Source organism: Chryseobacterium sp. KCF3-3, from assembly GCF_045865955.1.
Taxonomy (GTDB): Bacteria; Bacteroidota; Bacteroidia; order Flavobacteriales; family Weeksellaceae; genus Chryseobacterium.
The window spans coordinates 4,783,307-4,898,649 of the sequence record NZ_AP035792.1 but is presented as its reverse complement, the minus strand read 5'-3'; the positions used below and the strand labels follow the sequence as shown (position 1 = coordinate 4,898,649).

The window sequence follows — 115,343 nt, the reverse complement described above, 5'->3', positions numbered from 1 at the left end:
CGGGCAGACCAGTGAATGGAATTTTACCCGAAGTCTCGACTGGCATTTGCTGAAATATCCTGTTCACAAAGGAATGCAGGATATAGTGAAGGAACTGAACCATCTGTACAGGTCAGAAACTGCCTTTTATGAAAATCAATTTGATAAACACGGCTTTGAATGGGTAGAAGCGGATGATCTGGAAAACTCGGTGTATGTATACCTCCGAAAAGGAAAAAGAAATGATGATGTCCTGATGGTGGCTTTAAATCTGGCACCAAAAGTATTGGATTATAAAATCGGGATTCCTGCAGGAACACACTGGGAAGTTGTTTTAAACTCTGATGATGAAAAATACAGCGGAAGCGGAGTAGAACCCGAAATCCTGGAAGAGAAGTATGAAGAATGGAGAGGATATCCGAAAACAATGACAATTAAGTTGCCTCCATTGGCTGGAATTATTTTACGACAGAAGAAAGATAAAAAGTATAAATTACATAGAATTAAACACAAGAGATAAAGAATGGTTGTTTATCATTTAAGTACAGAATGTTATCCTGTAGCAAAAGTAGGAGGTCTTGCAGATGTGGTGGGGGCGTTACCAAAGTATCAGAATAAAATAAAAGGAATAGAGGCTAAGGTAGTAATGCCATGGTACAATAAATCCTTTATCCATGATCACGAATTTGAAATTGTTTTTGATGGTTTTATTCATCAGGGAACGAATATGCTGCAGGTTCAGGTATTGAAGGAAAAGAGCAATGTGTTGGGATTTGAACTGTATATGGTAAGAATTCCCGGGTTGCTAGACAGGGACAATCCTTACGGGTATCAGGACGAAAGCTTCCAGTTTCTGGCTTTTCAGCATGGAGTGCTGCATTGGCTATGCGCTATGGAAATTCGTCCGGATGTACTGCATTGCCATGATTACCATACCGGATTGGTTCCTTTTATGGTACAAAACTGTCCGGAATTCGGATTCCTAAAAGGAGTAAAGACAATAGGAACTATTCATAACGGAGAATATCAGGGAATGATGAGCTGGGGCATGGCTAATTATATGCCTGCTTTTGATAATTACAAATGGGGACTGATGGATTGGAACGGATTCATGAATCCTCTGGCAAGTATGATTAAATGTGCCGATGCTTTTACCACTGTTTCCGAAGGTTATCTTGAAGAACTTTTTATCAGCTTTCGTGGGCTGGAAAGTCTCGTTCGTCAGGAATTCGGAAAAGCTTACGGAATCATCAACGGAATTGATACGGAAGTCTGGAATCCTGAAACTGATCCGATGCTGGATTTTAATTTTAACAGCAAAAATGCAATAGCTCAGAAAAAGAAAAACAAAGAAAAGCTTTGCAAAGAATATGGATTGAAACCTGAACTTCCTTTGTTTGCCTTTATCGGAAGATTTGCCACGGAAAAAGGTGCAGATCTGCTGCCCGATGTTGTGTGGCGAAGTATTAAACAGAGCTATGGTGCTTTAAATATTATGATTCTCGGGTCAGGAAATACCTATATTGAAAATAAACTGAAAGAATACGATTATACCTACACCAATTTTGCTCTCGATCTTGGATATAAAGAACATCTTTCCCATAAGATCTATGCTTCAGCAGATTTCCTTCTGATGCCTTCAAGAGTAGAGCCTTGCGGACTGAATCAGATGTATTCCATGAGATACGGAACCGTTCCTGTGGTAAGATATACTGGAGGACTCAGAGATACGGTGGAAGATATTTCAACAGGTGGAGCAGGACTTAATTTTACTTATCCCGGGGTAGATGATGTTGTACATGCGATGAACAGGGCAATGGCGATTTATAATCAAAAAGGAGTCATGGATGATCTTATTCATGCCAACATGAATTTTGACTTTGCATGGGAGAAATCTGCAGAAAAATACATAGCTTTATATAATAGCTGATACAATGAAAATTTTCGGATTTCTTTCTTTAATAATGATACTGTTTTCTTGTAAAGAAGACAGGGGAAGTTATCACGGAGGTTATTATTGGATCTATGTATATGGCCTTCCTGCTATAGAAAGATATGAAGCAATGGATGGGATTTCTGAAAAGTGGAAAATCAAACATTCCTCTGTTGGCGGCTGTCTGATAGAACCCAATGAGATGAAGAAAGTAGATGCTATTAATAAAAGAACATATGCCGCAATAGAAAGACAATATGGAAAAGGATGGAGAGAAGCGTATCGTAAGGATGTTGAAAGTTTTGTAATGAAGAGAGCAGATGTGATGGACGTTCTTATTACCAATCAGTTTTTCAGAAATGAGCTTAAAAAATATAATATTGAAATCTATAATCTGGATAAAGAGGTTTTAGAATTAAATGATAAAGAAGATTTTCAGGTGGTTGTTTTTAATAATGAACTACAATATGAAAATAAAGAATGCTTTAAAGTAGCAGTAAACACTAAGAACCGAACAGTAAACTTAATACAATAAAAAACGCAAGATATTTATGAATCGAAATGTAATCTCCATTGTTTTAGGAGGAGGCAGAGGAACAAGATTATTCCCGTTAACGTATACCAGATCAAAACCGGCTGTTCCTATTGCAGGAAAATACAGACTGGTGGATATTCCTATTTCAAACTGTTTGAATTCAGGACTGAATAAAATTCTGGTGTTAACGCAGTTTAATTCTGCTTCCCTCAATTCACATATTAAAAACTCTTATCACTTCGATATCTTCAGCAAAGGCTTTGTTGATATTCTGGCAGCTGAGCAGAATGTAGAAAATGAAAGCTGGTATCAGGGAACTGCAGATGCCGTACGCCAGTCTATGAAACATCTTGAAAAATATGACTATGATTATATCCTGATTCTTTCAGGAGATCAGTTGTATCAGATGGATTTCAGGGAAATGCTCGACTTTCATATTGAAAACGGAGGTGATCTTACCATTGCTACCATTCCGGTGAATGCAAAAGATGCTACAGGGTTTGGAATTTTAAAATCCGATGATGAAGGAAATATCACTTCATTTTATGAAAAGCCTGATTATGATATGCTGTCCGGACTGAAATCTGAAGTTTCAGAAGAAAATAAACACTCCGGAAAAGAGTTTCTGGCTTCCATGGGAATCTATATTTTCACCAAGAATATCCTTAAAAAGATGTTTGAGGAAGGTGCTGGCGATGATTTCGGAAAAGATATCATTCCAAGCTCTATCGGAAAATATAAGACATTAAGCTATCAGTATGAAGGCTATTGGACGGATATCGGAACCATAGAGTCTTTCTACGAAGCCAATCTGGACCTTTGTCTGGATCTGCCACAGTTTAACCTTTTCTCTTCTTCTCCTATCTATACCAGAGCAAGAATGCTTCCGCCATCAAAAATCAACGGTTCATATGTAAGTAAGGCTGTTTTTGGAGATGGATGTATCATCATGGCAGATAAAATTGAAAATTCCGTGATCGGAAACAGAACAAGAATTGATAAAGGAAGTACCATTGTAAATTCCTACGTCATGGGAGCTGATTTCTATCAAAACACAACGGAAATTGTTTTGAACGACAGAGGTGGCCGTCCTAATATGGGAATCGGAAAATACTGCTATATAGAAAAAGCAATCCTTGATAAAAACTGTTACATTGGTGATAATGTAAAAATCATCGGTGGAAAACATATTCCCGATGGTGATTATGGGACTTATTCCGTACAGGATGGGATTGTCGTAGTGAAGAAAGGAGCTGTGATTGCTCCGGGAACACATATCGGGTAAGAGAAAGGAAGATGGATGCTGGAAGATTGAAGTTATGAAAGCCGGAGTAGAGACAAAAATTTTTATATAAAATTCCGGTTTATACAATTATTTCAATAATTTTCAATCAGAAGTTCACAAGTGATTTCTGGCTAACAGTATCCTCCAGCTTCCCTCACCCCGCTTCCTGCCTTTCACCAGGTTAATTATTGTTAAACATACAACTAGAGTGATCAGCATATTGTTCACTCTTTTTATTTGTATTATTTTTGTGCGATGCGTATTTTTAAAATCTTAGCGGTAATCATTATTCTTTTGGGAGGAGCTTATGCTGCTTCCATGTATTATTTTGTAGATGAAAGTAAAAACTTTACGATTGAAAAAGAGATCGATTATCCCGTGGATAAGGTTTTTTCCCAGTTTAACAACCTTCAGAATTTTACAAGATGGAACAACTTTTTTACCAGCTCACCATCTATAGACATTGATTATTATACGCCTTATGAAGGACAGGGAAGTGCCATCAGCTATGTAGATCCTAAAAATGATACTGATGGAGAAATGTTCATCAGGTATGAGAATCTTAATAAAACGTTGAAATATCAGCTTTTTGAGGATGAAAACGAAAATCCTACATTGGTTGATGTTAAATTTAAGCCCGTTTCAGCTGAAAAAACAAAGATTATCTGGTATGTTCATACCCCAAAATTAGCGGTCTGGAGAAGAGTAGAGAACTTCTGGACTGAAGATCGTTTTGCAGAAAATATCAACAAAAGTATGGTGAATCTTAAAAACTCTTTAGGAAATAAAGTAGAAAAAGATAACCAGATGGCAGCCATCAAATATGACAGTCTGATGGTAGAAAATGAAGAAGACAAACTGTTGTTGGGAATCAATGTAAGTACTTCGAATAAGAAAGACGCTCTTTACAAAAATATCGTGATGAATTATAACAAAGTGTATAATTTTGTGACGATGGATCTTGGAAAAAGAGATGATGAATTCGGATATCCGGTCTTGATTACTGATGCAGATAATTACAAAGACAAGGAGGTTTCTTATTTCCTCGGAATTCCGCTTTCTAAGAAAATCGGAGTATCTGATAATAATTTCAATTTTAGGTCCGTAAATCCGTCTCAAAATTACGTAATGTACTACAAAGGGAACTATGAGGGACGAATTCGGGCAATCCAGCAGCTCATTCAGAAAGCCAAAAAAGACGAGATGCGCTTCGGAGATATCCGTCAGACCTTTATTGAACGTCCGATGGAAGGTCAGGAGGTAAACGTTAAGCTCTCATTATCAGTGTATAAGTAATTTTTTTTTATTTTATTTTTTCTTAAGTTTTTTTAACGGTTTCAGACTGTTCTAACTCGGTTTTTTTTATTAAATTTGAAGATTAATTCTACAAATAAATTTTAATAAATAGATAAACTGTAATAATGGACAGATTTTCATTCCTAAACGCAGCTCATTCTCAGTTAATTGAGGATTTATACCAACAGTACTTAAAATTCCCGGACTCTCTAGAACCATCATGGAAAGCTTTCTTTCAAGGCTTCGATTTTGCTTTGGAGAACTACGGAGATGACGATAACATCCAGTTTATTCAGGCTTCGGCCAGCGCTGCCCCGGCAGTTCAACAACAGATTTCTCAGGCAGTATCAAACGGAGAAGTTCCTGAGCATATCAAGAAAGAATTTAAAGTAGTAAACCTTATCGAGGCTTACAGAACAAGAGGACACCTTTTTACAAAGACTAACCCTGTTAGAGAAAGAAGACACTATACACCTACTTTAGACATCGAAAATTTCGGCCTTTCTAAAGAAGATTTAAATACAAAATTCAACTGTGCTGTTGAAACAGGAATGAAAGAGCCTGCTACTTTAGCAGACCTTATCAAGCACCTTGAAAGCATTTACTGTGATTCTATCGGAGTAGAATACATGCACATCAACAATGTTGAAGAAAAAGATTTCATCAAAAGATGGCTTCAGGTAAACGAAAACCATCCAAGTCTTTCTGCAAATGAAAAAACAGAAATCTTATTAAAATTAAACCAGGCGGTTGCTTTTGAAAACTACCTTCACACAAAATTTGTAGGACAAAAAAGATTCTCATTAGAAGGAGGGGAAACATTAATCCCTGCTTTAGACCAGCTGATCTCAAGATCTTCTCAACTAGGAGTAGATGAAGTAGTATTAGGGATGGCTCACAGAGGTAGACTGAATGTTCTTACGAATATTTTCGGAAAATCTTACAAGCAGATCTTCTCAGAATTTGAAGGAAAAGAATTTGAAGAAGATGTATTCTCTGGTGACGTTAAATATCACTTAGGTTCTTCTAAAAAGATCAAAACTGCTTCAGGAGAAGAAGTTTGTATCAACCTTACGCCAAACCCGTCTCACCTTGAAACAGTAGCTGCTTTGGTAGAAGGTATCTGCCGTGCGAAAGTAGACGACAAATACAAAGATTATTCTAAAGTATTGCCAATTATCATCCACGGTGACGGAGCTATTGCCGGACAAGGTATCGCTTATGAAGTGGCTCAGATGATGACTTTGGAAGGATACAGAACAGGAGGTACAGTTCATATCGTTGTTAATAACCAGGTTTCGTTTACAACGAACTATATGGATGCAAGATCTTCAACATACTGTACAGACATTGCAAAAGTTACAGAATCTCCTGTAATGCACGTAAATGCTGACGATGCAGAAGCGGTTGTTCATGCTATCCACTTTGCGGCTGACTTCAGAGCAAAATTCGGAAAAGATGTTTATATCGACCTTTTAGGATACAGAAAATATGGTCACAACGAAGGTGATGAGCCAAGATTCACTCAGCCTAACTTGTATAAATCTATTTCAAAACACCCGAATCCAAGAGAAATTTATAAAGATAAATTGCTTAAAGACAGCATTACTTCAAACGACGTAATTGCTAAAATGGAAACGGAATTCAAAGCCCTTTTAGATAAAGATTTCGACGCTTCTAAAGAGATTGAGAAAAACGTAATGGATGTGTTCATGGCTGAAGATTGGGTAAACTATCCAATTGGTAAGAGAGGAGCAGTTCAGTTGCCGGTAGATACAAAATATGACTTAGCGAAGCTGAAAGAATTGGCGCTTAAAATGTCAACACTTCCTGCAGACAAAAAGTTCATCAATAAAATTACAAGACTTTTCGATAACCGTATCAAAGCGATTGAAGGAAACTCATTAGACTGGGCACTAGGAGAGTGGTTAGCATATGCAACCCTACTTGTAGAAGGGCACAATGTAAGAATTTCCGGAGAAGATGTGGAAAGAGGAACATTCTCTCACAGACATGCTGTGGTAAAAACTGAAGATACAGAAGAAGAATATATCCCATTAAGACATGTTTCTGAAAACAGATTTGATGTATTCAACTCTCACCTTTCAGAATATGGTGTTCTAGGTTTCGACTATGGATACGCAATGGCTTCTCCAAATACATTAACAATCTGGGAAGCTCAGTTCGGAGATTTCGTGAACGGTGCTCAGATTATTGTTGACCAGTATTTAGCTGCTGCAGAAGAAAAATGGAAAATTCAGGACGGATTGGTAATGTTATTGCCTCACGGTTCAGAAGGTCAGGGAGCAGAGCACTCTTCAGCAAGATTGGAGAGATTCCTTACTCTTTGTGCTAACGAAAATATGGTAGTAGCCAATATTACTTCACCTGCCAACTACTTCCACTTATTGAGAAGACAGTTGAAATGGGCGTTCAGAAAACCATTAATTGTAATGAGCCCTAAATCTTTATTGAGACACCCTAAAGTAGTTTCTCCACTTGAAGATTTTGCAACAGGTTCATTCCAGCCAATCTTAGACGATCCTACAGCAGATCCTAAAAAAGTAGAAAAAGTAGTTCTTTGTTCAGGTAAACTGTACTTCGAATTATTAGCGAAGAAAGAAGAACTGAACTGTGAAAACATTGCTTTAGTAAGATTCGAGCAGTTATATCCGCTTCAGGCAGATGCTATCGAAGCGATCTTCAATAAGTATGAAAATAGAAAACAACTAGTGTGGGCTCAGGAAGAACCTGAAAACATGGGAGCTTGGTCTTATATCCTGAGAAACTTCAGAGATACAGGAATCCAGGTAGTTGCTCCGGTACCAAGCGGTGCTCCGGCTCCAGGTAGCCACAAGATGTTTGAGAAAAACCAAAATGCAGTGATCAACAGAGTTTTCGACAGAGATGATGCTCCTGCAAAAAGACCAGTTACAGCTTAATTTAAATAATAATCAATTAAAAAATAAAAAATACTCGATATGTCAGTTTTAGAAATGAAAGTTCCTTCACCAGGCGAATCAATTACAGAAGTTGAAATTGCAACTTGGCTTGTAAAAGATGGTGATTATGTAGAAAAAGATCAACCTATCGCCGAAGTGGATTCAGATAAAGCAACTCTTGAATTGCCTGCAGAACAAAGTGGTGTTATTACTTTAAAGGCAGAAGAAGGTGATGTAGTACAAGTAGGTCAGGTAGTTTGTTTAATTGATATGGACGCTGCAAGACCAGAAGGTGCTGCACCTGCTGCTGAAGCTCCAAAACAGGAAGAAGCTCCGAAAGCTGCTGAGCCTGCTAAACAAGAAGCTCCAAAACCAGCTGCTCCGGTAGCTGCTCCACAAACTTATGCAACAGGAGCTCCATCTCCGGCTGCTAAGAAAATCCTTGACGAAAAAGGAATGGATGCTGCTCAGGTTTCAGGAACAGGAAGAGATGGAAGAATCACTAAAACTGATGCTGAATTAGCGGCAGTTCCTGCATTAGGAGGAAGCCCTATGACTGCTACAGGTGCTAGAACTACCACTACAACTAAACTTTCAGTTTTAAGAAGAAAAATCGCTCAGAGATTGGTTTCTGTGAAGAACGAAACAGCAATGTTGACGACTTTCAACGAAGTTGACATGTCTGAAATCTTCAGATTAAGAAAGCAGTATAAAGAAGAATTTGCTCAAAAACACGGAGTAGGACTTGGTTTCATGTCTTTCTTTACAAAAGCAGTAACAAGAGCATTACAAATGTATCCGGATGTAAATGCATCTATCGACGGAGACTTCAAAGTAAACTATGATTTCTGCGATATTTCAATTGCCGTTTCAGGTCCTAAAGGATTAATGGTTCCGGTATTGAGAAATGCTGAAAATATGTCTTTTGCAGGAGTTGAAGCCAACATTAAAGATCTTGCTGTAAAAGTAAGAGACGGTAAAATTACTGTTGACGAAATGACTGGTGGTACTTTCACTATTACAAACGGAGGTACTTTCGGATCTATGATGTCTACACCAATTATCAACCCTCCACAATCTGCTATCTTAGGAATGCACAACATTATCCAGAGACCAGTAGCTGTTGACGGACAGGTAGTAATCAGACCAATGATGTACGTTGCCATGTCTTATGACCACAGAATTATCGACGGTAAAGAATCTGTAGGATTCCTTGTAGCGGTAAAAGAAGGTATCGACAACCCTGTTGAAATTCTAATGGGAGGTGACGAAAGAAAAGGCCTTGGATTATAGTTTTTAATGAAATTATAACATAATATATAATCTCGCCTCAAAAAAGGCGAGATTTTTGTATTTATTAAGAAAATGCTACAATGATGTTTTCAAAAATGACTTCCAATATCAAAGTTTCAGTTATACCTGAATATGATAGTAAAAACAGTTATCCTTCCGAAAACCGTTACGTTTTTAAATACAATATCACGATAGAAAATGACGGAAGCTTTCCTATCAAAGTATTGAAAAGAAAATGGTTAATCTTCGATGTCGGATTCGGATACACAGAAATTATAGGCGACGGGGTGATCGGACTGACCCCTGAGATAGGAACTGGTGAAAATTTTGCTTATTTCTCCAATGTTATGCTTCGTTCCGGAGTAGGAAATATGAGCGGAAAATACCTGGTTAAAAACATGGAGACACAGGAAACTTTTGAGATTGATATTCCAAAGTTCAATCTGTTGTCTGAAGTGTTGAGTAATTAATAACTTATGCCCTGTAAAAAGTACAGGTTTTACAGATCAATAAAAACCCGGGTTTATTTGTTTATAAAATTACTAAAGCCTTTTAATTTTTGCTTTCATATACTCGTTTACTTCATCATTACTGGTGAGGAAGAGTTTCTCAAATGCCAGTAAAGAAATCTTGGCACATACTTCAGCATCTGCACCCGCTCTGTGGTGGGTGAAATCAATTTTATGATATTCAGCTAATGGTTTCAGACCATATTTCGGAAGATAATTCCATGATTTCTTAGCCAACTGAATACTGCAGAGATAGTTCAATTTGGGGGTAAACATTCCGTAATGCTCCAGACATCCTCTTAAAACAGAAGCGTCAAACCCTGCATTGTGAGCAATCATAAGACTTCCATACATCATATCCTGAGCTTCATACCATACTTCATCAAAGGTCGGTGCATCTTTTACATCTTCAGGATGAATACCGTGTACAGCAATATTGAATTTACTGAAATAAGGAAAACTTGGTGGTTTTATCAGCCAGGTCTTTGTTTCTACAATTTTAGAATCCTGTACGACACAAATTCCCATCTCACAAGCTGAACTTTTCTCGTGAGTAGCCGTTTCAAAATCTATTGCACAGAAATCCATTGTTTTTAAATTGTATGTTGTTGATAGTTCTCTAGTTTAGAGTTTAAAGTTTAAGGTTTTAATTGAAGTGATGAAATTTACTCTAATAATCTTAGTTCAAAATAAGTAAGAGAGTCGTAATTTTCAACTAATCCCTGCAACCTGTTACCTTCCTCCCAAAAAGTGCTTAAAAATTAACCATTTCGATTGGTAAAACTGATTCTTCTGATGTTTCTGGCGAAGTTTCCATGTTCCGGGAAGCTGAGCATAAAACCCAAAATGAGCTCTTACTACAGCCCACAGATGGGGAAAGCCTTGTTTTAAACCAAAATAAATTCCGGCAACACCATCCAGACATAATCTGAAAAATATTAAGAAGATCAATTGAGGAAAAGGAAGGTTTTTAAACATCATAGAAAGGTTATTTCTGATGTTTAAATACGTTTTCTGTGCACTCTGTTTGTTGAGCGTTCCACCACCTACATGGTAAACTTTGGATTTCCCGGTATAATAAATCTTTTTTCCGGAATTAATAAGCCTCCAGCAAAGGTCAATCTCCTCCTGATGAGCAAAAAATCTTGCATCAAAACCATTCTGCTCCCAGAAGTCTTTTGAACGGATAAAAAAGCAGCATCCTGATGCCCAGAAGATCTCTGTTTCATCATTATACTGGCCTTTATCTTCTTCCAGATCATCAAAAACTCTTCCTCTGCAGTAAGGATATCCAAGATTGTCTATCAATCCACCGGCAGCGCCTGCAAATTCAAAATAATTTCTGTTGTGATAAGACAAAATTTTGGGTTGTACTGCAGATATAATAGGGTTGTTCTCTAATAATTCTAACGCAGGTACTGTCCAGTTCTCCGTAACTTCTACATCAGAATTGAGAAGACAGTAATATTCATTTTTGATGGATTTTAATCCTTCATTATAACCACCTGCAAACCCATAGTTTTTATCATTTTTAATAATACATACTGTGGGAAAATTCTTTTGTAAAAACGCAATGGAATCATCCGTAGAAAGATTGTCAATCACATAAATATCCGCATTCTGAGAAAATTGTACCACACCCGGAAGAAATTTCTCAAGCCAATTTCTGCCATTCCAGTTTAAGATGGCAATTGCCAGTTTTTTCTGCATGTCAATCTATTTTTTATCAGAATCAAAATTCTTAATGGAGTCCTGATACTTCCATTTTCTATGTGACCAAAGGTAGTTGTCAGGATATTTGTGTAAAGTGTTTTCCAATAATTTATGAAATTTTCTCACAACTTCATTTTCTGTAAACTTTTCACCATCCGGATATATTCTGTGATAATTAACCTGATAATAACCGCGTTTTACCTTTTTCATTTCACAATAGATGAAGACAAGATCCATCCTTGTGGCAAGCCTGTCATAGCCTATAAAGGCAGGCGTACGCTGATTCAGAAATTCTAATCCGTAAGTGACATGAGCGTGGTGAGGCGTTTGATCAGCTACAAACATATAAGCTGAATCTCCATTATTTTTAGATCTGAAAATATTCAGAATAACTTCATTGGCTTCCAGTGCTTCGTTTCCAAATTTGTTTCGGACTTTCTTCATCTGATTCTCCCAAAAGTCATTATTTACCTTTCTGTAAACGGGATGGCAGTGCGCCTGAGGAATAATTCTTGCCAGTGCATTGATCCATTCCCAATTGAAAACGTGACCAGCCAAAAGAATAATATTTTTACCTTCTTCTTTAGCTTCGTGAAATAAATGCTGATTGATATGCTGCATCCTCACTCGGGATTCTGTTTCCGAAATGCTGAAAGATTTGATAGTTTCTACCAGGTAATCTGAAAAATTAAGGTAGAATTTTTTTCGTATCTCCTTGATTTCTTCTTCAGATTTGTTGGGAAAAGAGTTTCTAAGGTTTTGAGTAATAACCTCTTTTCTGTATCCTACAATATAATAATTCAGGAAGAAGATGACGTCCGAAAAAACATATAATATTTTCAGCGGAAGCTTGGAGATCAGATATAATATTTTGATTAGAAAATTCATAAAACACGCAAATTTAGTGATAATAAAATTATGGTTCTATTTTTGCAGAAGGATATGTATTATTTTTTTTACTTTTATATTATGAAAAGATTGATAATATTCGCTTTCCTGGGATTAAGTACTTTCGCTTTTTCGCAAGATGTAAAGAATTCCCCCGATAAAGGAAAACAAAAAACAGCTCTTATAGTTCCTGCAGAGCAGGCTAAATTAGAGGCTCAGAAAAAGGCAGCTGAAGAAAAGGCTAAGCTTCCTAAGCCTTATGACCCCAAAGCTGATGCTCAGGCTGATATTAATAAACTTGTTGCCCAGGCTAAAAAGGAAGGCAAAAATATAATGATCCAGGCAGGTGGAAACTGGTGTATCTGGTGTCTTCGTTTTAACGATTATGTACAGACGACTCCTGAACTGAAGGAAATTGTAGACAAGAATTATCTGTATTACCACCTGAACTATTCTCCGGATAATAAAAATGAAAAAGTTTTTGCTCAATATGGCAATCCGGGAGATAAATTCGGATATCCGGTTTTTATTATTCTAGATAAAGATGGAAAATTGATCAAAGTTCAGCAGAGCGATGTATTGGAAGAAGGAAAGGGCTACAGTAAAGAAAAAGTAAAAGAATTCTTTACTACATGGGCTCCTAAAAAAGGATAAAATAAAAACTGCTTCAGCAATGAGGCAGTTTTTTTATTTTAAAAATCTGTTTTATTAGAAACTGTAACACTTTCTATTTAAAATAAAGTTTCTCACAATTATACCTGTATTTATAAGAGGTCTGCAAAATCAGCGAGAGAATAATATATATTGAATTTACAGTAACTTTTTAATCCAGCTTAATTTTTTATCAGAATAAGGTGGATATTTGATATTCGGTTCACCCCAGGTTGCTTTTTCAAGAATGGCTTTCTGGTGTGAAAAGGTTTCGAAACCATATTTCCCGTGATAATTTCCTATTCCTGAGTTTCCCACTCCTCCAAACGGAAGATTGTCATTACTTAAATGCATCACCGTATCATTAATACATCCTCCTCCAAAAGAAAGCTTTCGGGTAAATTGATCTTTTTCTTCAGAATTATTGGTGAAAAGATAGGCGGCCAGAGGTTTTTCAAGTTCTACAATGGAGTGGAGTGCTGCATTATAATTTTTAAAGCTGATGACCGGCAGGAGAGGTCCAAAAATTTCTTCCTGCATGATTTCGTCATTCCAGTCTATATGATTCAGAATAGTGGGCTCGATATAGAGCTTTTCTTCGTCAAAATAACCTCCGGAAAAGATTTTTTCTTTATCGATAAGACGTATCAGGCGTTGAAAATTCCTTTGGTTGATGATTCTTGTATACTGAACAGAATCCTGATCATATTTAAATTCTTTGATGTATTTCCTAAGCATTTCCAGAAACTGCTCCTGAATGGTTTCTTCCACCAAAAGATAATCGGGAGCTACGCAGGTTTGTCCGGCATTAAGGAATTTTCCCCACACAATTCTTTTGGCTGCCATTTCGAGATTGGCATTTTTCGTGACAATAGCCGGAGATTTTCCACCTAATTCAAGGGTGACAGGAGTGAGATGCTCTGCAGCTGCCTTGTACACAATCTTTCCGACTTTTGTACTTCCTGTAAAGAATATCTTGTCAAATTTTAATGTTAAAAGAGCTGTGGTTTCATCAATACCTCCTTCATATGCATAAAGATATTCAGGTGGGAAGTTATCATTGATGATTGCTGCCATAGCTTTCATAGTATTTTCAGCGATTTCGCTGGGCTTAAGAATACAACAGTTTCCTGCAGCCATGGCCGCAATGATGGGAGAAAGAGATAATTGATAAGGATAATTCCAGGCTCCTATGACCAGGATACAGCCCAATGGCTCCGGGTAAATTCTGCTGTTTCCCAGCTGATTGACAATGTTGGTACTTACTTTTTTAGGCTTTGAAAGGGATTTTAGGTTCTTGAGATAATAATTGATATCATTCAGAATAAAAGATAATTCTGTAGTGAAAGTATCAAATTTTGATTTTCCAAAATCTTTGTTGATCGCCTCACACAGCATATTCTCATTAGAAATAATAAGATTTTTAAGTTTTTCAAGATACATTTTTCGAAAAGCAATGCTTTTGGTTTGCTGTGTTTTGAAAAAATCTCTTTGCTTCAGTAGAATACTCTCAATTTCCATCGGTGATTTTTTATAATATTAAACGTTCTTATTTTCAGGATCGTATAGGTTGAAAATTTATTAATAATAATTAAATATTGATTTAAATAAAATCAGTTTATATTATTTTTTAATTAATATAGTGATAAATATTGTAAAATTCATTGTTTGGTGATAAAAATATTGTAGTTTTATTTGTATAAAATTTGCGGATGAGAAAATTGCTCTATTTATTTCCTTTATTCTTTTGTTATTTCAGTTACGCACAATGTACAAATTGTGACATTCAAAATCCTACAGACCCTAACTATCATTTTCCGGATAATACAACGGTTTGTTTTACTTCGAATACTACATTCAATAATCCGACTTTTGGAACCAATTCTAAGATTTGTATTGCTTCAGGTGTGACCTTACAGTTTCAGAACAATATCAGTGGCGTTACAAATGCTTCGGTAAGTTTTGATGTTCACGGAACGCTTAATTTTAATCAGACAATAACAAGTGTTGCTGATCTTGATGTACATGTTTACAATACCGGGAATATAACTGTAGGAGGAGGAAATGGAAATCTGACAATGAACGGACAGATTAATAAAATTGTCAATGAAGGACTTATTGAGCTTGGTGTTTTACAATTAGGTGACAATACCTCCAATACGATTGATAATTTTGGAAACCTGAATATTAACGGAAACCTGAATATGAGCAATTCGGCAGTTACTTTTTTCAGAAACGAAGGAGGAGGGCTGATATTACTCAGTGGAAACTATGGAAATAGTGAACAAAGTGTCTATGTGAATTGTGGAACCATTATTTCTCAGAACGGATTTAATATCAACGGGGGGAAAATTATCAATACAGGATTTTTTACTGTGGGAGGAGATATTAATTTATCGGGAAGCAGCAGTGAAATTTACAATTTTGGACTTTTTACGTCCACAGGGAATATGAATAATGCGCCAGCTGATGCTGTGATTTATAATGAAGGAGAACTAGCGCTGAACCAGTATCAGGGAGGGAATGCTGCCATTCAGGGGCCTGCTTCATCCACCAAAAAAGGATATATCGTTTTGCAAAACCCTATTCAGGTGGGAAATGTTGTGATTGGCCCTAATCTCGATTTTAGAAGAACGACAGGTGTTTCTGATCCAGGTACAGTTTTCATGAACAGTACTCCAAGTTTTTTGGCTAATGTTACCTATGATTGTGCTTCTACCAACAGCTGTAGTGCGCCTTTGATTATCAATCCGGGATTTTGCCCTGCCATTAACGGAGATCTGCCTCCAATGGCAGTAGATGATACCTACACCATTGTTGCAGGAGGATCTTCTGCAGGAATTGTTCTGGATAACGACTTTGAAACGTATGGCGGAGCACAGGCAACTCTTTCCAACGTTATTTTATCTCAAATATCAACCTCAAACCCCAATATTTCATTGAATACAACTGACGGACATATTCTGGTAGCTCCTGGAACTCCTCCGGGAACATATACTTTGGTGTATCAGATCTGCCAGACCGCTTCTCCGTCAAATTGTGATACAGCAACGGTGACTGTTACGATTCAAGGGAACGTACCTTGTTATAAACCTGCAGTGACAACAGGAACCGTACTTTCATCAGATTTCGGAATTACTTCATTAAGCAGAGCAGATAAAGGCGGAAGCAACTGGCCGGGAGCAAGAAAAGGAGCGTGGGCTGTTTTAGAATCAAAGAATAAAGGTTTTGTACTTAACAGACTTACCGATGCTCAGGTAGCTGCTATCCCACAGGCAGACCTTAAAGAAGGAATGATTGTTTATAATACAACGCAGAATTGTCTGCAGGTTAATATTGATGGAACGTCTACAGGCTGGAAATGTTTCAATACCCAAACCTGTCCGGATTAACAAAAAACTGAATAGTTATGAAAAAAATAATCTTACTCATTATAATAACAGCTTCCGGTAGTTTTAATGCTCAGGTTGCTTTGGGGAAAACGACGTTAGAATCAGCTTCATCATCTATTGAGTTTGGAAATGAAAACCGAGGGCTTGTTCTTCCATGGGCGACAAACACTGCCAGCATTCAAAATGTGGTGAATGGTACACTGATATTTGATATCTCAGATATGAAGGTGAAAGTGTATCAGAACAACCTTTGGAAAGACCTTTCAGTGGATGCAACCGGTAGTGCTGATACCAGTCTTCAGGATAGTTTAACAGATCAGTCTGATGCAAAGGTTTCTGTAGGAACACCGTCATCTGTCTCTGGAATTCTGGTGTTGGAAGATACCAATAAAGCCATGATTTTACCAAAAGTAGCTTCTCCCCACCTCAATATTATCTCTCCTGCTGCCGGTATGATGGTTTATGATACCCAAAAAAAGCAACTGGCAGTTTTCAACGGAACAGTCTGGTCCTTTTGGGGAGAGTAGTTTACATGATATTCCTTACTGCTATTTTTACAGGGTGATAAAGAAGCAGACCAATTGCCGTAATAAGTGCCAGCCAGAATAATCCTGTGAAAATTTCCATGTTGGAAAGAAGGATAGACTGAGCCGTTATTTTAGCTTTAAAAGCTCCAGCTGTCATGGATAAAGAATCATTCACTGACAGTCTGGAAATATTAGCTCCGAAAATCTGGCTCCATTGATTGTAAAAAACAGGATTGGTATCTGTAAAATTAGCACTGAGAGTATCGGAATGTTTTAATGTTAAAAATAACATCAAATTCTGCATCAATGCATATCCGATAGCTGTTGTCCAGAAACGGGTTGTGGTTCCTAACGCTGTAGCATTGGAGACGTATTCTTCCGGAGTTCCTGAAATCAAAAAGAAAACAAGCGGCGTAAATAATAATCCCTGAGCTACTCCCTGCAGAAATAAAGGCGGACAGATGGTGGAAAGGGTAGTGTCAGGATAAAAAGTATAGGTAAACCAGGCACAATCTATGGCCAGTAACAGAAATCCGGTAAAGAAAACAATCCTTGAAGATATTCCACGGACCAGACAGATTCCTGATAATAGTATTCCCAAAAGAGTTCCTGCGACATTCCAGTACTGGATGTTCACAATATAATCCCAGGGCCATTTCCATACCATAGCCATAATGCTGTAGACGTTATTTAGCCCGGAACGGATCAGATAAAAAATAAAAAACAGAATCATTCCTGCAATCACATTTTTGGAGCTGAAAACTTCAAAATGGAACAGTGGTCTTTTAGAATTTCTTTGTTTAAGCATAAATAAACCTCCTGAAAGAAGGAATATAAAAAGACACATGATAATGGTGTCAGATTCAAACCACATCAATCTTTTACCATAAATAATAGCGTAACCGCCAGCCTGCAGACATACCCAAAGCAAAAACCAGCTGGTAATATCCAATTGGTATAAAGGTTTTTTAGGAAAGAATCTGTTTCTGTTGAATAATGCAATGCCAATGATCAGTACAAATACATGAAAATACACCATCATCAGAATCATATGCTGAAAATCGTAATCTTCAATACTTGATTTCAGCAGGGAAGTGGTAATGGTTCCTCCTGTCAGCATGATAGTATACATGAAGAGGTATGCTAAAACTTTGGCGTGTTTTGTTTTTAATTCAGCAATAATTAAAGGCAGAAAAATAGCTCCTTCCAGCAACCCGAAAATTCCTTCTAAAAACCGGATCACCAATATCACATGATAATCATGGGTAACTGATAAAACGTAAAGAATAATCACGGAAATGGAAGCCATCAGCAGCACATAATATTTGACGCTGAAATACGCCATAAATCTTTGTAAAACTAAAAGGGTAACCACAAATGTCCCGTACATCAAAATCATTAAATACTGGATGTCATCTGAATCTACATCCATAAAAGAAGAGGTGAAGGCGCTGTTTGAATGTAAAAGCGACAACAACATCAGGTGGGGAAACAATGCCAGTATAAGAAGAGGCAGTTTCAGCCATTGTGGTACCCATTTATGATAAACTGTATTGTGTTGCATAATTTTTATGGTGGACAAAAAGCAAAAAATCATTTTTCTGCTTTTTAATCTGAATGAAAAATGCGAAAAGACAAAGGGCAAAGGTGTAAATAAGTAAAAGGTAAAATGGCAAATATGCGTAAGAAAAAATTTGCAGATTCGCTATTTTGCGGTTTGCCTTTTCGCTAAAAAAAAAATTTAATTTGAAAATTTGAAAATGAGAGAATTTGAAAATTAAATTAAAACCGAATATTTTATACTCTAATACTCTAATACTCTAATACTCTAAAACCCTCCCACACTCAAACTCATATCTTCTTCGCACTCACCAGAACATTCATTCCGGAAAGCAGTTTTTCGTTGTCTTTATTATTATCTAGAATAATTTTCACAGGAAATCTCTGTTCAATTTTTACAAAATTTCCGGTTGCATTATCTGGTTTTACTAAGGAAAACTGAGATCCTGAAGCAGGGGAAACGGAAAGGATTTTTCCTTTAAACTCAACATCGGGATAAGCATCTGCAGTAATAATTACTTCCTGTCTCTGGTCAATCTGCCCCAGTTGCGTTTCCTTGTAATTAGCAATGATCCATTTTTCTTTGCTGACGATCTGTACCAAAGCCTGACCTTCCTTAATCAACTGTCCTTCCTGAATGGTCTTTTTTCCTACCCATCCGTCATAAGGAGCCGTTATTACCGTATAAGAAAGATACAGCTTAGCATTATTAAGACTTGCAGAACTCTGCTGGATCTGGCTTTTTACAGGAGCAACTTTGGTTTGTTGTTCGTTTGCTCCGGCTTTTACTGCGTTTTTCTGCTGTTCCAATGCCAGAAGATTGGCTTTTGACTGTTCATAAGAAGCTTTTACATTTTCAAATTCCTGCTCTGTAGCTGCATCTTCTGTCAAAAGGTTTTTATATCTTTTGTAATCCTGTTCTGTTCTCCAGATATCAATTTTTGCGGAAGCAATTTTAGCATCAATGATTTTAGTATCGCTTTCTTTAGTGTTTACGCCACTTTCAATAGTGCTTATGGTTGCTGTATTGGCATGAAGATTAGCTTCAGCTATGTGTACCTGGTTCACAAACTCTCGGTTGTCAATGACAATTAAAGTGTCACCTTTATGTACAAACTGATTTTCGTTAAAACGTATCGTTTTGATGAAACCTGATACCTTACTGGATACAGGCGTGATATATTGCTCGATCTGCGCATCATTCGTCGTCACATTTTTTCTCGAAAAAAGATAAAAGCTTACCATTCCTGTGATTCCACTGATAATAAGGATCCAGGCCAGTAAAGTAATGGACTTGTTGATTCTTTTTTCCTTTTGTGTCAATTGTTTCTGTGCCATAGTTTTTATAAGTTCCCAATCGTATATTGGAGTTGGTAATATTTAAGTTGTCTGTTAATTTTTACGGAAATAAGATTAGATTCAGCTTCCAGATACGTGTTGTCTGCATCTATCAGTTCAGTGATAAGGCTTAATTTATTGGCATATTTAGTTCTTACAATACGATAGTTTTCTTTAGCCTGATTAATCGCTTCCTCAGCAATTTTTACCTTCTGGTCTGTCTCTTCAAACTTTTTATACGCTTCATACACATTATGTCTTACATTTTCCTCGTTTTCTTCAATCTGCAGTTTGGCAAGATCAATATTTTCCCGTGCTTCCTGCATTCGGTATTTATTTTTGTACAGATTTTCGATAGGATAGGTAAGATTTACACCTACCATTCCCAAACGATACGCATAGGGTTCAGGAGGAAAAAACATCATATTCGGATATTTTAAAAAATATTCTCCGCCAGCGGTAATTTTAGGTAAATAATTTGCTTTGGTGATCTTTTGATCCAGTTCTTTAAGCGAAAGATTTTTGTGGGTGATTTCAACAGATTCATTTTGGTTTAAAGCTGTTTCTGTTAGTTCATCAACATAAGGAATTGCTGCGTTTTCCGAAATAAGATCTTCCGTATTTACATGCATTTCCTGATGTTCCGGAAGTGAAAGAATTGTTTTCAGTTTATGTTCTGCAATCTGAATATCATTATCCAGTTCCGTCCAGCTCATTTTATGGTTTGACAGCTGCAGTGAAGTTCTTAAGACTTCATTTACCGTTACAACACCATTAGCTTTCAAAGCTTTTACCTGCTTGATGTTTACAGAATCCTCTTTCATTTTATCATTAATAAGACTCTGTTGCTCTTTTAAATGATGGATCTGCAGAAAAGCTGTAATGATTGCCATTTTAAGCTGTCTCTCGTCCAGATGGGTTTTTAAGGCTGAAATCTCAGTGTCAATAGCCGCTTTCTTTTCCGTATTTTTTATTTTTCCGCCCATGTATACCGGGATAGAAGCAGATAATGTAAAGTCATACATGCCATTGATGGCATCATACTTTGTCGCTTTATTAAATACACCATCCTGATGCTGATATAAATTGGTTACCTGGGTATAGCTGGTATGAAATTCAATGTCCGGAAGCTTTTCCATTTTGAGATCTTTCTCTTTGGTAGCGGACATTTCCTGTTTCAGATGACTTATCTGTATGTTTTTGTTGTTTTTCAGCCCAATCTCTACTGCCTGCTGTAAGCCGAGGTGCTGATAATCTATCATCTGTGAATGTAAAAAGCTGCTCAATAATAAGCACAACGCTATGCACAGATACCGGCATGCGTTAAATATGATATTCATAAATTAATTAAAGGATTTTTGCTAAAATGATTTTGATTCAGCAAAGTTACGATGAGAAGCTACAGACCCTATTTGTGAAAACAGAAAAAGATTTGCTCATTTACGCCAATTTGGAAATTCTTCTTACCTTTATGGGATGAACAACAGCCATTTTAAAGAAGTAGAAGAAGATGATACCGAATTTTATGTTTATCATGTCCTTACCGGAAATGTAACCACGGAGATTCATTATCACAGTTCTGCACAGTTAGTCTATGCAGAAGGCGGTATTGTACATGTTTTTACAGATCAGAAACACTGGTATCTTCCTGCCAGATGTTTTATGTGGATTCCAGCCGGAACTCCCCACTATATTTTTTCTACCAGTCCAAAGGTTGATTTATATAACTTTTATTTTAAGAAAGAAGAAAATGAAAGTGGCTTTTTTGATGAAATTAATATTTATTCAGTAAATAATTTACTGCGGGAGATGATTTTGTATACTAAAGAATGGGATGGGAAAATCACAAAAAATGATACCTCTAAATACTTTTTCCTCAAAGCACTTAAAGGCGTTTTGCAGGAGAAAAAACACAAACACCTTGCCTTTCCCATACAACATCCGTTTCCTAAAGATGAAACCTTACTGAAGATTGCAAGATATATCCATGCTAACCTTGAGAAGCCCCTTACGATCGAATCTACCGCAAAAGAATTTGGAATGAGTACAAGAACCCTTTCCAGGAAATTTAAAGAGATTCTGGGCATGAATTACATTCGCTTTCTAAGAGCGTTGAGAATTACCCGCTCTCTTGAGCTGATGCTGGAAGGAAAATACAATATGTACGAAATTGCTATGATGGTAGGGTACAACAGCCTGTCGTCTTTCAGTAATATTTTCAAAAAGGTAATCGGTACTGCCCCTACGGAGTATCAGCATAAATTGAGAGGAGATAAGTAGTGAGTGGGAGGGTTTGAGGGTTTGAGAGTTTGAGAGTTTGAGAGTTTGAGAGTTTGAGGGTTTGAGATTCGGGTTACGGGGTACGGGGTATGTGGTACCGGGTTTTATAGTGTGGGATAGGTTTTCTTGCGTTCTTATGTGTAAGGTTGTTAAAAAGCTAATACAACGAGTAATAGTTGTTAAGATTTCCTACATTCCCCTTCCCTGAAGGGGTGGATTTTTGCACAGCAAAAAGACGGGGTAGTTCAATAAAAAAACCACCTCAATAAATTGAAGTGGTTTTGTATTGTGAGAAAATCTCAGTTGCTTAATTAAGCTTCTTCAGATTTAACTTCTTCTTTCTTAGCAGCAGGAGCAGCTACAACTGGAGCGTCAGATACGATATCAAACTCATAGTTGTACTCTACATTTCTGTGAAGTCTGATAAGAGCTGCGAATTTACCAGTTCTCTTGATAGTGTTACCAGGAATTTTGATATATTTTTTCTCTACAGAAACACCAGCTTTTTCTAAAGCAGCAGATAGATCAGCATTGTTGATAGATCCGAATAATTTGTCACCAGTACCTACTTTTGCAGGGATCGTGATAGAAGTTTTCTTCAATTGCTCAACTACAGCGTTAGCAGCAGCGATTAATTTAGCTTCTTCTTCTTTTCTAGCTTCTAATGTAGCTTCTAAAGCAGCTTTGTTTTTAGGGGTAGCTAAAAGAGCAATTCCTTGAGGAATTAAGAAGTTTCTAGCATAACCTGGCTTTACGTTTACTGTATCAAACTCAAGTCCTAAGTTTTCTACGTCTTTTTTTAGGATAATTTCCATTGTTGTTGTCCTTTTTAAGATTTTAGTTTTATATCTAAAATTAAGTTAGAATTAATGATGTATTCAGCAACAAAAGAAGAGGAGACCTCTTCTTTTATTTATTTTTTGTCTTATTTCAATAAGTCAGCTACGTATGGTAGTAAAGCAAGGTGTCTTGCTCTTTTGATAGCAGCAGAAACTTTTCTTTGGTATTTTAAAGAAGTTCCAGTGTATCTTCTTGGTAAAATTTTACCTTGCTCGTTTACAAATTGTAATAAGAAATCAGCATCTTTGTAATCAACGTGCTTAATTCCGTATTTTTTGAATCTACAATATTTCTTTTCAGATTTTGTATTGATATCAAGTGGAGTAAGGAATTTTACTTCTGATTCTCCTCCTGCTGAGGCTTGTTTAGCCATTTCATCTATTGCCATGTCTTGTCTTTTTTAAAAAATAAGGTTAATAATTAAGCTTTAGCTGCTTTTACTTTAGCTCTTCTTGTTACAGCGTACTCTACAGCGTGCTTGTCAAGTTTTGTAGTAAGGTAACGGATTACTCTTTCGTCACGCTTAAATGCTAATTCTAAATCAGCAACTACAGTACCTTCTCCTTTAAATTCGATTAAAGTATAGAACCCATTCTTTTTCAATTGAATTGGGTAAGCTAATTTTTTTAATCCCCAGTTTTCTTTAGCAACGATTTCGCAGTTCTTTTCTTTGATTAGATCTACATACTTGTTCACTGCTTCCTCTACCTGTGCCTCAGATAGAACGGGAGTTAAAATGAAAACAGTTTCGTAATTGTTCATAATGTTAAAAAATTTGTTAATTATTTCGAGGTGCAAAAGTAGAGAATATATTTCTTATATGCAAGGGGATTGGTGAAATAGTTAGCGTTTCCTTAGAATATTTATTCATCTTTGTTATTGATTCTTGGATTCAGTTTCATCTGTGGACCTGATTTCCGTTAGAAAATTTACCTTCAAAACATCATACAAAGAATGTCTGCTCACCAGGATAGATGCAATAGAAGATACCATTCCGGCAAGCATCAGGTGGAATATCAATGAATGTCTGTCCGTCATTTCCAGTACAATAATGGCCGAAGTAAACGGAGCTCTCGTGATACCGGTAAGAAAAGCGACCATTCCCGCCAGAATCACCACATTGGTTTCGTTAGGTGTTAAATGAATAATTCCTGAAATTACAGAACCTATACTTGCTCCCGCAGTAAGAGCCGGAGCAAAAATTCCACCAGCACCTCCTGAGGTAAAGGAAAGCGCAGGGCCAAGCATTCTGAGAATGGGAACGTACCAGTCTTCATGTTTATCTTTAGTAAAAAGGACGCGTTCCATGATTTCTTTTCCTGATCCCAGAACTTCTCTGTTGATGAAATAAGCGATGGAAGCAATAATTAAAGCACAAGCAATAAGAAAAACTACATTGGCTCTATCCGTTTTCAGTTTTTTCTTTTTCCAGCTATTGATTTTAAGCATGGTAACTGATAACTGGCTGGCAAGAATACCGGCAGTGGCAGCCACCAGTATAATCGGAAACATGACCATTAAAGAAACATCATTGGTTTTCGGATATCCCAGATATAAATAAGATCCTGCCAATGTTTGAGCGGTAAGACCTGCAATGATTACTGCTGTAAATAAAGCCGTTTTAAAGTAATTGATATGGGTTTTTGACAACTCTTCAACCGCAAAAACAATTCCTCCAAGCGGAGTATTAAATGCTGCCGCAAGACCAGCCGCTGCTCCCGTCATAATCATGTTTTTCTTGGAAATCTTTGGCCACCATTCCGGAAGGTATTCATTCACTTTTCTGAAAACTGAACCTGCAATCTGAATGGTAGGGCCTTCACGTCCTACTGCACCTCCTCCGATTACGAGGATCACGGAAGACAGTATTTTGAAAAAAATAATTTTAATACTTAACAGATTCCTGATTTTCCTATGTTCTTTCGGATTAGCCAGTTCTACAGCTGCCATCACTTGAGGAATACCGCTTCCCTTGGCATTGGGCGCAAATTCTTTCACCAGCCACCATGATAATACAAACCCTACGGGAGCAATAATGAAAATCATCCATGCATGCCAGTCGAAAATAAAATTCATGAGATGTTCACCCCATGCAAATACCTGTGCATACATTACAGCAAAAAAACCTGTAATTACAGATCCTATCCAAAAGGGAATAGCCTGAAGCAGGTTGTGTTTCAGCTGTTCATTCCGGATATTATCGAAGGAATTTTTGAGAGATCTTTTTATGAGGGCGAAAATTTTCAGCATTTGCAGGTTTTGAGGGATGAAATTACGGTAAAATTTTGGAAATTATGTTTCGTTTAAAAACTTTGAAATGATTTTAGCGTTTCCGTCCGTCAGTATTTTCAATGATAATCACCGAAATATTATCCTAAAGAAAGTTGATGTATATCTCGATAATGAGCTTTTCATTCAATTTCGTCAAACCAAAAAACTTTCTTTAATCCGGATCCAAATTATTATGATTGTTTCTGTTTAAATTTAATGCTTGTAAATGTAATGGCTAAAAAAGCGATTATAATGTAAAGTGATAATTGATTGATTGTTGATTTTGTTTTTAAATTAGTATTTTATTGGGTATTTAATAATTTTAATTAATACTGTTTGATGTTTTAAAACTTCAAAAGAATTGATTTGAAAAAAGAAAAACCTCCGAAATAACTCGAAGGTTTTTTTATTTGAAATCGGTAACAATTACTTATTACCCATTGCTTATTACTTATATTTCTGTGTTCAGATCCCAGTTTTCAAGGTAGTCGTGAACGTGCTTCAGCATCATTCCTCCCAGAGAACCGTCTACCACTCTGTGGTCATAAGAGTGAGACATGAACATTAAGTTTCTGATTGCGATTACATCTCCATCAGCTGTTTCAAGAACTGCAGGCTTCTTAACGATCGCTCCGATTGCTAAAATAGCTACCTGAGGCTGAGGAATGATCGGTGTTCCCATAAGGTTTCCGAAACTTCCTACGTTAGAAATTGTATAAGTTGCCCCTTGAGTATCTTCTGGTCTCAATTTCTTGTTTCTTGCTCTGTAAGCTAAGTCATTGATTGCTTTTGCAAGACCTGAAAGAGATAACTGATCTGCATTTTTGATAACAGGAACAATAAGGTTTCCGTCCGGAAGGGCAGTAGCCATACCGATATTGATGTTTTTCTTTTTAATGATGTTTTCACCATTTACAGAAACATTGATCATTGGGAAATCCTGGATTGCTTTCACTACAGCTTTTACGAAAATAGGCATGAAAGTCAGTTTTTCACCTTCACGTTTTTCGAATACTGCTTTGTTTTTATTTCTCCATTTTACAACATTGGTAACGTCTGTTTCAATGAATGAAGTAACGTGTGGAGCAATTTGTTTTGCTTTTACCATGTTTTCAGCGATGATCTTTCTCATTCTGTCCATTGGAATGATCTCATCACCTGCACTTACCGGAATGGTAGCTGCAGGAGCAGATACTGCCGGTTGTGGAGTAGAAGCTGCCTGTACCGGAGCCGCCTGCTGAGCTGGCTTGCTTCCTCTGTTAGCAACATACGCTAATATATCTTCTTTGGTAATTCTTCCTTCTAAACCGCTTCCTTTGATAGATTTCAGTTCAGTTTCAGAAATATTTTCCTGTTGTGCGATAGATTTTACGAGTGGAGATAAATAAAGGTCTCCTGAGAATTCTACGTTTGAAGCAGCTACTGTTTGTAGAGGCTCTTCAATCGCTTTTAAAGTTTCAGCATCCGGAGTCGCCGCAGGAGTTTCAGTTTTTACTTCTTCTGAAGCTGAACCTTCTCCTTCAATTTCTAAAATAGCAATGGCTTCACCTACTTTTGCAACTTCATCTTTTTGCTTTAAAATTTTTACAATTTTCCCCGAAACTGGTGTCGGTACGTCTGAATCTACTTTATCTGTTGCAATTTCTACTACGGAGTCATCCTCCTTTACGTTATCACCTTCATTGAATAACCAAGTGATAATTGTCGCTTCCATAACCCCTTCTCCCATGGATGGAAGCAATAATTTGTATTCTGCCATTTTTGATTTTTAGATTTTGACAAATATATAAAAAAAATCGGTTTTTTTAAGAAATATATAATCTTAGCTGAATTCGATATAAATATTTTCGCCTACATTCAGCCCAAACAGGCTTTTAGCACCGTTTTTCTTGCTTCCTTTGTAGATGGTAAGCTCCAATAACTGGCTATCATTGAAGATAGCAGCAGACTGTCCGTGGAATTCAGTCTCCCTTTTCCAGTCTGAAACGACCTCTGTATGGCTGGAAAATATTCTTGAAAGACTTAAATTTCTGAATTTTATGGTAAAACTGCTGTAGCCTTTACTGATGTTTTCAAAAAAATCTTTATTGATATTTGATATTATATTTCCGAAATTGTCAATATACGTCACTTCACCAATAATCATCCCTTCCGATTCATTATAAACCGCTCGTGGAAACATCAGCTGTTTTGCGGTGTTTATTTTCCTTCCTATGACTTCAGGAAGTCCGCCATTGGCAAGATGTACTGCTGCAGGAACAAAAATATCTGTAGAAGTGAAGTTGATAACGTCGTCAAAACGATTGTTCAGCGTAAGTTCGTAGATCGCTTCCGGTTTAATATCAAAAAATATAAGGCTTAAAAGGCCGTTATCTGCTGCCAGGAAATAAGATCCGTCTGCTTTATAGATGAGATTCTTTCTCGATTTGTTGTAAAAACTGTCTACGGAAAGAATGTGAATGCTTCCTTTAGGAAAATATTTATAGGCATTCCTTACAATATACGAAGTCTGTATAAGGTTGAATGCCTGGATATCGTGGGTTATATCAATAATATTAACCTCAGGGTTTAGAGACAGAATTTTGCCTTTCACAGCGGCAACTCTGTAATCTAAATTTCCGAAATCCGAAGTAAGGGTAATAATTGACATGAGCAATTTATAGAATAGTGTAGTATTGCAAAGTTATTTAAAATAAAAAGAAAGCCCGAAAGATTGTTGAAAAGAATTTGATATAAATTTGAAAAAAAGCTTTAATTTTAAAATCTAAAAATAAAAATACTGCATGTTTGAATTAACATATGATTTGGAAGATATCGATGCGAAAATCTTCTATGGAGTTAATAACCAATATTTCAACTTAATAAAATCAAGCTTTCCAACCATTAAAATTACAGGAAGAGATCATTTTATCTTTGCCATGGGAAATCAGGAAGCTTTAGACATACTGAAACAAAAACTGGATGATATTGTCAGTTTTATCTCCAAAAACAATTCAATAGGGCTGAAAGATGTTGAAAACATATTGAATATTAAAGACGAAAATGAGAAACAACTGGTATTCGATCAGGATATCATTGTAAAAGGAGTTAACGGAAAAGTAATTAAAGCTAAGACGACCAATCTTAAAAAGCTGGTAAAAGAGACGGAGAAAAAGGACATGGTTTTTGCCATTGGACCTGCAGGTACCGGAAAAACATATACCAGTGTGGCATTGGCGGCAAGAGCTTTGAGAGATAAAGAGGTGAAAAGAATTATCCTGACAAGGCCAGCTGTAGAAGCAGGGGAGAGTCTGGGATTCCTTCCTGGTGATCTTAAAGAAAAGCTTGATCCGTATTTACAACCTTTATATGATGCACTTCGTGATATGATTCCACATGAGAAACTGGAAGGTTTCATGGAGAAGAAAGTGATTGAAGTAGCACCATTGGCTTTCATGAGAGGGCGTACTTTGGATGATGCTTTTGTAATTCTTGATGAAGCACAGAACACCACTCATGCTCAGATGAAAATGTTCCTTACCAGAATGGGGATGAATGCCAAGTTCATTATCACAGGAGATCCGAGCCAGATTGACCTTCCGAAAAACCAGCAGTCCGGACTGAAAGAAGCGATGAGAATTTTAAATGGAGTAAAAGAAATCGGATTTGTACATCTTACAGAAGAAGATGTGGTAAGACACCCGGTGGTAAGAAAGATTATCCTGGCTTATAACGATGAGGAAAAAAGACTAAGAAACGACTAGTTCTGAATTTGTAAAAGTTTTCATTAACCTTTCATTAACCTTAAATTGGTTAGTTTAAATTTGTTAATTTGAAAAAAATAATTAGTTTTGCAGACCTTTAAATGTAAAAACTAATTAAACATGAAAAAACTTTTACTTGTTGCAGCGGTCGCTGCTATGGGAATTTGTGCCAACGCACAAGAATTTCGATTTGGTCCAAAAGCTGGTTTCGCAATGTCTACCATTAAACTAGACGATAAGCAAGATGATCTTGACGGAAGAAAAATGTCTCCTAAATATACCTTCTATATCGGTGGAATGGCTGAGTACAAATTCAATGATAACTTTGCTGTTCAGGGAGAGGTTTTGTATTCTCCACTTGGAGCTAAAGAAAAAATTGATGGAGTAAACGCTGGAGGGATGTATTTTGGGGAATCAACTAAAGTGACTTTCGGGACTCTTTTGGTTCCTGTTTCTGCAAAATACTTTATTACAGAAGGTTTCTCTGTAGCTGCAGGTCTTAACGTGGGAATTATCCTTACCGCTAAGCAGAAGACTGTCATCGGTTCAGATTTCCTTGATGTAGAAATGGAAGGTGAAGGCGGTGATGTAGATATCAAAAAAGATATCAAATCATTGAACCTTGCTCCGTTCTTAGGTGTTGAATATATGCTGGAAAACGGACTTTTCTTTGATGCAAGATACAGCTTAGGAGTGTCCAACCTATCTAATGACAACAGCGGAGGTTCTGTAAAGAACAGCTTTGCTCAGGTGGGTGTAGGTTTCAAATTCGGAGGAAACTAATTCTGAAATTTTAGTTATCAAATAATAATATAATGCAGGACAACATTTGTCCTGCTTTTCCTGTTATAGGTAGTTTATTCTGATGATAAAAATAATTAGTACTTTTGCACAGTAATTCAAAGCTACTAAAAAAATGAAAAAACTATTATTACTAGGTGCTTTTGCACTTTTAGGAGGTGCTGCTCAAGCGCAGGAAGGTTTTAAAATCGGTGGACATATTGGTGTTCCCGTATCAGATGCAAGTGATGTATCTTCGTTTACATTAGGAGTAGATGCAGCTTATATGTGGAATATTGCTAAAGGTCTTGACCTTGGGGTAACCACAGGATATTCTCATTTCTTCGGAAAAGATCACTTTGATGATTTCGGATTTGTTCCTGTAGCTGTTTCCGGGAAATATAGATTTAAAGGAGCTCCTATCTTTGTAGGATTAGACCTTGGATACGGTATTTCTACAAAAGATGGAGTAGATGGTGGTTTCTATGCACAGCCTAAATTTGGATATCAAATGTCTAAAGGGGAGTTGTACATCGGTTACCAATCTATCAGCAACAAGCGTGACCTACCAGGATGGGGAAGCTATAGCTGGAATGTAGGAGCTGTTAACCTTGGTTATAATTTCTTCTTGAAATAAGAAAAAGCAATTGCATATGAAAACTCCGGCCTTCGGCCGGAGTTTTTTGATTACTTATATATAGACTGTACGGATTTCTGATCAGGAATTTTTAATAGAGTGGATGTATATCGATTAGAAATAAGGAAAAACAGCTTTAAATAATAAACATTTGTTTAAATTTTAAGAGTTAATAACTTTAAAATTAATAGTTTAGGTTAATTGATTTTAGCATTTCCCCAGGATTGGTGGGGTTTTGCAAAAAATTGCAAAATTTAAAAAGTTAAATATATTTGTCTCTTGTTGAAAAAAAGTGATTTTTTTATTCATAATATTGTGAAAAACTTAATAAGTTCTCTTAACTAGGATTTATTTTTATAAAACTCTAAATTTTAACAATGATATTAATCACATTAACAAATTTTAATATTAGTGGGGACCACTGTAAATTTGCCCTCAGAAAGTATTAAAATTTTTTAAAATGAAAAAAATATTATTAGCGGGTGCTGTTGCACTTTTCGGTTTATCAAACGCTCAGATTGCTAAAGGAACTACATATTTATCAGGATCTGTTGGTTATTCTCAAGTAGAAACTAACAATGGAAACCTTAAAAAAGAAAACTTCAACGTATTACCTACAGTTGGATATTTCGTTAACACTAACTTAGCAATCGGATTAGGTGTAGGATACCAAACTGAAAAAACTACAGCTACTACGACTACTACTATCGGAAACGCTACAACTGTAAGCGAAAACGTAATTAAGCAACCAGCTTTCGTTGTTGCTCCATTCGTAAGAAAATACTGGACTTTATCTGAGAAGTTATACATCTTCGGACAGTTAGCAGTACCAATGCAGTTTGGAAAAACTGAAACTGAAAACAGCTCTGTAACTACAGCTGGAAACACTACAATTTCTAACTCTACTTCTACTGAAGCTAAATACACTCAAATCGGTGTAACTGTTAAACCAGGTTTAGATTATTTCTTAAACAAAAACTGGTCTATCGAAGCTACTATCGGTGAGTTCGGTTATAGCAACTACAAGCCAAAAGATGGTGATGCTACAAACAACTACAACTTCGGATTGAATTTATCTTCTGTAACTTTCGGAGTTAAATATGTATTTGCAAAATAATAAACAAAGCATATAGCAAGAAAGCCCTGAGAAACTCTTAGGGCTTTTTTTCTATATAAAACTAATATAATAATCATGAAAAAAATCGTATTGATGGGCGCTGTGGCGCTTTTCGGTTTGTCAAATGCACAGATTGCAAAAGGAACTTCTTATCTTTCAGGTCAGGTAGGATATTATCACAGTGAAAAGGACGAATTCAACACTCAAAGAAAGGATGATGTGATCAGAATCCTTCCTACAGCAGGGTATTTCGTTACTAATAATCTGGCTGTGGGACTTGGTATAGGCTATAAAAGTGCTGTTACAAAATACAAATTGGGCAATCCTGCCATCAGTAATGTATTTGAAGTTAAATATACAGATAATGCTTTTGTGGTAGCTCCATTCGTGAGAAAATACTGGACTTTATCTGATAAATTATACATCTTCGGACAGTTACAGGTTCCATTGGAGTTTGGTAAGGAAAAAATGAATGCAAACAGTAATATTAACGATGCGGATCCTTTGCTTACAGCTGCCTTGAATAAAGAAAATAACTATACTAATATTGGGGTGAATATCAAGCCAGGTCTGGACTATTTCCTGACTAAGAACTGGTCAATTGAAGCTACAATAGGAGAATTCGGGTACAATACTTACAAAAGAGATATTGACGGGGCAAAAAGAACTGATGATTACAAATTTGGGATCAGTTTAACTTCCGTGACTTTTGGAGTTAAATATGTATTTGCAAAATAAAGGATAAAATAGATATATTAGCCCTGAGATACCTATCTTAGGGCTTCTTTAATATAAAACTAATTAATAATAATCATGAAAAAAATCTTATTAGCATCAGCGATTGCTTTATTTGCAGGTTTAAATGCGCAGACTACATTCGGGGTAAAGGCTGGTTATGCCTTATCAAAACTGAATTCCAATGAAAATGATTTTGAAATGGGAGGAATAGAAGGAGGTTTTAAATCCAAATCAGGCTTTTATATCGGAGGTTTGGTTGAGCATAAATTCAACAACAAATTTGCCATTCAGGGAGAGGTAGAATATGCTAACCTTGGAGGAAAAGCAGAGGTTTCAATGCCTGGTATTACCGTTACTGAAAAGATGAATCTTAACAGAATCGTAATTCCTGTATCCGCAAGATATTATGCAACTCCTGAATTGGGTATTTATGCAGGTCCATACGTAAGTTTTAAGACCAATAATAAAGTGAAATTCGAAATGAGCGGCCCAAATGCAGGTATGGCAGATCCTTCGGGGATCAGAGAAGGTGAGCGTTATGTAGAAAGATTCCTGAATGATAGTTTAAAATCTACAGATTTTGGTTTGTTCCTGGGAGCTGATTATAATCTATACAAAGGGTTATTCGTGGATGCCCGTTACAGTTTTGGTCTTACCAATATGATTAAAAATCCTGTAGATGGAGAAAAACTGAAAATGAATTTCTTCCAGTTAGGAATGGGGTACAAGTTTAAATAAGTTCATATTCAAGAAATAGAATTTAGGAGAGTTTGAGAGTCATATAAATGTCTTGAATCAACTTTAGATCTGACACTTTATATAAAACCATTCTTGTTCGATAAAATTTAAATAGAATTAACAGGTCGCTCCTCCAGAGCTTTATTTTACGGCGATCTCATTTTTTCTACTAACAGTTGATCCCGATGGGATCAAATCCAGCTCCAATAGGAGCTGACTGTTAATAGGACGTATTTATTTTAAAATTAGAGCTCCGGAGGAGCGACCTGTTAATTCATGCCGTAAATATTGATATTTCCAATGTATTTATACTTTTTATCGGACAGTAATAATACAAGAGGCTGCCCAAACTTTTTGGGCAGCCTCTTGTATAAATGATTTTGTCTTTCTTATTTTCCGAACATTCCACCCATTCCAGGCATATTTGGCATTTTGCTCATCATCTGCATCATTTGCTTTCCTTGAGGTCCTTGCATCATCTTCATCATTTTACCCATTTGATCGAACTGTTTCATCAATTGATTCACGTCTTCGATTTTTCTTCCTGCACCTTTAGCAATTCTACCTTTTCTCTGTGTATTGATGATAGAAGGTCTTCTTCTTTCTTCAGGAGTCATAGAGTAAATAATAGCTTCAATATGCTTAAACGCATCATCACTGATTTCTACGTCTTTAATCGCTTTTCCAACTCCAGGAATCATTCCCATCAAATCCTTCATGTTACCCATCTTCTTGATTTGATTGATCTGCTTAAGGAAATCGTCAAAACCGAATTCGTTTTTAGCAATTTTTTTGTGAAGTTTTTTAGCTTCTTCTTCGTCAAACTGCTCCTGAGCTCTTTCTACTAAGGAAACAACGTCTCCCATTCCCAGGATTCTGTCTGCCATCCTTTCCGGGTAGAAAAGATCTAAAGCTTCCATTTTTTCTCCTGTAGAGATAAATTTGATTGGCTTTTCAACAACAGAACGGATTGTCAGTGCAGCACCACCTCTTGTATCACCATCTAATTTCGTTAAAACAACTCCGTCAAAGTTCAAAGCATCGTTGAATGCTTTTGCTGTATTCACAGCATCCTGACCCGTCATAGAGTCTACTACGAATAGCGTTTCATTAGGTTTAATGAAGTAATGAACAGATTTAATCTCGTTCATCATCTGCTCATCAATAGCCAAACGACCTGCCGTATCCACAATCACCACATCATGACCGTTTGATTTTGCAAAGTTGATTGCGTTTTCAGCAATGGTAGAAGGATTTGTAGAACCTTCTTCTGTGAAAACAGGAACATTAATCTGTCCTCCTAATACCTTCAACTGGTCAATTGCTGCAGGACGGTAAACGTCACATGCTACCAATAAAGGTTTTTTATTTCTTTTTGTCTGTAAATAATTAGCAAGCTTTCCTGAGAAAGTCGTCTTACCAGATCCCTGAAGACCTGCAATAAGGATTATAGTTGGTTTTCCCGAAAGATTAATTCCTTCCTGAGAACCTCCCATCAGGTCTACCAATTCATCATGAACAATTTTCGTCATCAACTGTCCCGGCGTAAGGGAAGTAAGAACGTTTTCTCCTAATGCTTTATCCTGAACTCTTTTTGTAAGATCTTTGGCAACTTTATAGTTAACGTCGGCATCCACCAATGCTCTACGGATCTCCTTTACGGTTTCCGCAACATTGATTTCGGTAATTTTTCCTCTACCGGAAATATTGTGTAATGCCTTGTCTAATTTATCCTGTAAACTATTAAACATATTTATTGTAAATTATAGGTTTGCAAAAATAAGGAATTTTTAGCATATCTAAAGTTTTTCAAGGGGTAATATTATATATATATACGTAATATTATTATAGACAAGAAAAATGATAAATATCAAATCATGGTATAATCCGATAGAAAAAGTCTATTTTTGCGATCAATTAAAATATAGAATGAAAATCAATCCCAATATTCTTGTTGTCATTTTATTCTTTCTGACTTTCCTGGTGCATTTTTCCCTTTGGAAATTTGTTTTTCACCTGGATGAAATTGTGATCATTAAATTTTACCTTTTTCTAAGTGTCATGTTTATGATGATGATCACTCTTATTATCTTAATCAATAGAGTAGCACCGGAATTTTTAGGATTGTCTGTTATTGGTTTGATCCTTTTAAAATTTGGTTTGATGTACTTAATCAGAAAAAAACTGAACTTTGAAGTGATTCCTGGCTATAAATTTCATTTTATTATGCCCTATTTTGTCCTGACAGCCCTGCTTACATACTATGCCATCAAGCTGATTAATCATGATAAAAAACAGTAAAATAATTTATTGAAACTAGAAAAAATATCATATTTTTGCACAACGAAAAAAACCTATCAATGTTTAAGAAATTCGCAGTTTTATTCTACAGTATTTTTGTATTAAACTTAGTGTCTGCACAGCACGGTGAGGCTACTGCTGGCGCAGCTCCTGCTCAAGAGCTTTCAGAGAAAGACAAAGTAAGCAAAGAAAACAAAGAGTTCATCGATCATCACTTATTAGATGCACATGATTTCACATTGATGGTTGATAAAGAAGGTCACCACATCGGTTTCCCTCTTCCTGTTATTATCTATGATAACGGTTTCCACTCTTTCATGAGTAACAAAGAAGGGTTCATGCACGGAGAGCCTACTGAAGTAGACGGTTCTTTTTATGTATTGCACCATGAGAAAATCTACAAGACTGATGCAGCTGGAACTTTAACACTTGGTGAAGACGGTCATCCAACTAACGTGAAGCCTTTAGATCTTTCTATTACAAAAAGTGTATTGATCATTTTATTAGTGTCAATCTTTATGTTTGTATTATTTGTTGGAATGGCTAAATCTTATAAGAAGTCAGCAATTCCTACAGGTGTAGCAAGATTCTTAGAGCCACTAATCATCTTTGTAAGAGACGAAGTTGCTATTCCTAATATCGGACACAAGTATAAGAGATTCATGGGTTATTTATTAACCGTGTTCTTCTTTATTCTTTTCCTTAACGTTCTTGGATTAATGCCTTTCGGAATCAATGTTACAGGTAATATTACAATGACATTCTTCCTGGCTATCCTTACGTATTTGATTACAACATTCTCAGCGAACAAAGATTACTGGAAGCACATCTTCTGGATGCCAGGAGTACCGGTTCCAATGAAACTGATCATGCTTCCTATCGAATTATTAGGAACAATCACTAAGCCATTCGCATTGATGATCCGACTTTTTGCAAACATGACTGCAGGACACATCGTAGTAATGAGTTTGATCGGATTGATCTATGTATTCAAGAATTTCATCGCAGGTGTTGCATTCCCATTCTTAACATTAGTAATTTATTTACTGGAAGTATTGGTAGCATTCCTACAGGCTTATATCTTTACAATGTTATCAGCACTGTTTATCGGAATGGCAGTAGAAGAGCACGAGCACGAACATCATGCAGCTCACTAATTGTGAAATTATAAATTAAAGTAAAACAAATTTTTTAAAATTATATATTATGGAAATCCCTAAAATTGTAGGTGCTGGTATCGTAGTACTAGGTGTAGGTATCGGTCTTGGTAAAATCGGAGCTGCTGCTCTTGAAGCTATCGCTAGACAACCTGAGCAATCTGGAAAAATCCAAACAGCTATGCTTATCGCAGCTGCACTTGTAGAAGGTGTTGCGTTTGCTGCTCTATTCGCAGTAAACTAATTAAATTCAAACCATTATCTGTGACGGTTGGTTACAGGTAATGGTTCTTTAAAAAAAGTAATAATTATTTATACATTTATATAATGGAATTAATTCATCAGTTTTCATCAGGGTTATTTATTATCCAGTCTGTAATTTTTCTAGCATTATTATTTTTGTTAGGTAAATTCGCTTGGAAACCTATTTTAACGTCTATCAATGACAGAGAAACATCTATTGTTGACGCTCTTAATCAAGCTAAATTAGCTAGAAAAGAAATGGAAACTTTAAAAGAGGATAACGAAAGAATCATTCGTGAAGCTAAAATCGAAAGAGATGCTATCCTTAAAGAAGCCAGAGAAATTAAAGACAGAATCGTAGGAGAAGCTAAAGATGTTGCTAAAGCTGAAGGAGACAAAATGATCGAAGCTGCTAAACAGACTATCAATGCTGAGAAAAATGCTGCAATGGCAGACATCAAAACTCAAATTGGTACTTTATCTGTAAACATTGCCGAGTCTATCTTGAAGCAAAAGCTAGACAACAGCGAAGCTCAAAACGAATTAGTTCAAAATTATTTAAACAAATCAAACCTTAACTAAGAATGCTTACATCTAAAGTAGCTAAAAGATACGCACAAGGTTTACTTGACTTCACCAACGAATCAGGTCAAACGGCTACTGTATTTTCTGAAATGAAAGATGTAGTAAAGATCATGAAAGAGTCTGCGGACTTAAATAAATTTTTCATGACTCCTTACATCGATTCTAAAAAGAAAATAGAAGTAGCAAACGAAATTTTCAAAGGTTTATCTGTCTCTTCTCAGAACCTGATCAGATTGGTTATTAAGCACGGACGTGAAAACCAATTGAAAAATATCGCTCAGGAATTCATCAATAAAGTTGAAGACCTTAGTGGTGTACAGAGAGTAACACTTACAACAGCAACTCCGCTTTCAAAAGAAAACCTTGATCAGATTTTAAGATCCACCAATCTTGTAAATGCTGATTCAAACTTTGATCTGAAAGTAAATGTGAAGCCTGAAATTCTTGGAGGATATGTTCTAAGAGTAGGTGACCAGCAGGTAGATGCGTCTGTGAAGACAAAATTGAACCAAGTTAAAAAAGATTTCCAATTAAATTAAGAAAAACAACCATACAATGGCAGAAATAAATCCGGCAGAAGTATCTGCGATCTTAAAACAGCAATTGGCCAACTTCGATACTCAATCAAACGTTGAGGAAGTAGGTACAGTTTTAACCATCGGTGATGGTATTGCTCGTGTATACGGGTTAGAAAACGTACAATACGGAGAGTTGGTGAAATTTTCTAGTGATGTAGAAGGTATTGTACTTAACCTTGAAGAAGACAACGTGGGTGTTGCTCTACTTGGTGAAAGTAAATTAGTAAAAGAAGGTGATACAGTAAGAAGAACAAACAGAATCTCTTCTATCAAAGTAGGAGAAGGTATGTTAGGAAGAGTAGTAGATACTCTTGGTAACCCAATCGATGGTAAAGGTCCTATTACTGGGGATTTATACGAAATGCCATTGGAAAGAAAGGCTCCTGGAGTTATCTTCAGACAGCCGGTAACTGAGCCTTTACAGTCTGGTATCGTGGCAATTGATGCGATGATCCCTGTAGGAAGAGGTCAGAGAGAGCTTATCATTGGTGACAGACAAACAGGTAAAACTACTGTTGCTATCGATACGATCATCAACCAAAAAGAATTCTTTGATGCTGGTAAACCAGTATATTGTATATATGTTGCTATCGGTCAGAAAGCTTCTACTGTAGCACAAATCGTTAAAACTCTTTCTGATAAAGGAGCTTTAGCTTATACGGTAATCGTTGCAGCTAACGCATCAGATCCAGTTCCAATGCAGGTATATTCTGCAATGGCAGGAGCTTCTATCGGTGAGTTCTTCAGAGACACTGGTAGACCAGCACTTATCGTTTATGATGATTTATCTAAACAAGCTGTTGCTTACCGTGAGCTTTCTCTACTATTGAGAAGACCACCGGGCCGTGAAGCTTATCCTGGAGACGTTTTCTACCTTCACTCAAGACTATTGGAAAGAGCTGCAAAAGTAATCGCTGATGACGAAATTGCTAAGCAAATGAACGATTTGCCAGAGTCTCTTAAGCCAATCGTAAAAGGTGGTGGTTCATTAACTGCCCTTCCAATTATCGAAACTCAGGCTGGTGACGTTTCAGCATATATCCCTACAAACGTAATCTCTATTACAGACGGACAGATCTTCTTGGAGTCTGATCTATTCAACTCAGGGGTTCGTCCTGCAATCAACGTAGGTATCTCTGTATCAAGGGTAGGAGGTAACGCTCAGATCAAATCAATGAAGAAAGTATCTGGTACATTGAAGCTTGACCAGGCTCAATATAAAGAACTAGAAGCGTTTGCTAAATTCGGTTCTGACCTTGACGCTTCTACTTTAGCAGTTATTTCTAAAGGAGAAAGAAACGTAGAAATCCTTAAGCAGCCGGTAAATGCACCACTTCCTGTAGAAAGTCAGGTAGCGATCGTATACGCTGGAACAGAAAACTTAATGAGAAACGTTCCTTTGAACAAGATTAAAGAATTCCAACACGAATATATCGAGTTCCTTAAGTCTAAGCACCCTGATACAATGGCTGCTATTAAGTCTGGAAAAATCGATAACGATATTACAGGTGTTCTTAAGCAGGCAGCTAACGATTTAGCTTCTAAATACAACTAAAAAATTCAATGTTTAAGGTTTGAAATATAGTGTTTTAAACCTTAAACTTTAGACCTTAAACTTTGAACCCAAATTAATGGCAAACTTAAAAGAAATACGAGGCAGAATTACGTCAATTTCATCTACGATGCAGATTACACGTGCTATGAAGATGGTTTCCGCAGCGAAACTTAAAAAAGCACAGGACGCAATCGTAATGTTAAGACCTTATTCTGAAAAATTACAGGAGCTTATCCAGAATGTAAATTCTAGCTCTGATCCTGATCAGATTTCTGTATATGCTCAGAAAAGAGAGGTTAAAAGAGTACTATTCATCGCTGTTACTTCAAACAGAGGTCTTGCGGGAGCTTTTAACTCTTCTATCGTAAAAGAGCTTAACCTTCAGTCTCAGAATAATTCTCAATATGAGATTGAAATTCTACCTGTAGGTAAAAAAGCATTTGATGCTGTAAGAAGAAACCGTACGGTATATGCTAATGGAAGTTCTGTATATGATAATCTGAACTTTGATGCTGTTGCTCATATCACTGAAGGGGTAATGACAAGCTTCAGAGAAGGTAAATTTGACGAAGTTTATGTTATCTATAACAAATTCGTTAATGCTGCTACTCAGGAAGTAACTACAGAAAAACTTCTTCCTATCTCAATGCCGGAAAACACTGAGCCACAGGTTGAAACAGATTATATCTTTGAACCTAACAGAACTGAGATTCTTGATAATTTGATTCCAAAGTCTATCAAAACTCAGGTTTTCAAAGCCATCTTAGATTCAGTAGCATCTGAGCACGGAGCGAGAATGACTGCAATGCACAAAGCAACAGACAACGCTCAAGCTTTAAAGAACGATCTAGTGATCTTCTATAACAAAGCAAGACAGGCTGCAATTACCAACGAAATCCTGGAAATTGTTTCCGGAGCAGAAGCTTTGAAAAATTCGTAAAGAATTATTTTACATACAAATTAAAGCACCGAAATTTTCGGTGCTTTTTGTTTTCATAAGGTTAAAACCGCTTTCTAGTACTCAAAAATCTTTATTTTCCTGAAAAATGAACACGTAGCCCAAATATTTTTTTAATTTAAAATTAGTCGTGTTATATCAAGCCATATTTTCTTAAGAAAATTCCTTCATTGAAATAATCAATCCCGGATTCAGGCAGGTTATTTTTATTTTACATATCTTTGTAGCTAATAAAATTTATACAACCTCTAAATGGACTCGGACATAGTCAGGCTTTTGCTGGCCTTATTTCTTGTTTTACTAAATGGCTTCTTCGTAGCCGCAGAATTTTCAATTGTTAAAGTTCGTTATTCACAAATTCAGTTAAAAGCCGCAGAAGGAAACTCTATGGCTAAGCAGGCAGAACATATCATCAAACATCTTGATGAATATCTTTCCGCTACACAATTAGGAATTACATTGGCATCCCTTGCCCTTGGTTGGGTAGGAGAAAGCGCCCTGCATCATATTGTTGAAAATATTTTTACGTCTTTGAGCATTAATTTGACTCAGACAACCATTACTACCATTTCAGTAGTGACAAGTTTTGTATTGATTACCATCATGCATATTGTATTTGGTGAGCTTATTCCAAAATCAATCGCTATCAGAAAATCTGAGGCAACTACAATGGCAACTGCGGTTCCGTTGAGAGTTTTCTATACGATTTTTAAACCGTTTATCTGGTTGATGAACTCCATGTCAAATGGTTTCTTAAGACTTGTAAAAATTCACCCTGCTTCCGAACAGGAAATTCACTCTACAGAAGAACTTCAGCTTTTGGTAAAACAAAGTGCAGACAGTGGTGAGATTGAAGAAGAAAACTATGAGATCATTAAAAATGCATTTGATTTTACAGATCACTCTGCCAAGCAGATCATGGTTCCAAGACAGAATATTACTTCCATAGACTTTGAGGAAGATGTTAATGATATTATCAACAAGATCATGGATAGCGGTTACTCGCGTATTCCTGTTTATATTGATTCCATTGATAATGTGATCGGAATTTTCTACACAAAAGAAATCATAAGAGAATTTGTGAAGAGAAAAGGAAATCTGGATCATGAAGATCTTAAAGACTTAATGCGTGATGCCTTCTTCGTGGTGGAAAGCAAAAAAGTTTCAGACTTACTGAAGACTTTCCAGCTTAAAAAGCAACATATCGCCATTGTTATTGATGAATTTGGTGGAACTGAAGGTATTATTACATTAGAAGATATTCTCGAAGAGCTTGTAGGAGAAATTCAGGATGAAGAAGATGATGAAGAAAAAATCGTTGATAAAATAGCAGACAATACCTATTGGGTACAGGCCACTCAGCCTTTGGACGAAATCAACGAATTCCTTCCTAAAAAACTTCCTCTTTCCGAAGAAAGCGAGTACAACTCACTAGCAGGATTCATTCTTTATGAACTGGAAGAAATCCCTGAAGAAAACCAGGAGTTTGATCTTGAAGATTATCACTTTAAAATTCTTAAAATGAACAACAAGAGTGTTGAACTTGTGGAACTAATTTATCAGGAACCTAATGCTATAGATCATCTGGCAGACAAAATAGGAGAAGTTTAAAAACATGAGAATGAATTTTTATAACAGCATAAAAGATTACGAGAATCCGAAACGTCAGTACGAAGAAGAAGTTCTCGTTTTAGATGATACGGATGAAGTTTATAAACTGGTATTGCATAACGATGATATTCATACATTTGATTACGTCATAGACTGTCTGATCGAAATTTGTAAGCATACCCTGGAACAAGCTGAGCAATGCACAATTCTGGTTCATTACAAAGGCAAGTGTACCGTAAAAACAGGCTCAATGGATGTTTTGAAGCCTATGCATGAAAAATTAATTTCGCGTGAATTAACAAGCGAAATCGTATAAAAATAAAATCCGACAAATTAATTGTCGGATTTTTTTATTAAATCAAGAGAGTAAATTTGAGTAATAACAATAAATCATAAAGACTGGCAGCTTTCCCGAAAATATTTTAATTTTTAAATGCTTTAATCTTTTAATTTCTCAATACACTTACATTGCCATATTTTATCTAAAATAGTATATTTGTACCAACTATAAAGAAACAAAAAAACAATGCTTGTAATAGGAATTGCCGGTGGTACAGGATCCGGCAAAACTACAGTTGTTGATAAGATACTTCAGCAGCTTGATATTGAGGGAATGAATATCCTCTCTCAGGATAATTATTATCACGACAACCAGGGTCTTACACTGACGGAAAGAGAAGCTCTAAACTACGACCATCCGAAATCCATAGACTTTGACTTACTGATAAAACATGTAAAAGCTTTAAAAAACAATGAGTCTATTGAACAGCCGATTTATAGCTTTGTTACCCATTCCCGAACAGGAGATCATGTCACTGTAGAACCTAAAAACGTATTGGTGGTAGAAGGAATTCTTGTTTTAACCAACAAAGAATTGCTGAAAGAATTTGATTTGAAAGTATTTGTTCATGCAGATTCTGACGAAAGGCTTATCAGGAGGATCAGAAGAGATACTCAGGAAAGAGGAAGAGATCTGAGCGAAGTATTACACCGTTATCAGACCACATTGAAACCAATGCACCAGGAATTCATTGAGCCGTCTAAAAATGATGCGGATCTTATTATCCCCAATATGAAGCAGAATTCCGTAGCGATTGATTTTTTAACTACCGTTATTAAAAATTCGTTGAAAAAACATTAAAAAATGGAAGAAAACAACCTTATCAAAGACATTCAGCCGAAATCTGAAACATTCAAACTTATCCAGAAATATGTTTTGAATAAGTATACCATTACGATCTGTCTGTTTTTGGTATGGATGATTTTTTTCGATAAAACCTCATTTCTTGTTATTAATGAACTGAATGGTGAGATTCATAAATATGAAGATCAGCTGGATTATTATAAAAAAGAATACGAGAAAAATGATGCTTTTTATAAAAAACTGATGAATAACAAGTCAGAAAAAGAAAAGTACGCAAGAGAAAATTATTTTATGAAAAAACCGAATGAAGAGATCTTTATTCTGGTAGTAGACAGCACAAAAGTGGCTAAAAAGTAATAAAAGTTGAATAGAATGACGTTAATGATGAAATGAATTTTTAAAATTCACTTGCGAAGCAGAATTCACCATTGACCATTCACAAATAAAAAAAACTAATGTCAAATACAGATATACTTTCAAACTGGGAAAATCTAGTCAAAAAACAGCTTAAAACAGAAGATATTTACCCTGTTTTAGAGAAACAAAATCTGGAAGGAATAGAGGTGAAGCCTTTTTATACAGAGGTTCAGAAACCTTTGGTAAACCTGCCAAGAGTTGAAGAAAGCACCCATTTGGTAGCTAGATACCATGAAAGTCTGGAAGAAGAAGTATTTGCATTTATGCTGGATCAGAATGTAGAAAACCTTGATCAGAAAACTCTTTTTGTGAATAATAAAGATCTTGCGGGACACATCAGTCCTAAAGAAGAAGATCAATATTTTTCATTAATTGATGTCTTTAATGAAAAAGAAGGAACTATTGATGATCAGCTGGTAAAAGAATTGCTGTCTAAAGATTTTAAAAGAAATATCTGTGTAGATATTTCACTCCATCAGAATGCTGGAGCTGCTATCTATCAACAGCTTGGAATTGCTCTTGCAAAAACTAAGGAATTGGTGGAAGCTTATGGTGCTGAAGTTTTAAGTAAACTGATCTTCAGAATAGCTGTAGGAGGAAGTTATTTCTTTGAAATGGCCAAACTGAGAGCTTTTAAAATTGTTTTTAATCAGCTTTCCAAAGAATACGGACTGGACGAAGTTCCTTACATCTTTGCCGAAACTTCACTGCGAAATAAAGCGGTTGCTGACAACGAAAATAACCTTATCCGTTCTACACTGGAGCTAGCTTCTGCCATGATTGGTGGGGCAGATGCCGTTTTCTCTAACAATTATCTTGTTGACAGAAGTACAGATAACTCGGAAGAGATCTCTTTCAAACAACAGATCGTTCTGGCTTACGAAAGTATTATCAATGTATTTGAAGATGCTTCTAACGGAAGTTACTATGTGGAAGATATTACCCAGCAGTTTGCTGAAAAAGCATGGGATTTATTTGTTGAGATTGAAGAAGCTGGAGGATATTTAGAACTGTTGAAACAAGGGGTTGTTCAGAAAAAAATCTATGCTCATGCTATTGAAGAGCAGCAATGGATTGAAGAAGGGAAAATAAAGCTGATCGGAGTGAATTTATACCCTAAATTAGACGTTAAAAAGTCTATCGGAGATCTTTACAGCGAAAAAGAAATAAAAGCCGTTCGTTGGGCTGAAATGTTTGAATAAGTTGTATTGTTCCCACAGATTTCTCAGATGACACAGATTTTTACAGGTAAACTGTAGAAAATAAATTATACACAAATGAATGAAAATGAGATAAGTTTTTATATCAGAAAATCTATTTTTTCGGTATATAATGAGCTTGGACCAGGTTTATTGGAAAAGGTTTATGAGAAAGTTTTGGCTTATGAACTGGAGAATAATGGATTAAAAGTGAGAACTCAAGTTCCGATGAAGATTAAATTCAGGGATATCACTATTGATTCTAGCTTTGTTGCTGATATAATTGTTGAAGATAAAATTATCATAGAAGTGAAGGCTGTAACGGAAATAGCAAATATTCATCATCAGCAGTTATTAACCTATCTAAAGCTAACAGGATTGAAATTAGGTATTCTGGTTAACTTTAATACTGATTATATTAGCAAAAGTATTTTTCGGAAAATAAGAGGGAATTTAGATTAGCTTTCTAAAGATAACCACAGATGACGCAGATTTTCGCAGATGATTGCGCATATTTTTTAGTTGATAAGAAAAACAGAAATAATTTATATGGTGAAATACAGAAAAAACATAAACATCTGTGAAAATCCGTGTCATCTGTTGTTAAGAATAAATTTCCTGAATTTAAACATTTTGATTATAAAATGTTAGAATAATAAAAAAAGAAATATATCAGCATTTGAATGCAAAAAATAAAACATAAACCTCTGTGAAAATCCGTGTCATCTGTGGTTAAGAATAAATTTCCTGAATTTAAACATTTTGATTATAAAATGTTAGAATAATAAAAAAGAAATATATCAGCATTTGAATGCAAAAAAATAAAACATAAACATCTGTGAAAATCTGCGTCATCTGTGGTTAAATTAATAAACAAAGAAATTCAAAACTATATCAATGCAAATCTGAATACGGATTTACATACATTATTATTGAAAAAATCTCCGTTTCCAGAGGTTTCCATGCATGAAATTGTTCAGCAGATCAAAGGAAAGCTGGTTGCAGAGAGAAAGTTTCCGTTTCTCTTAAAAGAAGGCATTCTTTTCCCGCCACAGCTTAACCTTGAACAGTCTTCTTCAGAAAAAACGGCTCTATATAAATCAGGATTTCTAAAAGGAAATAAATTCATTGACCTGACAAGCGGTTTTGGTATTGATGCCTTTTATCTGTCTCAAAATTTTGATAATATCACTTTAGTAGAACAGAATACTGAACTTTTAAAGATTGTTGAAAATAACTGGGGTATTTTAGGTCGCAAAGCGAAATTTATCAATCTTAAGCTTGAAGATTTTCTGAATGAAAATCAGGAACATTTTGATGTTATTTATCTTGATCCGGCCAGAAGAGACGAGCAAAAAAACAAAGTTTTTCTTTTGGAAGATCTGTCTCCTGATATTCTTGAGATTCAGGAAAAGCTACGCTCTATCTCCAATCAGGTAGTGATTAAACTTTCTCCGTTGATTGATCTTAAATACCTTGTTTCAGTATTGCCGGGTATTTCCAGGATTGATATTATCGCTCTGAAAAATGATGTGAAAGAAGTTGTCGTATTTCTTTCCAACGAAAATACGGATAAAATCATCAGTAATTGTGTGAACCTTGAAAGCAAAGAATCTGTCTTTAGCTTTACATTTGGGGAAGAAGAAACTGCCCAATCCGAATATTCTGAACCTGAAAGATACATTTACATCCCCAATCATTCCATTTTGAAGGCTGGAGTCTTTAATTTGATATCCCAGAAATTTGGATTAAAAAAGCTTCACCCCAATAGCCATCTTTATACTTCCCGCGAAAGGATTGAAGACTTCCCCGGAAGAATTTTAGAAATGGAAACTGTTGATTCTAAAAGTATTAAAAAGAAAGGTCAGTTTAATATTATTACAAAAAACTACCCTCTAAAACCTGAAGAAATCAAAAAGAAATATGGTTTAAAGGACGGAGGAGACCAGTATCTTATTTTTACCCAATCCAAAAAAGGGAAAATAATATTAAAATCAGTATAAAAATGTTGCCGAAAAAAGCAGGATTTCTTACTTTTGGGCAATCAAAAATTTAAGCATGAGATCGCTTGCTATCTGGAAGGTCATAATAGACTAAAATAGTGCGGTTTCATATTACCTTTTAAAAAAAATAATTTTACATATGAAAAAATTAGTTATATGTTTAGCGATTGCAACGGTAGCGGTAAGCTGTAAGAAAGTTCCACAAGGAGGAAACAGAGGTACTTTGAAACTTGAAGAAGGAGTAGAAAGATATTCTGACGACCCTCAGGGAGAAGCTCACGGACATGCAGCTGGAGCTGCAGAGCATAAAGAAGAGGCTCATGCAAAACCAGAAGCTGCTGCTCCAAAAACAGACAGTACTGCGGCTGCAAAACCTGCTGAAGCTGATAAAGCGCCAAAAGCTGAACACTAATTAGAAGTACAAAATATATAAGTGCCCTGTTTCTGCAGGGCATTTTTTTATTAAAAAAGAGGGCTATAAGGTTCATTAACACGAGGTTGGTAAAATCCTCCCTTTTTGTTTGTTCCTGCCGGGCATTTTTTTTAATTTTAACAAAATAAATTTTTACAATGCAAGAGACATTAAATTACATTAACGAAAACAAACAGCGTTTCGTGGATGAATTATTTGAGTTATTGAGAATACCTTCTATTTCTGCAGATCCGGCGTATAAAGATGACGTTTTGAAATGTGCAGATGTAGTGGCAGCACACCTTAAAAATGCAGGCGCTGATAATGTGGAAGTTTGCAACACAAAAGGATATCCAATTGTTTTCGGGGAAAAGATTTTAGATAAAAATTTACCTACAGTTTTGGTATACGGACACTATGATGTTCAGCCGGCGGATCCATTGGAATTATGGACAAAGCCACCTTTTGAGCCTTATATTGAAAAAACTGAATTACACCCTGAAGGAGCTATCTTCGCAAGAGGTTCTGCTGATGATAAAGGACAGTTTTTCATGCATTTGAAAGCTTTTGAAGCGATGATGAAGACCAATACTCTTCCTTGCAACGTTAAATTTATCTTAGAAGGAGAAGAAGAAGTAGGATCTGTAAGCTTAGGAGACTGGGTAAATGAAAATAAAGAGAAATTAGCTTGCGACTGTATCTTAATTTCTGATACTCACATTTATAGTAATGAACAACCTACTGTAACAACAGGTTTAAGAGGTTTAAGTTATGTAGAAGTAGAAGTGGAAGGTCCAAACAGAGACCTGCACTCAGGTCTTTACGGTGGAGCAGTTCCGAACCCTATTCACGTTCTTTCAAGAATGATCGCCAATCTGATTGATGAAAACGGTCATATCACCATTGACGGATTCTATGACAATGTAGAAACTGTTTCAGATGCTGAAAGAGCTGAAATGAACAAATTGAAAGACAATCCGGAAGAATTCAAGAAATCAATCGGATTAAGCAATATCGAAGGGGAAAAAGGATATACAACTTTAGAAAGAACTTCTATTCGTCCTACTTTAGACTGCAACGGAATCTGGGGCGGTTATACAGGAGAAGGAGCGAAAACAGTAATTCCTTCAAAAGCTTTTGCTAAAATTTCAATGCGTTTGGTACCTTATCAGACTCCTCAGGAAATTACGGAGAAGTTCACGAAATATTTTGAAAAGATTGCTCCCGATACGGTAAAAATTAAAGTAACCCCTCACCACGGAGGTATGCCTTACGTTTTGCCAACGGATACAAAAGAATTTGCTGCGGCAAAACAAGCAATGGAATCAGCATTCGGGAAAGAAGTTCTTCCGTACAGAGGTGGAGGAAGTATCCCGATTACAGCAATGTTTGAGCAGGTTTTAGGAGCTAAGTCTGTATTAATGGGCTTTGGGTTGGATTCTGATGCGATCCACTCTCCAAACGAACATTACGGGCTCTTCAATTTCTACAAAGGGATTGAAAGTATTCCGTTATTCTTTGAGAATTATTCAAAATAATGAATCGAAAATAAGATATGATAAGGTGTTTCTGCAAAGAAATGCCTTATTTTTTTGCTCTTTTATCAATTATTAGCGAAGTCTTTTCAAGGTTTTGAAAATTAAATTCACTGAAAATAAATAGGTTAATTTTTTATTTGCAATAAGTTATTTCACCATTCGTTGAAAGTTTATATTTTTAATACAAAACTTGATTTACCATGAAAAAATACTACTCAATTGCATTTTTACTATCATCACTATGTATTTTTGCTCAACAAGCCATATCCTTTGAGCCTATTGAGGGATTCAACGTGGGAGATGTCAATGGACAGGCTGGCTGGATCAGTACACCTACAGGAGGTGTACCGGAAAATGTTATCCATCAGATCATCAGTTTAGATAAAGCCAGTGATGGAAGCCGTTCCCTGAGAATTGTCAAAGAAAATACGTATGGAACGCAGGCTGAGCCAATCATCGGAGGTTTTTATAACCTGCCGGCTCCTCTTGCTTACAATAATTTTTCTGTATCATTCGATATCAATATGTCACAGCTCAACGGTTCTGATTTTGGTTTTCAGGCTGTAAACAATATTGATGACCAGTTTGTCGTAAGATTGGATTTTGGAAAAACCGGGTCGATAAAGATCCTGGATATGTTATCTGGCATACAGAATCTTATTTCTACACCTTCCGCCTGGCTGTCGAATACCTGGTATCGGTTAAAAGTAGTAGGAAGCGCCACAGATGTACGGTATTACCTTAATGATTTGCTGATCTATACAGGTACAGCAGCAAGTTCATTGAATATAAACCAGCTTCGTTTTGTTCATAATAATTCGCTGGGATCAGCTTATATTGATCATATTAAAATTAATAGCGAATTGGGAACAATGGGTGTTCAGGATTCCAATGCAAATACTAAAAAAATATCTCTTTATCCTAATCCTGCAACTGATTTTATCAATATTAATGCTGCTGCCAAAGTAAAAAATATAGAAATCTATGACGAAACAGGTAAGCTGATAAAGACTGAAATAAACCATAATAAAATAGAGATAAAAGGCTTACCCAAAGGAATATATATGGTCAATATAAAAACTGAAGAAAGAAATTTTACTGAAAAAGTGATCATCAGATAAATTATTTCGTACCTCTGAAAACATGTGTTCTTTTTAGTGTTTTGGTGTATTTGTGGATGATTTTTCGGAATTGCTGTATCTTCTTGGATTTAATATCTTTATTGTTTTTAGTTAAAAATATTATGTTAATTTGTTAAAATGCGTAAAATATTCATATGTTTTGCTTTTTAGCTTTAAAACGTATATATTTGCTCAAAACTAAAAAATATCATGAAGAAACTTTACATTTTCGCAATTTCGTTGATTTCAATCTCATCTTTTGCTCAGCAAACTATTTCTTTTGAAGCTGGTGAAGGGTATACAGCAGGAAACATTAATGGGCAGCAGGGCTGGGTTACGACTAATAATGGAGCAACACCGCCGGTATATCTGACAAGTCAATTGGTATCCGGTGAAATGGCAAGCCAGGGGTCAAACAGTTTTAAAATAACAACAGATGCTCCTTATGGGCCACAGCAGAGTCCTGTAATGGGAGGTTTTTATACCTTTACGACGCCATTAACGTATAATAGCTTTACACAGTCATTTGATGTAAGACTGACTCAAAAAAGTACATCAAGTTCAGATTTTGTTTTTAGAACAGTAAGTACAACAGGAGCAGGAGGAATCGTTACATATATTGACTTCTCTTATGATGGAAGCATTCTGATTGCAACAGCAGGTTCAAATAATTTAGTCAATACCAATCAAACCTGGAATGCCAATACCTGGTACAGAGTAAAATTAGTTTCTACGGCTACAGGAATCCAATATTACCTGAATGATGCTCTAATTTATACAGGACAACCATTCAGTAACAATAATATTAACAGAATGGATTTTGTACATGATAACTATGGAGGTTCTGCCTATATCGATAATATCAAAATTAATAATGAAGCAGCCTTGTCTACAAAAGACGCGGTTAAAAATGACGTAAAACTGTCTATCTATCCAAACCCGGCTACTGATGTTATAAAAATCACAACGCCTAACAAAATCAAACATGTTGAAGCATATGATATGTCTGGAAAGAAAGTGGATGTAACGTTAAACGGAGATCAGGTAAATGTTAGAAACCTGTCTGCCGGAGCGTATTTACTGAATGTAGAAACAGAAGGAAGAAACTTCACAGAGAAGTTCATCAAAAAATAATTACTGATAAATCTTAGTATCAGCAAAACGCTCCAATTGGAGCGTTTTTGTTATTTTAGAGAATTAAAAATTTCAATCATATGTCAGATAATAAAACAGCTTATATAACAGGAGGAACCAAAGGAATAGGTTTCGGGATTGCGAAAATTTTACTTGAAAATGGGATTTCTGTAGCATTTTCAGGAAGAAAAAGAGAAGATGTAATGAAGGCAGAAGAAGAGCTTAAGCAATATTCAGAAAATGTTTTGGGGATTGTTTCTGATGTGAGAAGTCTGGAAAGTGAACAGGAAGCTGTAAAATATACCGTTGAAAAGTTTGGTAGACTGGATTATATTATTGCCAATGCAGGATTGGGTATTTTTAAGCCCGTAGATGAGTTGACGGCAGAGGAGTGGAATGATATGATAGAAACAAATCTTACCGGTGTTTTTTATACCTTAAAAGCTTCTGTGGAAGAACTGAAAAAGTCAGAAGGCTACTATATTACCATTTCCAGCCTCGCAGGAGCTAACTTCTTTGAGAATGGCACAGGATACAACGCTTCAAAATTCGGTGTGGTAGGTTTCACGCAGGCTGCCATGATCGATTTAAGAAAATACAATATTAAATCTACGGTGATTATGCCAGGTTCCGTTGCAACTCATTTTAATGGAAATATTCCGTCTGAAAAGGACAGTTGGAAGATCCAGCCTGAAGATATGGGGAATCTTATATTGGATATTTTAAAGATGAATCCAAGAGTTTTGCCAAGTAAAATAGAGTTTAGGGCAACGAAACCAGCTAAGTAACTACATCTAATGTATTGAATAATAATTTAATAAGTATTATGCATGCATAATATATTTTTTATTTATATTAGCAAAAATTAATTCAAACAAAATCTCTGCATAAACTGTCATGATTTTATGCACCAAAAGGGAAAAAATAAAATAGTACACATGAAACCTTAAGGTTACATATGACCAATAAAAAAATTAAGAACAACATATGAAAATATTAGTTTGTATTAGTAGTGTTCCGGATACTACTTCCAAAATTAACTTTACAGCAGACAAATCTGCTTTCGACAAAAACGGAATTCAGTGGGTAATTAATCCTCTAGATGAATTTGCGTTGACAAAAGCGGTTAAACTTCAGGAATCTCAGGGAGCAACAGTAACAGTAATCAACGTAGGTGATGCTGCTACAGAACCTGTAATCAGAAAAGCTTTAGCAATTGGTGCTAACGATGCAGTAAGAGTAAATCTTGATCCAAAAGACAGCTATTCTACAGCAAAAGAAATTGCAGCTGTAGCTCAAAACGGAGGATATGATCTTATCCTTTGCGGAAAAGAATCTATCGATTATAACGGAGGTTCTGTTCCTGGAATGGTAGCTCAGTTATTAAACCAACCTTTCGTAAACGCTTCAGTAGGACTAGATGTTAACGGAAGCGAAGCTACTGCAGTAAGAGAAATTGAAGGAGGAAAAGAAACTATTTCTGTAAAATTACCGGCAATTATTGCAGGTCAGAAAGGATTAGTAGATGAGAAAGATCTTATCATCCCGAATATGAGAGGAATTATGTCTGCAAGAACAAAACCTTTGCAGGTAGTAGAACCTTCTTCTTCAGAAGTAAAAGTTCAGGGAGTATCTTATGACAGCGTTCCGCCAAGAGCTGCTGTGAAAATGGTTTCTCCGGATAATCTTGATGAATTGGTAAGATTACTTCACGAAGAAGCTAAAGTAATTTAATAAGAATCAAGTAAAAAGTAAAAAGATTCAGGATAAAATTTGATGTCATCAGACATGATCTGAATTTCATGAATATTCAGAATTAGATAACCTTGAATCTTGGACGTTAAACCTTAAACAAATTAGAAATGGCAGTATTCGTATACGCAGAAAATATAAACGGAGTTTACAAAAAAGCAGCTTTTGAAGCAGTTTCTTATGCTAAAGCTATCGCTGATAAAGCAGGAGATACCGTTACGGCAATCTCTGTAAACCCAACAGATTCTTCAGATTTATTATACAAATATGGAGCATCAAATGTTATCAATATCAAAGACGAAGGTCTTAAAAATTTCTCAGCAAAAGCATTTGCACAGGCTGTAAGTGAAGTGGCAGACGGAAATATCATCGTTTTCCCTCACACTACTGATGCTTCTTCCATTGCTCCTATGCTTGCGGTAATGAAGAACTATTCTTTAATAACTAACGCATTGGAAGCTCCTGAAAGCCTTTCTCCTTTCCAGGTAAAAAGAAGAGCATTCTCAGGAAAAGGTTTCATGCATGCAAAAGCAGAAGGAAACGGAGTAATCGTTACTGTTTCTCAAAATGCTTTCGGTGTTAAAGAAAACGCAGTATCAGGTTCAGAAGAAGTGAAAAACTTATCTGTTGCTAATGAAGATACTAAAGTGATTTCTCACGAGCAGAGTTCAGGTAAATTAGACCTTAAAGAAGCTGAAGTTGTTGTTTCTGCTGGTAGAGGGATGAAAGGACCTGAAAACTGGGGAATGATCGAAGATTTAGCAAACGTTTTAGGAGCAGCTACAGCATGTTCTAAACCAGTTTCTGATATCGGATGGAGACCTCACACAGAGCACGTAGGACAAACAGGTAAAGCAATTGCACCTAATCTTTACGTTGCAGTAGGAATTTCAGGAGCTATTCAGCACCTTGCCGGAGTAAACTCTTCAAAAACTATCGTAGTAATCAACAGTGATCCTGAAGCACCGTTCTTCAAGTCTGCTGACTACGGAGTAGTAGGAGATGCTTTCCAGATTATTCCTGCCCTAACAGAGAAAATTAAAGCAATTAAAGGATAAGAAAGTGAATTGTGAATAGTTAATTCGCTTTGCTTGTCAATTTTTAATTAAATAATTCACTTGCGAAGCAAAATTCACTATTGACGTTTGACAATCATCAACAATACAGATAAAAGCTCGGCTTTCCGGGCTTTTATTTTTGCGTAAAAAAGTGAAAACACAATAAAAAATTAATCTATATTTGTAGCTATGGATTATAAGCAGCTAATTATTCGCGGAATATCGTACAGCCAGACCCAGTCGGGGGCTTACGCATTGTTACTGGAGCATGAAGAAACACACATAAAATTACCTGTTGTTATAGGAAATTTCGAAGCCCAGTCTATCTCTCTCGGATTGGAGAAAGATATTCATCCACCGCGTCCTCTTACTCATGATTTATTTACAAAATTTATAGTTTCTGCCAATTATGAGTTGATTTCGGTCATTATCTATCAGATTGTAGACGGAGTTTTCTTTTCAAATATCAACTTTAAAAATAAAGTAACCGAAGAAGAACTGATCCTTGATGCCAGAACTTCCGATGCTGTTGCTATGGCCGTAAGATTTGATGCGCCCATATTTACAACGCAGCAGGTTTTAAATGAAGCCGGGATTTTATTGGAACTGGAAGATGTTTCAAAAGAAGATCAATCTTTCTCAGAAACTGTACAGACAGAAGATAACTTAAAATCTCTTTCTATGGAAGAGCTTCAGAAATTATTAGATGAAGCCGTTAAAGAAGAAGACTATGATACTGCCCTTGAAATTCAGGAAGAAATCAAGAGGAGGAAAAAGAAAATTGACTAAAGAGATACTTTTTATATAAACTATGAATTTAAAATTACGACTGACCATCCTCAGTTTTCTCCAATTTTTCGTTTGGGGAGCATGGCTGATTACGATGGCAAACTTCTGGTTTGGCACAAAACATTGGGAAGGAACTCAGTTTGGAGCTGTGTTCGGAACAATGGGAATTGCTTCCATCTTTATGCCAACCATTACTGGAATTATTGCTGACCGCTGGGTAAATGCGGAGCGCATATTTTCAGTATTACACATTCTTTATGGGGTTATTCTTTTTATACTGCCTCATTCTGCAGATCCGAATTCCTTCTTTTCGGTAATGCTCGTGGCCATGTGTTTCTACATGCCTACCATTGCACTTGCCAATTCAATTTCTTATACAATCCTGAAAAATAATAATCTGGATGTGGTGAAAGACTTCCCGCCGATTCGTGTATGGGGAACTATTGGTTTTATTGTTGCCATGTGGATTACAAATCTTAGTGGGAATAAAGAAACAGAAGGTCAGTTTTATATCGGAGGTGTTGTAGCAATTTTCTTAGGAATTTATGCCCTTACACTTCCAAAATGTCCACCACAAAAACTGATTGACAAAAATTCACCATTATCTGAGCAATTAGGATTGAATGCATTTAAGCTTTTCGGAAACTATAAAATGGCATTATTCTTTATGTTTTCAATGCTTTTGGGAGCTGCACTTCAGCTTACCAATGCATATGGTGACGTATTTTTAAGTGAATTTGCTCATTTTCCTAAATATGCAGACTCATTTGTAGTAAAGAGATCTACCATTATTATGTCAATTTCTCAGGTTTCAGAAACCCTGTTTATTTTGGCAATTCCTTTCTTCCTGAAGAAATTTGGAATTAAAAAAGTAATGTTGATATCGATGCTGGCTTGGGTTTTAAGATTCGGATTCTTTGCTTATGGGGTGCCGGACGGATTTGGACTTTCGTTAATCGTTCTTTCATGTATTGTATACGGAATGGCTTTCGATTTCTTTAATATCTCAGGGTCACTTTTCGTAGAAACGACTACCGATAAAAAGATACGTTCTTCGGCTCAGGGATTATTCATGATGATGACAAATGGTTTTGGAGCCGTTTTTGGAAGTTATGCCGCAGGATGGGCTATTGATAAGTTCTTTACCCATAAGTTCTCTACAGCTTCAGACCTGTCTGCTTATCTGCAAACAACACCTGACAATCCTACTTTCCTGAACATTTTAAAGAAGAGTTTTAATGCTGCTGTGAATTCAGACGGAACGCTTTCCTCTATAGTGATGGTAAAAGACTGGCAGCAGATATGGCTTTCTTTTGCAATCTATGCATTAATTCTTGCGATTTTCTTTGCCGTATTGTTTAAACACAAACATAACCCGGAAGATGTTTCGTCAGTAAAACATTAATTTAAACTTACATTTATTAAGATATTAAATTGCATTTTTGAAAAAAAATGCAATTTTTTTTATTTTCAAGGCAACCTTTTGCGAAACGTAACGTCTTATTAATAGAAACAAATCCATGAAGTACATCGAAGAGAATTTTTTATTGGCTAAAAAACAGGACCGGAGAGGGCAGAAAGCTCTTTACGAGATGTTTTCTCCCAAGATGCTGGCCATTGCAAATTCTTATGTCAATAACCTTCATGATGCAGAAGATATTCTTCTGAATGGGTTTATGAAATGTTTTACAAAACTTGATGAATGCAGAGACTGGAAAAGTTTTCCGTTCTGGCTTAGGAAAATTATTGTGAATGATTCTATCAGTTTCATCCGGAAGAATAAAAATATTCTTTATGCAGATGTAGAAATTGCTGATGAGTATAGTGAGACAGATGATGGATATCCCGAAGAAATTAATATTGAAGAAATATTTTCTCAAATGCCAGTAGGATACAGGCTGATTTTTAATCTTTATGTCTTTGAAGAGAAAAAGCATAGTGAAATTGCAGAGATTCTCAATATTTCCGAAGGAACCAGCAAAAGCCAGCTGAGTAAAGCAAAAAAATGGCTTGCTGAATTTTTAAAAGCAAAAGAAAATGAAACAAGAACTCCTGAAACAATTAAAATCTGATTACGAAAAGCTTGAAATAAAGCCTTCTGCAGATCTTTGGAGCAGAATAGAACAAATAGACCCAAAAGAGGATAAGAGTTCTGTTATGAGCCTTAAAAAGCCTTTTCAGTGGTGGAAATACGCTGCTGTGCTGGTGCTGTTGTTTTCAGTAGGGATATTGCTTTATTTTAATCAAAATCATATTGCTCCTATCAATAATACTCTTGTGCATAGACAACAGGCTCAGGAAAGAGCAGAACCGTCTATTCTCAATCCTGATATACATGTAGCTGAGAATACAGAAACAGGAATTAAAGTAGACAAAAAAAATACAGAAGAAAACCTAACTATTCCTAAAGCTTATCAACAGGAAGAAATTACACAGAAGAAAGAGTTCAGAATCAACAAAGAAGAGCAGTTTATAGTGGCAGATTATGAGATTAAAGCTCCCATATTGGAAAGGAATATGGATTTTGCTACCAACAAAGTGCCTTTTGTAAAAGAGAAGAAATCAGAATATATCAATGCCGATGAGCTTCTTCAGGGAAGAGAGTTTCAGAAAAAACGGGAAGAAAACAGAACCGATATCAGAAAATTCGGAGCTTTGGATATTACCCAAATTAAGGTTAAAAGTCCTAATTCTTTTAAAGTTTTTGGAGTGACAGTGTATTCTGATTCTCTTGAAAGCAAATAAAAAATCATTCTTTTTATCGTAGAAAAACTGCCCCAAAGAAGGGACAGAGCCCCAATATTGTCTTGAAATTAATAAAATATGAAAACAAAACTAATAGTAATGACTTCTGTAATGGCTTTTAGCTATGGCTTTGCTCAGGAATCAGAGGGAAATGGCCTGAATATTTATTCAAAAAAAATTGATAGTATAGTCGTGGCTGAAAAGAGCAAAATGAATTCAGAGCTGGACAAAATAGACAAAGATTTTAAGAAAAAGAAGATCACTTCTGACGAGAAGCAGCAACAGCGTACAGCAATTGCTACGAAATACCAACAGATTATTAATGAAAAAATCGATGCCAATAAAGAGGACCTTGAAGCGGCAACCAAAGAACTTGTAAAAGATGCTGTTTTCAAATCAAATGATACTTTAAAATCAGGGAGAAATGAGTTTTGGCTTGGGTTCAACGGAATTAATATGAAACTCAATGAAAGGAAGAAAAACAATCATCCTAAGAATTATCTGCAGACACTGGAAATAACCATTGGAATGGGAGGAGCGGGCCTGACTGCCAAAAATGAACCTTTCAGTTTTTATAATAAAGATTCAGATGTGAAAAATACGGTGATCAATTCCTGGCAGATTGCCCTATGGTATGGAAACCAGATCGGAAGTTATACCAGTCCGTTTTTCTATCGTTTCGGACTTGGGATGAGATCTGATGTGTATACCCCCAAATACGGGCAGGTTTTCATGCAGGACAAGAATAACTTATTCATAGGGGATTTTAATCGGGGTAATCTTAAAAGAACAGCTCTTTACAGCACTTATTTAACTGTTCCGGTAGACTTGAAATTTGTTTTAAACCCAAAATATAGGGAATATGAAGGAGTAAAGTATCTGGACAACAAAAAGAATCAGCTTGCTTTTGTAGTAGGTATTTATGGAGGAGTTAGAATAGAAAATCATAACTATATCAAATACTCTAATGAATATTCTGGTAGAATTGTAGAAAAGGAGAAAATGATGCACGGATTGAATGATTTTATTTTCGGAGGAAAATTAGGAATCAGTTATGCCGGATTTAATCTGTTCATTCAGAAGGATTTTACCCCTGCATTTAATAATAATGCTTTGCTCAAGAAAAAATATGGACTTCAGATCGGGATAGAAATCGCAAATGTTAATTTTTAATTTGATAATAAATCTCTTTTTTCTTTATATAATAATTAGAAATATTAGTTATTTTTTATAGCTAACAAGTGTTCGGTTGCAGAATTCCTATTTTTAAAACACACTATTTAAAAGTGTGTTTTTTTTTGTATTTTGGCACTTTAGTAAATATGAAAAATATTCAGTTATTAGGATTACTATTAGTAATTGTAGGCAGCTTTTTACCATTGGTGCATGTGCCTGTTATCGGGAACTGGAACTATTGGAAGCTTGATCATTATCTTGCTATTGCGTGCTGGATTTTTTCGGCATGTGCAGTTTTTGGAATTGTAAATAACAGTGCTAAAATTGTCAGATTCTTTGGTATTCTGCTTATTCTTTTATTCGGATTCACCCTGATTGCTGTGAAAATGCAGTCACTGCAATACTTTAGCTTTTTACCTTTCAAATCCTGGCAGGAAACTTTTGCAGGAATTGTTAAATTGAAATGGGGTTGGGCTGTAGAGTTTTTAGGCGCTTTTCTGATGGTTTTTGCAGGAGGAAATAAAAAAGTTAACAACAGAACACAAATATAAATATGAACTTCTTAAAAATATTTTCAGCAGGTATTTTGTTGACAACAGCTACACAGATTCATGCTCAGGCAACAGAACAGAAGAAACCGGATAATCCGCCTAAATGCGCGAATATAAAAGAAGGGAAGTTTGTAAGACCCAATTATCCGGAAGCAATATGGTATATGACTATTAAAGATAATGTTCAAACCGAATATTTCAATAATGGAAAAGACTATATCAAATCGACATTGGTTTTTGTGGACGACTGCAATTATAAAGCAATCGTGATGGAAAAATCCGATAAAAATGATCCCGCACAGATAGGAGATGTCTTCAATAATAAAATAGTAGCCACTCAGGATAATCTTCTGAAAGTGAATACCAAAATTGAAGGGACTCAGTTTGATCTGGTATACGTAAAAGTGAAATAAATTCTAACTATAAAAGCGGAATCTTTATTCCGTTTTAGCTAAAATAAAATTATATACATGAAAGAAGTATTCATTGTTTCCGCAGTAAGAACACCTATGGGGAGTTTTATGGGAAGCTTATCAACAGTTCCGGCTACAAAACTGGGAGCAACTGCCGTAAAAGGAGCATTAGATAAAATTGGTTTAGATCCTAATCATGTTCAGGAAATCTATATGGGAAATGTTCTTCAGGCAGGAGAAGGCCAGGCGCCGGCTCGTCAGGTTGCTTTAGGAGCAGGTCTTTCAATCAATACACCTTCTACTACAGTAAATAAAGTTTGTGCTTCAGGAATGAAGGCTGTAACAATGGCAGCTCAGGCTATCAAAGCTGGTGATGCTGAGGTAATTGTTGCAGGAGGTATGGAGAATATGTCTTTAGTTCCTCATTATTACAATGCAAGAGTTGCTACAAAATTAGGCGATATCAAAATGCTTGACGGAATGGTACTTGACGGTCTTACAGATGTGTACAACAAAGTGCATATGGGAGTATGTGCAGAAAAATGTGCTGTAGACTATAATATTACAAGAGAAGATCAGGATAACTTCGCTGTAGAATCTTACAAAAGATCTGCAAAAGCTTGGAGCGAAGGTAAATTCAACGAAGAAATTGTACCGGTTTCTATTCCTCAGAGAAAAGGAGAGCCTGTAATCTTTGCTGAAGATGAAGAATATAAAGCGGTAAACTTTGACAGAATTTCAACCCTTCCTACCGTATTCAAAAAAGAAGAAGGAACAGTAACTGCAGCAAATGCATCTACATTGAATGACGGTGCTTCTGCATTAATCCTTGTTTCCAAAGAAAAAATGGAAGAGCTTGGACTGAAACCTCTTGCAAAAATCGTTTCTTACGCTGATGCAGCACATGAGCCTGAAAACTTTACAACTGCTCCGGCAAAAGCTTTACCTATCGCTCTTAAAAAAGCAGGATTAGAAGTTTCAGATATCGATTTCTTCGAATTCAACGAAGCTTTCTCAGTAGTAGGATTAGCTAACAACAAAATCTTAGGATTAGATGCTGCTAAAGTAAACGTAAACGGAGGTGCTGTGGCATTAGGACACCCACTGGGAAGTTCAGGTTCAAGAATCATCGTTACATTGATCAACGTATTGAAGCAAAATAATGCGAAATATGGAGCTGCTGCTATCTGTAATGGTGGTGGTGGTGCTTCTGCAATTGTGATTGAAAATTTATAATTGGCATATACAAACACATTGTGTGTTTAAAATATAAAAATCGGGGTCTGTGTACCCCGATTTTTTCGTTACAGAATAGAATGATGAGATCTTCAGTCATATTCAGATTGGTCAATACAACATAGATGAAGGATTTTCAGACCCTATAAAGTATAAAGTAAGATTAAAACTTTGCTGAATGATTTCAATACCCTACAATTATTATTTTCAAAATAACATTAAAAACCATAGAATATTCAGTAGTTTTTCTATTTTTGTGCTACTAATATATATTTGAAATGTCTGAAACTGAGAATCGACAGCCTAAAAACATAAAGAATAATCCGAAAATTATGAAAGCCTGGGCGGTATATGACTGGGCAAATTCTGTTTATTCCCTGGTGATTACCTCTACCATTTTCCCCATTTATTACTCAATTCTTACCACCGCTTACGAGAAAAAAGAATATATAGCGGAAACAAAAACATGGATTGATGTTCCGGTAAGGCATATGATCAAAATTTTTGGCGAAGAATATCAACCGGATGCCGTGTATGGATATTCCCTTACCATATCATTCTTTGTTGTGGTATTACTGTCTCCATTTTTATCTTCATTAGCGGATACCATTGGAAACAAAAAGTCTTTCCTGCAGTTTTTCTGTTATCTTGGAGCCACATCTTGTATGGGATTGGCCATGTTTACGGGAATGCATAATGTATTTTTAGGACTTTTATTCAGTATTACAGCCAGTGTCGGTTTCTGGGGAAGTTTAGTTTTTTACAACTCTTTCCTCCCGGATATTGCCACACCGGACAGACAGGATGCACTTTCTGCAAGAGGATATGTTTACGGATATATTGGTTCTGTAGTTTTAGTGGTCATCTGTTTGGTATTGATTCAGGTTTTTGCCAAAGGAGCAGCCCAACAGCTATTATTTACAAGAATCAGTTTCCTTTTAACAGGAGCATGGTGGTTCGGTTTTTCTCAATATACATTCAAACACCTTCCTCAATTTGGGGATGTGAAAGATAAACTTCCTAAAGATTTAGTACTACTGAACTATAAGAATATCTTCAAAAAACATGAAGAGCAGGGTGGTTTTTTTGAGGTATTTAAAGATAACCTGAGCTTCTATAAAGATATTGCAAAAGAAAGTTTTCATGAGCTGTTTAAAGTAGGAGGAGAACTTTTCAAAGATAGAAATCTGAAATTCTTCCTATCGAGTTTCTTCTTTTACAGTGTAGGAATGCAGACCATTTTCCTGATGGCTACATTATTTGGAAAGAGTGAAATTAATCTTGCTCAGGATAAACTGATCGGAACCCTTCTGGTGATTCAGATTGAAGCTATTATCGGAGCGGTTATTTTCTCAAGACTGTCCAAGAGAATTGGAAACAGAAATGTTATTTCAATTGCGATCATCCTTTGGATTATAGCTTGTCTTTGGGCTTATTTCCTGAACAAAGAAAATCCTACAGTAGAATATCAGTTTTATGGAGTGGCAGCAGTAGTAGGTTTGGTAATGGGTGGCCTTCAGGCGATGTCCAGGTCCACATACTCAAAACTGCTTCCGGAGAACTCGATGGAAAACACTACTTACTTCAGCTTTTATGATGTTTTGGAGAAAATTGCCATCATTATCGGAACATTCATCTTTGCAACATTGATTGAACACTTCAATAATATGCGTATTGCCGCTTTATCAATGACCATATTCTTTGGAGCAGGATTAGTTTTAATCCGATTCCTGAAGGTCAAAATGAGAACAGACAGAGAAACATTATAAAATTGAAAAGACGTTATTTTTAACGTCTTTTTTTTATCAAGGTAATTCATTGAATTTTATCCATGGAATTATATTTATTTATCATATTTTTTTCGTAATTTTAATAGAAGAACTGAAGAAAGTAAAATAGAAGACAATTCGGCCTGAGTTTTGCTTATATTCAGCGGAATAATTTTTAACTTTGCAAAAAGATTTATTGTCAATATGACCAACCCTTTATTTTATGCAAAAATAATCCTGTTTGGAGAATATGGAATGATTGAAGATTCCCAGGGGCTTGTAGTACCTTACAGCTTCTATAAAGGAACTTTGAAATTTTCAGATTTGAGTTCTGAATTTGAGCTTAATTCCAACAGACATCTGCAGAAATATTCTGAATTTCTTACAGCACTTGATCTTTCCGACGATTTTAAGTTGGATATCGAGAGCTTCAAAAACGATATTTCAAACGGACTTTTCTTTGATTCTAATATTCCTCAGGGATATGGAGTGGGAAGTTCCGGGGCTTTGGTAGCTGCTATTTTTGAAAAATATTCAGTCAGCAAGCTGAACCCTGAAAACATTTCAAAAGATAATCTTAAAAAATTAAAAGCTGTTTTTGGTGAAATGGAAAGCTATTTCCATGGAAAAAGTTCAGGAATGGATCCACTGATCTGTTACATGAATCTGCCAATCCTTATTGAAAATAAAGAAAATTTAGACAGGGTAAATATCCCGGAAGGTGAAGAAGGAAAAGGAGCCATTTTCCTGATTGATTCCGGAATGACTGGTGAGACAGGACCTATGATCCAGATTTTCTTTGAAAAAATGAAAACAGAAGGTTTCCGTAAAACCCTTAAAGAAGAGTTCATCCGTTATAACAACGCATGTATCGAATCTTTCCTTAAAAAAGACATGAACCCATTCTTCAGAAATCTTAAAAAGCTTTCTCACTGGGCTTATGAACATTTCCGTCCAATGATTCCTGAAAGTATTTTTAATATCTGGAAAAAAGGACTGGATTCTAACGCTTATTATCTGAAACTGTGCGGTAGCGGTGGAGGCGGCTATATCTTAGGATTTACCAAAGACTATGCAAAAGCAGAAAAAATGCTTGATGGCTTCCAAAAAGAAGTGATTTACAGATTTTAAATAGATTGGAATGAATTCTGAAAAAGAACCTTTCCAATCTAAAAACTATTTCTCAAAATCTCTATTTTACAGATTTTCACAATTCGTGGGCTTTTTGCTTGGAGCACGTTTTTTTGTAGCTGCTCTGTTGACATTTGCACTCTATGTTTCTACTTTTTTCCTGTTCAACCAGGATGAATCTTTCAGAAAATTTGTCTTTGATTTTAAAGTTCACGGTATTATTTTTTGTACCGTCCTTACGATTCTGGCGGGTGGTATTATCAACCAATTCTACGATCTGGAGAAAGATCATGTAGTAAAACCTTTCAGAACAAGGGTTCAGAGCTTTATCAAACAAAAATATTTTCTCTATGCTTATCTGGCGCTCAGTGCTATTTCTTTAGGAGTAGCATGGATGATTTCTCATAACGTATTTGCTTTTTTTGTAGTCTATCAGTTTTTTATGTGGTTTTATAGCCATAAACTGAGCAGAATATTAATCCTGAATAATCTTACTTTTGTCAGTCTCACTTTGTATCCGTTCTTTGGAATGATGGTGTATTACGAAACCTTTTCCAAAAAGGTTTTCCTGATGGCTGTCTTTCTGTTTCTTATTCTGTTGTGTATTGATATTGTGAAAGATACTCTTACCAGAAGTGTGGATAAAACATTCGGATATACTACAATTCCCAATTATTTTAAAAGCAGAAATACAAAAATTATTCTCACTTCTTTACTGATCGTTACCATGGTAGTTTCAATGAAGATTATTACAAAAACCGGTATCACCGGATTCATGGCCTATTATTTTGCCGGAGGGCTTTTTGTCATGATTATATGTATTTATCTTCTTTTAAACGCTTCCAGAAGGAGTAACTTTCTTACACTGAACGTATTACGATTCTGGGTTTTCATTGGAATCATCGCAATGCTTTTAAATGGAATAGAGCATAAATTGTAAAAAAATTCTTTAAATAAACTGAGGTTATTATTACCTTTGCAAAACTAAATTTAATAAATAGGAATGCCCATTTTTAATGATACTAAAATTGCATTTGCAGACAAGTCTGATGCACAATTGAGAAAGGCTTACTGGATGTTTAAGATGATTGAACAGCCGGCTCTTACAAGCCTTGGAACATCTGTTCTGAATTTCACAGTACACAACAACTTTCCTTTCGTAACCGGAATTGTAAAAAATACTTTATTTGCGCAGTTCTGTGGTGGTGAAACCCGTGAAGAAAGTATGAAAGTTGTAAAGCAGCTATTCAAAAGAGGAGTTGGAAGTATTTTTGATTATTCCATTGAAGGGAAGGAAGATGAGGAAACCTTTGATGCGGTTTGCAAAGAAATTAAGGACATTGTAAGATTCTCAGTAGGAAATCCGGCGATTCCTTTTATTGTATTTAAACCTACTGCTTTCGGAAGAATTGATCTTTATGAAGCTGTTGGAAAAGGAGCGGAGCTTACTACCAGCCAGAAAGAAGAATGGGAAAGAGTCGTAAAAAGATTTGATGAAGTATGCAGTCTTTGCCATGAACATGATAAAAAAGTAATGGTAGATGCTGAAGAAACCTGGATGCAGGATGCAGCAGACCATCTTTGTGAAGAGATGATGGAGAAATATAACCAGCAGAAACCTATCGTTTGGAATACCATCCAGATGTACAGAACCGGAAGACTGGAATATATGGAAGCCAACCTTCAAAGAGCAAGAGAGAAGAATTACTTCATCGGGTACAAGATTGTTCGTGGCGCTTATATGGAAAAAGAAAGAGCCAGAGCTGCAGAAAAAGGATATGCAGATCCTATTCAGCCAACCAAAGAGGCTTCAGACAAGAACTATAATGCAGGAATTGACTTCGTAATGGATCATTTGGATAAGGTTTCAGCATTCTTTGGAACTCATAATGAAATCTCTTCAGAGCTGATTATGGATAAAATGAAAGCAAAATCTCTGGAAAACGGCAATCCACACGTTTATTTCGGACAGCTTTACGGAATGAGTGATAATATTACCTTCTATTTGTCTGATAAAGGCTATAATGTGGCTAAATATCTTCCATATGGACCTGTAAAGGACGTTGTACCTTATTTGACGAGAAGAGCCCAGGAAAACACCTCTGTAGCCGGACAAACCGGAAGAGAGCTTGGACTGATCAAAAAAGAACTTGAAAGAAGAAAGAAATAGAAATAAGAATATTGTTCTTAATATATCTATTATTAGACCTGCAGTTTTGTGGGTCTTTTTTATTGGAATTAAGCGACTGGGGAAATAGGGTGATTAATAATAATCGAAACAATTGTCTATTGTTGTGATTATATATTAAAATAATTTTATTTTTATTGCTGATTTGATTTTAAATAATTATATTTGATAGAGCCATAAAAACTAATGCAAAAAAATGTTTTCAATTACTGTTATAATTCTGTCTTAGAACAGAAGCCCAACCATATAATAATTCAGTACTATTACCCCTTTTAAATAGCCCAAATTGTAAAAACTATAATTATAGGAACAGATGATCATAAAAAAGAAAAACTCTATCAACTGGTATCCTGTAAAAATTTTAAAAATAAAATAAAGCAATAGCTTTAGTTTTCTTCTTCAAATATTTTTTAACCTGATCATTTTCTTTGATCAGGTTTTTTTAAGGCTCAAAACTTTCGAATTTTCCGTTTTCGTAGAACAGAACAATACGTTTTATTTTACTTTGTTGATTACCAAATAGTTGACCTAAAATATGATCGCCAGAATTTTCTAATCGCTGAGAATCCGATATTTTTTCTGAGGCTTTATCATGGGTTGGTATAACCGATTCTCCAGAGGTTGATTTTGGAGCTTCTCTTTCAGTTTCATCACTTCCAAATTCATCATCATCATTCATCATCGTGAAAAGGTCGGGTAGTGGAGTTGTCTTTATTTTTTCCTCTTCGGGATATTCTTCGTTAATTTCTGATTCGGGCAGCTGGGATTTCAGCATCTCACCTTCACCGGTAACCAGCCAGTCCCAAAGAAGTTCCGGGAAACGGGATTTTATTTTTATGATAAATTCAAGAGACGGTTTGTTTCTTCCTGATGTGATATGCGAAATAGACGAACGCTGTACATCAATCTCATCAGCAAACTCAGAAGGAGTAAGATGAGAATACTCTATAATTTTGGAAATTCTTTCATTTAAACTCATAAAAATAAGTCATTAATTATTTTACAAATGTAATATATATAATTTACAAATGCAAAATACAAATGTAAATAACTGAAGATTTTCTTTGTATACATTTGTAACTTCATTTTAATTATTTTAAAATCAAATATTTATAGCTAAATTACAATTGTATTTACTTATTAGACTAATGTACCATTACAATGCTCCACAGATTATTTATATCTATTAAAAGACTTTTATTTTTCCTAAATACTGGTTTAAAAATGTAAATTTAGCCCATTGATGGAGTTATTTTGTCCATTAAATATCCTTAAAAATAGAATATACATTATTAAACTACTTAAATCATTTCTGGAAACAGAATTATCGATAAATACCTCATATAATGCATATAAAAGCATTTTTATCAGAATTACATTGGTAAATTACTGTTGTAAATACACCATTTTAAGCCCATATTGGACGAAATTGAAAGGAAAATAGTATTCCTGTTAAACTACTTATTTTATTAAAGATTAAAACTCTTATAAAAAGTGTTATTTGAGTTATTTTCAGAAATCTGTTTGGTTATTTACTGGTTTTACATATGTATACACCGTTAAACAACAAGGTTATCCACAATGTATATGTTTAATAAAATAACTCTTAAATGACGAAAAAAAGCCTTTTTATCACTTAAAGTATTATTATAAAAACAATTGAGATGAATTTCATAAATGACTGAATTTTAATGTTTTAAATGTGTTAAATTAAATTATTCGCAATCCACAATTTTATCCACAGACAATTTGTCTTGTAGTACTGTTTAATAATGTTACAAGTGTTAACTTGTTTTTAGAACTCTACAATTAACCAATTTAAACCTTGTAAACAATTTTAAAAACAGATGTCAAATGTAAATTTGTTAATTTTACCAATATTTACAAATGTTAATTTAAGTTTTTGACTAAAAATGGCTAAATTTGATTCTTGTAAACTATTCCTAAAATGAATTTTGAACAGATCTATTCTCAAAACCCCGATTTCTCAAATCGCTATATTTCCCCTGAAAAATTATTTTCTTATCTACAGACCAATCTCAGCGATTATATTCAGGAGATCGGAACATCCTATTTAGATAAACCTATTTATCAGTTAAGCATCGGAACCGGAAACATTAAGGTATTAGCCTGGTCACAGATGCACGGAAATGAATCCAACGCGACCCATGCGATGCTGGACCTTTTAGTAAGTCTTGATAAAGCACCTGAAATGAAGGTGGATTTGTTCAGCAAAATACAGCTTGATTTTATATTCATGCTGAACCCGGACGGATCTGAAAGATGGACGAGACTGAATGCTTCAGATATTGATCTGAACAGAGATTTTCACAACGAAGCCAGTAAAGAGATTAAGTTTCTGAAAAAAGCTGCCGCTTCAAAAAAGTATGATTATGCCTTAAACCTTCATGAGCAGAGAACCATCTTTACTACTGACGGTATTCACCCTGCTACGCTTTCATTTTTGGCTCCTTCCGAAAATGTAGAACGTACCGTTACGGAAAACAGAAAAAAATGTATGGCAGTAATCGGAAATGTCTACAACTATTTGAAGGAAATGATCCCGAACCAGATCGGAAGATATTCTGATGAATTTTATCCTACTTCCACAGGAGACAATTTTATCAAAGCAGGAATGCCAACCATTTTATTTGAAGGTGGACACTTTGTAGAAGACTATACCAGAACAGGAACAAGAAAATATTATACAATTGCTCTTTATTATGCATTGAAAGCAATCAGTGAACTGAACTCTGATATTACAGGATGGGAAACTTACCTTGAAATTCCTGAGAACCAGGAAACGCATTATGATATTATTTACAGAAATGTAAAGCTGAATACAGAGCATGAATGTATCCTGGATATTGCAGTTCAGTACAGAGAGATCAAAGAAGAAGGGAAAAATGAAATCTCTTTTATTCCTTTTGTAATGGAAGCAGGTGATGTAAAACAAAAGAAAGGTTGGCTGGAAATAGACTGTACCGGAAAGAAATTTATTTCTGCAACTAAATATCCTAAACTGGATAGTGTGGTAGAATTTAAAATTGAAGATTAAAGAATTTAAACCATTAAGAGGTAATAAGATTTGAAGAGTATTAAGAGAAGCTTCGCTTTAAGCTTTACTTCAGAATGATATATCTTAACTATCCTTTGTTTCTTAAGTTCTTATTATATATCCAGCACTAAGTTTAAACAACTCTAAAAAAATAAAGCTGATAATTTAAATTATCGGCTTTATTTTAATTATTTTCTATAGTTATTTCCTGTAATGAATTAATATTAAATTAAAAATATAAACTAATTTAATATCAATAGGAATGGGCTTTAGCCCATTTATCAATAAAAGTAACAGCCATTGGCTTCACCCAAATATGGTATAGTTTCCCACAGATTCCACAGATTTCCACAGATTTTACCTTTGGAAAAAGCATGATACCGATATTTTTAATGTTAATATAACATATAGTATTAGCCTTGTCATGCTGAGCCTGTCGAAGCATCTATCATCGGAAATTCAATAGAAATGGGCTTTAGCCCATTTATGATTAGATTAAATTTTCATCTGGCTTTAGCCAAAACCTAATTTTATAGATTTTATTCAATAATTAAAGTTTACTTAACCACTTTAATTCCGTTCGCTACAAATCTGATCTCTTCTTTAGGTTGAGTAATGGCATCAATTTCAGACTGAGGCTGTTTAGCATCTTCTGCATAATGTTTCTGCTCATTTACAGAAATTACTTTTCTTTCTGCATTGCCATCCAATACTACATTTTTTCCTTTTAAAGCTGTAGGTACGAAGAAAGCATAGTCTTTCATTTTTACAAAAAACTTAGAATTATCTTCTGTCTGGATGGTAAGCCAGCAGCCTTTTTTGTCACATACGTCGGTTACTTTTCCTTTAATAGATACATTCTCAACTTTTTTGTTGTCTTTTTTAAGCTGCTTATTCAATTTATCTACGGTGATCGCTTTGGATTCAGCAGATGAAGTAACCTGACTTCCATAAGTATCACCTACCAAAGCTTTCCCTTCCGGCGGTCCGGATTGAGCAAATGCTAATGAAGAGCTTGTTAAAGCGGCAGCAAATAATAAAACTTTAAATTTCATGTTTAATATTTTTCTCAAAAATACTAATTAAAATTGAATCATAAAGGAATAAAAAATGACAAAAAACAGGTGTTTTGATGAATTTTCAACAAATTTGAAAATCAAAGACAGATTTGATTATATTTGACCCCTATACTTGACTATGCAAAAAAAACTGAAACTATGGGATGCCATCATGCTGGTGATGGGATCTATGATCGGAAGCGGGATCTTTATTGTAAGCGCTGATATGATGCGAAACCTGGGATCAGGTTTTTGGCTGATTATCGTATGGGTAATTACAGGAGTGATGACCGTAGCAGCCGCCATAAGCTATGGAGAGCTGTCTGCACTGTTTCCGAAGGCCGGAGGGCAATATACTTATCTGAAAGAAATCTTTGGTAAAAGAATGGGATTCCTTTACGGATGGGGATTGTTTACCGTAATACAAACCGGAACAATTGCAGCCGTAGCAATGGCTTTTGGTAAATTTACAGCGTATTTGATTCCTTCATTAAACGATGCTGCCCCTATTTTCCAGAGTGGTGAATTTAAAATTACATGGATACAGATTCTGGCAATTGCTGTAATTCTTTTGCTTACGTACATCAATACCAGAGGAGTAGAGAGTGGAAAAATTCTTCAGAATATCTTTACCGGTTCCAAAATTATTGCATTGTTAGGTTTAATTGCTGCCGGTTTTATAATGGTAGACCTTTCTCATTTAGCAGAAAATTTCAGCTGGGGAACAGATTCTTTCAATAATCTTAAAAAAGATTTGAGTGGTAATTTCCTTAAAGAAGGTTGGGAACCCATCGGAGGAATGACTCTTTTAGGCGGAATTGCTGCTGCCATGGTAGGATCTGTTTTCAGTTCCGTTGCCTGGGAAAGTGTAACATTCGTTTCCGGAGAAATTGAAAATCCTAAAAAGAATGTAGTAAAATCAATGATTTACGGTACATCTGCTGTAATGATCCTTTATATTGCTGTAAATTATGTCTACTTAAATGCACTGAACAGAGATGGGATTGCATTTGCAGCCAATGATAGAGTAGCGGTAGCAGCATCCCAGAATATTTTTGGAAGTGCAGGAACTATTATCATTGCTTTATTAGTTATGATTTCTACGTTTGGATGTAATAACGGATTGATTCTGGCGGGAGCAAGAGTTTTTCAGACAATGGCAAAAGACGGAATGTTCTTTAAATCCGCAGAAAAAAATAATAAAAATGAAGTTCCTGAAAATGCCTTATGGATGCAGGGAGTTTGGGCTTCCATTTTGTGTTTGAGCGGGCAGTACGGAAATTTATTGGATATGATCTCTTTCGTGATCGTTCTGTTTTATATGATTACGGTTTTTGGAGTTATTTATTTAAGAATGAAACAGCCGGAACTGGAAAGACCTTATAAGACATGGCTTTATCCGGTAACACCTGTTATTTACCTTGTAATCGGAACTTGTTTCTGTATCCTGTTGCTTATTTACAAACAGCAGTATACATGGCCTGGTTTTGTTTTGGTATTGCTGGGACTTCCCGTGTACTATTTTATCAACCGAAAAAAAGCAAATGCTTAAAATAACATAAAAATATAACAGATTAAAGGGCTTTCAATTCAGTTTGAAGGCCCTTATTTTTGAATAATATTTAAAGTATTGTAATCATTATTTGTCGAAAATGTGTAATTTGGTATTTCGTTTTTAAAACAGGACCATGAAGTAAAAACAATAAGCTATGGATACACCAAATTACAGAATGCCTTTCGTACCGTCTACTTTAATGACCGAAGGCGGAAGTATCGATACCTGCGATATGGGAGAAAGTATTGCCCACAATATTATGCTGCTGATCACCACCAAAAAAGGGGAGAACAGATATGATGAAAACTATGGAAACGATGTTTGGAACCTTGAATTCGATAATGGAGTTACAAGTGCCATCTGGGAAAGCGTTTTTATCAAAAGCTTAAGGAGACAGATTCAGGAATATGAACCAAGAATCGTAAACCCGCAGATTGATGCTCATATACAATTCGTAGAGCACAGTTACGATACTAAAGAACACACCGAAATTAAAAAGAAAGTAAGAATTGCCATCAATGCAAAAATGGAAGAAACAGGAGAACGTTTTAGTTTTTCCACAGAATTGTTTCTAAGTCCGATGTCTATTGATTAATATTTTTAACAGCGAAAGAAAATTATGAATTTAGATCAGAATATTTATTCCAAAGAATCTGTAAAAGCAAGAATGCTGCAGAATGCAACAAAGGTATGGGGATTGAGAAGTCCACAGTCTTTAGATCCTTTTGTAAAACTGTTGATAGATGCATTCAGTACAGAAGTTTTCAAAGCGAATAATGAAATACAGACGGTAAATGCCCGTATACTGGAAAAACTGGCAAAATTACTTACACCGTCCATCTATACCCATCCGATTCCGGCTCATTCCGTGGCTTTTACACAGCCTTATGAGTCTTCTGAAATTTTATTGGAACACACGGAATTTTTCTTCCGTAAACAGATGACTTCCACTGTAAAATCAGAATCAGACAAGCAGCTGAACATTCCTTTTACTCCGGTAGGAAATGTAAGAATTAATAAAGTTCATACTTCTATCATGTTTGTAGGAAATACCTGCTACAGCATCGATGATAGATTCAATAAAATTCCTATTGCAAGATTTCAGGGAAAACCTGAAGATTACAGGAAAATTACAATCGGAGTAGATGTAAGCAAATATGTAAGTGAAAACTTTCCGAAATATCTGAGCATATTCTGCTCCAATCCGGCTTTTGAGCACCTTGATTTCGTATACAAATTATTGCCTTACATCTCTGTAACAAGTAATGGAAATCCTCTGTTTGTAAGAGAAGGATTAAGCTACCTTACAGAAAGTCAGAATGATGGTTATGAGCAGATGTTCAAAGAGCAATCCATCAGAAATAAGGTGATTGAGGATATTAAAAGTATCTATCGCCATAAATTTATTGAAGTAACGGGAATCTCTCAAAGTCTGTTCTCAGAACCGGGACAGCTTCCACAGAACCTTGATTTCCTCGCAGGAAAAGAAGAAATTTCTAAATTCCTGGACAATAAAAGTTATCTGTGGCTTACTTTTGAGTTTCCACCACAATTTTCAGCAGAAATCTTAGATAATTTCTCATTTGTCCTGAATGCTTTTCCTATCTATAACAGAGGTTGGAAAAAAACAGAATACAGCCTTGATATCATGGGGAATAATATTCCTTTGGTAACAGACGAAGGAGAACATTTCCTTTATGTAGATGAAGTACAGGATGGTGACGGAAGAAAATATACAGAAATTCCTTTCACTCCTGCTGATGATCTTAAGAAAGGTTTATATACCGTAAGAAAAGGAGGAATGGAGCGATTCACCAGCAGAAATGCAGTCGATATGATTGCCAATGTTCTGGAATTAACCAGAGACGAAATTGCCGCATTTTCCCTTTTGAACAGAGATAATGTAAAAGGAGTTCTCAGCGAAATGTCTGATAAAATGAAAACCATGGTGCAGAAAGTAAACAATGCCAAAAGGAATATCAGACAGGAACTGAATTATGTAATCATGGAACCTGTAGAAAAAACAGATCATACTTACGCTTCTTTCTGGGTAACACATTGTACGCTGGCCAATCATATGCGACCAGGAACTGAACTTTCCAATCAGCTGAAATCTCAGACTGTGGTATTGCTTACAGAAACATTAGGAGGATCTGAAGAGCAGAAAGGAACTGATAGTATTCAGGCTTACAAATATGCACTGACGACCAGAGATAAGATCATTTCTTTGGAAGACGTTAAGAATTATTGCCGCATGATTCTGAAAGATGAGGTAAGAGAAGTAAGAGTAAGAAGAGGAACCATGATCAGCAACAAACCAAAAGAAGGATTTGTAAGAACCGTTGAGGTAGAAATTGTTCCCCAAAACTATTCTTTTTACGGAAGAGCCTATTGGGAAAATATGGCCAATATCATCAGAAACCAGATTATTGCCAAAGCCATTGACGGAATTGAATATATTGTAAGAATTACCAATGAAGATGTTGATTTCCAGGATATGTAATTTCTTTAAAAATAAATAAGTTTAAAATATAAATGCCGTATCAATTGCGGCATTTTTGAATGATATCAATAGGAACGGGCTATTATCCTGAGCATAGTCGAAGGGAGCCCGTTTTTTAATAAATGAGCTTTCCATTGGCTTCAGCCAAAACATAATGATCCGAAAAATACGAAATCATTCCGGAAAAATTCAATAACAACGGGTTCAGTGCCTTAACAAAACCTAAGAATTTTTTATGAAACTTTTATCCCTTTTATATTCAAAAAAAGTCTATAAAATTTCGTATTTTTGCACGTTGTGATTTTCAGGCAAAGTCACTCCAAATTATGAGCAAATCAACAGAATATATAGAAGTTTACGGAGCACGTGAACACAATCTTAAAAATATTAATGTAAAAATTCCACGTAATGAATTGGTCGTGATTACCGGCCTTTCCGGAAGTGGAAAATCGTCATTGGCTTTCGATACTATTTTTGCGGAAGGCCAGCGTCGTTATATCGAAACATTCTCTGCCTATGCACGTCAGTTTCTAGGTGGGTTGGAGCGTCCTGATGTAGATAAAATTGAAGGACTTTCTCCGGTTATTGCTATCGAGCAGAAAACAACCAATAAAAATCCGCGTTCTACCGTAGGAACGGTTACTGAGCTGTACGACTTTCTGCGTCTTTTGTATGCAAGAGTTTCGGATGCTTACTCTTTATCTACAGGACAGAAGTTGGTAAGCTATACCGAAGATCAGATCCTTGAAACCATCAAAGAAAACTATAAAAAAGAGAAAATCATGCTTTTGGCACCAGTGGTGCGTTCCAGAAAAGGACATTATCATGAGCTCTTTGTTCAGATGGCTAAAAAAGGCTACGGACAGGCAAGAATTGATGGCGAGCTGCAGGATATTGAATATGATTTAAAACTTGACCGTTATAAAACCCACGACATCGATATCGTTATCGATCGTTGGATTATCGGTGAGAATGCTTCGGAAGGCAGAATGGAAAAATCATTGCGTACTGCAATGGAAATGGGAGAAGGCATTATCGGAATTCAGAAACTGGGAAGTACAGATATCGAATACTTTTCCAAGAACCTGATGGATGCTGAAACCGGACATTCTTTGGCGCTACCTGAACCCAATACATTCTCATTCAACTCTCCAAAAGGAAGCTGTCCGAATTGTAAAGGTCTTGGAACCATTAAAAAGATCAATACCGATTATTTCATCGATAATCCTAAACTGTCAATCAATCAGGGAGGATTATTGCCATTGGAAGATATCAAGTCTAACAAATGGATTCTGTCACAAATTAAAAATATCCTAGAGATCTTCGGATTGGGATTAACAACACCTTTGCAGGATATTCCGGAAGAAGCACTGGATTATATCTACAACGGATGTCATAAAGAATTCAATAAAGACCTGAAATACGCAGGAATTACCAAGAAAATAAAAATTGGTTTTGATGGTTTGATTGCTTTCATGGAAGAAATTATTGATGAAAGAGAATCTTATGAAGCCATTTTACTGGAAAGACATTTCACCACAGAAGAAACCTGCCCGGAATGTCATGGAGCCCGTCTTCAGCCTTCAAGTTTAAGTTTTAAAATTGATGGAAAAAATATTGCGGAAGTTAATGGATTAAGCTTAGCAGATTTAAAAGACTGGTTAGCTGATGTTAAAGATAAATTTTCAGAAAAAAATAAAATCATTGCTCACGAGATCTTAAAAGAAATTGAAACCAGACTTCAGTTTTTACTGGATGTAGGGTTGGATTATTTAAGTCTGAGCAGAAGTTCAAAAACCCTTTCTGGAGGAGAATCACAGAGAATTCGTCTTGCAACGCAGATCGGTTCTCAACTGGTCAATGTATTGTATATTCTCGATGAGCCAAGTATCGGGCTTCACCAGAGAGATAATGAAAGACTGATCCATTCTCTGAAAAACCTGAGAGATATTGGAAACTCTGTATTGGTGGTAGAACATGATAAAGATATGATTCTTGAAGCCGATGAGGTGCTGGATATTGGTCCGAGAGCAGGGAAATTCGGTGGAGAAATCCTTTGGCAGGGAAAACCAAAAGACCTGTTGAAAGCAGATACCATCACTGCTCAATATATTAACGGAAAAAGAAAAATTGCAATTCCTGAAGAAAGAAGAGCAGGAAGCGGTAAAAATATTGTTTTAAAAGGAGCTACAGGGAACAACCTTAAAAATGTAACTCTGGATATTCCTCTTGGAAAACTCGTTGTAGTAACCGGAATTTCAGGAAGCGGAAAATCCTCATTGATAAACGGAACATTATATCCGATCCTTAACAAACATTTCTACAGAGCGGTTCAGGAACCGTTACCATACAAAAAGATTGAAGGGTTAGATAATATTGATAAAATTGTAGATGTAGATCAGACTCCAATCGGAAGAACGCCACGTTCGAATCCTGCGACCTATACCGGAATGTTTACCGATATCAGAAACCTTTTTGCAGAACTGCCGGAAAGTAAAATCCGTGGGTATAAGCCAGGAAGATTCTCTTTCAACGTAAAAGGCGGAAGATGCGAAACCTGTCAGGGTGGAGGATTAAAAGTGATCGAAATGAATTTCCTTCCGGATGTATACGTACACTGTGAAACCTGTAACGGGAAACGTTTCAACAGAGAAACCCTGGAAGTTCGTTACAAAGGAAAATCAATTTCTGACGTATTGGACATGACGATCGATGAAGCGGTAGATTTCTTCCAGCCGATTCCTAAGATTTTTGCAAAAGTGAAAACATTACAGGATGTAGGTTTGGGATACATTACGCTTGGACAGCAATCGACCACCCTTTCTGGAGGTGAAGCGCAACGTATCAAGTTAGCAACCGAACTGGCGAAAAGACAAACCGGAAATACCCTTTATATCCTTGATGAACCCACTACAGGACTTCATTTTGAAGACGTGAAAATCCTGATGGATGCTATCAATCAATTGGTAGAACTAGGAAACTCATTCATCATCATCGAACATAATATGGATGTCATCAAATTAGCAGATCATATCATCGACGTAGGACCGGAAGGAGGAAAATATGGCGGACAGATCGTTGCACAGGGAACTCCTGAGGAAATTGTGAAGTCTAAGAAAAGCTTGACAGGGAAGTTTTTGAAGAGGGAACTGGAGTAGATTTCAGAATAAAAATAGAGATAATTATTGGCTAAACTTAAATAGTTTAGCCTTTTTTATGCTTAAAATAACCCTCCAATATTAAATTTTCAATTATTTTTAAAATTTATTACACTGATAATCAATTAATTAAATTTTAATGTTAACCCAATGTTAACTGAATGTAAAATTAATATGAATTATTTTTAATAACTTTGGTTAAGAGATACAAAAATAGGTTAGTATAACATTTAAAACCAGTTAGTTATGAAAAATAGAATTCAAATAGTAATGGCTTCACTTTTCGTTTGCGGATTTGCCACTGTTTTGAACACCGCTAAAGCTCAAACTACAGATCATAATACCATTCAGGAAATTCAACTGAGTAGAAGTGAAACGTTTAACGATATCAGAAATAAATTAGAAGCCAATTTTGACCTTACCAACCCTGATTACAAGCAGGGAACCGTAAACTCAGTGGTGAAATTTGATATTGCCAAAAACGGAAAAATTGTAAATGTTCACTCCAGTGGAGACTGTAAAACCGTAAGCAAAGAAATTGAAACGGTATTAAGTGATCTTGATTATAAAGTAGACCGCAAAAAATTAACTGATAATATGGTTGCTTATACTTACGTAATGCCTGTGACAGTAGAGATCCACAGCAGATAGTATTCATAGCATATTATTCAATCATGTGTGAATAATGAAAACTTATCAGATTAAGTTGTAATAAACAATAAACCGTAAAGTTTTAGTTTTGAGCTACCATAAAATTAAAACTATATGAAAAATTTTAAAAAGCTGACAAAATCAGATTTGAAGTCAGTGTACGGAGGAGCACCAGTAAAATACTGTACATTTTGTGAATGGGCAAATAAAGTAATTTGCAGTGATATTCCAATCGTTCAATGCCCTTAAAAAAATAAAGCCGCTTTTATAAGCGGTTTTTCTATTATTTTGTACTTTCAACAAATTCTGTTAATCTTGCTTTAAGATCTTTAGAATTTCCTATCTTATCAAAAGTAACATTATCTACTCTCCATCCTTTATCTGTATGGGTCAGATGTACTGTATCCATCCAGGTTTCTTTAGATGAACCCATATCATATTCAAAGGATACCAGTGCTTCAGCGGTTTTATCCTGTATCTTGACAGACTTGATGGTGTAACTTGTGAACCCTTCATACAAGCTGGAGAAAATAGCTCCTTCAAAAATTAAGGGCTTTTCATCAGGGTGCTCACTCTTTTTTACCCTTTCCATATCTGCTTTTGAGGCATTTATAGCATTGTCTAAAACTTTTTTTAAATCCTGAGAAAACAAAGTATCCGGAATCGGCTGGTTGTAAATTGCTTCATTAGATTTGCCATACTGAGTATACAATTCATTTACTTTTTCAGTAATGGCTGACTCTGGAGATATGACAGGCTGAGGTTTGTCTTTTTTGCAAGACACGAAGAACAGGAATATTCCTAAACAGAGAAATAGTTTTTTCATTTGATATTATTTTTTTTGTGGTGTTTATCAGAATCCCAAGCTCAAAATGTATACCAAAATCTGTCCGTAAAATATTTTTTACGAATCGCAAAAATCGATACATTTGAGTAGATAAAAAAAATTGTGGATCCTATTCTTAACGTTGCTGTCCGTTCCCTTTGCGTTTACCTTTTTATGGTGATTGCAATCCGTTTATTTGGTAAAAACCAGCTTTCTCAGCTTAATGCAGGGGATGTTGTACTATTATTACTTATTTCAAATGCTGTTCAGAATGCCATGGTAGGACCTGATACCTCTCTTCAGGGCGGGATTATTGCGGCATTAGTTTTGTTTGTTGCTAATTTTATTCTGAAAAGGATTATGTTTTCCAGCCGTTCCTTTCAGACTTTTATGGAAGATGAACCTGTTATTTTGATTAGAGATGGAGTAGCGGATCAGGCAGCTTTAAACCGGGTAAAGATTACAGAAAGCGAATTGGAAGAAGCGATCAGAGAACATGGGATTGAAAACATCCATAATGTAAAGCTTTCTGTGTTGGAAGTGGATGGAAATATAAGCGTGGTTTCTCAGGACGAGAAGAGTAAACAGACGCATTATTCAAGAATTAAAAGAAAACTTAAAAGAAAATACCATTAAATACGATGAATTACGAACTAAGAGAAATGCTTCCCAGTGATGAAGCCCGCGTTCTTGAGATTTTCCGTCAGGGAGTAGATGGCGGAATTGCCACATTGGAAACAGAAGTTCCCACAGCTGAAGCCTGGAGCATGGAATATTTCAATGACTGCCGTTGGGTACTGGAAAATGAAAATAATGAAGTAATAGGATGGTGTGCCCTGAAACCGGTCAGCAAAAGAGAATGTTTTAAGGGAGTCGCAGAAGTAAGCATTTATTTCGATAACGAATACCAAGGTAAGGGATTGGGTTCGGTATTGCTTAAAAAGATTATTTTGGATAGCGAGGATCACGGATTCTGGACATTACAGACTAATATCTTCTCCGAAAATGAAATGGCCATCAAATCTCATCAGAAAAACGGTTTCAGAATGGTAGGAGTCCGTAAAAAAATAGGAAAGCTTAATGGAGAATGGAAAGACCTTGTTCTGATGGAAAAAAGAAGCGAAGTCATTTAAAGAATTATAAATTATAAATGATGAATGATGAATGATGAATGATGAATGATGAATTTGTTTGATAAGCACATTAGTCTCCATAACTACAATTCACCATTGACTTGCGAAGCAAAATTGACCATTGACCATAAAAGGCTATATACTCTAACCTTAAACCTTGAACCTTGAACTTTGAACTTTTGGCATTACCCTTGTTATATTAATAAGTGAAAAAATAGAAATAATGAAAAATTTGATTAAAGTTACAGGAGTCCTTATTGTGATGTTTATGCTGTCATCATGCGTAGTTCATGACAATGGAGCCAGAGGAAATACAATCCCTCCAGGGCAGGCTAAGAAAGTGTTTGGAGGAAGTGCAAAAGATTATGCTCCGGGACAGGTGAAAAAGAGAAGTGGCTATTAATAGGTTCATGAAATTAAAATATTAACAGCCTTTTTTAACATACATTAGCTTAATTTCAATTTCTTTTGGCATTAACATTGATATATTTCGCTATCGAAATTGAAAAAGTGAAAATAATGAAAAGTATGTTGAAAATTGCTGGGGTAGCAGTAGTTGTTTTAATGCTGTCCTCTTGCGTGGTACATGAGCATCATGGAAGGAGAATGCCACCCGGGCATGCCAAAAGGTATTATGGCGGAAGTGCAAGGTACTATGCACCCGGCCAGGTAAAGAAAGTGTATATTTATGACGATCGTGGTCATCATCACAAAGGTCGCGGTCATGGACATCACAGATAAAAAAGAAAAGCACTGAATTTTTCAGTGCTTTTTTTATAAATTATAATCTCGATTTTTTCGGATTAAGGAAAGTATTAAAAACCATCACTTCCTGTCCAAACTTTTTCTCAATTCTTTCAGAAATATTTAAAAGCTCACTTTTAATGAAATCTTCACGTAATTCTTCATTATCAAAAATTAACAGGAGATTATAATTTTTTCCTTCCTCGATAAAGTCACTGTGCACCTCAGAAAGAATATATTTGTTGACATCCATCAGGTTTTCAGTCATTAAAACCAGTGTTTCATCAATATAATTTTCCCATTCTTCTAGGTTATCTTTCGTGCAGTGGAAAGTTATACTTAATACGCTCATATTTTTATGAATTTTTAAGATTTTTTTGGATAAATTCTACAGCAAAAATCGGCATTTTTTTCGTAAATTAGCCCGTTAATAAAAATTGGAAATAAATAATTTTCAGACTTACAGCTAAGAGTTTGAATATCATTACAATAAAATTTGTTTATGCAAAAAGAAGGAGAAAGACTGATTCCTATCAACATTGTTGATGAAATGAAGTCGTCTTATATCGATTATTCGATGTCGGTTATCGTTTCAAGAGCGTTACCGGATGTAAGAGACGGCTTGAAACCCGTTCATAGAAGAGTACTTTATGGTATGTATGGATTAGGGGTATTTTCTAACAGAAAATATTTAAAATCTGCGAGAATTGTTGGGGATGTATTAGGTAAATACCACCCACACGGAGATTCCTCTGTATATGATGCTATGGTAAGAATGGCACAGGATTGGAGCTTACGTTATCCTCAGGTAGACGGACAGGGTAACTTCGGTTCTATGGATGGTGACCCGCCTGCAGCAATGCGTTATACCGAGGCAAGATTGAAAAAAATCTCTGATGAGGTTCTTTCAGACCTAGACAAAGAAACAGTTGATTTTCAGAATAACTTCGACGACAGTTTACAGGAGCCGACAGTAATGCCTACTAAAGTTCCCAATCTTTTGGTAAACGGTACTTCAGGTATTGCCGTAGGTATGGCAACCAATATGGCACCTCATAACCTGTCAGAATCCGTAGATGCAATCTGTGCTTATATCGATAATAAAGAAATTACGATTGATGAGCTGATGCAGCACATTATTGCGCCGGATTTCCCTACAGGTGGTATCATCTATGGATATGACGGAGTAAGAGATGCTTTCCATACAGGAAGAGGTAGAGTAGTTTTAAGAGCTAAAGTGAACTTTGATGAAATCGGAAACAGAAACGCGATTATCGTTACTGAAATCCCTTATCAGGTGAACAAAGCTGAAATGATCGCCAGAACAGCAGAGCTTGTTAAAGACGAAAAAATCCCTGGTATCCACGAGATCAGAGACGAATCGGATAGAAAAGGACTTCGTGTGGTTTACGAATTGAAAAATGACGCAATCCCGAATGTAGTTCTTAACTTATTATATAAATATACGGCACTTCAGACTTCTTTCAGTGTAAACAATATTGCATTGGTACACGGAAGACCGGAGCAGCTGAACCTTAAAGATATCATTCATCACTTTGTAGAGCACAGACATGAGGTAATCGTAAGAAGAACTCAGTATGAGCTTAAAAAAGCAAAAGAAAGAGCACACATTCTTGAAGGATTCATGAAAGTGATCGGAACTCAGGATTCTCTGGACAGAGCAATTTCTATTATCCGTCACAGTGCAAACCCTCAGGCTGCAAAAGAAGGCTTGATCGAAGCATTTGAACTTTCAGACATTCAGGCTCAGGCTATTCTAGATCTTAGATTAGCTCGTTTAACAGGAATGGAGCTTGATAAGATCCGTGATGAATACGATGCGATCATGAAAGAAATTGCAAATTTGGAAGATATCTTAGCCAACGAGCCGAGAAGATTCCAGATCATCAAAGAAGAATTGATCGAAATCAAAGAAAAATACGGAGACGAAAGAAGAACTGAAATTGATTATTCAGGAGGAGAAATGTCTATTGAAGATATCATCCCTAACGAATCTGTAGTTCTTACGATCTCTCATGCAGGATACATCAAGAGAACTTCACTTTCAGAATATAAAATTCAAAGTAGAGGTGGTGTAGGAAACAAAGCAGCAACAACAAGGGATTCCGACTTCCTTGAGTATATTGTTTCTGCAACCAACCACCAGTATATGTTATTCTTTACAGAAAAAGGAAGATGTTACTGGTTAAGAGTATTTGAAATTCCTGAAGGCTCTAAAACAGCAAAAGGAAGAGCGGTACAAAACCTTATCAACATTGAACCGGATGATAAGATTAAAGCTTATATCAGAACGAACAATCTTAAGGATTCTGAATATGTAAATCAAATGAGCGTTGTGATGGTAACCAAAAACGGTACAATCAAGAAAACATCATTGGAAGCGTATTCAAGACCAAGAGTAAACGGGGTAAATGCTATCGAAATTAGAGATAATGACCAGTTATTAGGTGCTTACCTTACCAACGGAGAATCTCAGATTATGATTGCTACTAAAAATGGTAAATGTATCCGTTTCCCTGAAGAGAAAGTAAGAGAAGTAGGAAGAGGATCTATCGGGGTAAGAGGGATCTTGCTTGAAGAAGGTGACGAAGCTATTGGTATGATTGTTGTGAGCGATGTAGAGAACGAAACAGTACTTGTAGTATCTGAAAAAGGATACGGAAAGAGAACTGCAGTAGAAGACTACAGAATTACCAACAGAGGAGGAAAAGGAGTTATTACCCTTAACATTACTGAAAAAACAGGAAATCTTATCGCTATTCAAAATGTAACAGACGAAGACGGATTGATGATTATCAACAAATCCGGTGTTGCGATCAGAATGGGAATGGATGAAATGAGAGTGATGGGTAGAAATACTCAGGGAGTGAAACTGATCAACCTTAAGAAAAATGACGAAATTGCAGCCATTGCAAAAGTAGAAATGGATAAAGATGTAGAAGAAGATTCTGAAGAACTTGAAGAAACAGAAGAAGGAGTTGTAGGATCGCTATTTGATAACCAGGAAAATGACAATGTAACACCTCAGGCTGAAAATGAAAACTCAGCAGAGGAAAATGAGAATTCTGATTCTGAAGAATAAATTGTACAATATAAATATAAAATAGTTATTATGAAGAAACTAATTTTAGGAATGGCTATCGTAGCGTCTGCTTTTGCTTTTGGGCAGAAAAAAGATGCAGCTGCTTTAAATGCTCAGCTTCAGGAAGCTAACAAAGTTGCTATGGATGCATATAATGCAAAAAATTATGCAGCTGCAGCACCTAAGTTTATAGAAGTTTATGACTTATTAAAGTCTAGCGGACAGGACAACAAAATATATATGTATTATGCCGGACTTAGCCACGCATTAGCGAATAACAGTGACCAATCTATCAAAATATTTACAGACCTTGTTAATTCCGGATTTACAGGAGTAGAAACTACTTATACTGCAAAAGAAAAGAAAACAGGACAAGTTGTAAACCTTGATAAATCTACTTGGGAGCTGATGAAGAAAAACGCAGACTATTCTGATTTCAAAACAGAGCAGACAAAAAGTATAGAGCCGGATTTATATGAAACTCTTGCATCTTTACTTCTTAATGCTAAAAGCCCTGAGGCTCTTGCTGTTATTGAAAAAGGATTAGCGAAATTTCCCAATAATGCCAAGCTTAAAGAAGCTCAGACTACAGCATATCTTCAGTCTGGAAACACAGATAAATTTGTTTCAGGATTAAAAGAGCAATTGGCTAAAAATCCAAATGATCCTACAAACTGGTATAACCTTGGAGTAATGCAGGCTAAAACCCCTGCGACTGTTAATGATGCTATAGAATCATTTAAAAAAGCTATTGAGCTGAAACCTGATTTCTCTGATGCATACCAAAATCTTGTTTATACTACTATTGGAGACGATGCTAAAGTTGTAGGGGAGATTAATGCATTAAGAAAAGATAAACCAGACGAAGCTTCTAAATTGATCGATGCAAGAAGAGAAAGATTTGGAAAAGCATTGCCATATGCTGAAGGATGGTATAAGGCAAATCCAAAAAGTATTGACGCGGTTTCTGCACTAAAAGAAATTTATGTAGTAACTAAAAATATTGAAAAAGTTAAAGAAATGAAAGCTAAAGAAGCTGAACTTACAGCTGCTGGAGCAAAATAATCATTTTTTATAATAACACATATGAAAACCGGAATAGAAATGTTCCGGTTTTTTTATTGTAAACGGAAAGTGTTTGCTGAGCTTCTTATCCGGATTCTATGTTTCATGCAGGAGTTTTTAGATCTGTTATGATTTATAAAGAGGCTGTCTAAAAAGTCCAAAAAAATATCCCCGTTACTTAAAAAGTTTCGGGGATTTTTTTGTTGTTTGTCCTTTAAGATTTATCTTTAAGGTGCACCCAAACAAACATTGATATGAAAGTACGGTTTAAATCTTTACCCACCAATACTCCCAGCTTATTTCCTGAAGATATTTTTGATAAGATAGGTGCTAATGATCCGGTACGTCTTATCAATGAATTAGTGGATAACTTGAATATCGATCATATTATAAGTGAATATAAAGGCGGTGGAACGACAAGTTTTCACCCCCGGATGATGATCAAAGTTTTATTCTATGCCTATTTCAACAATATTTATTCATGCCGTAAAATAGAAAAGGCACTTGGAGAAAATATTCATTTCATGTGGCTTTCTGGCAACAGTAAGCCTGATTACAGAACCATCAATTACTTTAGGAGCAAACGGCTTAAAAACCATATTCACCGTCTTTTTGCAGATGTTACCGTTGTTTTGCAGAATTTAGGTTACGTAAGTTTAAATGTTCAATATATAGATGGTACAAAAATAGAATCATCTGCCAACCGATACAGCTTTGTATGGAAAAAATCTGTAGAAAAGAATAAATTAAAACTGGAAGCTCAAATTCATTCCGTACTTGAAGATATTGAATCCCAAATCAAAGAAGAGCGTTATGAATCCCATGAAAAGACCCTTCCAAAATCTATTGACAGCAGAGAGCTTCAGGATAAAATAGCAGAACTTAATCACTCTGTGGCACAGGACAATAAAACCGGTAAGAAGCTCATTAAAAAGCTTCAGCATCAGGACCTGCCCAGATTACAGAAGTATGAAGATCAATTAAAAATACTCTCAGGCCGCAACAGTTATAGTAAGACAGATCCCGACGCCTGCTTCATGCGGCTCAAAGACGACCATATGAAAAATGGGCAGCTTAAGCCAGCCTATAATGCACAGATCAGTACTGAAAACCAGTTTATCACCCATTACAGCATTCATCAGACTCCTGGAGATACCACTACATTGAAGGATCATCTTAACAGCTTTGAAAATCAGTATCACAAACAAAGTAAAGAGGTAGTAGCAGATGCCGGATATGGAAGTGAAGAGAATTACGAAATGATGGCAGAAAAAGCTATAGAGGGCTATGTAAAATATAATAATTTTCATAAAGAACAGAAGCGCAGTGAGAAGAACAATGCGTTTGCTGTACAGAACTTATATTATAATGAGGAAAATAACTTCTATGTATGTCCCTGCGGACAGCAAATGAACTTTATCGGTAAAGGCAAAAGAATCAGCAGTAACGGATATGAATCTCAGGTACATTATTATCAGGCTTTCAGATGTCAGGGTTGTCCTCTTAGAGAAAGCTGCCATCAAAGCCAGGATAATCGATTAATCGAAGTGAATTATAATCTGAACCATCACAGAATGAAAGCCAGACAAAGGCTGATATCTGAAAAAGGGCATTACCACAGAAGTAAACGGCCTATAGAAGTAGAAGCTGTATTCGGGCAATTAAAAAGCAATAATAAATTTTCAAGATTTACTCTAAAAGGACTTGAAAAAGTAAATATTGAATTTGGATTAATGGCATTGGCACATAATCTTAGAAAATTAGTGAAAAACAGAAAACTTAACCGTAAAAATTGGCTAAATACACTTAAATGCAAACAACATATGCATCTTTTCCATAAGTATATGAAAATCCAAAAGTATAAAATTGCTGCATAACTATACGCAGTCTCAAAACAAACAAAAAGAGGCTGACCTTTTTGGACAGCCTCTTTAATTTATTTAACTCTGCTATGTAGTTTCCGTTGAAAATTCTTCATGCCGAATTCATGCATTCAAAATTTATGTTTTTTATAGAGATGAACCTTAAATTTCAACCTGAGAATTTCTCTGTAATTCCGTATCTTTGAGAAAAATTTTTTTAAGATGATCGAGTGGAAAACCGCCAAGGAATACGAAGATATTACCTATAAAAAATCTAACGGAGTAGCAAGAATTGCTTTCAACAGACCTGAGGTGCGTAATGCTTTCAGACCTAAAACAACTTCAGAATTATACGATGCTTTTTATGATGCCTATGAAGATCCTTCAATAGGAGTTGTATTACTTTCAGGAGAAGGACCTAGCCCTAAAGACGGTGGCTGGGCATTTTGTAGTGGAGGTGATCAAAAGGCCAGAGGACACCAGGGATACGTAGGAGAAGATGGAAGACACCGTTTGAATATTCTTGAGGTTCAACGTCTGATCCGTTTCATGCCGAAAGTGGTAATCGCAGTGGTTCCGGGATGGGCAGTTGGTGGAGGACACTCACTTCACGTAGTATGTGACCTTACTTTAGCAAGTGAAGAACATGCTATTTTCAAGCAGACAGATGCTGATGTTACTAGTTTTGATGGTGGTTACGGTTCCGCTTACCTTGCTAAAATGGTAGGACAGAAAAAAGCCCGTGAAATTTTCTTTTTAGGAAGAAATTATTCTGCTCAGGAAGCTTTCGAGATGGGAATGGTCAACAAAGTAGTTCCTCATGCTGAATTAGAAGATACTGCTTATGAATGGGCTCAGGAAATATTGGCTAAATCTCCAACTTCTATCAGAATGCTGAAATTTGCCATGAACCTTACAGACGATGGGATGGTAGGACAACAGGTTTTCGCTGGTGAAGCAACCCGTCTTGCGTATATGACAGAAGAAGCTCAGGAAGGAAGAAATGCATTTCTTGAAAAAAGAAAACCCAACTTCGGAGAAGATCAATGGATATCATAACATGAGTGATGAGTAATAAGTAATGTGCAATATTTTTCATTACTTATTATCCATTGCCTATTACTTATAAATTTATGACGGATTGGATAAAAGCCGCAAGGCTAAGAACTTTACCGCTTTCCCTAAGCGGGATTATTATGGGGGCTTTCATTGCGAAATGGAGACTTTACGGAGAAGGAGGAATCTGGGACTGGAAAATCCTTGCGCTTGCTCTTTTGGTTACCCTTTTATACCAGATTTTATCAAATTATGCCAATGATTATGGTGATGGAGTAAAAGGAACCGACGCCAAAAGAATCAATGAAGCAGAAGCAAGAGCTGTAGCATCAGGGAAAATTACTGCAAAGCAAATGAAGAATGCGGTAATCCTTTTCGCAGTATTATCTTTCATGGCTACCATCGCTTTGCTGTATGTAGCTTTTATTCCAGATTATATGAATGAATTTTATATCTTCATAGGACTGGGAGTAGCATGTATTCTTGCAGCAATTGGATATACAGTAGGGAAGAAACCTTACGGATACATGGGATTGGGAGATATCTTCGTGTTTATCTTCTTTGGATTGGTTTCCGTATGTGGAAGTTATTTCTTATTTACAAAAACTTTCAGCTGGGATATATTATTACCCGGAACAGCTGTTGGAATGATGAGTATGGCTGTTCTTAACCTGAACAATATGAGAGATATTGAAAGTGATAGACTATCAGGGAAAAACAGCTTTGCATTGAGAATCGGATTCAAAAATGCAATGATTTACGAAATGGTTCTTTTGCAACTTCCTTTACTACTTATTCTTGTATTTTTAGGAATGAACGGATTTATGCAGCAGCAAAATTATTACGTTTTCATTGTAATGATTCTGTTATTTCCACTATCAAAACTAAGAAGAAAGATATTATCTGTAAAAGAGCCGAAGGAATTAGATCAATATTTAAAGCAGGTAGGAATTATGACTTTTGTAATGGCTATTCTTACAGCAGCTGGACTTAATTTATTTAACTAATCCAAAATATTATATCATGAGTTCTAATGTCTATGTTGAAGCTCAAATGCTTATCAGAAAACCGATTGAAGATGTTTTTGAAGCATTTATCAATCCGGAAGTAACCACTCATTTCTGGTTTACCAAATCGACCGGAAAATTGGAAGAAGGTAAAATCATTACCTGGGAATGGGAAATGTACGGCGTGAAATCCGAAGTGAAGGTTCATCAGATTATTCCAAACCAGCTCATCAGAACAGAATGGGGAGAGCCTTCAACCAACGTAGACTATGAATTCAAAACCATGGAACAAGGAACTCTGGTTATCATTAAAAGCTATGGATTCAGCCAGACGGGCGAAGATCTGCTGAAAGTGATTAATGACAATACAGGAGGTTTTACGACAGTTTTAGACGGTTGTAAAGCTTACCTGGAACATGGGATTAATTTAAGATTGATTGAGGATAAATTCCCATCGAAATAACAAATTAAAGAAAACACAGATGGCACGAATGCTTTCACGGATGTCACTAATCTCATTGTGCTCTTTGTGAAATTATTTGAGTCATTTGTGTTTAAAAATTTAAACTAAAATTTAAAATGAAAATACAATTCTTAGGGCAAAATTGTTTCCTGTTCACCTACAAGGACAAAACAATTTTGAGCGACCCTTTTTACAACTACAAAAAAGCAGAATCAGGTTTTGATATTGCTGCTCAAAAAATCGACTACATCCTGTTGACCCATGCGCACGGTGATCATATTGCTGATGTAGCAGAGGTATTGCAGCACTACCCGGAAGCTACCGTAATTGGAGTTCCTGAAGTTTGCGGTTACTTCCAGCAGGCTAAAAATAGAGACGATGTGAACTTAGGAGGATCGGCAAAAATCGACGATCTTAAAATTTCCATGGTTCCGGCTCACCATACAAGTTCTTTCCCGGATGGAAGCTATGGAGGCGTTCCTGTTGGGTATATCTTCAGACTTCCTGAAGGTAAGAACATCTATTTGGCAGGTGATACAGGAGTAATGGCTGATATGGAGCTGTTCCCGAGACTATACGGAAACATCGACCTTTCTATTCTTCCCATCGGAAGCCACTATACAATGTGCCCTAGAAAAGCTTCTTTTGCAGCAGCAGAGCTATTAAAAACACCGAAAGTAATCGGATGTCACTTTGATACTTTCCCTGCCATTGAAATCAATCATGAAAGTGCACTACAACATTTTGCTGATAAAAATGTAGAACTTGTTTTACCAAAATTAGGAGAGACGTTCGAATTTTAATCAATAACGAAACCGGAGGTAATCTGAAAATTAGAAAAATGAATATGATGCGTAAGGTATTAAAAACAAAAAAAGATAATTATCAAATTACCTCTCTTCTTACTTTAAACCAAAAAAAAATGGCAAGCTACCTAAATCACACCGCTACGACCGATTACCTTTGCTGCGTTCCCACCCTGGAGGATTCTCAGGAGCTGGTTGTTTAGGACTTGCCGTTGCAAAGGTAGGAATATTTTATAAACTTCAAAACTTTATCAAAGAAAATTAGTTGAAAAAATGCAGTGGTAAAGCTAAACGCCTGACATTTAGAGGGAAAAATTTTCAACTTTTTTAAAAATTTAAATATGACGAAAAGTCCATCAACACTAGGAATTATACTTTTTATCGCTACAATGATCGTTTTCTTTGTAGTATATACTTTTTTCTCAGGAATCAATTATTTTGATATCTCTTTGAAAGCCAATGCTTTTGTTTTGCCTCTTTTATATGCCGGAGTTGCTTTCTGGTCTGTAAAATCGTTTTGGAACAACCATAGAGTAGTAAAATTCAAGGAAGCTTTCAAAAGAGCATTTGTTCCGATGTTCATCGGAGGAATTCTTTCCATTTTCAGTATTTATGCTTTTTTAACTTTTGTAGATCCTGCAGCTAAAAGCCTGTTGAACTATCAATATGTTCAAAGACAAAAATCAGAACTGGATACAGAATATACTTCAGCAAGAAAAATTCTGAAGCATCAGAAAGATATTGATGAGCTGGATCAGAAATACAAAGAAAGATTGCAAAGCTTCACACCAGAGGCGGTTAAAGGAAAAGATATGCTTACCGCAAGTCATTTTTCAGGATATTTTGCAGCAATTCTTATATTTTACGTAGTTTTGTCGGTGTTTTTCGGAGCGTTTTTCAGAACAAGAACAATACATCAACCCGAAGAAACAAACCAAGCCTAATTTTTATTAAAATTAAATGAATTTATCTATAGTTATTCCGTTACTGAACGAAGAAGACTCTCTGGAAGAGCTTTTTTCAAGAATCGATAAAGTATGCACAACCAGTAATTTATCTTATGAAATCTGGTTTGTAGACGATGGAAGTACGGATTTGTCGTGGAGTATTATTGAAAATATGAAAGTTCAGTATCCTCAGATCCACGCTATTAAATTTTCCAGAAATTATGGAAAATCACAAGCACTTCATGCCGCTTTTGAAAGAACAAACGGTGATGTAGTGATTACAATGGATGCCGATTTACAGGATTTTCCAGAAGAAATTCCGGAACTGTATAATATGGTGATTCATGAGAATTATGATATCGTTTCCGGTTGGAAAAAGAAGCGTTTTGATAATGTAATGACGAAAAATATTCCGTCAAAATTATTCAATGCAGCGGCTAGAAAAGTTTCCGGAGTTTATCTTCACGATTTCAACTGTGGCTTAAAAGCCTACAAAAAACAGGTGGTAAAATCTGTTGACGTATACGGAGATATGCACCGTTATATTCCGGTATTGGCTGCCAATGCAGGTTTCAGAAGAATCACGGAAAAAGAAGTACAGCACCAGGCAAGACCTTACGGAACTTCAAAATTCGGAACTGAGAGATTTGTAAGAGGTTTCCTGGATTTGATAACCCTTTGGTTTGTAAGCCGTTTTGGAGGAAGACCAATGCATTTCTTCGGGGCTGTAGGAACTTTAATGTTTATTGTTGGTTTTCTTTCAGCACTTTGGTTAGGGATTTCTAAACTGATTGATGTGGCAAGAGGAATCTATGGACATTTAATCACCAATAATCCTTGGTTCTTTATTGCATTAACCATGATGATTTTGGGAAGCCTTCTGTTTGTAGCGGGGTTCTTAGGCGAAATGATTATCAGAACAAACCGCGAGCACAAGAATTATAATATTGATGAAGTGATATAATAGTTGGATGTTCATCTGAAGTAAAATGAAAATCAATCTGTTAATGTAAACCTTTAGTTGATGTATGACCATTCCCATCCTTTGGAGGGGTGGCGAAAATTCAAAGAATTTTTGACGGGGTGGTTACGCAAAAAATAATCATTCCAATTTCAATACATACAAAGCACTCTGTCAACAGGGTGCTTTTTTGTAATTTTATAAAAAACTTTTAACGTAAATGTTTCAACTCAAATCAATCCTTTTTTATTTTCTTTTATTCCTTATAATTTCCTGTTCATCCAACAAACTCTCTGGTTCATGGGAGTTTATTGATATTTATGATGGTGAAATTCGTCATACAGATACACTGAAAACCAAAACAAATAATTCCAGATACGGAACAGGAATTCTCACTTTTTATAAAGATAAAACTTTCATATCAATGGGGAATAGCGGGACTTATCAGATCGGAAATAATCTGTTGAAAATGAAGTACAATGACGATGAAAATATAACCCCAATGAAAATTTCCCGTGTAGATAGAAATCATCTGCTTTTATTTTCAATGGCGGGAAGTCCTAAAACCTGGTTTTATAAAAAAGTAAAAGAAAAGGAGAATAAGAAATAACCTTTTCCGAAAAGCTGAAAATTGAAAATTATCAGGTATTTTATTGTCAAAAGACAAAGATTTTTAGAAATTTTAATCCTATTTTTGTTCAAAGTAATATTGAAAGTCCTGTAAGAGCCATGAAGAAATGCTTTCAGAGATTTTCAGTAAAAATCGTTACGATTTGTAATTATAGAATATTTAAATTTAAATATGAAAAAAATTGTATACACATTAATGCTGGTAGCAGTGGTTTCCTGTGGAAAAGTATCTCCAAAAGGAAATATTGAAAAGAAAGATGTGGATGTATCGGAATTCGTCAACCTTGATCTGGAAGGTAAATTCCGTGTATTTTATGCCAGAGGTCCGAAAAATTTTGTAGAAATAGAAACCTATCCGAATGTAGCAAGCAATCTGGATGTGGATGTAAAAGACAAAACCCTTTTCATTAAAGAAAAAAGAGGGACAAAAGGGGTAGATTTTTATAATGTAACGATTTATTCCAAATATAATCTGGAAAAAGTTGCTGTTTCTGATTCTGTGGAAGTTAATATTTCAAGTGAAATCAAAACAGACAATTTCAGACTTAATATGAAAAATAATGCAAGCTTCATGGGATCTGTGAATACCAGAAGAGCAGAAGTAGAAATGCATAACAGAAGCCGCGCCAACTTTTTGGGATTGTCTAAAGATGCGGTTATAAAGATTTCAGATACAGCAAGTTTAATTGCTCCTTACTGGAAAATTACCAATCTGAATATTGATTCTAAAAACGGAAATTATGCAGAAGTAAATATAAAAGATTCTTTAAAAGGACATATACAGAATACTGCAAAATTTATTTATTACAACGATCCGATCAGGGCGTTCAAAATTGATAAAACGACAAAGGTAGAAAACAAAAAGCTGGATTAAAAACAGCATTATTTAAACTAGAAACTAGGAACTTTACAAACTATAAAAGAACAACATACAAATATGAATACACTAGAAAAAGCGAAACTTTGGTTAAGTGATACCTTCGATAAAGAAACAAGAGATGCTGTACAGACGTTGATCGACAGCAATTCCCCTGAACTGGAAGATTCTTTCTACAGAGAACTGGAATTCGGTACAGGAGGTATGCGTGGGATAATGGGGGTAGGAACCAACCGCTTAAATAAATATACATTAGGACAGGCTACTCAGGGATTAGCCAACTACATGCTTCAGCAGTTCAAAGGAGAAGAGATCAAAGTGGCCATCGCCTATGATGTTCGTAATAACTCAAAAGAATTCGGGAAACTGGTTGCAGATGTTTTAACAGCCAACGGAATTAAAGTACTGCTTTTCAAAGATCACAGACCGACTCCTGAATTGTCTTTCACGGTACGTGATAAAAAATGTAATGGAGGAATTGTATTGACAGCTTCTCACAACCCGCCTGAATACAATGGTTATAAAGTATACTGGAATGACGGAGCACAAATTGTTCCACCTAATGATGAAGCCATTATCAATGAAGTATATTCTGTAAAATTTGAGGAAATTAAATTCAACGGAAATGATGATCTGATCGAATGGATCGGAGAGGAGCAGGATGATGTTTACATCGATGCTTGTATTGAAAATTCTACGTATCAGAATGTTGGAAAAGAAAATTTAAATATTGTTTTCACCTCTATCCACGGAACAACCTATACTACCATTCCAAAAGCTTTAGAAAAAGCAGGATTCAAAAAAATAGATCTTGTAAGAGAGCAGATGATCCCAAGTGGAAATTTCCCTACCGTAGATTCTCCAAACCCGGAAGAACCTGCAGCTTTGGAAATGGCAATGGATCTGGCAAGAATTACCAATGCGGATATCGTGATCGGAACAGATCCGGACGGAGACAGATTAGGGATTGCAGTAAGAAACCTTGATGGTGAAATGCAATTATTAAACGGTAACCAAACCAATACAATCCTTACATATTATATTCTGAATGAGTGGAGAAAACAAGGGAAAATTACCGGAAAAGAGTTCATCGGTTCTACAATCGTAACTTCCGATATATTCTTTGATATTGCACAGAAATTCGGAGTAGAATGTAAAGTAGGTCTTACCGGATTCAAATGGATCGGAAAAATGATCCGCGAAGCAGAAGGAACACAGAAATTTGTGTGCGGTGGTGAGGAAAGTTTCGGATTCATGACCGGAGATTTCGTGCGTGATAAAGACTCTTGTGGAAGTATCCTTGTAGCTTGTGAAATTGCTGCATGGTGCAAAGCCAACGGAAAAACTATGTATCAGTACATGATCGAGATCTACGAAGACCTTGGAATGTATTATGAAGGATTGATCAATATCGTAAGAAAAGGAAAAGAAGGCGCTGAAGAAATTCAGAATATGATGAAAAACTTCCGTGAGAATCCTCCGAAAGAACTGGCTGGTTCATTAGTAGAAGAAGTGAAAGACTTTAAGGAACAGACAAGCCTTACCGTTTCTACCAACGAGAAAAAAGTAATGAATGATATTCCGAAGTCTAATGTTTTGATCTATTACACACAGGATGGAACAAAAGTATGTGTAAGACCTTCAGGAACAGAACCAAAAATCAAGTTCTATGTTTCAGTGAAGGATTCCATTACTTCAGAAGCCGATTTCAGAGACAAATTAAAATCATTGGAAGCTAAAATAGGAGCAGTTAAAACAGATTTGAAACTGGATTAATGCGCTGAAATACAGCAGATGATAAAAAGAATTATAGCAATATGCATACTCTCTGCAGCTGTAGTTTCCTGTAAAAAGGAAACTGCAGTTTCAGAAGTAAAACAGGTAAACGATTCGATTACCAAAACTGAATTCGAAGAAGATCAGTACAAACCCATAGACACAGCTTGTTCATCCGCTAACAAAACGGAGGATTATATCACATCTCTTCAATGGTATCGTACCAAAATCGAAAAAGAGATGGCAGCTAACAGGCCGGAACAGAACGACAGAGTATACGAAAATTATTTAAAAATAAGAGGAAAGTATACAGAATGTCTGATGAACCTTCATACTGATGTCCTGGATAAATATGTGAATTATTATAACTATGATAAGGATCAGTACAACTTTCCGGATAACGTTAAAAAAATAGCCTCAGAACTGAAGAAAGCAGGTCTTGAATTCAGAGAAGTAGGAGAAGGAATAACTGAAATATGGACCATTCCGGGATATTATCCTTCTATTTTTAAGAATAAAGTAACTCCGGATTATGAAGCTTATATTTCACAAACTGATAAAGAGAGTGAAACCAATTATGCAGCAGATGCAGGATTGATAATCAGCTGGGAACAATTAGGTAATAGATTGATTTTCTGGGAGAATTTCATGAATAAATATCCTGATAGCAAGCTGATAAAGACTGTAAGACAAGACTATAACTACTATTTGTCCGATTATCTTTTAGGAATGGATAATACACCCACTTACGAAAGAGAACAGGACAAAGGAACCGGAAAACTAAACGATGAAAACAGAGCGGAATTCAACAGGATGATTAAAAAATATCCGAATTCCAACACGGCAAAAAAAGCAAAAGAAGTAATCACCCTTTTTGATGCGCAAACACCGGTAGATCAAATATATGAGAAGATTCATGGAGAACGATAATATAAATTTAAAATAAGAAAAAGTGAAAGTTTCAAAATTAGCAGCGAACCTGATCGGTTCTGAAATTGTAAAAATTGGTAACGAAGTAAATGATCTAAAAGCAAAAGGAGCGGAAATTGCCAATCTTACTATTGGTGATCTGAATTCTAATATCTATCCTATTCCGGCATTACTGAAGGAAGAGATTCAGAAAGCATATCAGAATAATCTGACGAACTATCCGCCTGCCAACGGACTTTTATCTTTAAGAAAAGAAGTTTCCAAAGACCTTAAAAAAAGATGGAATCTTGACTATTCTCCTGAAGATATTCTGATTACTGCAGGATCAAGACCTTTGATCTATGCCGTATACAAAACGATCGTAGATGAAGGAGATAAAGTAGTATATCCTACACCATCCTGGAACAATAATCACTATGCTTACCTTACTTCAGCCAATGCTGTAGAAGTAAAAACAAAGCCTGAAACCAATTTCCTTCCGACTGCTGATGATTTAAGACCTCATTTGGATGGAGCTGTGTTATTAGCTTTGTGTTCTCCATTGAACCCTACAGGAACCATGTTTACAAAAGAACAGCTTTCTGAGATCTGTGAACTCGTAATTGCTGAAAACAAAAAAAGAGGTGAAGATCAGAAACCGCTATACTTAATGTATGACCAGATCTATTCTTGCCTTACATTCGGTGCTGAGCATGTAGATCCGGTTTCTCTTTTCCCTGAAATGAAAGACTATACCATCTATATCGACGGTATTTCAAAATGCCTTGCAGCAACAGGAGTACGTGTTGGATGGGGATTCGGGCCTGCTCATATCCTTGATAAAATGAAGGCGCTTCTTACTCACGTTGGAGCATGGGCACCAAAACCAGAGCAGGAAGCAACGGCTAAATTCTATGAAAATTCAGAGAATGTAGATACTTTCGTGAATGATTTTAAAGCTAAACTTGAAAACAGCTTAAAAGTACTTCACAACGGAGTTCAGGATTTAAAAGGAAAAGGACTTTCTGTTGACAGTATTGAACCAATGGGAGCTCTTTATCTTACCATTAAATTAGACTATATTGGGAAAACAAAACCAGACGGAGCTGTACTTGAAAACTCTTCAGACCTGGTATTCTATTTAATTAATGAAGCAGGAGTGGCATTAGTACCATTCTCAGCCTTCGGAGAAGAAAAAACTGAACCTTGGTTCCGTGCTTCTGTAGGAGGATTAGCTGTAGATGAGATCAAAGTAATGCTTCCAAAACTGGAAAGTGCTTTGAACAAATTAAAGTAATCTTTACATAAAATATAAATGCTTCGACTCTGTCCGGCATGACATCGTTAAAATATATCTTTTAGTATTAGCAATGTCACGCTGAGCGGAGTCGAAGCGTTTTTACACACCCTATAAAACCATGAAAATTCCGTGCAAATCTTTTCTTAAAACAAAATATGTGTTTTTTTCAACGCTGGCAATTATTGTAATTTCAATTCTACTCATTTTTCTTTCCTACTTTTTTGGTCTTTTCTTTTGGTCGTCAGTATTATTATTAGGAGCTACTTTGTACTGGATTTTTTTCAGAGCTTTCAGATTGGTTTTCAAAAACTCAGGAAAATGCAAGGGCAATTTGCTAAAAAGTTTTGGATTCGGACTTTTTTACTCTTTTCTCTATATCTCCTGGATGTATGGAATTATTTTTCTGATCAAATATTTGAATTAAAGTTGCGTTTATTAATTAAAAAATTAAATAAATATTAAAAGTTAAATAATCACTTTGTACGATACTTAACAAGGAATTATCTTTGAGACTTTTACACACCTGAATATAATAAAGTCGAAAATTACACGATGAAAAAACTGAGATTTCTACTCTTACCAGTTTCAATACTGGTATGCTCACAAGAGGTTGATACACTGAAGGTAAAGGAGCTTCCCAAGGAACTCGAATTACCACAAGTACAAACCTACACTTTAAAAGACGGATCTGTCCGCACCTATCCGAAACCTAAATTATTGGATTTTGTAACCAAATTACCCAGAAACTTTATCAATACCAATAAAGACTTTGTAGCCAAAGATCATGCTTATTATCTGGGAGGAGCTGTGGCCGCTACGCTGATTCTTCTGCCATTTGATCAGAAACTGATAGACAACTCAAGAGAGCTGGCTGAACAATGGGGAATGGATAAAGATAACAACTATCACAAAGTAGGAGGAGTTTTTAAAATCCCTAAGGATATCGGATCTACTCTGTATCTTATAGGAAATGGTTCTACATTAGTATTATTAGGTATTGGTTTCGGAACGTATGGATTGATTAAAAATGATTACAGAGCACAGGCCACAGCGAGCGGTTTGATGGAAAGTTTAATTCTTTCCGGAGTTTTCACTCAAACCCTTAAAAGAATTACCGGAAGAGAAAGCCCGTTTATTGCTGAAGAATATGGACATAAAGGAGGCGCATGGAATCCGTTTCCAAGTTTCTCTGCATTCAGTAAAAATACCTCGAATTACGATGCAATGCCGTCCGGACATTTAACCACTTTCATGGCTGGGATCACTGTGATTGCAGATAACTATCCGGATGCAAAATGGATCAAACCTGTAGGATATACACTGGCAGGAGCATTATGCTTTCAAATGATGCAAAGCAAAGTTCACTGGGCTTCAGACTATCCGCTGGCTCTATTAATGGGATATTTTATAGGAAAAACCATCTCAAAAAGCAGATATACTTCTTCAGAAGGAACAATAGGAAAGACAAAATATAGTCTCAACTTCACTGCATCCCGACAATGGGAATACAATATGGTAGGCGTAAAACTCTCTTTTTAAACTCTGAAATCTCTGTTTTGTAGAGGAAATAAGATACTTTTCACTACATTTGGTCTCAGGATAAAAGGTTTTTTCGGACTTTTATACATGCCGGAATGAAACCTCCTGATTTAAAAAGAATTACTTAATATTGTATTAAATGAAAATAATCGCTGTCATCCCTGCCCGTTACGAAGCAAGCCGTTTTCCAGGGAAATTAATGCAGATTTTAGGAGAAAAAACCGTGATTACCACAACCTATCAGAATGTAGTGGAAACCGGACTGTTTGACGAAGTATTCGTAGCCACAGACTCTGAAATTATTTTTGATGAAATCGTAAAAAACGGAGGAAAAGCCGTAATGACAGGACAGCACGAGACCGGAAGCGACCGTATTGCTGAAGCAGTACAGAATATAGACTGTGATATCGTGATCAATGTTCAGGGAGATGAGCCTTTCCTTAAGTTAGAACCTTTACGTCAGCTGATTGAAGTTTTCAGAAATGATAACCAACAGGAAATCTCTCTAGCTTCTTTAAAAATACAACTGCATGAAAAAGAGGAAATTGAAAATCCGAATAATGTAAAAGTAATTACTGATAATAATGGTTTTGCCTTGTATTTCAGCCGTTCCGTAATTCCTTTCCACAGAGAAGTTTCTTATGATGTAAGCTATTTTAAACATATTGGAGTATATGCTTTCAGGAAAGAAGCCTTATTGCAGTTTTCAAAGCTGGCTATGAAACCATTGGAAATATCAGAAAAAATTGAATGCATCCGTTATCTTGAATATGGAATGAAAATCAAAATGATAGAAACCAATTTCGTAGGAGTAGGCATTGATACTCCGGAAGATCTTGAAAAAGCCCGAAAGTTAATTTAAAATCAAAAAAATCAGCAAAACAAATTAGCCTTTTAGTTGTTTTGCGTTTTTGCAATTTTACATAAATCCCCCTATATTTGAATTTATAAATAAAATTAATGAAGAAGTTATTATTAGTATTTGGACTGATATTTTCACACGTGATATTCGGACAGACCGCAAAGGAAATTATTGACAAAAACATTGAATTATCCGGAGGGTTAACCAATTGGAAACTGTTAAACTCAGTATTGCTTCAGGGAAAAGTAATCTTGGGAATTAAAGATGAATATCCGATAAGAATTTTCCAGCAACGTCCAAATCTTACTAAAACATTGATTACTACCGGAGGAAAAGAAACCGCAATTGAAGGTTTTGACGGTACCAAAGGGTATGCAATGAATTATGCCGCCAACAAGCTTCAGGAGTATCCTGAATATGTGCCGGAAAGCTTTGATAATGACTTCATTGATTGGGAAAATAAAGGATTTGATGCCAAATATCTTGGAAAAGAAAAAGTAGGAGAGATCTACTGCCATAAGGTAGAACTTACCAAGAATGTAAATAAGAATATGTATTATTTTGATACAAAAACTTATATGTTGATCAAGGAAGTGAAAAAAGATGAAACATTGATCTATTCTGATTTTAAAAAAGTGGGAAACATTGTAATGCCTTTCAGAATTGAATCTTCAAGTGCTAAAAAAGATGGAGATTATGTGATGTTATTAAACAGAGTAGACATCAATAAAGTATTCCCGGCTAATATTTTTAAGTTTTAATTCAACTGCAGTTCTCTGCATAAACTTATAAGACATGAAAAAGATTTTTTTACTGCTGCTTTCTTTCATGGCATTTCTGCAAAGCTGCACCAACCAAAAAAGTGAAATTTCTAAAGCTAAAACCACAGAACTTATGGGAAAAACAATTTATGACTTCAAAGTAGAAAGTCTTGATGGCAAAGAAATCAATTTTGCAGATTTCAAAGGAAAAAAAATCCTGATTGTCAATACAGCTTCAGAGTGTGGATTTACCCCACAGTATGCAGATCTTGAAAAGGTATATGAACAATATAAAGATAAATTGGTAGTGGTAGGTTTCCCGGCCAATAACTTTGGAGGACAGGAACCCGGAACCAATACTGAAATTGGGGCTTTCTGCCAGAAAAATTATGGCGTAACATTCCCGATGGCTGCCAAAGTTTCTGTAAAAGGCGATGATACAGCACCTATCTTTAAATTTTTAACAGAGAAAGAACTGAACGGAGTAAAAAATACAAGCATCCTTTGGAATTTTACGAAATTTCTGGTAGATGAAAACGGAAAATTGATTGACACCTTTGTAAGCACTACAAATCCTACGGATGTAGCTATTACAAAGTATCTGAAATAAAGATAAAAAACTATATTTTTACAAGTGGGTGTTTACATCCACTTTTTTTATTTTTAAATCTAATAATTGCTCCCTATGAAAAAAATAATTTTTACCCTTTGTATCCTGGCTTCTTTTATGTTAGGATTTGCTTTTAAGGCTGTTACGGAAAATAACTCTGATGATTTGAAAAGAGTTACTGGTATTGGCGGAATCTTTTTTAAATGTAAAGATCCTAAGAAAATGAGAGAATGGTATGAAAGTCATCTGGGACTTAATACCAATCAATATGGAGCTGTATTTGAATGGTTCCAGGGTGCGGATAATTCTAAAAAAGGATTTAGCCAGTGGAGTCCATTCAGTGAAAAAACAAAATATTTTCAGCCTTCTGAGAAAGATTTTATGATCAATTACAGAGTGGATAACCTTGAAAAACTGGTTGAGCAGTTAAAAAAAGAAAATGTAACTGTAGTTGATAAAATCGAGACTTATGAATATGGAAAATTTGTCCATATCATGGATATTGAAGGCAATAAAATAGAATTATGGGAGCCCAATGATATTGAATATGAAAAATTAGGCCAGAAAATGGGAAGTAAAACAACTAAATAGAATAGGTAATAGATGATAGGTAGCAGGTAGCAGGGGCTTAGGGTTTGGGTTTTAAGGAAATTCCCCTCTTTAAAACGAGACGTATTACCCCGCATCTCGCATCCCGAACCAATTACCCCGCTCCCGAATTATTCATTACTCTTCTCTGCAAAGCAGAAAATGTTCCCCAGCTTGATACTCGAATAGCCATTGCTTTTTATTTTCGAAGAATTGATCATAGCCTTTGCTAAAATATCTGTTGGCAAAGGTTTTTGACTTTCTAACAGCCCAAGTTTATTAGCAAATTTAATAATGCGGCTGCCTAAAACTTCTCCGGTTCTCTCAGAATCTTTTCGCTCAAGCATTCCCGGTTTAAAAATGGTAATCTTGTTGAAATGCAATTGTTTTACGGCCTCTTCCAGTTCACCTTTCATTTTAGAATAGAAAATTTTAGACTGCGGATTTGCACCATAAGCCGATACCAGAATATAATCTTCCACCTCATTTTCTTTTGCGGCTTTTGCAAATTCATACTGATAATCAAAGTCTACTTTCTTCTGAGCTTCTTTGCTTCCGGCATCTTTTAAGGTAGTTCCCAGACACGAAAATGCCACATCTCCCTTCACCATATCTTTCCATTCTTCAGGCTTTTCAAAATTCACCACATGAACTTTGAGTTTATTATTCTGAATATCAACAGGTTTTCTGACAAAAATATCCACTTCATCAAATTCTTTATCATTGAGTAACTGATTCACCAGATCTTTTCCTGTAGCGCCTGTAGCACCTATTACCAGAGCTTTCATAATAATTGCGATTTTGTGAGATTATTTCTTTCTTAAATTTACTAAATTTGAATTAAAGATTCAAGAATTAATTTAATCATTACCCATTACTTATCACTTATTACTCATATAGAACATGGATGCCAACGAAATTTTAGATTACTGTCTTGCCAAAAAAGGAGTTACGGAAAGTTTTCCATTTGATAACGAAACACTTGTGCTGAAAGTAGATACCAAAATATTTTTACTGATGGGGCTTGAAAGACAACCGTTATCAGTAAATGTGAAAACTGATCCTGAATGGAGTGCAGAACTTCGCGAACAATATCCTCAGATCACAGGTGCTTATCATATGAATAAAACCCACTGGAATTCTGTAGCAATAGATGGATTGAAAAGAGATTTGATCTTTAAACTTATTGACCACTCCTATGATCTGGTTTTTAAATCCCTGACCAAGAAAGCACAGAATGAAGTGAATTCTCTATAGAAGATAAGAAAATATTGAGGTACGGTATTTGTTATCTTTCATCAGTGAAATATAAATTTTAATAATAAAATAAATAACAAATGAGAAACCATCTTCTATTATTCTTAGCAGTAGGGGCAATAACGTTGTCAAGCTGCACCAAGCCACAAAACAAAAGTACAGCTGAAAATCCGTCTCCAGCAGTTTCAACATCTGAAACTTCTTCTGAAAATCTTAAAATAGAATTTTCAGGGGCGGAGAATTTTACCATTAAAAATCCAAAACTGAAGGTTAGCCTGTATGGGATGGATGAAAAACTGGCTGATGCTCCTGCCAGCTTAATTACAGAGAAAGAATTTGAGCAGAAATCTGTGCCATTCACCATTGATCTTCCGGTACCCAAGGATGCTGAAAGTAAAATCAATCCAAAACCTGCTGGTCCGGCAAAATACTATGTAACCATAAGCTGGGATTCGGATGGAAATGGAAAAGCAGATGAGAAAGGTGATATCTTCATTGATTATGACAAACAGTTCCCCAATGTGAAACTGAACAATGAAACCCAGAAAATCTATTTAAAAGTATTAAAATAAACTAAAAGGCTATTCTCACTGAATAGCCTTTCTTGTTAATAAATCTTTATATTCTAATGCTTTCTTTTCAATCAGATGCCAGGAAACATATCCTAACAGAATAGATAGCGGTAATGAAATTATAAATAGCATAGCTGTATCCAGTTTAAAGAAATAGATCAGCGTCTGCTGTATAGGGAAAGAATAAATATAAATACCATAAGAAGTATCTCCGATAGTATCTCCAACTTTATTAAGATATCGGGTAGAGCTTTTCCCAAGAAGAATTACCAGCAGAGGCAGGGTAATATAGCAGGTATACTGATTAATATTTAAATATACACTGGCAATAAGAACAGCGAAAGAAAGTATAATAAGGATATTTTCTGTTCTTTTATTGGTATTCAGGTAAGTCATGATCATTCCTCCGACGAAAAAGCACATCAGATTGTAAAAGTGATTACTTCCCAGCTCCATTTTCATGAATAATCCGTGAAGGAAATAGGGATGAAAAAGACTTAAGAGAAAGCTTGATATGAATAGCAGAATGACAACCGTTTTCACAAATGTTTTTTCCCGGATAAAGAAGAGTAGTGAAACCATGACATACATGCTGAATTCATAGCATATAGTCCACAAACTCCCATTGATACTGTGTTTGTAAGGATTGTTTTCAAAAACGCCATCAATACCTTTTTGACGGAAAAATAAAGTGATATTTTGAGGAATATAAGTGTAAACAGATTTGTTCTGTAAGTAAGGAACAGTACTTTCATACACTGCAGGTGCCAGTAAAACAGTAAGAAAAAGTACTACTAATAGTGCCGGAAAAAGTCTTAAAAGCCTTTTCCAGTAAAAATCGGGAAGACCTTTGCAGCGAAGCAGACTTTTAAAAATCAGATATCCGGAGATAATAAAAAAACCATGAACTCCCAGATAAGAAAATTCCATCTGACCGTTGGTAAGTTGTGACAGTAGGTCACCATGAGGCGCTCCTGAAAGAGCATAGGAATGGGAAATGACAACAAAGCTTGCAAAAATAAGCCTTAGAAAGTCAAAATTATTACTCCTTGAATTCATATATTTGTGTTAATCTTTTATCCTCATCCAGTCTTTCAATCAACTTGTCAAGACCTTCAAATTTGATTTCATCATGAAGGAAATCCCTGAAACTTACCGTAATCTTTTCTTCATAAATATCATCATCAAAATCAAGGATATAAACCTCCACAGTTAGTTTTTCTCCGTTTACTGTCGGATTGGTTCCCACACTCAGCATTCCTTTATATTGGTTGCCTTTTACGAATACTTCTACAATATAAGCTCCTTTTTTAGGTAATAGCTTGATAGATTCAGTGTCAATATTGGCCGTTGGGTATCCGATAGTTCTCCCAATCTTTTTCCCATGAACTACAGTTCCTGAAACAGAGTAGGAATATCCCAGCATTTCATTGGCCTCTTTCACATTTCCTGCTAACAGTGCATTACGTACTTTTGTGGAACTGATATTATTTTCATGAATATTAATGGCTTCCATCTGTTCTACTTCAAAATCAAGTTCTTTTGATAATTTCTGAAGAAGCTCAAAATTTCCACTTTTATTTTTTCCGAAAGAATGATCGTATCCTATAATAAGGTACTTTACATTAAGTTTATCAACTAAAATCTGACGTACGAATTCTTCTCCGGTCAGATTTCTGAATTCTTCATCAAATTCTTTCAGGAACAAATTATCAATGCCATATTTCTCAACCAGTTGTTTCTTTTCTTCCAGTGTATTCAGAAGTTTTAAATCTTCATTAGGATTAAAAACAAATCTTGGATGAGGCCAGAACGTAAGGATTGCTGTTTCCAGATTATTTTCTGTACCTATTTTAGTCAGTTCATCGATAATACTCTTGTGCCCGAGATGTACCCCGTCAAACATTCCTAAAGACAATGCTAGAGGCTTCTGTGAGGAGTAATCTGTAAAATTCTTGAAAACTTTCAAAACGGAAAAATTTTGATTGCAAATATAAAACCTTTATTTTTAATGTAACGGAGGGAATCTGAAAATTTGAAAATGAAAAATTTTGAAAAAAATACTATATTATATGATATGATAATAATAACAAATTAGTGAATTGCAAATTTGCTGTTAAATATAATGATAAATATTGAATATTACACATTAAAACACCAATTCATCCATCTCTTCAAAAGCATGATAAAAATCTTTTTTTTACCAATTGCGGGTTTATGAAGAATCACTATATTTGCACCAAGAAAAAATTTAGCAATGGCAAACCAAATTAAAGGTAAAATTTCTCAAATTATTGGTCCGGTAATCGACGTTGTCTTCACAGATGTGGAAGCTGTTCCAGCAATCTATGACGCGTTAGAAATTACAAAAGAAAACGGTGAAAAAGTAGTTTTAGAGGTAGAACAACATATTGGCGAAGATACAGTAAGATGTATCGCAATGGACGCTACTGACGGTCTTAAAAGAGGGCAAGACGTAATTGGATACGGAAATCCTATTATGATGCCTATCGGAGAGGCAGTAAACGGAAGACTATTCAACGTTGTTGGTGATGCTATCGATGGACTTCAAGATATTTCTAAGGATGGTGGTCTTCCAATTCACAGACCAGCTCCAAAATTTGATCAATTATCAACTTCAGCAGAAGTTTTATTTACAGGTATTAAAGTAATCGACCTAGTTGAGCCTTACGCAAAAGGAGGTAAAATTGGATTGTTCGGTGGTGCTGGTGTAGGTAAAACAGTATTGATCCAGGAGTTGATTAACAATATTGCAAAAGGACACGGAGGTCTTTCTGTTTTCGCCGGAGTAGGTGAAAGAACGAGAGAAGGAAATGACCTTTTGAGAGAGATGTTGGAATCAGGTATTATCAAGTATGGTGATGATTTCATGCACTCTATGGAAAACGGAGGTTGGGATCTTTCTAAAGTAGACTTAGAAGCTATGAAAGATTCAAAAGCTGCATTCGTTTTCGGACAGATGAACGAGCCGCCAGGTGCAAGAGCTAGAGTAGCGCTTTCTGGTCTTACATTAGCTGAGTACTACAGAGATGGTGGAGAAAGCGGACAAGGTAGAGACGTACTTTTCTTCGTAGACAACATCTTCCGTTTTACACAGGCTGGTTCTGAGGTATCTGCACTTCTTGGTCGTATGCCATCAGCGGTAGGTTACCAACCAACGCTAGCTTCTGAAATGGGTGCGATGCAGGAAAGAATTACTTCAACTAAAAATGGTTCAATTACTTCAGTACAGGCGGTATACGTACCTGCGGATGACTTAACTGACCCGGCTCCTGCAACTACGTTTGCTCACTTGGATGCAACTACAGTACTTGACAGAAAGATTGCTTCATTAGGTATCTATCCAGCGGTAGATCCACTTTCTTCTACTTCTAGAATCCTAAACCCTGAAATTTTAGGTAATGATCACTACAACTGTGCTCAAAGAGTAAAAGAAATCCTTCAAAGATATAAAGCTCTTCAGGATATCATCGCAATCCTTGGTATGGAAGAACTTTCTGAAGAAGATAAAGCTGTTGTATACCGTGCAAGAAAAGTTCAGAGATTCTTATCTCAGCCTTTCCACGTAGCAGAGCAGTTTACAGGTATTCCAGGATCATTGGTAGACATCAAAGATACTATCAAAGGATTCAACATGATTATGGATGGTGAATTAGATCACTTACCAGAAGCAGCTTTCAACTTGAAAGGAACCATCGAAGAAGCTATCGAAGCAGGACAAAAAATGTTAGCTGAAAACGCTTAATAATTAGACATAAAGATAACAGATATAAGACATGAGACTTTAAGGTTGTCTGAAATCTGAAATCTGAAATCTTCAAATCTAAATTAAAATGAATATAAAAATTTTAACACCAGAATACGTAGTTTTTGAAGGAGAAGTAGACTCAGTATTATTGCCTGGAAAAAATGGTGAATTTCACATCATGAAAAACCACGCAGGAATTGTTTCTTCTTTAATCGGAGGTGATGTAAAGCTTTTTGCTAATTCTATTGATGAGGCTTATGCTAAAAACTTCACTAAAGAAACTGGAAAAGACTCTGTTTTTGCTTATGCTATCAAAAGCGGTGTTGTAGAATTTAATCATAATAAAGGTATTATCCTTTGTGAATAATTAAATGAAAAGCTAAATATATTTTCAAGAAAGTGTAACTTTGTGTTACACTTTTTTTATTTATGTAAAAGTCTGATGGTATGAAGAAAGGCATAATCATATTCTTTACAGTTCTGGATGTTTTCCTCCATGCTCAGAATATTAAAACCAAGAGAGGAATTATTAATCTTGACGGCATTCCGGTAGCTAAGCTCTCCAACAAATCCAGCGAATATACTTTTATGGATTTAAAAGAGACTCCGCTCTATACGATAAAATTCATTGATAAAAGCATCGTTGATTCTGTCCGGGACAGCTATATCAGTGTGAATAGGGTATATAACAGGGATAAAACAATCGAAATTGATTATTCATCACCTTCTGCATTTTCCGGAGAAGAAAAATCTGCCGTCTTTACTTCAGTTAAAGATCTTAAAATCATTGATAACAAAGGAATCAACGTAAAAAATCTCGATGAACTTTTTTCAAATGTACCCAAAAGAAAACTGGATACTAAAACGAAAGATGCGTATGCCATCCGAAAGAAAATTGATAAAATGAATATTGAGGTGAATAAAGTAGGAGAGATTCTTAGTAATGGTGTTCCTGTAGGATATTTTACCAACTTGCCAGTAAGTTTCGGCTCAGAAGATACTATCATGGATAAGACCACAATAGACATTGAAATCTATGATGCTAAGAGTAAACTTATCGGAAGATATATTACGACCACAAAGCAATTAAAAACAGCAGGTGGAAAATCTTTTACCATATACAAGGAAATGTCCGGAAGAGCTTCTATCTTAAAGTTCCCAACCTATAAAGCACTTGCTGAGCGTATGGCTATTATGGATCCCAATTTTATTAAAATACAGGAGAAAGTGTCGGTGGGTACTGTAACAAAAGAGACTCCTAATTAGTTTATCTGATAAAAAGGAATAGCCTATTATCAATAGGAACGGGCTTTAGCCCGTTTTTTATTAAAGATTAATTTTCCTCTGGCTTTAGCCCAAACCTATAGAAAATTCGTTACTCTTTACAAACCACCCCGTCAAAAATTCAAAGAATTTTCGCCACCCCTCCAGAGGAAGGGAATATTTAGCCAGTTTATATATGGCAGTTAGAAATTTGGATGTAATCTCTTCTGAATGTAAAAATAGAATGTTTTATCCTCTCAAATCAAAATCTGCGTAATCTGCAAAATTAACGAGAGGTTATCATTCAATCGAAACAGGTTTTATTCATACAGAAAATTAACAATTCATAGAAAATTCATCAATTTTGAAAATCCCTGAGAAAAAAGTGGAAATTTTTATAAACTTAAAATCACTCCATTTTCCTTTAATTGTTGTATCGGTTTTGAGAACCAGAATAACTCAAAATCATCGAAATTTTCTTCAAATTGATTCTTAAGTTGCTGAATTGTAGGTTTTTTAGAATTTTCAATAGCATTTTCTTCCAATACATTCATTAGCCATTCTGCCTTTTCCTGTTCCAGTTCTACCTTCACAATATTGGTTTTTAAGTGGAATGTAAGAAGCGTATACGTACCAGAATATTTCTTTTTATTTTTTACACGATTCTCAGCGATTACATTTTTGGTCAAAAAGACGACTTTTGAATTTGCTTTCAAACTAAACTGTCCATCTTCCAAAAGACAGTCATGAATATAATCTGGGTGAATGGTTGTTCTTGGAATTTTAAAATCGAACCACTCCTGAAGCGGAAGTTCGAAATTCACTCCATGCATATAATTGAACAGAGATTTTTTTAATCCGAAGCTGAACTTGTTGTGATCGATTCCAGTTTTATCTTTAAAATCAATATCATTATTGGCAAACAAAATTTCCTGTTTTACGGGAACTACCCCAAAATCTTCCGGGCTCATTCCAACGGGTGAGTGAGCAGTCATTGCAAACTGATGCCAGAAGCCACTTTGAAGAATTCCCATCTCAAACATCTGTCTAATCATTTCCAGAGAATCTACCGTTTCCTGAACGGTTTGGGTAGGGTAGCCATACATCAGATAAGCATGAACCATAATTCCTGCTTCTGTAAAATTTCTTGTTACATTCGCTACCTGATCTACAGAAACTCCTTTATCAATTAACTTCAGCAATCGGTCACTGGCTACTTCAAGACCCCCGGAAACCGCAACACATCCCGAAAGTTTCAGGAGATAACATAAATCACGGGTGAAGCTTTTTTCAAAACGGATATTAGTCCACCACGTAACCACAAGATTTCTTCTGAGAATTTCCAGAGCAACCTCTCTCATTAAGGCTGGTGGTGCTGCTTCATCTACAAAATGGAATCCTGTCTCGCCGGTTGTTTTGATTAATTCTTCAATTCGATCTACCAGAATCTTAGCAGAGATAGGTTCATAGATTTTAATATAGTCTAAAGAAATATCACAGAATGTACATTTTCCCCAGTAGCATCCGTGCGCCATGGTTAGTTTATTCCATCTTCCGTCGCTCCATAAACTGTGCATGGGATTAGCGATTTCGATAACGGAAATATACTGATCAAGTTTTAAATCTGTATAATCAGGAGTTCCTATTTCAGACTGTTTGAAGTCGTGCCTTTTAGAATTATTCTTGTAGACAACTTCATTATTTTCTAGAAGAAAAGTTCTTTTAAACTCTCCATCTTCAGATGCAATTTCTAAATTCTGGTAAAGAAGTTCCAGAGGAAGTTCACCATCATCTAAAGTGATAAAATCAAAAAATTCGAATACTCTCTGATCTTTAATTTCTCTTAATTCCGTATTGGGAAATCCTCCTCCCATAGCAATTTTAATGTGAGGATAATGCTTTTTGATCCATTGAGCACATTTGAATCCTGAATACAAATTACCAGGAAACGGAATGGAAAAACAAACAAGCTTTGGCTGAACAGTTTCAATTTTTTCCTGAAGAATTTTTAAAGTGAACTCATCTATAAATGTAGGTTCACCAGATAGTTTAAAATATAATTCATCAAAAGAATTAGCACTTTTTCCAAGGCGTTCTGCATATCTGCTGAAGCCAAAATCAGCATCAATATTTTCTACAATATAATCGGAAATATCTTCCAGGTACAAAGTTGCCAGATGCTTGGCCTTATCCTGAAGTCCCATATTTCCAAAAGCAAATTCCATATCATCCAGCTGGTTGAAACGGGAAGCTTCAGGAAGAAAGTTCATGCTGCAGATCTGTCTTGCCAGTGTAGGAGTTTTATCCTGTAAAAAAGTAATAACCTGATCTATTGTTTTTAAATATTCCTCTCTTAAGGCATAAATTCTCTGAGAGTTTTCAGAGGAGTTATGAAGATCAATTTCTTTACTGAAAACCTTCTGAATTCCATCCTTTGAAAATAATTCCAAAATAACATCGATCCCCAAATCTACCTGATAGCTTGAAATATTCTTGGTATTTAAAAACCCTTTTATATAAGCTGTTGCAGGATAAGGAGTATTAAGTTGGGTAAAAGGCGGAGTAATAAGAAGCAGGTCTTTCAACAGAAATTTTTTGCAAAGTTATTCCAAAGTTTTTTTAGAAAAAAATTTTTTCTCCTGATTATAAACAGTGAAGAAAAATCTTTAGAGATATTGCATTTTATTACGATTCGATTTTCTTAATTCATCTTATTTCCAATCCATGGAAGCAGCAAAGTATTTTAGAATAAATTTGAAGGTTTATTAAACAAAGCATCCGGAGAATAGCTGTCAATAAATATTAAGAAAGCATCTTCGTCAAAATATCCGTCTTCATCAAGAATTTCAGCTTTAAGTAATCCGATTTCACCAGGTCTTTCAAGACTGATATTTTCAATAAACTTTCCGGTTTTCCCTGTTATTTCATTATGAAAACTGATCAAGTATCTGGAATAAATATTTCCTTCAGCCACCGTGTAATGTCCGTTTTCTGCAATGAGAGAAGTCATAATGCTTCCTCCGATGTATGTTTCATTATCATTCCCCGAAGCACCAAACAATACTTTTGAGGTAACATTTCCAGAGCAATATAATGAACCGTTGATGATAATATTTTCAGCCTGTATATTACCGGTAACAATAAGAACAATATAGTCTTCCACAAACAGTTTTTTGGATAACTGAAGGTCACCTTCAATAAGAATTATTTTGTATCCTTCATCTTCAGAGGTAATTAATTCAAGAGAAGTGCTGTCTTCATTTTCTATGAGAACAATTCCAGGTGCATTATCCTCATTGTTGATATACAGAGAAGCATCTTTGATCTTTTCTGCTGTTTCATCATCCAGCATTTCGAGAAATTCGGCAAGACTTTCTTCATCTAAATAGCTTTCATTGAAAAAATTATTTTCCAAAGCTTCATGAGCGATGCTATATAGATTTTCCGATTTATCTTTGAGCTGTTTGTATAATTGATCTTTGGTAAGTTTTTGCAATTCTTTCATCTGCTTTTAAAAGTATGTACATGGGTCTGTTCAGTGGGGGAAACACCTATTAATAGACCAATGCAATATAATCAGATAAATTTTGTTATGCCAGAAAGTAAAGAATTTATTTTCTTAAATGTTTTCCAGCATAATATTTTTTTAGCTTAATATGATATTATTTTATCAATAAACTCACTTCTACGAACTTCTGTGTGGTATTTTATTATTTATGATACAAAACAGAACAATGTAAAAATATTTTTTGATACTTGTTTTTGGGAGTCTTTCATTCCTATAATGTTCAGTTTTTTTGATATATTGTAATAATGATTTACTAAAAATTTATACAACAAGTACATTTTATTTACAATGTCAAAAGAAACCACTCCGCTTATAGAATATTTTAAAAGCTATATTCCGCTTTCAAAGAATGAAATTGAGGTATTGAATGAAAGGTTTGTTGAAAGAAGAATCAAGCGAAAACAGTTTATTCTTAAAGAAAACGAGATCTGTCAGTATTATACATTTGTAGTTTCAGGCTGCTTAAAAATGTTCAATATAGATGGTAACGGAGAAGAACATAATCTTCAGTTTGCTGCAGAAAACGACTGGATTGTAAATATAGATAGTTTTCATAATAAAAAGCCCAGTAAACTATACATTGCTGCATTGGAAACTTCTACTGTACTACAGATTGAAAAAAATGACCTTTGGTTTCTTTACACCTACTATCCTAAATTTGACAAGAATTTCAGAGTAATTATTGAGAAAAAATTTATTGAACTGCAAAATCGGGTGCTTCAAAATATAAGTGCTACGGGAGAAGAAAAATATGAGTTTTTCCTCAAACATTATCCCCACTTGGCGAATCGGCTTCCTAATACACAGATTGCTTCCTATCTTGGAATCACACCACAGTTTTTAAGCAAAATCCGGCAGAGAAGAATAAAAAACTAATTTTTATATGAAACTAGTTTCATCATTCGCCTTATCAAATGTCAAGATGAGTTCTTAAACTAGTTTGTCTTTTTTTGAATGGCTTTCCCACTAATTTTGACATAGATAATTTATTAAAAATCAAAAGAAATGGAAACATTAAAAAAAGTGGCCGTTATTGGTCTTGGTAACATTGGAAAAGCAATTGCAGGTGATTTGGTTAACAATAGCCGTAATGTGATTGTAGCATCAAGAAATGATGAAGAGTCTGCTGGTTTTGCCCAACAGTCCCATGGTTTTGCCCAAAGTATGGATATTGATCAGGCAATCAATACTGCAAATATTATTATTCCGGCAATAGGGTTTGGCGCTTTCAAAGAATTTTTCAATGATCATGGCAATATTCTGAAAGGGAAGATCATTATTGATGTATCCAATCCTATTACTCCGGATGGAAATGGCGGATTTAAAAAGATCATCGGAGAGAAAGAATCTGCAGGAGAACTCAACAGAGCTGCTCTTCCTCAGGGAGCTAAGCTGGTAAAGGCATTTGGAACATTGGGTGCAGGAAGTCTTGCGGGAGCTTCCAACAGTAATCCTGAAAAAGCAGTATTGTTTTATGCTTCAGATGATACCTCAGTTGACAAAGATATAGAAGATGTTATTAGAAATGCAGGATTTGATGCTTTAAAAGTAGGAGGGATTGATCAGTCGATCCGTATTGAAGTTTTTGGAGATCTGCATGAATTTGGAGCACTGGGAAAAACGGTAAGCCTTGCAGAAGCTCAATCAAAATTATAGAAAACACTTACTCAAGTTATACAAAAGCCGGACTTCATAAAGATGTCCGGCTTTTGTATTATTTTATATATAATTCAAAGAAAAGATTTCTAGACGTGACCTATTTTCTTTTGATCCCCAATTACATTCAGGGTAACTCCAAAAAGAATTAAAGTAATCCCGATGAGCAAATTAGGCGTAAATTTTTCATGAAACATCAAGACACTGATCAGTACAGCAACCACAGGTTCCAAAGCTCCTAAAATAGCAACAGGAGTAGATCCGATATATTTGATTGCAAATACCAGACATAAGCTGGAAATAACCGTAGTAAGGAATGCGAAAATAAGGAAGTTAATAAAAATTTCTGTTGAAGGAATAGCAAACGATTCATTTGCCATCAAAGCTTTGGTCATAAAGAACAGCGAGGTAAACAGCATCGAATAAAACGTAAGCTTAAATCCGGAAACCTTGATATTCGATTTGTTGACAATGACCATATATAATGCATAGAACAATGAACTAAGCATGACAATTCCCAATCCTGCAAAATTAATTTCCAGTCCGTTTCCTTTTAAACATAAAACAATGACTCCAGCGAAAGCAAGAAGTAAAGATGCTCCCGATAGCCTGGTCAATCTTTCTTTGTAAAAGAAAAGCATGATGAGTGCTACAATAATAGGATAAATAAATAAAACGGTAGAGGCAATTCCTGGCGTGAGGAAATCATATCCTAAAAACAGAAACTCTGAAGAAAGGGCATAGCAGATTCCAAGGATGGCCAGAATTAAGGCTTCTTTTTTATTGATTTTAAAACTTTCTCTGGAATACAGCAAATATCCTCCCACCATTAAAGCTGAAAAGAAAAATCTGTAAAACAGCGTAATATCCATTGAAAAGTGTGCCTGCTTAACAGGCAGGATAAAAATAGGAATCAGGCCATATGAAACGGCTGATAAAATTCCCAGTGTGTAACCTCTAAGTTTCATTTGCTTTTATAGTTATTAAACAAAAAAGCCACTGAATCAATCAGTGGCTTTTTTATATTTTTAAGATTAAATCGGTTTAAAACTTAATCCTTGTTCCTGCAGTAATTTTTGTTCCTGCTCTTTGTAGTAGCCACCTACTAATTTATCATGAATTGCTTCAAACGCTGCCAGAGTTTCATTGATCTCTGCATCGGTATGAGAAGCGGTTGGAATAAGCCTTAAAAGAATCATTCCCTTCGGAATGACCGGATACACCACCACGGAGGTGAATATTCCATAATTCTCTCTTAAATCTTTTACCAATAGAGTAGCTTCTACAGGAGTTCCCTGCATCATTACCGGAGTTACACAAGTATTAGTGTCTCCAATATTGAATCCTCTTTCTATAAGTCCGTTTTGTAACTTGTAAACATTCTCCCAAAGTTTAGCTTTGATCTCAGGTCTTGATCTCAATAGCTCTAATCTTTTTAATCCTCCGATTACCATTGGCATCGTAAGAGATTTTGCAAAGATTTGTGATCTTAAGTTGAACTTCAGGTATCTGATGATTTCTTTGTCACCCGCAAGGAATGCTCCGAAACCAGCCATAGATTTAGCAAAAGTTGAGAAATAAACATCAATCTGATCGTTACAGTCCTGCTCTTCACCTACACCAGCACCTGTTGTTCCAAGTGTTCCGAAACCGTGAGCATCATCTACTAAAAGTCTGAACTGATATTTAGATTTAAGATCG

General features: G+C 35.7%; 113 protein-coding genes and 1 other RNA gene (2 of these 114 running past the window's edge). 87 read left to right on the top strand and 27 right to left on the bottom strand.

Annotated elements, in window-relative coordinates; genetic code table 11:
* The 8 genes from glgB to apaG all read left to right on the top strand — a co-directional run.
* A protein-coding gene (gene glgB, locus ACKTTZ_RS21845; RefSeq protein WP_034695484.1) for a 1,4-alpha-glucan branching protein GlgB crosses the window boundary here: on the top strand, positions 1 to 499 show its 3' end. 1,448 nt of this gene lie to the left of the window's left edge; the window shows 499 of its 1,947 coding nt (coding positions 1,449-1,947); its start codon lies beyond the left edge, outside the window; it ends in the stop codon at positions 497 to 499.
* A 3-nt stretch (positions 500 to 502) separates the two neighbouring features.
* Complete coding sequence (locus ACKTTZ_RS21840) at positions 503 to 1,909, top strand: glycogen synthase (RefSeq protein WP_407846602.1); 1,407 nt, start codon at positions 503 to 505, stop codon at positions 1,907 to 1,909.
* 34 nt (positions 1,910 to 1,943) lie between these two features.
* On the top strand, positions 1,944 to 2,447 hold the full coding sequence (locus ACKTTZ_RS21835) for a hypothetical protein (protein ID WP_156106439.1): 504 nt from the start codon (positions 1,944 to 1,946) through the stop codon (positions 2,445 to 2,447).
* Positions 2,448 to 2,463: 16 nt separating this feature from the next.
* A complete protein-coding gene (locus ACKTTZ_RS21830; RefSeq protein WP_034695476.1) occupies positions 2,464 to 3,732 on the top strand; it encodes a glucose-1-phosphate adenylyltransferase in 1,269 nt (422 codons plus the stop codon).
* 255 nt (positions 3,733 to 3,987) lie between these two features.
* Complete coding sequence (locus tag ACKTTZ_RS21825; protein WP_079241885.1) at positions 3,988 to 5,028, top strand: SRPBCC domain-containing protein; 1,041 nt, start codon at positions 3,988 to 3,990, stop codon at positions 5,026 to 5,028.
* Positions 5,029 to 5,153: 125 nt separating this feature from the next.
* Positions 5,154 to 7,970: a 2-oxoglutarate dehydrogenase E1 component gene (locus tag ACKTTZ_RS21820; RefSeq protein WP_034695471.1), complete on the top strand. Its 2,817-nt coding sequence runs from the start codon at positions 5,154 to 5,156 to the stop codon at positions 7,968 to 7,970.
* A 39-nt stretch (positions 7,971 to 8,009) separates the two neighbouring features.
* Positions 8,010 to 9,263 (top strand): 2-oxoglutarate dehydrogenase complex dihydrolipoyllysine-residue succinyltransferase, encoded by a 1,254-nt coding sequence (gene odhB, locus ACKTTZ_RS21815; RefSeq protein WP_034695469.1) that lies wholly within the window; start codon positions 8,010 to 8,012, stop codon positions 9,261 to 9,263.
* A gap of 80 nt (positions 9,264 to 9,343) precedes the next feature.
* On the top strand, positions 9,344 to 9,733 hold the full coding sequence (gene apaG / locus ACKTTZ_RS21810; protein ID WP_034695467.1) for a Co2+/Mg2+ efflux protein ApaG: 390 nt from the start codon (positions 9,344 to 9,346) through the stop codon (positions 9,731 to 9,733).
* Between the two features lie 72 nt (positions 9,734 to 9,805).
* Here the strand turns inward: apaG and ACKTTZ_RS21805 are convergent, their stop codons facing one another.
* From ACKTTZ_RS21805 to ACKTTZ_RS21795, 3 genes are all read right to left on the bottom strand, one after another.
* The gene (locus ACKTTZ_RS21805) at positions 9,806 to 10,360 is read right to left on the bottom strand and encodes a 3'-5' exonuclease (RefSeq protein WP_034695465.1); all 555 of its coding nucleotides are present in this window, start codon (positions 10,358 to 10,360) and stop codon (positions 9,806 to 9,808) included.
* Between the two features lie 144 nt (positions 10,361 to 10,504).
* The gene (locus tag ACKTTZ_RS21800) at positions 10,505 to 11,482 is read right to left on the bottom strand and encodes a glycosyltransferase family 2 protein (protein ID WP_034695464.1); all 978 of its coding nucleotides are present in this window, start codon (positions 11,480 to 11,482) and stop codon (positions 10,505 to 10,507) included.
* 6 nt (positions 11,483 to 11,488) lie between these two features.
* A complete protein-coding gene (locus ACKTTZ_RS21795) occupies positions 11,489 to 12,373 on the bottom strand; it encodes a lysophospholipid acyltransferase family protein (protein ID WP_034695463.1) in 885 nt (294 codons plus the stop codon).
* A gap of 81 nt (positions 12,374 to 12,454) precedes the next feature.
* On the opposite strand from ACKTTZ_RS21795, the gene ACKTTZ_RS21790 reads away from it, so the two are divergent.
* Positions 12,455 to 13,027, top strand: a complete 573-nt coding sequence (locus ACKTTZ_RS21790; RefSeq protein WP_034695460.1) for a thioredoxin family protein — start codon at positions 12,455 to 12,457, stop codon at positions 13,025 to 13,027.
* Positions 13,028 to 13,183: 156 nt separating this feature from the next.
* Here the strand turns inward: ACKTTZ_RS21790 and ACKTTZ_RS21785 are convergent, their stop codons facing one another.
* The gene (locus ACKTTZ_RS21785) at positions 13,184 to 14,545 is read right to left on the bottom strand and encodes an aldehyde dehydrogenase (RefSeq protein WP_253317408.1); all 1,362 of its coding nucleotides are present in this window, start codon (positions 14,543 to 14,545) and stop codon (positions 13,184 to 13,186) included.
* 191 nt (positions 14,546 to 14,736) lie between these two features.
* On the opposite strand from ACKTTZ_RS21785, the gene ACKTTZ_RS21780 reads away from it, so the two are divergent.
* Together ACKTTZ_RS21780 and ACKTTZ_RS21775 are read left to right on the top strand one after the other, a co-directional pair.
* A complete protein-coding gene (locus tag ACKTTZ_RS21780; RefSeq protein WP_034695457.1) occupies positions 14,737 to 16,416 on the top strand; it encodes a hypothetical protein in 1,680 nt (559 codons plus the stop codon).
* A gap of 17 nt (positions 16,417 to 16,433) precedes the next feature.
* Entirely contained in the window at positions 16,434 to 16,943 is a 510-nt protein-coding gene (locus ACKTTZ_RS21775) for a hypothetical protein (protein ID WP_034695454.1), read from the top strand.
* 1 nt (position 16,944) lies between these two features.
* Here the strand turns inward: ACKTTZ_RS21775 and ACKTTZ_RS21770 are convergent, their stop codons facing one another.
* From ACKTTZ_RS21770 to ACKTTZ_RS21760, 3 genes are all read right to left on the bottom strand, one after another.
* On the bottom strand, positions 16,945 to 18,507 hold the full coding sequence (locus tag ACKTTZ_RS21770) for a hypothetical protein (RefSeq protein WP_253317406.1): 1,563 nt from the start codon (positions 18,505 to 18,507) through the stop codon (positions 16,945 to 16,947).
* Positions 18,508 to 18,794: 287 nt separating this feature from the next.
* Positions 18,795 to 19,841, bottom strand: coding sequence for an HlyD family secretion protein (locus ACKTTZ_RS21765; protein WP_253317405.1), 1,047 nt, complete (start codon positions 19,839 to 19,841; stop codon positions 18,795 to 18,797).
* Between the two features lie 5 nt (positions 19,842 to 19,846).
* Positions 19,847 to 21,103, bottom strand: a complete 1,257-nt coding sequence (locus tag ACKTTZ_RS21760; protein WP_407846601.1) for a TolC family protein — start codon at positions 21,101 to 21,103, stop codon at positions 19,847 to 19,849.
* Positions 21,104 to 21,317: 214 nt separating this feature from the next.
* Here ACKTTZ_RS21760 and ACKTTZ_RS21755 point away from each other — a divergent pair, with 214 nt between their 5' ends.
* Positions 21,318 to 22,121 (top strand): helix-turn-helix domain-containing protein, encoded by an 804-nt coding sequence (locus ACKTTZ_RS21755; RefSeq protein WP_407846600.1) that lies wholly within the window; start codon positions 21,318 to 21,320, stop codon positions 22,119 to 22,121.
* 311 nt (positions 22,122 to 22,432) lie between these two features.
* Here ACKTTZ_RS21755 and rplI read toward each other — a convergent pair whose 3' ends face one another.
* From rplI to ACKTTZ_RS21725, 6 genes are all read right to left on the bottom strand, one after another.
* Positions 22,433 to 22,936 (bottom strand): 50S ribosomal protein L9, encoded by a 504-nt coding sequence (gene rplI, locus ACKTTZ_RS21750; RefSeq protein WP_034695445.1) that lies wholly within the window; start codon positions 22,934 to 22,936, stop codon positions 22,433 to 22,435.
* A gap of 110 nt (positions 22,937 to 23,046) precedes the next feature.
* A complete protein-coding gene (gene rpsR / locus ACKTTZ_RS21745) occupies positions 23,047 to 23,349 on the bottom strand; it encodes a 30S ribosomal protein S18 (RefSeq protein WP_002979091.1) in 303 nt (100 codons plus the stop codon).
* Positions 23,350 to 23,381: 32 nt separating this feature from the next.
* Positions 23,382 to 23,723, bottom strand: a complete 342-nt coding sequence (gene rpsF / locus ACKTTZ_RS21740; RefSeq protein WP_034695444.1) for a 30S ribosomal protein S6 — start codon at positions 23,721 to 23,723, stop codon at positions 23,382 to 23,384.
* Between the two features lie 114 nt (positions 23,724 to 23,837).
* Positions 23,838 to 25,211: a chloride channel protein gene (locus ACKTTZ_RS21735; protein ID WP_253317404.1), complete on the bottom strand. Its 1,374-nt coding sequence runs from the start codon at positions 25,209 to 25,211 to the stop codon at positions 23,838 to 23,840.
* A 472-nt stretch (positions 25,212 to 25,683) separates the two neighbouring features.
* Complete coding sequence (locus ACKTTZ_RS21730) at positions 25,684 to 26,991, bottom strand: dihydrolipoamide acetyltransferase family protein (protein WP_034695441.1); 1,308 nt, start codon at positions 26,989 to 26,991, stop codon at positions 25,684 to 25,686.
* A 63-nt stretch (positions 26,992 to 27,054) separates the two neighbouring features.
* Entirely contained in the window at positions 27,055 to 27,882 is an 828-nt protein-coding gene (locus ACKTTZ_RS21725; RefSeq protein ID WP_034695439.1) for an S-adenosyl-l-methionine hydroxide adenosyltransferase family protein, read from the bottom strand.
* Positions 27,883 to 28,015: 133 nt separating this feature from the next.
* Between ACKTTZ_RS21725 and ACKTTZ_RS21720 the strand changes: the two genes are divergently transcribed.
* The 6 genes from ACKTTZ_RS21720 to ACKTTZ_RS21695 all read left to right on the top strand — a co-directional run bounded on the left by ACKTTZ_RS21720 (position 28,016) and on the right by ACKTTZ_RS21695 (position 32,985).
* A complete protein-coding gene (locus ACKTTZ_RS21720; protein WP_002979097.1) occupies positions 28,016 to 28,975 on the top strand; it encodes a PhoH family protein in 960 nt (319 codons plus the stop codon).
* Between the two features lie 120 nt (positions 28,976 to 29,095).
* Positions 29,096 to 29,758 (top strand): porin family protein, encoded by a 663-nt coding sequence (locus ACKTTZ_RS21715; RefSeq protein ID WP_034695437.1) that lies wholly within the window; start codon positions 29,096 to 29,098, stop codon positions 29,756 to 29,758.
* Positions 29,759 to 29,891: 133 nt separating this feature from the next.
* Positions 29,892 to 30,392, top strand: a complete 501-nt coding sequence (locus tag ACKTTZ_RS21710) for a hypothetical protein (RefSeq protein ID WP_253317403.1) — start codon at positions 29,892 to 29,894, stop codon at positions 30,390 to 30,392.
* A 460-nt stretch (positions 30,393 to 30,852) separates the two neighbouring features.
* A complete protein-coding gene (locus ACKTTZ_RS21705) occupies positions 30,853 to 31,509 on the top strand; it encodes an outer membrane beta-barrel protein (RefSeq protein ID WP_034695435.1) in 657 nt (218 codons plus the stop codon).
* A 75-nt stretch (positions 31,510 to 31,584) separates the two neighbouring features.
* Positions 31,585 to 32,247 carry an outer membrane beta-barrel protein gene (locus ACKTTZ_RS21700; protein WP_034695432.1) on the top strand — a complete coding sequence of 221 codons (663 nt, stop codon included), beginning with the start codon at positions 31,585 to 31,587 and terminating at the stop codon, positions 32,245 to 32,247.
* 75 nt (positions 32,248 to 32,322) lie between these two features.
* On the top strand, positions 32,323 to 32,985 hold the full coding sequence (locus tag ACKTTZ_RS21695; protein WP_407846599.1) for a porin family protein: 663 nt from the start codon (positions 32,323 to 32,325) through the stop codon (positions 32,983 to 32,985).
* A gap of 389 nt (positions 32,986 to 33,374) precedes the next feature.
* Here ACKTTZ_RS21695 and ffh read toward each other — a convergent pair whose 3' ends face one another.
* Positions 33,375 to 34,736 carry a signal recognition particle protein gene (ffh, locus tag ACKTTZ_RS21690; protein ID WP_407846598.1) on the bottom strand — a complete coding sequence of 454 codons (1,362 nt, stop codon included), beginning with the start codon at positions 34,734 to 34,736 and terminating at the stop codon, positions 33,375 to 33,377.
* A 178-nt stretch (positions 34,737 to 34,914) separates the two neighbouring features.
* Between ffh and ACKTTZ_RS21685 the strand changes: the two genes are divergently transcribed.
* The 33 genes from ACKTTZ_RS21685 (at position 34,915) to ACKTTZ_RS21525 (ending at position 65,731) form a co-directional block, all read left to right on the top strand.
* On the top strand, positions 34,915 to 35,286 hold the full coding sequence (locus ACKTTZ_RS21685) for a hypothetical protein (protein WP_034695426.1): 372 nt from the start codon (positions 34,915 to 34,917) through the stop codon (positions 35,284 to 35,286).
* 59 nt (positions 35,287 to 35,345) lie between these two features.
* The gene (atpB, locus tag ACKTTZ_RS21680) at positions 35,346 to 36,443 is read left to right on the top strand and encodes a F0F1 ATP synthase subunit A (protein WP_047429822.1); all 1,098 of its coding nucleotides are present in this window, start codon (positions 35,346 to 35,348) and stop codon (positions 36,441 to 36,443) included.
* 49 nt (positions 36,444 to 36,492) lie between these two features.
* Entirely contained in the window at positions 36,493 to 36,687 is a 195-nt protein-coding gene (gene atpE, locus ACKTTZ_RS21675) for an ATP synthase F0 subunit C (protein WP_002979108.1), read from the top strand.
* A gap of 83 nt (positions 36,688 to 36,770) precedes the next feature.
* Complete coding sequence (locus ACKTTZ_RS21670; RefSeq protein WP_034695422.1) at positions 36,771 to 37,268, top strand: F0F1 ATP synthase subunit B; 498 nt, start codon at positions 36,771 to 36,773, stop codon at positions 37,266 to 37,268.
* 2 nt (positions 37,269 to 37,270) lie between these two features.
* Positions 37,271 to 37,810 carry an ATP synthase F1 subunit delta gene (gene atpH, locus ACKTTZ_RS21665; protein WP_034695420.1) on the top strand — a complete coding sequence of 180 codons (540 nt, stop codon included), beginning with the start codon at positions 37,271 to 37,273 and terminating at the stop codon, positions 37,808 to 37,810.
* 16 nt (positions 37,811 to 37,826) lie between these two features.
* Positions 37,827 to 39,404 (top strand): F0F1 ATP synthase subunit alpha, encoded by a 1,578-nt coding sequence (gene atpA / locus ACKTTZ_RS21660; RefSeq protein ID WP_034695418.1) that lies wholly within the window; start codon positions 37,827 to 37,829, stop codon positions 39,402 to 39,404.
* Positions 39,405 to 39,480: 76 nt separating this feature from the next.
* Positions 39,481 to 40,344 carry an ATP synthase F1 subunit gamma gene (gene atpG, locus ACKTTZ_RS21655; protein ID WP_034695417.1) on the top strand — a complete coding sequence of 288 codons (864 nt, stop codon included), beginning with the start codon at positions 39,481 to 39,483 and terminating at the stop codon, positions 40,342 to 40,344.
* A gap of 270 nt (positions 40,345 to 40,614) precedes the next feature.
* Positions 40,615 to 41,973 (top strand): hemolysin family protein, encoded by a 1,359-nt coding sequence (locus ACKTTZ_RS21650; RefSeq protein ID WP_034695416.1) that lies wholly within the window; start codon positions 40,615 to 40,617, stop codon positions 41,971 to 41,973.
* A gap of 10 nt (positions 41,974 to 41,983) precedes the next feature.
* Entirely contained in the window at positions 41,984 to 42,289 is a 306-nt protein-coding gene (locus tag ACKTTZ_RS21645) for an ATP-dependent Clp protease adaptor ClpS (protein WP_099049883.1), read from the top strand.
* A 210-nt stretch (positions 42,290 to 42,499) separates the two neighbouring features.
* On the top strand, positions 42,500 to 43,114 hold the full coding sequence (udk, locus tag ACKTTZ_RS21640) for a uridine kinase (RefSeq protein WP_034697618.1): 615 nt from the start codon (positions 42,500 to 42,502) through the stop codon (positions 43,112 to 43,114).
* A gap of 3 nt (positions 43,115 to 43,117) precedes the next feature.
* Positions 43,118 to 43,474: a septum formation initiator family protein gene (locus ACKTTZ_RS21635; RefSeq protein ID WP_034697620.1), complete on the top strand. Its 357-nt coding sequence runs from the start codon at positions 43,118 to 43,120 to the stop codon at positions 43,472 to 43,474.
* 98 nt (positions 43,475 to 43,572) lie between these two features.
* Complete coding sequence (locus ACKTTZ_RS21630) at positions 43,573 to 44,736, top strand: methylmalonyl-CoA mutase family protein (protein ID WP_407846597.1); 1,164 nt, start codon at positions 43,573 to 43,575, stop codon at positions 44,734 to 44,736.
* Positions 44,737 to 44,811: 75 nt separating this feature from the next.
* Positions 44,812 to 45,195, top strand: coding sequence for a GxxExxY protein (locus ACKTTZ_RS21625; protein WP_034697623.1), 384 nt, complete (start codon positions 44,812 to 44,814; stop codon positions 45,193 to 45,195).
* A 395-nt stretch (positions 45,196 to 45,590) separates the two neighbouring features.
* Positions 45,591 to 46,736: a class I SAM-dependent methyltransferase gene (locus tag ACKTTZ_RS21620; RefSeq protein WP_407846596.1), complete on the top strand. Its 1,146-nt coding sequence runs from the start codon at positions 45,591 to 45,593 to the stop codon at positions 46,734 to 46,736.
* A 139-nt stretch (positions 46,737 to 46,875) separates the two neighbouring features.
* The gene (locus ACKTTZ_RS21615; protein WP_034697625.1) at positions 46,876 to 47,148 is read left to right on the top strand and encodes a hypothetical protein; all 273 of its coding nucleotides are present in this window, start codon (positions 46,876 to 46,878) and stop codon (positions 47,146 to 47,148) included.
* A gap of 158 nt (positions 47,149 to 47,306) precedes the next feature.
* Positions 47,307 to 48,686, top strand: a complete 1,380-nt coding sequence (locus ACKTTZ_RS21610) for a dipeptidase (protein ID WP_034697626.1) — start codon at positions 47,307 to 47,309, stop codon at positions 48,684 to 48,686.
* 200 nt (positions 48,687 to 48,886) lie between these two features.
* Positions 48,887 to 49,807 (top strand): T9SS type A sorting domain-containing protein, encoded by a 921-nt coding sequence (locus ACKTTZ_RS21605; RefSeq protein ID WP_407846595.1) that lies wholly within the window; start codon positions 48,887 to 48,889, stop codon positions 49,805 to 49,807.
* A 210-nt stretch (positions 49,808 to 50,017) separates the two neighbouring features.
* Positions 50,018 to 50,941 carry a T9SS type A sorting domain-containing protein gene (locus ACKTTZ_RS21600; protein WP_407846594.1) on the top strand — a complete coding sequence of 308 codons (924 nt, stop codon included), beginning with the start codon at positions 50,018 to 50,020 and terminating at the stop codon, positions 50,939 to 50,941.
* Between the two features lie 80 nt (positions 50,942 to 51,021).
* Entirely contained in the window at positions 51,022 to 51,729 is a 708-nt protein-coding gene (locus ACKTTZ_RS21595; RefSeq protein WP_034697633.1) for an SDR family oxidoreductase, read from the top strand.
* 199 nt (positions 51,730 to 51,928) lie between these two features.
* Positions 51,929 to 52,675 (top strand): electron transfer flavoprotein subunit beta/FixA family protein, encoded by a 747-nt coding sequence (locus ACKTTZ_RS21590; RefSeq protein WP_034697635.1) that lies wholly within the window; start codon positions 51,929 to 51,931, stop codon positions 52,673 to 52,675.
* A gap of 128 nt (positions 52,676 to 52,803) precedes the next feature.
* Positions 52,804 to 53,751 carry an electron transfer flavoprotein subunit alpha/FixB family protein gene (locus ACKTTZ_RS21585; protein ID WP_034697637.1) on the top strand — a complete coding sequence of 316 codons (948 nt, stop codon included), beginning with the start codon at positions 52,804 to 52,806 and terminating at the stop codon, positions 53,749 to 53,751.
* A 189-nt stretch (positions 53,752 to 53,940) separates the two neighbouring features.
* Positions 53,941 to 54,540 carry a bifunctional nuclease family protein gene (locus tag ACKTTZ_RS21580; protein ID WP_034697639.1) on the top strand — a complete coding sequence of 200 codons (600 nt, stop codon included), beginning with the start codon at positions 53,941 to 53,943 and terminating at the stop codon, positions 54,538 to 54,540.
* A 22-nt stretch (positions 54,541 to 54,562) separates the two neighbouring features.
* Entirely contained in the window at positions 54,563 to 55,945 is a 1,383-nt protein-coding gene (locus tag ACKTTZ_RS21575) for a nucleoside permease (protein ID WP_034697641.1), read from the top strand.
* A gap of 115 nt (positions 55,946 to 56,060) precedes the next feature.
* Positions 56,061 to 56,612 carry an RNA polymerase sigma factor gene (locus ACKTTZ_RS21570; RefSeq protein ID WP_034697643.1) on the top strand — a complete coding sequence of 184 codons (552 nt, stop codon included), beginning with the start codon at positions 56,061 to 56,063 and terminating at the stop codon, positions 56,610 to 56,612.
* Complete coding sequence (locus tag ACKTTZ_RS21565) at positions 56,578 to 57,285, top strand: hypothetical protein (RefSeq protein ID WP_407846593.1); 708 nt, start codon at positions 56,578 to 56,580, stop codon at positions 57,283 to 57,285. Before ACKTTZ_RS21570 ends, ACKTTZ_RS21565 begins: the two co-directional genes overlap by 35 nt.
* Positions 57,286 to 57,363: 78 nt before the next feature.
* Positions 57,364 to 58,458 (top strand): hypothetical protein, encoded by a 1,095-nt coding sequence (locus ACKTTZ_RS21560; RefSeq protein ID WP_407846592.1) that lies wholly within the window; start codon positions 57,364 to 57,366, stop codon positions 58,456 to 58,458.
* Positions 58,459 to 58,607: 149 nt separating this feature from the next.
* On the top strand, positions 58,608 to 59,012 hold the full coding sequence (locus tag ACKTTZ_RS21555) for a hypothetical protein (protein WP_034697646.1): 405 nt from the start codon (positions 58,608 to 58,610) through the stop codon (positions 59,010 to 59,012).
* Between the two features lie 2 nt (positions 59,013 to 59,014).
* Positions 59,015 to 59,425: a hypothetical protein gene (locus ACKTTZ_RS21550; protein ID WP_034697647.1), complete on the top strand. Its 411-nt coding sequence runs from the start codon at positions 59,015 to 59,017 to the stop codon at positions 59,423 to 59,425.
* 57 nt (positions 59,426 to 59,482) lie between these two features.
* The gene (locus tag ACKTTZ_RS21545) at positions 59,483 to 60,661 is read left to right on the top strand and encodes an acetyl-CoA C-acyltransferase (RefSeq protein WP_034697648.1); all 1,179 of its coding nucleotides are present in this window, start codon (positions 59,483 to 59,485) and stop codon (positions 60,659 to 60,661) included.
* A 278-nt stretch (positions 60,662 to 60,939) separates the two neighbouring features.
* Entirely contained in the window at positions 60,940 to 62,430 is a 1,491-nt protein-coding gene (locus ACKTTZ_RS21540) for an MFS transporter (RefSeq protein WP_034697649.1), read from the top strand.
* 204 nt (positions 62,431 to 62,634) lie between these two features.
* On the top strand, positions 62,635 to 63,561 hold the full coding sequence (locus ACKTTZ_RS21535) for a mevalonate kinase (RefSeq protein ID WP_253317265.1): 927 nt from the start codon (positions 62,635 to 62,637) through the stop codon (positions 63,559 to 63,561).
* Positions 63,562 to 63,571: 10 nt separating this feature from the next.
* The gene (locus ACKTTZ_RS21530) at positions 63,572 to 64,501 is read left to right on the top strand and encodes a UbiA family prenyltransferase (RefSeq protein ID WP_034697654.1); all 930 of its coding nucleotides are present in this window, start codon (positions 63,572 to 63,574) and stop codon (positions 64,499 to 64,501) included.
* A gap of 63 nt (positions 64,502 to 64,564) precedes the next feature.
* Positions 64,565 to 65,731 carry a proline dehydrogenase family protein gene (locus ACKTTZ_RS21525; protein WP_062674965.1) on the top strand — a complete coding sequence of 389 codons (1,167 nt, stop codon included), beginning with the start codon at positions 64,565 to 64,567 and terminating at the stop codon, positions 65,729 to 65,731.
* Positions 65,732 to 66,191: 460 nt separating this feature from the next.
* Here the strand turns inward: ACKTTZ_RS21525 and ACKTTZ_RS21520 are convergent, their stop codons facing one another.
* Positions 66,192 to 66,728, bottom strand: coding sequence for a helix-turn-helix transcriptional regulator (locus tag ACKTTZ_RS21520; protein WP_034697660.1), 537 nt, complete (start codon positions 66,726 to 66,728; stop codon positions 66,192 to 66,194).
* Between the two features lie 969 nt (positions 66,729 to 67,697).
* On the opposite strand from ACKTTZ_RS21520, the gene ACKTTZ_RS21515 reads away from it, so the two are divergent.
* A complete protein-coding gene (locus ACKTTZ_RS21515; RefSeq protein ID WP_407846591.1) occupies positions 67,698 to 68,807 on the top strand; it encodes a M14 family zinc carboxypeptidase in 1,110 nt (369 codons plus the stop codon).
* 253 nt (positions 68,808 to 69,060) lie between these two features.
* On the opposite strand, the gene ACKTTZ_RS21510 is transcribed toward ACKTTZ_RS21515, so the two are convergent.
* Together ACKTTZ_RS21510 and ACKTTZ_RS21505 are read right to left on the bottom strand one after the other, a co-directional pair.
* A complete protein-coding gene (locus tag ACKTTZ_RS21510) occupies positions 69,061 to 69,183 on the bottom strand; it encodes a hypothetical protein (RefSeq protein WP_407846590.1) in 123 nt (40 codons plus the stop codon).
* Between the two features lie 181 nt (positions 69,184 to 69,364).
* Positions 69,365 to 69,862 carry a DUF4920 domain-containing protein gene (locus ACKTTZ_RS21505; protein ID WP_407846589.1) on the bottom strand — a complete coding sequence of 166 codons (498 nt, stop codon included), beginning with the start codon at positions 69,860 to 69,862 and terminating at the stop codon, positions 69,365 to 69,367.
* A gap of 142 nt (positions 69,863 to 70,004) precedes the next feature.
* On the opposite strand from ACKTTZ_RS21505, the gene ACKTTZ_RS21500 reads away from it, so the two are divergent.
* The 6 genes from ACKTTZ_RS21500 to ACKTTZ_RS21475 all read left to right on the top strand — a co-directional run bounded on the left by ACKTTZ_RS21500 (position 70,005) and on the right by ACKTTZ_RS21475 (position 77,981).
* Entirely contained in the window at positions 70,005 to 71,417 is a 1,413-nt protein-coding gene (locus ACKTTZ_RS21500) for an APC family permease (RefSeq protein WP_407846588.1), read from the top strand.
* A gap of 157 nt (positions 71,418 to 71,574) precedes the next feature.
* Positions 71,575 to 72,015, top strand: a complete 441-nt coding sequence (locus tag ACKTTZ_RS21495) for a GPW/gp25 family protein (protein ID WP_002979175.1) — start codon at positions 71,575 to 71,577, stop codon at positions 72,013 to 72,015.
* Positions 72,016 to 72,039: 24 nt separating this feature from the next.
* Positions 72,040 to 73,923, top strand: a complete 1,884-nt coding sequence (locus ACKTTZ_RS21490) for a type VI secretion system baseplate subunit TssF (protein WP_407846587.1) — start codon at positions 72,040 to 72,042, stop codon at positions 73,921 to 73,923.
* Between the two features lie 326 nt (positions 73,924 to 74,249).
* Positions 74,250 to 77,081, top strand: coding sequence for an excinuclease ABC subunit UvrA (uvrA, locus tag ACKTTZ_RS21485; protein WP_407846586.1), 2,832 nt, complete (start codon positions 74,250 to 74,252; stop codon positions 77,079 to 77,081).
* 246 nt (positions 77,082 to 77,327) lie between these two features.
* Positions 77,328 to 77,732, top strand: coding sequence for a hypothetical protein (locus ACKTTZ_RS21480; RefSeq protein WP_034697677.1), 405 nt, complete (start codon positions 77,328 to 77,330; stop codon positions 77,730 to 77,732).
* Positions 77,733 to 77,846: 114 nt separating this feature from the next.
* Positions 77,847 to 77,981 carry a bacteriocin-like protein gene (locus ACKTTZ_RS21475; RefSeq protein ID WP_081906503.1) on the top strand — a complete coding sequence of 45 codons (135 nt, stop codon included), beginning with the start codon at positions 77,847 to 77,849 and terminating at the stop codon, positions 77,979 to 77,981.
* Between the two features lie 34 nt (positions 77,982 to 78,015).
* Here ACKTTZ_RS21475 and ACKTTZ_RS21470 read toward each other — a convergent pair whose 3' ends face one another.
* A complete protein-coding gene (locus ACKTTZ_RS21470) occupies positions 78,016 to 78,558 on the bottom strand; it encodes a hypothetical protein (protein ID WP_407846585.1) in 543 nt (180 codons plus the stop codon).
* A gap of 123 nt (positions 78,559 to 78,681) precedes the next feature.
* Here ACKTTZ_RS21470 and ACKTTZ_RS21465 point away from each other — a divergent pair, with 123 nt between their 5' ends.
* The 3 genes from ACKTTZ_RS21465 to ACKTTZ_RS21455 all read left to right on the top strand — a co-directional run bounded on the left by ACKTTZ_RS21465 (position 78,682) and on the right by ACKTTZ_RS21455 (position 80,094).
* Positions 78,682 to 79,194, top strand: coding sequence for a DUF421 domain-containing protein (locus ACKTTZ_RS21465; RefSeq protein ID WP_034697682.1), 513 nt, complete (start codon positions 78,682 to 78,684; stop codon positions 79,192 to 79,194).
* 5 nt (positions 79,195 to 79,199) lie between these two features.
* Positions 79,200 to 79,691 carry an N-acetyltransferase family protein gene (locus ACKTTZ_RS21460; RefSeq protein WP_407846584.1) on the top strand — a complete coding sequence of 164 codons (492 nt, stop codon included), beginning with the start codon at positions 79,200 to 79,202 and terminating at the stop codon, positions 79,689 to 79,691.
* A gap of 262 nt (positions 79,692 to 79,953) precedes the next feature.
* The gene (locus ACKTTZ_RS21455) at positions 79,954 to 80,094 is read left to right on the top strand and encodes a quinol oxidase subunit 4 (RefSeq protein WP_407849198.1); all 141 of its coding nucleotides are present in this window, start codon (positions 79,954 to 79,956) and stop codon (positions 80,092 to 80,094) included.
* Positions 80,095 to 80,472: 378 nt separating this feature from the next.
* On the opposite strand, the gene ACKTTZ_RS21450 is transcribed toward ACKTTZ_RS21455, so the two are convergent.
* Positions 80,473 to 80,787 carry a DUF4286 family protein gene (locus tag ACKTTZ_RS21450; RefSeq protein ID WP_034697690.1) on the bottom strand — a complete coding sequence of 105 codons (315 nt, stop codon included), beginning with the start codon at positions 80,785 to 80,787 and terminating at the stop codon, positions 80,473 to 80,475.
* Positions 80,788 to 80,937: 150 nt separating this feature from the next.
* Between ACKTTZ_RS21450 and gyrA the strand changes: the two genes are divergently transcribed.
* The 7 genes from gyrA to ACKTTZ_RS21415 all read left to right on the top strand — a co-directional run bounded on the left by gyrA (position 80,938) and on the right by ACKTTZ_RS21415 (position 89,794).
* On the top strand, positions 80,938 to 83,538 hold the full coding sequence (gyrA, locus tag ACKTTZ_RS21445; protein WP_407846583.1) for a DNA gyrase subunit A: 2,601 nt from the start codon (positions 80,938 to 80,940) through the stop codon (positions 83,536 to 83,538).
* Between the two features lie 30 nt (positions 83,539 to 83,568).
* Positions 83,569 to 84,603: a hypothetical protein gene (locus tag ACKTTZ_RS21440; protein ID WP_034697693.1), complete on the top strand. Its 1,035-nt coding sequence runs from the start codon at positions 83,569 to 83,571 to the stop codon at positions 84,601 to 84,603.
* A 254-nt stretch (positions 84,604 to 84,857) separates the two neighbouring features.
* A complete protein-coding gene (locus ACKTTZ_RS21435; RefSeq protein ID WP_407845762.1) occupies positions 84,858 to 86,480 on the top strand; it encodes an IS1182 family transposase in 1,623 nt (540 codons plus the stop codon).
* 207 nt (positions 86,481 to 86,687) lie between these two features.
* The gene (locus ACKTTZ_RS21430; protein ID WP_034697698.1) at positions 86,688 to 87,524 is read left to right on the top strand and encodes a 1,4-dihydroxy-2-naphthoyl-CoA synthase; all 837 of its coding nucleotides are present in this window, start codon (positions 86,688 to 86,690) and stop codon (positions 87,522 to 87,524) included.
* 74 nt (positions 87,525 to 87,598) lie between these two features.
* Entirely contained in the window at positions 87,599 to 88,528 is a 930-nt protein-coding gene (gene menA, locus ACKTTZ_RS21425) for a 1,4-dihydroxy-2-naphthoate octaprenyltransferase (RefSeq protein WP_407846582.1), read from the top strand.
* A 16-nt stretch (positions 88,529 to 88,544) separates the two neighbouring features.
* Positions 88,545 to 88,991: an SRPBCC family protein gene (locus ACKTTZ_RS21420; protein ID WP_034697703.1), complete on the top strand. Its 447-nt coding sequence runs from the start codon at positions 88,545 to 88,547 to the stop codon at positions 88,989 to 88,991.
* A 116-nt stretch (positions 88,992 to 89,107) separates the two neighbouring features.
* On the top strand, positions 89,108 to 89,794 hold the full coding sequence (locus ACKTTZ_RS21415; protein WP_407846581.1) for a metal-dependent hydrolase: 687 nt from the start codon (positions 89,108 to 89,110) through the stop codon (positions 89,792 to 89,794).
* A 117-nt stretch (positions 89,795 to 89,911) separates the two neighbouring features.
* On the opposite strand, the gene ffs is transcribed toward ACKTTZ_RS21415, so the two are convergent.
* An RNA gene (gene ffs, locus ACKTTZ_RS21410) (signal recognition particle sRNA small type) lies at positions 89,912 to 90,009 on the bottom strand.
* Positions 90,010 to 90,138: 129 nt separating this feature from the next.
* Between ffs and ACKTTZ_RS21405 the strand changes: the two genes are divergently transcribed.
* From ACKTTZ_RS21405 to ACKTTZ_RS21350, 12 genes are all read left to right on the top strand, one after another.
* Entirely contained in the window at positions 90,139 to 90,741 is a 603-nt protein-coding gene (locus tag ACKTTZ_RS21405) for a DUF4199 domain-containing protein (protein WP_034697710.1), read from the top strand.
* A 16-nt stretch (positions 90,742 to 90,757) separates the two neighbouring features.
* Entirely contained in the window at positions 90,758 to 91,708 is a 951-nt protein-coding gene (locus tag ACKTTZ_RS21400; RefSeq protein ID WP_407846580.1) for a glycosyltransferase family 2 protein, read from the top strand.
* A gap of 217 nt (positions 91,709 to 91,925) precedes the next feature.
* Positions 91,926 to 92,315, top strand: coding sequence for a hypothetical protein (locus ACKTTZ_RS21395; protein ID WP_407846579.1), 390 nt, complete (start codon positions 91,926 to 91,928; stop codon positions 92,313 to 92,315).
* A 192-nt stretch (positions 92,316 to 92,507) separates the two neighbouring features.
* Positions 92,508 to 93,209, top strand: coding sequence for a GIN domain-containing protein (locus ACKTTZ_RS21390; protein WP_407846578.1), 702 nt, complete (start codon positions 92,508 to 92,510; stop codon positions 93,207 to 93,209).
* Positions 93,210 to 93,272: 63 nt separating this feature from the next.
* Positions 93,273 to 94,988 (top strand): phospho-sugar mutase, encoded by a 1,716-nt coding sequence (locus tag ACKTTZ_RS21385; RefSeq protein ID WP_407846577.1) that lies wholly within the window; start codon positions 93,273 to 93,275, stop codon positions 94,986 to 94,988.
* 18 nt (positions 94,989 to 95,006) lie between these two features.
* Positions 95,007 to 95,918, top strand: a complete 912-nt coding sequence (locus ACKTTZ_RS21380; protein ID WP_407846576.1) for a hypothetical protein — start codon at positions 95,007 to 95,009, stop codon at positions 95,916 to 95,918.
* A gap of 22 nt (positions 95,919 to 95,940) precedes the next feature.
* Complete coding sequence (locus ACKTTZ_RS21375) at positions 95,941 to 97,194, top strand: pyridoxal phosphate-dependent aminotransferase (protein WP_407846575.1); 1,254 nt, start codon at positions 95,941 to 95,943, stop codon at positions 97,192 to 97,194.
* A 555-nt stretch (positions 97,195 to 97,749) separates the two neighbouring features.
* On the top strand, positions 97,750 to 98,736 hold the full coding sequence (locus tag ACKTTZ_RS21370; protein ID WP_051934503.1) for a phosphatase PAP2 family protein: 987 nt from the start codon (positions 97,750 to 97,752) through the stop codon (positions 98,734 to 98,736).
* Between the two features lie 139 nt (positions 98,737 to 98,875).
* Positions 98,876 to 99,598: a 3-deoxy-manno-octulosonate cytidylyltransferase gene (gene kdsB, locus ACKTTZ_RS21365; protein ID WP_034697729.1), complete on the top strand. Its 723-nt coding sequence runs from the start codon at positions 98,876 to 98,878 to the stop codon at positions 99,596 to 99,598.
* A 98-nt stretch (positions 99,599 to 99,696) separates the two neighbouring features.
* Entirely contained in the window at positions 99,697 to 100,359 is a 663-nt protein-coding gene (locus ACKTTZ_RS21360) for a hypothetical protein (protein WP_034697731.1), read from the top strand.
* Positions 100,360 to 100,393: 34 nt separating this feature from the next.
* On the top strand, positions 100,394 to 100,969 hold the full coding sequence (locus tag ACKTTZ_RS21355; protein ID WP_034697733.1) for a glutathione peroxidase: 576 nt from the start codon (positions 100,394 to 100,396) through the stop codon (positions 100,967 to 100,969).
* Between the two features lie 75 nt (positions 100,970 to 101,044).
* Positions 101,045 to 101,560 carry a VOC family protein gene (locus tag ACKTTZ_RS21350; RefSeq protein WP_407846574.1) on the top strand — a complete coding sequence of 172 codons (516 nt, stop codon included), beginning with the start codon at positions 101,045 to 101,047 and terminating at the stop codon, positions 101,558 to 101,560.
* A 128-nt stretch (positions 101,561 to 101,688) separates the two neighbouring features.
* Here the strand turns inward: ACKTTZ_RS21350 and ACKTTZ_RS21345 are convergent, their stop codons facing one another.
* Positions 101,689 to 102,345, bottom strand: a complete 657-nt coding sequence (locus ACKTTZ_RS21345; protein ID WP_034697735.1) for an NAD(P)H-binding protein — start codon at positions 102,343 to 102,345, stop codon at positions 101,689 to 101,691.
* A 115-nt stretch (positions 102,346 to 102,460) separates the two neighbouring features.
* Between ACKTTZ_RS21345 and ACKTTZ_RS21340 the strand changes: the two genes are divergently transcribed.
* Both ACKTTZ_RS21340 and ACKTTZ_RS21335 read left to right on the top strand, forming a co-directional pair.
* On the top strand, positions 102,461 to 102,814 hold the full coding sequence (locus ACKTTZ_RS21340) for an MmcQ/YjbR family DNA-binding protein (RefSeq protein ID WP_034697738.1): 354 nt from the start codon (positions 102,461 to 102,463) through the stop codon (positions 102,812 to 102,814).
* Positions 102,815 to 102,894: 80 nt separating this feature from the next.
* Entirely contained in the window at positions 102,895 to 103,386 is a 492-nt protein-coding gene (locus ACKTTZ_RS21335; protein ID WP_034697741.1) for a hypothetical protein, read from the top strand.
* A 15-nt stretch (positions 103,387 to 103,401) separates the two neighbouring features.
* Here ACKTTZ_RS21335 and ACKTTZ_RS21330 read toward each other — a convergent pair whose 3' ends face one another.
* Both ACKTTZ_RS21330 and ACKTTZ_RS21325 read right to left on the bottom strand, forming a co-directional pair.
* Positions 103,402 to 104,445 (bottom strand): acyltransferase family protein, encoded by a 1,044-nt coding sequence (locus ACKTTZ_RS21330; protein ID WP_407846573.1) that lies wholly within the window; start codon positions 104,443 to 104,445, stop codon positions 103,402 to 103,404.
* On the bottom strand, positions 104,429 to 105,355 hold the full coding sequence (locus tag ACKTTZ_RS21325; RefSeq protein ID WP_034697746.1) for a bifunctional riboflavin kinase/FAD synthetase: 927 nt from the start codon (positions 105,353 to 105,355) through the stop codon (positions 104,429 to 104,431). Before ACKTTZ_RS21325 ends, ACKTTZ_RS21330 begins: the two co-directional genes overlap by 17 nt.
* A 288-nt stretch (positions 105,356 to 105,643) precedes the next feature.
* Between ACKTTZ_RS21325 and atpD the strand changes: the two genes are divergently transcribed.
* The 3 genes from atpD (at position 105,644) to ACKTTZ_RS21310 (ending at position 108,421) form a co-directional block, all read left to right on the top strand.
* A complete protein-coding gene (gene atpD, locus ACKTTZ_RS21320; protein ID WP_034697748.1) occupies positions 105,644 to 107,152 on the top strand; it encodes a F0F1 ATP synthase subunit beta in 1,509 nt (502 codons plus the stop codon).
* 88 nt (positions 107,153 to 107,240) lie between these two features.
* A complete protein-coding gene (locus ACKTTZ_RS21315) occupies positions 107,241 to 107,522 on the top strand; it encodes a F0F1 ATP synthase subunit epsilon (protein ID WP_034697749.1) in 282 nt (93 codons plus the stop codon).
* Between the two features lie 80 nt (positions 107,523 to 107,602).
* Positions 107,603 to 108,421 carry a hypothetical protein gene (locus tag ACKTTZ_RS21310; RefSeq protein ID WP_407846572.1) on the top strand — a complete coding sequence of 273 codons (819 nt, stop codon included), beginning with the start codon at positions 107,603 to 107,605 and terminating at the stop codon, positions 108,419 to 108,421.
* 392 nt (positions 108,422 to 108,813) lie between these two features.
* Here ACKTTZ_RS21310 and ACKTTZ_RS21305 read toward each other — a convergent pair whose 3' ends face one another.
* Positions 108,814 to 111,003, bottom strand: coding sequence for a B12-binding domain-containing radical SAM protein (locus ACKTTZ_RS21305; protein WP_407846571.1), 2,190 nt, complete (start codon positions 111,001 to 111,003; stop codon positions 108,814 to 108,816).
* Between the two features lie 158 nt (positions 111,004 to 111,161).
* Positions 111,162 to 111,923 carry a hypothetical protein gene (locus ACKTTZ_RS21300; protein WP_407846570.1) on the bottom strand — a complete coding sequence of 254 codons (762 nt, stop codon included), beginning with the start codon at positions 111,921 to 111,923 and terminating at the stop codon, positions 111,162 to 111,164.
* 351 nt (positions 111,924 to 112,274) lie between these two features.
* Here ACKTTZ_RS21300 and ACKTTZ_RS21295 point away from each other — a divergent pair, with 351 nt between their 5' ends.
* Both ACKTTZ_RS21295 and ACKTTZ_RS21290 read left to right on the top strand, forming a co-directional pair.
* The gene (locus ACKTTZ_RS21295; protein ID WP_407846569.1) at positions 112,275 to 112,862 is read left to right on the top strand and encodes a Crp/Fnr family transcriptional regulator; all 588 of its coding nucleotides are present in this window, start codon (positions 112,275 to 112,277) and stop codon (positions 112,860 to 112,862) included.
* Positions 112,863 to 112,991: 129 nt separating this feature from the next.
* Positions 112,992 to 113,642, top strand: a complete 651-nt coding sequence (locus tag ACKTTZ_RS21290; RefSeq protein ID WP_407846568.1) for an NADPH-dependent F420 reductase — start codon at positions 112,992 to 112,994, stop codon at positions 113,640 to 113,642.
* An 89-nt stretch (positions 113,643 to 113,731) separates the two neighbouring features.
* Here ACKTTZ_RS21290 and ACKTTZ_RS21285 read toward each other — a convergent pair whose 3' ends face one another.
* Positions 113,732 to 114,610 carry a DMT family transporter gene (locus ACKTTZ_RS21285; protein WP_034697762.1) on the bottom strand — a complete coding sequence of 293 codons (879 nt, stop codon included), beginning with the start codon at positions 114,608 to 114,610 and terminating at the stop codon, positions 113,732 to 113,734.
* Positions 114,611 to 114,676: 66 nt separating this feature from the next.
* Positions 114,677 to 115,343, bottom strand: partial view of a pyridoxal phosphate-dependent aminotransferase family protein gene (locus ACKTTZ_RS21280; RefSeq protein ID WP_185103739.1) — the 3' portion only. It continues 605 nt past the right edge of the window; the window shows 667 of its 1,272 coding nt (coding positions 606-1,272); the start codon falls outside the window, past its right edge; its stop codon occupies positions 114,677 to 114,679.

Excerpts from the sequence above, each read along its gene's own strand:
- ACKTTZ_RS21415 (WP_407846581.1), top strand. The coding sequence starts at position 89,108 with ATGAAAATACAATTCTTAGGGCAAAATTGTTTCCTGTTCACCTACAAG.
- ACKTTZ_RS21565 (WP_407846593.1), top strand. The coding sequence starts at position 56,578 with ATGAAACAAGAACTCCTGAAACAATTAAAATCTGATTACGAAAAGCTT.
- ACKTTZ_RS21795 (WP_034695463.1), bottom strand. The coding sequence starts at position 12,373 with ATGAATTTTCTAATCAAAATATTATATCTGATCTCCAAGCTTCCGCTG.
- ACKTTZ_RS21710 (WP_253317403.1), top strand. The coding sequence starts at position 29,892 with ATGAAAAAACTATTATTACTAGGTGCTTTTGCACTTTTAGGAGGTGCT.
- ACKTTZ_RS21770 (WP_253317406.1), bottom strand. The coding sequence starts at position 18,507 with ATGCAACACAATACAGTTTATCATAAATGGGTACCACAATGGCTGAAA.
- ACKTTZ_RS21350 (WP_407846574.1), top strand. The coding sequence starts at position 101,045 with ATGAAAAAAATAATTTTTACCCTTTGTATCCTGGCTTCTTTTATGTTA.
- ACKTTZ_RS21285 (WP_034697762.1), bottom strand. The coding sequence starts at position 114,610 with ATGAAACTTAGAGGTTACACACTGGGAATTTTATCAGCCGTTTCATAT.
- ACKTTZ_RS21435 (WP_407845762.1), top strand. The coding sequence starts at position 84,858 with ATGAAAGTACGGTTTAAATCTTTACCCACCAATACTCCCAGCTTATTT.
- ACKTTZ_RS21470 (WP_407846585.1), bottom strand. The coding sequence starts at position 78,558 with ATGAAAAAACTATTTCTCTGTTTAGGAATATTCCTGTTCTTCGTGTCT.
- ACKTTZ_RS21500 (WP_407846588.1), top strand. The coding sequence starts at position 70,005 with ATGCAAAAAAAACTGAAACTATGGGATGCCATCATGCTGGTGATGGGA.
- ACKTTZ_RS21580 (WP_034697639.1), top strand. The coding sequence starts at position 53,941 with ATGGATTATAAGCAGCTAATTATTCGCGGAATATCGTACAGCCAGACC.
- ACKTTZ_RS21530 (WP_034697654.1), top strand. The coding sequence starts at position 63,572 with ATGAATTCTGAAAAAGAACCTTTCCAATCTAAAAACTATTTCTCAAAA.
- ACKTTZ_RS21340 (WP_034697738.1), top strand. The coding sequence starts at position 102,461 with ATGGATGCCAACGAAATTTTAGATTACTGTCTTGCCAAAAAAGGAGTT.
- ACKTTZ_RS21730 (WP_034695441.1), bottom strand. The coding sequence starts at position 26,991 with ATGGCAGAATACAAATTATTGCTTCCATCCATGGGAGAAGGGGTTATG.
- ACKTTZ_RS21380 (WP_407846576.1), top strand. The coding sequence starts at position 95,007 with ATGATAAAAAGAATTATAGCAATATGCATACTCTCTGCAGCTGTAGTT.
- ACKTTZ_RS21760 (WP_407846601.1), bottom strand. The coding sequence starts at position 21,103 with ATGATAGATTATCAGCACCTCGGCTTACAGCAGGCAGTAGAGATTGGG.
- ACKTTZ_RS21635 (WP_034697620.1), top strand. The coding sequence starts at position 43,118 with ATGGAAGAAAACAACCTTATCAAAGACATTCAGCCGAAATCTGAAACA.
- ACKTTZ_RS21715 (WP_034695437.1), top strand. The coding sequence starts at position 29,096 with ATGAAAAAACTTTTACTTGTTGCAGCGGTCGCTGCTATGGGAATTTGT.
- ACKTTZ_RS21405 (WP_034697710.1), top strand. The coding sequence starts at position 90,139 with ATGACGAAAAGTCCATCAACACTAGGAATTATACTTTTTATCGCTACA.
- ACKTTZ_RS21625 (WP_034697623.1), top strand. The coding sequence starts at position 44,812 with ATGAATGAAAATGAGATAAGTTTTTATATCAGAAAATCTATTTTTTCG.
- udk (WP_034697618.1), top strand. The coding sequence starts at position 42,500 with ATGCTTGTAATAGGAATTGCCGGTGGTACAGGATCCGGCAAAACTACA.
- ACKTTZ_RS21515 (WP_407846591.1), top strand. The coding sequence starts at position 67,698 with ATGAATTTTGAACAGATCTATTCTCAAAACCCCGATTTCTCAAATCGC.
- ACKTTZ_RS21335 (WP_034697741.1), top strand. The coding sequence starts at position 102,895 with ATGAGAAACCATCTTCTATTATTCTTAGCAGTAGGGGCAATAACGTTG.
- uvrA (WP_407846586.1), top strand. The coding sequence starts at position 74,250 with ATGAGCAAATCAACAGAATATATAGAAGTTTACGGAGCACGTGAACAC.
- ACKTTZ_RS21475 (WP_081906503.1), top strand. The coding sequence starts at position 77,847 with ATGAAAAATTTTAAAAAGCTGACAAAATCAGATTTGAAGTCAGTGTAC.
- ACKTTZ_RS21570 (WP_034697643.1), top strand. The coding sequence starts at position 56,061 with ATGAAGTACATCGAAGAGAATTTTTTATTGGCTAAAAAACAGGACCGG.
- ACKTTZ_RS21705 (WP_034695435.1), top strand. The coding sequence starts at position 30,853 with ATGAAAAAAATATTATTAGCGGGTGCTGTTGCACTTTTCGGTTTATCA.
- ACKTTZ_RS21330 (WP_407846573.1), bottom strand. The coding sequence starts at position 104,445 with ATGAATTCAAGGAGTAATAATTTTGACTTTCTAAGGCTTATTTTTGCA.
- ACKTTZ_RS21605 (WP_407846595.1), top strand. The coding sequence starts at position 48,887 with ATGAAAAAATACTACTCAATTGCATTTTTACTATCATCACTATGTATT.
- atpD (WP_034697748.1), top strand. The coding sequence starts at position 105,644 with ATGGCAAACCAAATTAAAGGTAAAATTTCTCAAATTATTGGTCCGGTA.
- ACKTTZ_RS21830 (WP_034695476.1), top strand. The coding sequence starts at position 2,464 with ATGAATCGAAATGTAATCTCCATTGTTTTAGGAGGAGGCAGAGGAACA.
- ACKTTZ_RS21560 (WP_407846592.1), top strand. The coding sequence starts at position 57,364 with ATGAAAACAAAACTAATAGTAATGACTTCTGTAATGGCTTTTAGCTAT.
- ACKTTZ_RS21555 (WP_034697646.1), top strand. The coding sequence starts at position 58,608 with ATGAAAAATATTCAGTTATTAGGATTACTATTAGTAATTGTAGGCAGC.
- ACKTTZ_RS21595 (WP_034697633.1), top strand. The coding sequence starts at position 51,022 with ATGTCAGATAATAAAACAGCTTATATAACAGGAGGAACCAAAGGAATA.
- ACKTTZ_RS21420 (WP_034697703.1), top strand. The coding sequence starts at position 88,545 with ATGAGTTCTAATGTCTATGTTGAAGCTCAAATGCTTATCAGAAAACCG.
- ACKTTZ_RS21630 (WP_407846597.1), top strand. The coding sequence starts at position 43,573 with ATGTCAAATACAGATATACTTTCAAACTGGGAAAATCTAGTCAAAAAA.
- ACKTTZ_RS21535 (WP_253317265.1), top strand. The coding sequence starts at position 62,635 with ATGACCAACCCTTTATTTTATGCAAAAATAATCCTGTTTGGAGAATAT.
- ACKTTZ_RS21840 (WP_407846602.1), top strand. The coding sequence starts at position 503 with ATGGTTGTTTATCATTTAAGTACAGAATGTTATCCTGTAGCAAAAGTA.
- ACKTTZ_RS21495 (WP_002979175.1), top strand. The coding sequence starts at position 71,575 with ATGGATACACCAAATTACAGAATGCCTTTCGTACCGTCTACTTTAATG.
- ACKTTZ_RS21395 (WP_407846579.1), top strand. The coding sequence starts at position 91,926 with ATGTTTCAACTCAAATCAATCCTTTTTTATTTTCTTTTATTCCTTATA.
- ACKTTZ_RS21370 (WP_051934503.1), top strand. The coding sequence starts at position 97,750 with ATGAAAAAACTGAGATTTCTACTCTTACCAGTTTCAATACTGGTATGC.
- ACKTTZ_RS21355 (WP_034697733.1), top strand. The coding sequence starts at position 100,394 with ATGAAAAAGATTTTTTTACTGCTGCTTTCTTTCATGGCATTTCTGCAA.
- ACKTTZ_RS21430 (WP_034697698.1), top strand. The coding sequence starts at position 86,688 with ATGATCGAGTGGAAAACCGCCAAGGAATACGAAGATATTACCTATAAA.
- ACKTTZ_RS21825 (WP_079241885.1), top strand. The coding sequence starts at position 3,988 with ATGCGTATTTTTAAAATCTTAGCGGTAATCATTATTCTTTTGGGAGGA.
- ACKTTZ_RS21785 (WP_253317408.1), bottom strand. The coding sequence starts at position 14,545 with ATGGAAATTGAGAGTATTCTACTGAAGCAAAGAGATTTTTTCAAAACA.
- ACKTTZ_RS21735 (WP_253317404.1), bottom strand. The coding sequence starts at position 25,211 with ATGCTGAAAATTTTCGCCCTCATAAAAAGATCTCTCAAAAATTCCTTC.
- ACKTTZ_RS21670 (WP_034695422.1), top strand. The coding sequence starts at position 36,771 with ATGGAATTAATTCATCAGTTTTCATCAGGGTTATTTATTATCCAGTCT.
- ACKTTZ_RS21645 (WP_099049883.1), top strand. The coding sequence starts at position 41,984 with ATGAATTTTTATAACAGCATAAAAGATTACGAGAATCCGAAACGTCAG.
- menA (WP_407846582.1), top strand. The coding sequence starts at position 87,599 with ATGACGGATTGGATAAAAGCCGCAAGGCTAAGAACTTTACCGCTTTCC.
- ACKTTZ_RS21610 (WP_034697626.1), top strand. The coding sequence starts at position 47,307 with ATGCAAGAGACATTAAATTACATTAACGAAAACAAACAGCGTTTCGTG.
- ACKTTZ_RS21550 (WP_034697647.1), top strand. The coding sequence starts at position 59,015 with ATGAACTTCTTAAAAATATTTTCAGCAGGTATTTTGTTGACAACAGCT.
- ACKTTZ_RS21755 (WP_407846600.1), top strand. The coding sequence starts at position 21,318 with ATGAACAACAGCCATTTTAAAGAAGTAGAAGAAGATGATACCGAATTT.
- ACKTTZ_RS21440 (WP_034697693.1), top strand. The coding sequence starts at position 83,569 with ATGAAGAAACTAATTTTAGGAATGGCTATCGTAGCGTCTGCTTTTGCT.
- ACKTTZ_RS21295 (WP_407846569.1), top strand. The coding sequence starts at position 112,275 with ATGTCAAAAGAAACCACTCCGCTTATAGAATATTTTAAAAGCTATATT.
- ACKTTZ_RS21615 (WP_034697625.1), top strand. The coding sequence starts at position 46,876 with ATGAAAAAATTAGTTATATGTTTAGCGATTGCAACGGTAGCGGTAAGC.
- ACKTTZ_RS21490 (WP_407846587.1), top strand. The coding sequence starts at position 72,040 with ATGAATTTAGATCAGAATATTTATTCCAAAGAATCTGTAAAAGCAAGA.
- ACKTTZ_RS21800 (WP_034695464.1), bottom strand. The coding sequence starts at position 11,482 with ATGCAGAAAAAACTGGCAATTGCCATCTTAAACTGGAATGGCAGAAAT.
- ACKTTZ_RS21360 (WP_034697731.1), top strand. The coding sequence starts at position 99,697 with ATGAAGAAGTTATTATTAGTATTTGGACTGATATTTTCACACGTGATA.
- ACKTTZ_RS21385 (WP_407846577.1), top strand. The coding sequence starts at position 93,273 with ATGAATACACTAGAAAAAGCGAAACTTTGGTTAAGTGATACCTTCGAT.
- atpA (WP_034695418.1), top strand. The coding sequence starts at position 37,827 with ATGGCAGAAATAAATCCGGCAGAAGTATCTGCGATCTTAAAACAGCAA.
- ACKTTZ_RS21505 (WP_407846589.1), bottom strand. The coding sequence starts at position 69,862 with ATGAAATTTAAAGTTTTATTATTTGCTGCCGCTTTAACAAGCTCTTCA.
- rpsR (WP_002979091.1), bottom strand. The coding sequence starts at position 23,349 with ATGGCAATAGATGAAATGGCTAAACAAGCCTCAGCAGGAGGAGAATCA.
- ACKTTZ_RS21480 (WP_034697677.1), top strand. The coding sequence starts at position 77,328 with ATGAAAAATAGAATTCAAATAGTAATGGCTTCACTTTTCGTTTGCGGA.
- ACKTTZ_RS21685 (WP_034695426.1), top strand. The coding sequence starts at position 34,915 with ATGAAAATCAATCCCAATATTCTTGTTGTCATTTTATTCTTTCTGACT.
- ACKTTZ_RS21300 (WP_407846570.1), bottom strand. The coding sequence starts at position 111,923 with ATGAAAGAATTGCAAAAACTTACCAAAGATCAATTATACAAACAGCTC.
- ACKTTZ_RS21525 (WP_062674965.1), top strand. The coding sequence starts at position 64,565 with ATGCCCATTTTTAATGATACTAAAATTGCATTTGCAGACAAGTCTGAT.
- ACKTTZ_RS21835 (WP_156106439.1), top strand. The coding sequence starts at position 1,944 with ATGATACTGTTTTCTTGTAAAGAAGACAGGGGAAGTTATCACGGAGGT.
- rpsF (WP_034695444.1), bottom strand. The coding sequence starts at position 23,723 with ATGAACAATTACGAAACTGTTTTCATTTTAACTCCCGTTCTATCTGAG.
- ACKTTZ_RS21540 (WP_034697649.1), top strand. The coding sequence starts at position 60,940 with ATGTCTGAAACTGAGAATCGACAGCCTAAAAACATAAAGAATAATCCG.
- kdsB (WP_034697729.1), top strand. The coding sequence starts at position 98,876 with ATGAAAATAATCGCTGTCATCCCTGCCCGTTACGAAGCAAGCCGTTTT.
- ACKTTZ_RS21390 (WP_407846578.1), top strand. The coding sequence starts at position 92,508 with ATGAAAAAAATTGTATACACATTAATGCTGGTAGCAGTGGTTTCCTGT.
- ACKTTZ_RS21455 (WP_407849198.1), top strand. The coding sequence starts at position 79,954 with ATGTTTATGCTGTCATCATGCGTAGTTCATGACAATGGAGCCAGAGGA.
- ACKTTZ_RS21765 (WP_253317405.1), bottom strand. The coding sequence starts at position 19,841 with ATGGCACAGAAACAATTGACACAAAAGGAAAAAAGAATCAACAAGTCC.
- ACKTTZ_RS21545 (WP_034697648.1), top strand. The coding sequence starts at position 59,483 with ATGAAAGAAGTATTCATTGTTTCCGCAGTAAGAACACCTATGGGGAGT.
- ACKTTZ_RS21310 (WP_407846572.1), top strand. The coding sequence starts at position 107,603 with ATGAAGAAAGGCATAATCATATTCTTTACAGTTCTGGATGTTTTCCTC.
- ffh (WP_407846598.1), bottom strand. The coding sequence starts at position 34,736 with ATGTTTAATAGTTTACAGGATAAATTAGACAAGGCATTACACAATATT.
- ACKTTZ_RS21820 (WP_034695471.1), top strand. The coding sequence starts at position 5,154 with ATGGACAGATTTTCATTCCTAAACGCAGCTCATTCTCAGTTAATTGAG.
- odhB (WP_034695469.1), top strand. The coding sequence starts at position 8,010 with ATGTCAGTTTTAGAAATGAAAGTTCCTTCACCAGGCGAATCAATTACA.
- ACKTTZ_RS21575 (WP_034697641.1), top strand. The coding sequence starts at position 54,563 with ATGAATTTAAAATTACGACTGACCATCCTCAGTTTTCTCCAATTTTTC.
- ACKTTZ_RS21720 (WP_002979097.1), top strand. The coding sequence starts at position 28,016 with ATGTTTGAATTAACATATGATTTGGAAGATATCGATGCGAAAATCTTC.
- atpB (WP_047429822.1), top strand. The coding sequence starts at position 35,346 with ATGTTTAAGAAATTCGCAGTTTTATTCTACAGTATTTTTGTATTAAAC.
- ACKTTZ_RS21805 (WP_034695465.1), bottom strand. The coding sequence starts at position 10,360 with ATGGATTTCTGTGCAATAGATTTTGAAACGGCTACTCACGAGAAAAGT.
- ACKTTZ_RS21510 (WP_407846590.1), bottom strand. The coding sequence starts at position 69,183 with ATGCTTTTTCCAAAGGTAAAATCTGTGGAAATCTGTGGAATCTGTGGG.
- apaG (WP_034695467.1), top strand. The coding sequence starts at position 9,344 with ATGATGTTTTCAAAAATGACTTCCAATATCAAAGTTTCAGTTATACCT.
- ACKTTZ_RS21780 (WP_034695457.1), top strand. The coding sequence starts at position 14,737 with ATGAGAAAATTGCTCTATTTATTTCCTTTATTCTTTTGTTATTTCAGT.
- ACKTTZ_RS21450 (WP_034697690.1), bottom strand. The coding sequence starts at position 80,787 with ATGAGCGTATTAAGTATAACTTTCCACTGCACGAAAGATAACCTAGAA.
- ACKTTZ_RS21775 (WP_034695454.1), top strand. The coding sequence starts at position 16,434 with ATGAAAAAAATAATCTTACTCATTATAATAACAGCTTCCGGTAGTTTT.
- ACKTTZ_RS21590 (WP_034697635.1), top strand. The coding sequence starts at position 51,929 with ATGAAAATATTAGTTTGTATTAGTAGTGTTCCGGATACTACTTCCAAA.
- ACKTTZ_RS21790 (WP_034695460.1), top strand. The coding sequence starts at position 12,455 with ATGAAAAGATTGATAATATTCGCTTTCCTGGGATTAAGTACTTTCGCT.
- ACKTTZ_RS21650 (WP_034695416.1), top strand. The coding sequence starts at position 40,615 with ATGGACTCGGACATAGTCAGGCTTTTGCTGGCCTTATTTCTTGTTTTA.
- ACKTTZ_RS21585 (WP_034697637.1), top strand. The coding sequence starts at position 52,804 with ATGGCAGTATTCGTATACGCAGAAAATATAAACGGAGTTTACAAAAAA.
- ACKTTZ_RS21400 (WP_407846580.1), top strand. The coding sequence starts at position 90,758 with ATGAATTTATCTATAGTTATTCCGTTACTGAACGAAGAAGACTCTCTG.
- ACKTTZ_RS21315 (WP_034697749.1), top strand. The coding sequence starts at position 107,241 with ATGAATATAAAAATTTTAACACCAGAATACGTAGTTTTTGAAGGAGAA.
- ACKTTZ_RS21700 (WP_034695432.1), top strand. The coding sequence starts at position 31,585 with ATGAAAAAAATCGTATTGATGGGCGCTGTGGCGCTTTTCGGTTTGTCA.
- ACKTTZ_RS21600 (WP_407846594.1), top strand. The coding sequence starts at position 50,018 with ATGAAGAAACTTTACATTTTCGCAATTTCGTTGATTTCAATCTCATCT.
- atpG (WP_034695417.1), top strand. The coding sequence starts at position 39,481 with ATGGCAAACTTAAAAGAAATACGAGGCAGAATTACGTCAATTTCATCT.
- rplI (WP_034695445.1), bottom strand. The coding sequence starts at position 22,936 with ATGGAAATTATCCTAAAAAAAGACGTAGAAAACTTAGGACTTGAGTTT.
- ACKTTZ_RS21290 (WP_407846568.1), top strand. The coding sequence starts at position 112,992 with ATGGAAACATTAAAAAAAGTGGCCGTTATTGGTCTTGGTAACATTGGA.
- atpH (WP_034695420.1), top strand. The coding sequence starts at position 37,271 with ATGCTTACATCTAAAGTAGCTAAAAGATACGCACAAGGTTTACTTGAC.
- ACKTTZ_RS21345 (WP_034697735.1), bottom strand. The coding sequence starts at position 102,345 with ATGAAAGCTCTGGTAATAGGTGCTACAGGCGCTACAGGAAAAGATCTG.
- ACKTTZ_RS21460 (WP_407846584.1), top strand. The coding sequence starts at position 79,200 with ATGAATTACGAACTAAGAGAAATGCTTCCCAGTGATGAAGCCCGCGTT.
- atpE (WP_002979108.1), top strand. The coding sequence starts at position 36,493 with ATGGAAATCCCTAAAATTGTAGGTGCTGGTATCGTAGTACTAGGTGTA.
- gyrA (WP_407846583.1), top strand. The coding sequence starts at position 80,938 with ATGCAAAAAGAAGGAGAAAGACTGATTCCTATCAACATTGTTGATGAA.
- ACKTTZ_RS21725 (WP_034695439.1), bottom strand. The coding sequence starts at position 27,882 with ATGTCAATTATTACCCTTACTTCGGATTTCGGAAATTTAGATTACAGA.
- ACKTTZ_RS21520 (WP_034697660.1), bottom strand. The coding sequence starts at position 66,728 with ATGAGTTTAAATGAAAGAATTTCCAAAATTATAGAGTATTCTCATCTT.
- ACKTTZ_RS21695 (WP_407846599.1), top strand. The coding sequence starts at position 32,323 with ATGAAAAAAATCTTATTAGCATCAGCGATTGCTTTATTTGCAGGTTTA.